At 67.2% G+C, this 90,284-nt stretch carries 84 protein-coding genes, 1 tRNA gene and 1 pseudogene (1 of these 86 only partly in view); 42 read left to right on the top strand and 44 right to left on the bottom strand.

Going from position 1 to position 90,284, the window contains the following annotated elements:
- Positions 1-963, bottom strand: a 963-nt coding sequence (locus ON43_RS26220) for an endonuclease/exonuclease/phosphatase family protein (RefSeq protein WP_063712626.1), incomplete at its 3' end; no start/stop codon positions are given.
- Between the two features lie 67 nt (positions 964-1,030).
- Positions 1,031-3,631 carry a helix-turn-helix transcriptional regulator gene (locus ON43_RS26215; RefSeq protein WP_086008017.1) on the bottom strand — a complete coding sequence of 867 codons (2,601 nt, stop codon included), beginning with the start codon at positions 3,629-3,631 and terminating at the stop codon, positions 1,031-1,033.
- 93 nt (positions 3,632-3,724) lie between these two features.
- Here ON43_RS26215 and ON43_RS26210 point away from each other — a divergent pair, with 93 nt between their 5' ends.
- A complete protein-coding gene (locus ON43_RS26210; RefSeq protein ID WP_040811626.1) occupies positions 3,725-3,955 on the top strand; it encodes an EamA family transporter in 231 nt (76 codons plus the stop codon).
- Positions 3,956-3,960: 5 nt separating this feature from the next.
- Here ON43_RS26210 and ON43_RS26205 read toward each other — a convergent pair whose 3' ends face one another.
- Entirely contained in the window at positions 3,961-4,362 is a 402-nt protein-coding gene (locus ON43_RS26205; RefSeq protein ID WP_040811624.1) for a hypothetical protein, read from the bottom strand.
- 275 nt (positions 4,363-4,637) lie between these two features.
- On the opposite strand from ON43_RS26205, the gene ON43_RS26200 reads away from it, so the two are divergent.
- The gene (locus ON43_RS26200; RefSeq protein ID WP_245568751.1) at positions 4,638-5,402 is read left to right on the top strand and encodes a PP2C family protein-serine/threonine phosphatase; all 765 of its coding nucleotides are present in this window, start codon (positions 4,638-4,640) and stop codon (positions 5,400-5,402) included.
- 79 nt (positions 5,403-5,481) lie between these two features.
- Positions 5,482-5,555, top strand: a tRNA-Met gene (locus tag ON43_RS26195).
- 71 nt (positions 5,556-5,626) lie between these two features.
- Here ON43_RS26195 and ON43_RS26190 read toward each other — a convergent pair.
- The 3 genes from ON43_RS26190 to ON43_RS26180 form a co-directional block, all read right to left on the bottom strand.
- Positions 5,627-7,057, bottom strand: a complete 1,431-nt coding sequence (locus ON43_RS26190; protein WP_040811622.1) for a short-chain fatty acid transporter — start codon at positions 7,055-7,057, stop codon at positions 5,627-5,629.
- Positions 7,058-7,129: 72 nt separating this feature from the next.
- Positions 7,130-8,155 (bottom strand): pyridoxal-phosphate dependent enzyme, encoded by a 1,026-nt coding sequence (locus ON43_RS26185; protein WP_083913730.1) that lies wholly within the window; start codon positions 8,153-8,155, stop codon positions 7,130-7,132.
- The gene (locus ON43_RS26180; RefSeq protein ID WP_157514199.1) at positions 8,136-8,783 is read right to left on the bottom strand and encodes a carboxymuconolactone decarboxylase family protein; all 648 of its coding nucleotides are present in this window, start codon (positions 8,781-8,783) and stop codon (positions 8,136-8,138) included. Before ON43_RS26180 ends, ON43_RS26185 begins: the two co-directional genes overlap by 20 nt.
- A gap of 72 nt (positions 8,784-8,855) precedes the next feature.
- Between ON43_RS26180 and ON43_RS26175 the strand changes: the two genes are divergently transcribed.
- The 3 genes from ON43_RS26175 to ON43_RS26165 all read left to right on the top strand — a co-directional run bounded on the left by ON43_RS26175 (position 8,856) and on the right by ON43_RS26165 (position 13,461).
- Positions 8,856-11,828 carry an AfsR/SARP family transcriptional regulator gene (locus ON43_RS26175; protein WP_051179232.1) on the top strand — a complete coding sequence of 991 codons (2,973 nt, stop codon included), beginning with the start codon at positions 8,856-8,858 and terminating at the stop codon, positions 11,826-11,828.
- Positions 11,829-11,970: 142 nt separating this feature from the next.
- Entirely contained in the window at positions 11,971-12,318 is a 348-nt protein-coding gene (locus tag ON43_RS26170) for a DoxX family protein (protein ID WP_040811618.1), read from the top strand.
- 39 nt (positions 12,319-12,357) lie between these two features.
- Positions 12,358-13,461, top strand: coding sequence for an FAD-dependent monooxygenase (locus ON43_RS26165; RefSeq protein ID WP_040811616.1), 1,104 nt, complete (start codon positions 12,358-12,360; stop codon positions 13,459-13,461).
- Between the two features lie 172 nt (positions 13,462-13,633).
- On the opposite strand, the gene ON43_RS26160 is transcribed toward ON43_RS26165, so the two are convergent.
- Positions 13,634-14,062: a DoxX family protein gene (locus tag ON43_RS26160; RefSeq protein WP_040811614.1), complete on the bottom strand. Its 429-nt coding sequence runs from the start codon at positions 14,060-14,062 to the stop codon at positions 13,634-13,636.
- A gap of 183 nt (positions 14,063-14,245) precedes the next feature.
- Between ON43_RS26160 and ON43_RS26155 the strand changes: the two genes are divergently transcribed.
- Positions 14,246-14,887, top strand: a complete 642-nt coding sequence (locus tag ON43_RS26155) for a hypothetical protein (protein WP_157514198.1) — start codon at positions 14,246-14,248, stop codon at positions 14,885-14,887.
- 27 nt (positions 14,888-14,914) lie between these two features.
- Here the strand turns inward: ON43_RS26155 and ON43_RS47210 are convergent.
- Positions 14,915-15,178 (bottom strand): annotated as a pseudogene (locus tag ON43_RS47210) (DUF6301 family protein); the annotation flags it as partial.
- On the opposite strand from ON43_RS47210, the gene ON43_RS26150 reads away from it, so the two are divergent.
- From ON43_RS26150 to ON43_RS26135, 4 genes are all read left to right on the top strand, one after another.
- Positions 15,111-15,449 carry an ArsR/SmtB family transcription factor gene (locus ON43_RS26150; RefSeq protein WP_040811609.1) on the top strand — a complete coding sequence of 113 codons (339 nt, stop codon included), beginning with the start codon at positions 15,111-15,113 and terminating at the stop codon, positions 15,447-15,449. The pseudogene ON43_RS47210 and the gene ON43_RS26150 overlap by 68 nt on opposite strands.
- 1 nt (position 15,450) lies before the next feature.
- Positions 15,451-16,155: a dihydrofolate reductase family protein gene (locus ON43_RS26145; protein WP_040811607.1), complete on the top strand. Its 705-nt coding sequence runs from the start codon at positions 15,451-15,453 to the stop codon at positions 16,153-16,155.
- A 9-nt stretch (positions 16,156-16,164) separates the two neighbouring features.
- Positions 16,165-16,701, top strand: a complete 537-nt coding sequence (locus tag ON43_RS26140) for an SRPBCC domain-containing protein (RefSeq protein ID WP_083913729.1) — start codon at positions 16,165-16,167, stop codon at positions 16,699-16,701.
- 65 nt (positions 16,702-16,766) lie between these two features.
- Positions 16,767-17,912, top strand: coding sequence for an epoxide hydrolase family protein (locus ON43_RS26135; RefSeq protein ID WP_040811691.1), 1,146 nt, complete (start codon positions 16,767-16,769; stop codon positions 17,910-17,912).
- Between the two features lie 86 nt (positions 17,913-17,998).
- Here ON43_RS26135 and ON43_RS26130 read toward each other — a convergent pair whose 3' ends face one another.
- A complete protein-coding gene (locus ON43_RS26130) occupies positions 17,999-19,225 on the bottom strand; it encodes an MFS transporter (RefSeq protein WP_083913728.1) in 1,227 nt (408 codons plus the stop codon).
- 133 nt (positions 19,226-19,358) lie between these two features.
- Between ON43_RS26130 and ON43_RS26125 the strand changes: the two genes are divergently transcribed.
- The 3 genes from ON43_RS26125 (at position 19,359) to ON43_RS26115 (ending at position 21,570) form a co-directional block, all read left to right on the top strand.
- On the top strand, positions 19,359-19,610 hold the full coding sequence (locus tag ON43_RS26125) for a hypothetical protein (RefSeq protein ID WP_040811606.1): 252 nt from the start codon (positions 19,359-19,361) through the stop codon (positions 19,608-19,610).
- Between the two features lie 101 nt (positions 19,611-19,711).
- Complete coding sequence (locus tag ON43_RS26120; protein ID WP_245568750.1) at positions 19,712-20,479, top strand: response regulator; 768 nt, start codon at positions 19,712-19,714, stop codon at positions 20,477-20,479.
- Positions 20,476-21,570: a sensor histidine kinase gene (locus ON43_RS26115; protein ID WP_040811604.1), complete on the top strand. Its 1,095-nt coding sequence runs from the start codon at positions 20,476-20,478 to the stop codon at positions 21,568-21,570. Before ON43_RS26120 ends, ON43_RS26115 begins: the two co-directional genes overlap by 4 nt.
- A 106-nt stretch (positions 21,571-21,676) precedes the next feature.
- Here the strand turns inward: ON43_RS26115 and ON43_RS26110 are convergent, their stop codons facing one another.
- The 4 genes from ON43_RS26110 to ON43_RS26095 all read right to left on the bottom strand — a co-directional run bounded on the left by ON43_RS26110 (position 21,677) and on the right by ON43_RS26095 (position 23,966).
- Positions 21,677-22,336, bottom strand: coding sequence for an MspA family porin (locus tag ON43_RS26110; protein ID WP_040811602.1), 660 nt, complete (start codon positions 22,334-22,336; stop codon positions 21,677-21,679).
- 64 nt (positions 22,337-22,400) lie between these two features.
- Positions 22,401-23,069: an MspA family porin gene (locus ON43_RS26105; RefSeq protein ID WP_040811600.1), complete on the bottom strand. Its 669-nt coding sequence runs from the start codon at positions 23,067-23,069 to the stop codon at positions 22,401-22,403.
- 168 nt (positions 23,070-23,237) lie between these two features.
- Positions 23,238-23,570 (bottom strand): hypothetical protein, encoded by a 333-nt coding sequence (locus ON43_RS26100; protein WP_040811597.1) that lies wholly within the window; start codon positions 23,568-23,570, stop codon positions 23,238-23,240.
- A 123-nt stretch (positions 23,571-23,693) separates the two neighbouring features.
- Positions 23,694-23,966, bottom strand: a complete 273-nt coding sequence (locus ON43_RS26095; RefSeq protein WP_157514197.1) for a hypothetical protein — start codon at positions 23,964-23,966, stop codon at positions 23,694-23,696.
- Between the two features lie 305 nt (positions 23,967-24,271).
- On the opposite strand from ON43_RS26095, the gene ON43_RS26085 reads away from it, so the two are divergent.
- From ON43_RS26085 to ON43_RS26055, 8 genes are all read left to right on the top strand, one after another.
- Complete coding sequence (locus tag ON43_RS26085; protein ID WP_040811591.1) at positions 24,272-25,153, top strand: helix-turn-helix domain-containing protein; 882 nt, start codon at positions 24,272-24,274, stop codon at positions 25,151-25,153.
- Positions 25,150-25,347 carry a DUF397 domain-containing protein gene (locus tag ON43_RS43925; protein WP_083913727.1) on the top strand — a complete coding sequence of 66 codons (198 nt, stop codon included), beginning with the start codon at positions 25,150-25,152 and terminating at the stop codon, positions 25,345-25,347. The genes ON43_RS26085 and ON43_RS43925 overlap by 4 nt, the downstream gene beginning before the upstream one ends.
- A gap of 81 nt (positions 25,348-25,428) precedes the next feature.
- Positions 25,429-26,727, top strand: a complete 1,299-nt coding sequence (locus ON43_RS26080; protein ID WP_040811589.1) for a sigma-54-dependent transcriptional regulator family protein — start codon at positions 25,429-25,431, stop codon at positions 26,725-26,727.
- A 90-nt stretch (positions 26,728-26,817) separates the two neighbouring features.
- Complete coding sequence (gene adh / locus ON43_RS26075) at positions 26,818-28,341, top strand: aldehyde dehydrogenase (protein ID WP_040811587.1); 1,524 nt, start codon at positions 26,818-26,820, stop codon at positions 28,339-28,341.
- On the top strand, positions 28,341-28,907 hold the full coding sequence (locus tag ON43_RS26070; protein ID WP_040811585.1) for a DUF779 domain-containing protein: 567 nt from the start codon (positions 28,341-28,343) through the stop codon (positions 28,905-28,907). Before adh ends, ON43_RS26070 begins: the two co-directional genes overlap by 1 nt.
- A 203-nt stretch (positions 28,908-29,110) precedes the next feature.
- Entirely contained in the window at positions 29,111-30,721 is a 1,611-nt protein-coding gene (locus ON43_RS26065) for a tannase/feruloyl esterase family alpha/beta hydrolase (RefSeq protein ID WP_040811583.1), read from the top strand.
- Between the two features lie 84 nt (positions 30,722-30,805).
- On the top strand, positions 30,806-31,513 hold the full coding sequence (locus ON43_RS26060) for a molybdopterin-dependent oxidoreductase (protein WP_051179231.1): 708 nt from the start codon (positions 30,806-30,808) through the stop codon (positions 31,511-31,513).
- Positions 31,500-32,171, top strand: a complete 672-nt coding sequence (locus ON43_RS26055; RefSeq protein WP_083913726.1) for a cytochrome b/b6 domain-containing protein — start codon at positions 31,500-31,502, stop codon at positions 32,169-32,171. Before ON43_RS26060 ends, ON43_RS26055 begins: the two co-directional genes overlap by 14 nt.
- A 10-nt stretch (positions 32,172-32,181) precedes the next feature.
- On the opposite strand, the gene ON43_RS26050 is transcribed toward ON43_RS26055, so the two are convergent.
- Entirely contained in the window at positions 32,182-32,613 is a 432-nt protein-coding gene (locus ON43_RS26050; protein ID WP_040811581.1) for a type II toxin-antitoxin system Rv0910 family toxin, read from the bottom strand.
- Between the two features lie 338 nt (positions 32,614-32,951).
- Here ON43_RS26050 and ON43_RS26045 point away from each other — a divergent pair, with 338 nt between their 5' ends.
- On the top strand, positions 32,952-33,455 hold the full coding sequence (locus tag ON43_RS26045; RefSeq protein WP_040811579.1) for a cupin domain-containing protein: 504 nt from the start codon (positions 32,952-32,954) through the stop codon (positions 33,453-33,455).
- A gap of 56 nt (positions 33,456-33,511) precedes the next feature.
- Complete coding sequence (locus ON43_RS26040; protein WP_040811577.1) at positions 33,512-34,288, top strand: SDR family NAD(P)-dependent oxidoreductase; 777 nt, start codon at positions 33,512-33,514, stop codon at positions 34,286-34,288.
- Here the strand turns inward: ON43_RS26040 and ON43_RS26035 are convergent.
- Positions 34,285-35,325, bottom strand: coding sequence for a helix-turn-helix domain-containing protein (locus ON43_RS26035; RefSeq protein ID WP_051179229.1), 1,041 nt, complete (start codon positions 35,323-35,325; stop codon positions 34,285-34,287). The two genes, ON43_RS26040 and ON43_RS26035, sit on opposite strands and share 4 nt — an antisense overlap.
- Positions 35,326-35,437: 112 nt before the next feature.
- On the opposite strand from ON43_RS26035, the gene ON43_RS26030 reads away from it, so the two are divergent.
- On the top strand, positions 35,438-37,900 hold the full coding sequence (locus ON43_RS26030) for an ATP-binding protein (RefSeq protein WP_040811575.1): 2,463 nt from the start codon (positions 35,438-35,440) through the stop codon (positions 37,898-37,900).
- Here the strand turns inward: ON43_RS26030 and ON43_RS26025 are convergent.
- From ON43_RS26025 to ON43_RS26010, 4 genes are all read right to left on the bottom strand, one after another.
- Complete coding sequence (locus ON43_RS26025; RefSeq protein WP_040811574.1) at positions 37,861-38,181, bottom strand: helix-turn-helix transcriptional regulator; 321 nt, start codon at positions 38,179-38,181, stop codon at positions 37,861-37,863. The genes ON43_RS26030 and ON43_RS26025 overlap by 40 nt on opposite strands.
- 18 nt (positions 38,182-38,199) lie before the next feature.
- Positions 38,200-38,931 (bottom strand): AraC family transcriptional regulator ligand-binding domain-containing protein, encoded by a 732-nt coding sequence (locus ON43_RS26020; RefSeq protein ID WP_083913724.1) that lies wholly within the window; start codon positions 38,929-38,931, stop codon positions 38,200-38,202.
- Between the two features lie 81 nt (positions 38,932-39,012).
- Positions 39,013-39,507 carry a carboxymuconolactone decarboxylase family protein gene (locus ON43_RS26015; RefSeq protein ID WP_040811570.1) on the bottom strand — a complete coding sequence of 165 codons (495 nt, stop codon included), beginning with the start codon at positions 39,505-39,507 and terminating at the stop codon, positions 39,013-39,015.
- Between the two features lie 32 nt (positions 39,508-39,539).
- Positions 39,540-39,794, bottom strand: coding sequence for a hypothetical protein (locus ON43_RS26010; RefSeq protein ID WP_040811568.1), 255 nt, complete (start codon positions 39,792-39,794; stop codon positions 39,540-39,542).
- Positions 39,795-40,010: 216 nt separating this feature from the next.
- Between ON43_RS26010 and ON43_RS26005 the strand changes: the two genes are divergently transcribed.
- Positions 40,011-41,171 carry an alpha/beta hydrolase gene (locus tag ON43_RS26005; RefSeq protein ID WP_040811566.1) on the top strand — a complete coding sequence of 387 codons (1,161 nt, stop codon included), beginning with the start codon at positions 40,011-40,013 and terminating at the stop codon, positions 41,169-41,171.
- 6 nt (positions 41,172-41,177) lie between these two features.
- On the opposite strand, the gene ON43_RS42805 is transcribed toward ON43_RS26005, so the two are convergent.
- Positions 41,178-41,624 (bottom strand): MarR family winged helix-turn-helix transcriptional regulator, encoded by a 447-nt coding sequence (locus tag ON43_RS42805; RefSeq protein WP_051179228.1) that lies wholly within the window; start codon positions 41,622-41,624, stop codon positions 41,178-41,180.
- A gap of 74 nt (positions 41,625-41,698) precedes the next feature.
- Here ON43_RS42805 and ON43_RS25995 point away from each other — a divergent pair, with 74 nt between their 5' ends.
- The 3 genes from ON43_RS25995 (at position 41,699) to hrpB (ending at position 45,755) form a co-directional block, all read left to right on the top strand.
- Entirely contained in the window at positions 41,699-42,073 is a 375-nt protein-coding gene (locus tag ON43_RS25995) for a cupin domain-containing protein (RefSeq protein WP_040811684.1), read from the top strand.
- Positions 42,074-42,165: 92 nt separating this feature from the next.
- Entirely contained in the window at positions 42,166-42,996 is an 831-nt protein-coding gene (locus tag ON43_RS25990) for an endonuclease/exonuclease/phosphatase family protein (protein WP_040811564.1), read from the top strand.
- A 317-nt stretch (positions 42,997-43,313) separates the two neighbouring features.
- Positions 43,314-45,755 (top strand): ATP-dependent helicase HrpB, encoded by a 2,442-nt coding sequence (gene hrpB, locus ON43_RS25985; protein ID WP_040811683.1) that lies wholly within the window; start codon positions 43,314-43,316, stop codon positions 45,753-45,755.
- Between the two features lie 55 nt (positions 45,756-45,810).
- On the opposite strand, the gene ON43_RS25980 is transcribed toward hrpB, so the two are convergent.
- The 4 genes from ON43_RS25980 to ON43_RS25965 all read right to left on the bottom strand — a co-directional run bounded on the left by ON43_RS25980 (position 45,811) and on the right by ON43_RS25965 (position 49,981).
- Positions 45,811-46,113, bottom strand: a complete 303-nt coding sequence (locus ON43_RS25980) for a FeoC-like transcriptional regulator (protein WP_040811561.1) — start codon at positions 46,111-46,113, stop codon at positions 45,811-45,813.
- Positions 46,110-48,212, bottom strand: a complete 2,103-nt coding sequence (gene feoB, locus ON43_RS25975; protein WP_063712625.1) for a ferrous iron transport protein B — start codon at positions 48,210-48,212, stop codon at positions 46,110-46,112. Before feoB ends, ON43_RS25980 begins: the two co-directional genes overlap by 4 nt.
- Positions 48,205-48,441 carry a FeoA domain-containing protein gene (locus ON43_RS25970; RefSeq protein WP_051179226.1) on the bottom strand — a complete coding sequence of 79 codons (237 nt, stop codon included), beginning with the start codon at positions 48,439-48,441 and terminating at the stop codon, positions 48,205-48,207. Before ON43_RS25970 ends, feoB begins: the two co-directional genes overlap by 8 nt.
- Positions 48,442-48,595: 154 nt before the next feature.
- Positions 48,596-49,981: a DUF2252 domain-containing protein gene (locus tag ON43_RS25965; protein WP_051179225.1), complete on the bottom strand. Its 1,386-nt coding sequence runs from the start codon at positions 49,979-49,981 to the stop codon at positions 48,596-48,598.
- Between the two features lie 183 nt (positions 49,982-50,164).
- Between ON43_RS25965 and ON43_RS25960 the strand changes: the two genes are divergently transcribed.
- Entirely contained in the window at positions 50,165-51,034 is an 870-nt protein-coding gene (locus tag ON43_RS25960) for an Ig-like domain-containing protein (protein ID WP_051179224.1), read from the top strand.
- Positions 51,035-51,062: 28 nt separating this feature from the next.
- Here the strand turns inward: ON43_RS25960 and ON43_RS25955 are convergent, their stop codons facing one another.
- The 3 genes from ON43_RS25955 to ON43_RS25945 are packed head-to-tail and all read right to left on the bottom strand — an operon-like array spanning position 51,063 to position 54,252.
- Positions 51,063-52,628 carry an FAD-dependent monooxygenase gene (locus ON43_RS25955; RefSeq protein WP_040811557.1) on the bottom strand — a complete coding sequence of 522 codons (1,566 nt, stop codon included), beginning with the start codon at positions 52,626-52,628 and terminating at the stop codon, positions 51,063-51,065.
- 46 nt (positions 52,629-52,674) lie between these two features.
- Entirely contained in the window at positions 52,675-53,307 is a 633-nt protein-coding gene (locus ON43_RS25950; protein ID WP_040811555.1) for a TetR/AcrR family transcriptional regulator, read from the bottom strand.
- Between the two features lie 60 nt (positions 53,308-53,367).
- Positions 53,368-54,252, bottom strand: a complete 885-nt coding sequence (locus ON43_RS25945) for an esterase/lipase family protein (RefSeq protein WP_083913722.1) — start codon at positions 54,250-54,252, stop codon at positions 53,368-53,370.
- 132 nt (positions 54,253-54,384) lie between these two features.
- Between ON43_RS25945 and ON43_RS25940 the strand changes: the two genes are divergently transcribed.
- Complete coding sequence (locus tag ON43_RS25940) at positions 54,385-55,260, top strand: DMT family transporter (protein WP_040811553.1); 876 nt, start codon at positions 54,385-54,387, stop codon at positions 55,258-55,260.
- Here the strand turns inward: ON43_RS25940 and ON43_RS25935 are convergent.
- A complete protein-coding gene (locus ON43_RS25935; RefSeq protein ID WP_245568749.1) occupies positions 55,257-56,423 on the bottom strand; it encodes an AI-2E family transporter in 1,167 nt (388 codons plus the stop codon). The genes ON43_RS25940 and ON43_RS25935 overlap by 4 nt on opposite strands.
- 156 nt (positions 56,424-56,579) lie before the next feature.
- On the opposite strand from ON43_RS25935, the gene ON43_RS25930 reads away from it, so the two are divergent.
- The 3 genes from ON43_RS25930 (at position 56,580) to ON43_RS25920 (ending at position 60,839) form a co-directional block, all read left to right on the top strand.
- Entirely contained in the window at positions 56,580-57,239 is a 660-nt protein-coding gene (locus tag ON43_RS25930) for a phosphate signaling complex PhoU family protein (RefSeq protein ID WP_040811675.1), read from the top strand.
- 167 nt (positions 57,240-57,406) lie between these two features.
- The gene (locus ON43_RS25925; protein ID WP_040811551.1) at positions 57,407-59,887 is read left to right on the top strand and encodes an MFS transporter; all 2,481 of its coding nucleotides are present in this window, start codon (positions 57,407-57,409) and stop codon (positions 59,885-59,887) included.
- Between the two features lie 73 nt (positions 59,888-59,960).
- The gene (locus ON43_RS25920) at positions 59,961-60,839 is read left to right on the top strand and encodes an SGNH/GDSL hydrolase family protein (RefSeq protein ID WP_040811549.1); all 879 of its coding nucleotides are present in this window, start codon (positions 59,961-59,963) and stop codon (positions 60,837-60,839) included.
- Here the strand turns inward: ON43_RS25920 and ON43_RS25915 are convergent.
- Positions 60,803-62,812: a molybdopterin-containing oxidoreductase family protein gene (locus ON43_RS25915; RefSeq protein WP_051179222.1), complete on the bottom strand. Its 2,010-nt coding sequence runs from the start codon at positions 62,810-62,812 to the stop codon at positions 60,803-60,805. The genes ON43_RS25920 and ON43_RS25915 overlap by 37 nt on opposite strands.
- Before the next feature lie 182 nt (positions 62,813-62,994).
- Here ON43_RS25915 and ON43_RS25910 point away from each other — a divergent pair, with 182 nt between their 5' ends.
- Both ON43_RS25910 and ON43_RS25905 read left to right on the top strand, forming a co-directional pair.
- Positions 62,995-63,405, top strand: a complete 411-nt coding sequence (locus tag ON43_RS25910; RefSeq protein ID WP_157514196.1) for a hypothetical protein — start codon at positions 62,995-62,997, stop codon at positions 63,403-63,405.
- Positions 63,406-63,589: 184 nt separating this feature from the next.
- Positions 63,590-64,393: a DUF6319 family protein gene (locus ON43_RS25905; protein WP_040811545.1), complete on the top strand. Its 804-nt coding sequence runs from the start codon at positions 63,590-63,592 to the stop codon at positions 64,391-64,393.
- Between the two features lies 1 nt (position 64,394).
- On the opposite strand, the gene ON43_RS25900 is transcribed toward ON43_RS25905, so the two are convergent.
- Complete coding sequence (locus ON43_RS25900; protein ID WP_245568747.1) at positions 64,395-65,951, bottom strand: GGDEF domain-containing protein; 1,557 nt, start codon at positions 65,949-65,951, stop codon at positions 64,395-64,397.
- Between the two features lie 272 nt (positions 65,952-66,223).
- On the opposite strand from ON43_RS25900, the gene galK reads away from it, so the two are divergent.
- Positions 66,224-67,357 carry a galactokinase gene (gene galK / locus ON43_RS25895; protein WP_051179221.1) on the top strand — a complete coding sequence of 378 codons (1,134 nt, stop codon included), beginning with the start codon at positions 66,224-66,226 and terminating at the stop codon, positions 67,355-67,357.
- 18 nt (positions 67,358-67,375) lie between these two features.
- Here the strand turns inward: galK and ON43_RS25890 are convergent, their stop codons facing one another.
- Positions 67,376-67,978, bottom strand: a complete 603-nt coding sequence (locus ON43_RS25890) for a TetR/AcrR family transcriptional regulator (RefSeq protein ID WP_040811543.1) — start codon at positions 67,976-67,978, stop codon at positions 67,376-67,378.
- Positions 67,979-68,086: 108 nt separating this feature from the next.
- Here ON43_RS25890 and ON43_RS25885 point away from each other — a divergent pair, with 108 nt between their 5' ends.
- The 3 genes from ON43_RS25885 (at position 68,087) to ON43_RS25875 (ending at position 69,780) form a co-directional block, all read left to right on the top strand.
- Complete coding sequence (locus tag ON43_RS25885) at positions 68,087-68,752, top strand: hemerythrin domain-containing protein (protein WP_063712624.1); 666 nt, start codon at positions 68,087-68,089, stop codon at positions 68,750-68,752.
- Complete coding sequence (locus tag ON43_RS25880) at positions 68,749-69,051, top strand: hypothetical protein (RefSeq protein ID WP_040811542.1); 303 nt, start codon at positions 68,749-68,751, stop codon at positions 69,049-69,051. The genes ON43_RS25885 and ON43_RS25880 overlap by 4 nt, the downstream gene beginning before the upstream one ends.
- 123 nt (positions 69,052-69,174) lie before the next feature.
- Positions 69,175-69,780 carry a RipA family octameric membrane protein gene (locus ON43_RS25875; protein ID WP_245568746.1) on the top strand — a complete coding sequence of 202 codons (606 nt, stop codon included), beginning with the start codon at positions 69,175-69,177 and terminating at the stop codon, positions 69,778-69,780.
- On the opposite strand, the gene ON43_RS45045 is transcribed toward ON43_RS25875, so the two are convergent.
- The 13 genes from ON43_RS45045 to ON43_RS25810 form a co-directional block, all read right to left on the bottom strand.
- Complete coding sequence (locus ON43_RS45045) at positions 69,773-72,907, bottom strand: hypothetical protein (protein WP_157514195.1); 3,135 nt, start codon at positions 72,905-72,907, stop codon at positions 69,773-69,775. The two genes, ON43_RS25875 and ON43_RS45045, sit on opposite strands and share 8 nt — an antisense overlap.
- Before the next feature lie 416 nt (positions 72,908-73,323).
- Positions 73,324-75,078: a toll/interleukin-1 receptor domain-containing protein gene (locus tag ON43_RS43920; protein WP_083913719.1), complete on the bottom strand. Its 1,755-nt coding sequence runs from the start codon at positions 75,076-75,078 to the stop codon at positions 73,324-73,326.
- A 26-nt stretch (positions 75,079-75,104) separates the two neighbouring features.
- Positions 75,105-75,335 carry a hypothetical protein gene (locus ON43_RS25860; protein ID WP_040811537.1) on the bottom strand — a complete coding sequence of 77 codons (231 nt, stop codon included), beginning with the start codon at positions 75,333-75,335 and terminating at the stop codon, positions 75,105-75,107.
- Positions 75,316-76,788 (bottom strand): hypothetical protein, encoded by a 1,473-nt coding sequence (locus tag ON43_RS25855; protein ID WP_157514194.1) that lies wholly within the window; start codon positions 76,786-76,788, stop codon positions 75,316-75,318. Before ON43_RS25855 ends, ON43_RS25860 begins: the two co-directional genes overlap by 20 nt.
- 76 nt (positions 76,789-76,864) lie before the next feature.
- Positions 76,865-78,364, bottom strand: coding sequence for a tetratricopeptide repeat protein (locus ON43_RS25850; protein ID WP_157514193.1), 1,500 nt, complete (start codon positions 78,362-78,364; stop codon positions 76,865-76,867).
- A complete protein-coding gene (locus ON43_RS42800; protein ID WP_051179219.1) occupies positions 78,345-80,318 on the bottom strand; it encodes an Hsp70 family protein in 1,974 nt (657 codons plus the stop codon). The genes ON43_RS25850 and ON43_RS42800 overlap by 20 nt, the downstream gene beginning before the upstream one ends.
- The gene (locus ON43_RS45040) at positions 80,311-80,754 is read right to left on the bottom strand and encodes a hypothetical protein (RefSeq protein WP_157514192.1); all 444 of its coding nucleotides are present in this window, start codon (positions 80,752-80,754) and stop codon (positions 80,311-80,313) included. The genes ON43_RS42800 and ON43_RS45040 overlap by 8 nt, the downstream gene beginning before the upstream one ends.
- A 328-nt stretch (positions 80,755-81,082) precedes the next feature.
- The gene (locus tag ON43_RS25835) at positions 81,083-81,805 is read right to left on the bottom strand and encodes a DUF8020 domain-containing protein (RefSeq protein WP_040811531.1); all 723 of its coding nucleotides are present in this window, start codon (positions 81,803-81,805) and stop codon (positions 81,083-81,085) included.
- 153 nt (positions 81,806-81,958) lie between these two features.
- A complete protein-coding gene (locus ON43_RS25830) occupies positions 81,959-83,434 on the bottom strand; it encodes a PepSY-associated TM helix domain-containing protein (RefSeq protein WP_306304981.1) in 1,476 nt (491 codons plus the stop codon).
- A 239-nt stretch (positions 83,435-83,673) separates the two neighbouring features.
- On the bottom strand, positions 83,674-84,249 hold the full coding sequence (locus ON43_RS25825; RefSeq protein WP_245568745.1) for a hypothetical protein: 576 nt from the start codon (positions 84,247-84,249) through the stop codon (positions 83,674-83,676).
- Positions 84,250-84,360: 111 nt separating this feature from the next.
- The gene (locus ON43_RS25820) at positions 84,361-86,022 is read right to left on the bottom strand and encodes an acyl-CoA synthetase (protein WP_040811530.1); all 1,662 of its coding nucleotides are present in this window, start codon (positions 86,020-86,022) and stop codon (positions 84,361-84,363) included.
- Between the two features lie 280 nt (positions 86,023-86,302).
- Positions 86,303-87,958: an acyl-CoA synthetase gene (locus tag ON43_RS25815; protein ID WP_040811658.1), complete on the bottom strand. Its 1,656-nt coding sequence runs from the start codon at positions 87,956-87,958 to the stop codon at positions 86,303-86,305.
- Between the two features lie 372 nt (positions 87,959-88,330).
- Positions 88,331-89,170, bottom strand: a complete 840-nt coding sequence (locus ON43_RS25810) for an SDR family NAD(P)-dependent oxidoreductase (RefSeq protein WP_040811529.1) — start codon at positions 89,168-89,170, stop codon at positions 88,331-88,333.
- Positions 89,171-89,225: 55 nt separating this feature from the next.
- Between ON43_RS25810 and ON43_RS25805 the strand changes: the two genes are divergently transcribed.
- Together ON43_RS25805 and ON43_RS25800 are read left to right on the top strand one after the other, a co-directional pair.
- Positions 89,226-90,017, top strand: a complete 792-nt coding sequence (locus ON43_RS25805; RefSeq protein WP_245568744.1) for a helix-turn-helix transcriptional regulator — start codon at positions 89,226-89,228, stop codon at positions 90,015-90,017.
- A gap of 25 nt (positions 90,018-90,042) precedes the next feature.
- Positions 90,043-90,284: the 5' end (the start) of an SDR family oxidoreductase gene (locus tag ON43_RS25800; RefSeq protein WP_040811527.1), read on the top strand. Its footprint extends 565 nt past the window's final position; 242 of the gene's 807 nt are visible here — the first part of the coding sequence; the start codon lies at positions 90,043-90,045; its stop codon lies beyond the right edge, outside the window.

The following is a 90,284-nucleotide window of genomic DNA, read 5'->3' as shown; positions in this document are numbered from 1 at the left end:
GTGGATCGAGTGCAGTTCGGTGGCGTGGCCGCCTGCGACGAGCACCCGGTCGATGCCGATTGCCGGGCCGACGGGGCGGTTGGTGGGCCAGGTCGGGAGTGCGCCGACGCCGAGGAGTTCGGCGGAGTCGGCGTAGCGGCCGCGCAACAGATTTCGGTAGGGGGCGTGGTCCCAGGTGGAGTTGAAGTCGCCGCCGACCACGACCTGACCGGTCTGCTCGTTCAGCAGTTCGCCGATGCGCGAGAGTTCGTGCGCCCAGACGCCGGTGTGCACCAGCGGCGGGATCGGGTGCAGGGCGAAGACCGTGATCGGGCCGCGTTGCGGGTGAATCATGGTGGCGCGCAGATTGTTCAGCCAGAAGCCCTCGAACTTCACGCCGTTCTCGATCGGATACTTGCTGAAGATGCCGGTGCCCTGGCCGCCGCCCGAAGGCGCGGTGAACCGGTACGGCAGCAGTTCCGCGAGGCCGGCCGCGTCGAGCCGGTCCAGCAGGCCGGGGGTGAGTTCCTCGATGGTCAGCACTTCGGCGGCATTCTCGCGGGCCGTGCGGACCAGGGCGTCGGCATCACCGTGGCCGAGTTCCAGATTCGACTGCATCACCACGAGATCCGTGCCCGGCGGCGCGCTGCCGTCCGGCCACAGCATGGGCGCCTGGGTCCAGATCGCGAGCGCCGACACCGCCACGGCCAGGCCCGCGCTCACCCACCGGCGGCCCAGACCGAACAGCACCACCGCGATGAGCGCGCCCACCATGAAGTACGACGCGAACGATGCCGCCAGCACCACCGGCTCCCGCACCCAGGTGTTGTAGTGCAGCCCCACGCCGACCGCGCCCGCGATCAGGAACAGCCATGCCACCACCGCGAGCAGCAGTCGCCCGACGCGGCCCTTGTTCCATCGTCTCGCCGGGCGCTCCGGGACCTGCTCGCCGACCGGTTGCTCGCGCGTGAACTCGTAGACCATGTCTGATTCCTCCCCGTTCCGCCGACCACCCTATGCGAGGCCGCGGCCAGGCTCGGCCACCCGGCGGTCAGCGGGGTGGTGCCAGGACGCGGGCGAGTTCGGCGCGGCCGGAGACGCCCAGCTTGTAATAGGCCGCGTGCAGGTGGTTCTCAACGGTCCTTATCGAGACGACCAGGGTGTCGGCGATGGCCCGGTTACTCGCGCCCTGTGCGGCGAGGCGGGCGATTTCCAGTTCGCGCGAGGTGAGATCGGGGGCGGTCAGGCGCGCGAGAGCCGGAGTTGTCGCGCCCTCGCAGGCCTCGGCCAGGACCTGGGCGCGGGCCGAGGCGGATCGGGCGGAGGCGGCGCGGCCCGCCGCGTCGAAGGCCTGGGCGGCCTGGGCCGCGGCATCGGCGGCGTGCAGCAGGAAACCGAGTTGTTCGAATCGATCGGCGACCGCCGCGAGCGCCGGACCGTCGGCCTTCGCGGCGGCGACGGCGTGTTCGGCCGCGGCGCTGACCAATTCGCCTTGGCAGGTGGCGGCGAGCTCGGCGAGCCGTCCGGCAATCGCTTCCGCGCTGCCCAATCGCACCGCATCGTGCAGGGCGATGGCTTCCTGGCTCGCGGCCCCGCCCATTCGCATTCGCTCGGCATTGGCCACGGCCGACTCGGCCGCGCGGGTCAGCTCGCCACGGGCGGCTGCGACCCAGGGCCGGACCAGATCGATGATGAATCCCATTGCGACGTCAGGCGGTTTGGACTCGGCGCGGGCGAGCGCACGTTCCGCGGTCTCCACGTCCCCGGCCAGGGCCGCGGCGTGCGCCAGTTCCGCGCAGCACTGCGTGTGGTACTCGATGAGCAGCGACTCGCCCGTCATCGCGGTGGACAGCAGCCGGGCGGCGGTCCGCACCCGGCCGCGCTGGCGCTCCAACATCCCTCGCGCGCAGTCGGTTTCGGAGTCGGTCACTGCCCAATTTCGGTCCGGTGTCTCGAGCTCCGACAGCATTTCCACCGCGGCCTCGGCGCGGCCGAGATCACCTGCATAGGAGGCGCTGAACTGTTTGATCCCGCGCAGCGCTTGCGGATACACCGGGACCGCGTCCTGCCACTGCGCGCGGGTGGCGAGGGCGTCGTCGACGGCGTCCAGCGCATCGAGGGGCCGCCCGAGGAAGGCAAGCGTCCAGGCCCGCTGCCCGAGTCCCTGTGCCCGCATAGGGGCACTGGTGGATTCGGCGAGGAGGGTGTCGGCCAGATTCAGGGCTTTGTCGAAATTCCCCACGCCGAAATGCAGTGCGGAACCCCAGAACATGAGCTCGTGCCGGTCCTCGGGCGCGGTCGGCAGCATCTCGGCCGATTCCAGGAGCTGGATGGCCTCGTCCGTACGGCCCTGCGAGACAAAGATATTCAGACGAGTGGTGATCATCAGGGTGCGCGTATGTTCGTCGCAGGGCTGGTCCCATACCTCCTCCAGTAGGGCTTCGGCCTCGGTGACCTTGCCGCCGTATCCGAGCACCGGGGCGAGGAGGACGGCGGCTTCGGGTCCCGCGCCCGCCTGGATCGCTGCCCGGCCGAAGCGTTCGGCGAGTGGATAGCTGTGCGACGCCCATGCCATGCGGAGGGCCGTCAGCAACGGTCCCGGCTCGGCGGACAATCCGCCTTCCAAACGCCACAGCGCCAGTCGCAGCACGTCCTGACGGTGTTGCGGCTCTTTGCTTTCCGCAATTCCGTTCGGTAGTTCGGGTAGCGTCTCGCATAACTGCCGGTATCGCCGCATCGCCCGCAGCCGGGGCATGGCGGCACGCACCACCTCCCCGTACAGCGGGTGCGCGAGTCGTATCAAGGTGCCGGACAGGCCGTCTCGCTCGGTCTCCACATCGATGCCGATGAGCCCACGCTGCTCGATGTCCTCGATTGCCTCGTGCCCAACAATATTCAGCAATCCGCTCAGCCTCACCGGTTCCCCGAGCGCCACCAGCTCCAGCACTTCGCCCTGCGCGGGCGGCAATTCGCCGATGCGCGTCGAGATGAGTTCACGCAGCTGCCCCGACATCGGCACCGCACCCCGCCACTGCCAGGTGCCGTCCTGCTCGGACAATGTCCCCCGCCGAAGCCCCTCGCCGACCAATTCCCTGAGATACAGCACATTCCCCTCGGCGAGCGCGAGCAGCCGTTCCGTGCTGTCATCGGCGATCGGCCCGCCCAGCACCCGCGTCAGCAGGCCCGCGGCATCGTCATCGGGCAACGGCGTCAGCTCGATTCGCGTAGCCGTCCCCTCCCTCCACAGTGACGTGATCTCCTCCGGGCACGCCTCGCCCGACCGCACCGTCACCACCAGCCGCAACCCACCCTCGGCCAGCTGCTGGGTCAGCGCCGCCGACGCCGAATCGAGCAGGTGAGCATCGTCGACGACGAGCATGTCGGCCGCCACCCGCACCGCCTCCCCGGCCCACCCCAGCAGATTCTCGGTCGGCGCTTCGCCGGGCAACAGCGGCCCGAATGCCCCCAACGGCAACGCTTTCGCCGCCTCATTGGCCCGAATCCGCACAGCGCCCGGCGCGGCCTCGGCCGCCAAGCGACTCTTGCCGACCCCCGCCCCGCCCGCCACCACGACACTGCCGCCGCCCGCGAGAATCTCACGAATCCGCGCCAGCTCCGTCCCCCGCCCGGCAAAGGGCCACACGCCTGACATGGGTGGATTCTAGGGACTCCGCCGATCAGCGGCAGCCGATCTGAGTGGGCTGCCACTCATGTGACCAGCAGTTCCCGCCCGCACGATTCGATAATGACCTCCCTGGTACTGGCCGCCGCCTGCGCGCTCGCCTACGGTGCCTCCGACTTCCTGGGCGGACTCCGCACCGGCGGCCTGCTCAGCATGGTCGCGGTGATCTCCTCGCTCTATCCGGCGAGCACCCTGCTACTGGCGAGATATGTTCTCGGAGAGCGAATGAGCGGGCGCCAGCTCACGGGAGTGGCGCTCGCTCTGGGGGCGATCGGTTTGATCGCGGCGACCTGACCTAGTCAGTCGACGACGCAGCCGTTGGCGGTGCTGGTGCCGTGGCCGACGGCGAAGGTTTTGCGGACGGGGTCGAAGAAGCCGTCGGTGGCGGCGAGGTGGTGGGTGCCCGGGGAGGTGGGGGTCCAGAGGGCGGTGGCGGTGCTGTTGGCGAGTTCGACTGTGGGCGGGTTGAATACGGCGCCGAGGTCGTCGGTGAGGGTGACCGTTGTGAGGGATGTGCCGGTGATGGTGACGGTGTAGGGGCAGTTGGTGCCGAAGCCGGTGCCGGAGGGTCCGGCGGCGACGGTGAAATCGTCGATCCAGGCGTGGGCGTCGGAGGCACCGAGGGCCAGAGCGAAGGCCGCGAGGGTGGCGATCCAGGCCGAAATCGCATTGCGGGCAACGGATCTGCGAATCGGGAACATGGTGGGGACTCCTGGGCTCGAGAGCGTCGTGGGCGCGTCGTGTGCAGCAAGGGATCTCAGTATCTGGACGTGGGGGAGCGGCGGGATGAGTGGTCGCCCACTCGAGTCGGGCCCGGTGATCTCGGACTCCGCTCGGGGGCCGTCGTAATACAACCGGTGCCGACTCCACAGCAAGCCCTCAGGCAATTCGGGAGTGCAACTCGGCTTCGGGCCGTTGAATCGGTAGTACTGATAGGCAGCACCCCCGTGAGGCCGAGTCCCAGGAGGTTGGGCCCATGCACACCGAGGCCATCGAGATCGGAACCGTCGAGCCTGACGCCATGGAGCGGGAGGTGCGGCTGGGGCGGGTCGCGGGGTCGGGCGTGAGCCGGCCGGGGGCGCGAGAGATCAATGCCGACGCGTTCGCCACCTTCACCGATCCCCGGCTGGGGCGCACCGCATTCGTCGTCGCCGACGGCGTCGGAGATCACCTGGCCGCCGCGCGGGCCGCCCGCCTGGTCGCGCGGGTCGCGGCCCGGGTCGCCGCCCGCCAGGGCGCACACGCGGGAATCGTTGCGGCGCAAGCGGAATTGCTGCGCCAACTACCGGAATCCAGCGCCGACAGCGTCCTTGCCGTAGCCGTCCTCCCCGCCGCCGGTCACCCCGACGCCCCCTGCGATATCGCCTGGGTCGGCGACTGCCGCGTCTACCGCTGGAACGGCCGCGTCCTGCACCGCATCACCACCGATCACACTGTCGCCGAATACTTCCGGTCCCGCGGCCACGACCCCCTCCCCGGCATGTCCCACCTGGTCACCACCTCCGCCCGCACCGCCCGCCCCGAGGACATCGGCCACGCGGCCACCGGCTCGAGCACCGGCCGCCTCCTCCTCTGCACCGACGGCGTCGGCAAGCGCCTCGCCATGCCCGTCATCAAATCGATTCTGGCCGAGGACACTTCGCCCGAGAATGCCGCCGAATCGCTGGTCGACACCGCCCTCGCCACCGGCGGCACCGACAACACCACCGCCCTGGTCATCGACGCCCGCCCGCTCCCCTGACCATCCCGCGTCGAAAAACCGTCCCCCACCAGCCGATTAGGTGCCACCCCCACAACTATGTAAGGTAGTAATCACCCAACGCGGGGTGGAGCAGCTCGGTAGCTCGCTGGGCTCATAACCCAGAGGTCGCAGGTTCAAATCCTGTCCCCGCTACTACAGAGGGCGGTCCTGAAATTCAGGACCGCCCTCTTTCTTTGTCGAGGTTTTCGGCTGTGGATTTCCGTTCAGGGCAGGATTGGCGGGGCGTAATCGAACGTCGCGCCCAGCAGCCGGACCAGGAGCAGGACCACCGGCAGGTGGATCATGAACTGTAGGAAGGTGAATCCGACGAGGTCTCGCGCTCGCAGTCGGAGGACAGCCAGTAGCGGCACCATGAAGAACGGGTTGATGAGGTTGGGGAGTGCTTCGGCCGCGTTGTAGATCTGTACTGTCCAGCCGAGATTCATTCCGACATCGGTGGACGACTGCATGACGAATGGGGCTTCGACGAGCCATTTCCCGCCGCCCGACGGGATGAAGATGCCCAGTACCACCGTGTAGAGGGCGATGACGACGGCGAAGTTTCCGCCGCCGCCGATGTGGGTGAAGACCGCGGCCAGATGTTCGGAAAGCGTATGGCCGCCACGGCCTTTCGCTTTGGAGAGGATGGCGGCTATCGCGGCGTAGAGCGGGTACTGGACGAGGATTCCGGCCGTGACGGGTACGGCGAGGGACGCGGCCTGCAGGAACTTTCGAGGCGTCCCGTGCAAGGCCAGGCCGAGGGTCAGGGATACGAGTAGATAGCAGTTGAGGCTGCTGACGACCGTGAGCACCGGTTTGCTGCTCAGTTGGGAGACCAGCCAGCCCGCTGTCATGAGGAGGACCAGGATCGGCAGAATGCGGCTGTATTCGAGCCATTCGCCCGGATGGGAGCGGGGCGCGATTTCGGCCGGTTCGTCGTTCAGGTCGATGCGCAATTCCTGTGCTGTCTCGATCGCCGCCCCCTTGGGCGCGGAGAAGTACGCGATCGTCACGGTGAGCGCCACGATGACGGCGCACATGAACAGCGACTGCCAGGTGAAGATCGTGCGCCCGAAGTCGAGCACGCCGGTGATCTTCAGCAGCGCGGGCGGCAACGAGGTGGCCGTGGCCTGCAACTGCGCGGCCGAGGACGAAATGCCCAGTGCCCAAACCGAACCGATTCCCATGAACGCCGCGGCCCCGAGCGCGCGGTAGTCGACGCGCAGGTCGGCCCGGCGCGCGATGGCCCGGGCCAGCAGGCCGCCGAAGACCAGGCTCAGTGCCCAGTTCAACAGGGAAACCGACATCGATAGCAGCGCAACGAAACTCACGGCTCCGGCCGGGGTGCGCGGTACGGCGGCCAGTCGGTCGATGAGCCGGGTGACCGGTGGCGAGGTGGCGACGACGTATCCGGTCAGCACCACCATGGCCATCTGCAGCGTGAACGCCGTCAGGTCCCAGAAGCCGTCACCGAACGCGTCGACGACGGCCTTCGGCGAGGAGCCATTGGCCAGGGCCGCGGCGGCCACGAGGATCAGTCCCGCGAGGGCGACGACATAGGCGTCCGGAAACCATTTCTCCGTCCACCGGGCGAGGGCCTGCGCCACGCGCGCAAGCCCTCTCTCGGAGTTGGTCTCTAGTGCTGGAGTCGCCATCCAGGTGTTCCTTTGTCTCAACACACTTCGGGCGATCACTATGACACCCCTGCCGCGCAGGGGCCTGCTGGGCTAGACGAGGTCGGCGGGGTCGGTGTTCGCCCCGCACAGCACGACTCCGATTCGTTCCCCGGGTTCAGGTCGGTAGGCACCGGCGAGCAGAGCGGCCAGCGCGGTGGCCGAACCGTGCTCGACCGCGAGGCGATGGCGCCGCCACAGCTGCAGGCGCGCGTCGATGATCGCGGCGTCGTCCACCACGACCGAGCAGGTGTCGGCGGCCTTGGCCCAGGCCAGCGCGGAGGGTGAGATCTTGGGTGCGCCGAGGGAATCGGAGGCGATGGAATCGATCTCGACCTCCCGGACGCTGTCCGCGGCGAGGGCGGCATGCAGCGCCTGGCTGCCCTGCGGCTCCGCCCCGACCACCCGGATGCTCAATTTCTCGGCGACGGCGGCGATTCCGGAGAACATGCCACCGGCGCCGACCGCACAGACCACGGTATCCAGGTCCGGTCGCGCGGCGGCGAGCTCCAGCAGGATGGTGCCGGCCCCGGCGGAAGTCAATACGTCGTCGTAGACGAAGGCGTCGATGGCGCCGGTGTCATCGCGGAATCGCCGTGCCGCGTGCTGGGCTTCGGCTTTCGTCGCGCCCGTCACGCGCACCTCGGCGCCCAGCTCACGCAACCGTTGCACCTTGGCGGGGGACACCGCACGGCTCAGGAACATGGTGGCGGGCACACCGAATCGCCGGGCGGCCCACGCGAATCCGATGGCGGCGTTGCCCTCGGTGGCCGAGACGATGCCCGCGCGGGGCATGCGGCCCGTCTCCAGCAGCGCGGCCACCAGGTTCACCGCGCCCCGGGCCTTGAAAGAGCCGCTGTGCTGCAGGAATTCGAGGGCGAGACTGATCCCGCCGGTCGGTGCGAGATCGGCGTCGGCATCGATCACGGTGAGGGGGCGGGTAATTCCCGCTATGCACCGGGCGGCCGCCGTGACATCGTCGAATGCCGGGGTCAACGAACCCACCACCCCGAACTCCTCCTCACGTTCCGCCGCGATATCGGCGGGTCGGGTGAGGATATCAGCGCTCGAATTCGGCATCTTCGCGCTCGGTCTCGGCATCTTCGCGCCGCTCGGTGCCGGTGTCCTCGCTCCGCTCAGCGTCGGTGTCCTCGCTCCGCTCGGTGTGCCGCACCAGCGGCCAGTCGATCGGCACCCGCCCGGCCAGTGACAGGTAGGAGTCGAACACCGCGAGCGCGATCTCGGCCACGACATCGACGAATTCGGCATCCGACAGCGCGGCGCGAGCCGCGGCCACCTCCTCGTCGGTGACCGCGCCACGACGGCGGACCAGTGCCGTCGCCCAGGCCAGAATCTGCGCCTGCTTCGGATCCGTCGCCGAGCCGGACCGTGCGTCGGCCATCGCCCGCTCGCTCAATCCGCCGACCCGCGCGGCGAGGAAGCTGTGCGCCGACAGCACGTAATCGCAGCCGTGTTCCTGCGCCAGTAGCAGACCCAGGCGGGTTCGGGTGTCGGAGTCCAGAGTGCTTTCCGTGCACAGGGAATCGGCGAGGGCGAGATGGCCGCGCATAGCCGCCGGACTGTTCGCCAGCACCTTGGCGATGTTCGGAGTGATGCCGAACAGGCGCTGAGCGGTGTCGAACAGGGTTCGTGTCACGCCGGTGGCGGCCTCCGGCTCGATCAGCGGCAGCGGGGGTAGCTCGGTCATGGGGGCCAGCATGATGGTGGGCGTTGATACTTTTGCGATGCGCCCGCGATGGGTGTTGTATGTGACACGACAATGGATCTACGTTTTTCGATTCTCGGGCCGGTCGAGATCAGCATCGGCGGTCAGGTCGCGACCCTCGCGCCGCGGCACCGCGGGGTACTCGCCTACCTGCTGCTCAATGCCGAGCGCGTCTGCACGATCGACCGACTCATCGAGGCGGTCTGGGGGCTCGACGAGCCCGATACCTCGCGGGCCCAGATCCACGCCTCGCTCACCGCGATCCGGCGGGTGCTGCGTGCGGCCGATGCCGCGCAGACGATCGAGACCCGCGCGGCCGGTTACGTCGCGCATCCGGCATCGGTTCGGTTCGATCTCACCGACTTCAACGCTCACGTCGCCGCCGCCGAACACGCGGCAGAGCCCCTCGACGCCGTCGCGGAACTGCGTGCGGGGCTGGCACTCTGGCGCGGTGACGCGCTGGGCGATCTGACCGCCGCTTACGTCGCGGCCGCCCGCGTCCGGCTGCACGAGCAGCGGCTCACCGCGATCGAGCGGCTGATGGACCTGGAACTGTCGCTGGGCCGGCACCGGCAGCTGCTGGATGAGCTCATCGCCCTGGTCGCCGAGAATCCGTTGCGGGAGCGGCTCACCGGCTACTTGGTGCTGGCGTTGTATCGCGCCGGACGGCAGAGCGACGCGCTGGCCAGTGCCCGCGCGCTGCGCACCGCGCTCGTCGAAGAGCACGGGCTGGATCCGGGCTCGGCGTTCGTCGAGCTGGAACAGGCTGTGTTGCGGGGCGATCCGGAGCTGCTGCTTCCCGCGGAGCAGTCACGGCCGCACCTGCCGTCGAACCCGGTTCAGGCGGAGCCAGCTCGACCGACGAGCGTGTCCCAGCCACCGGGCGAGGACCGGACACCGGGCGACCCACCTCCGCATGCACCATCGGCCAGCGCGAACTTCCTGCCCTACGACATTCCCGACTTCGCCGGCCGCACAGCCGAATTGGATCGACTCGACATTCCCGATCAGCGGGGATCGGGCGGCATTGTCGCCATCGACGGCATGGCCGGAGTGGGCAAGACCGCATTGGCCGTCCACGCCGCGCATCGCCTCGCCGAGCGCTACCCGGACGGACAGCTGTTCGTCGATCTGCAGGCCTACGCGGCCGACCGCGCTTCCGTCGCCCCGGCCGCGGCGCTGGAAATCCTATTGCGCCAGTTGGGAATCCCGGCCGATCGCATCCCGATCGGCGAGGGCGACCGCAGCGCGCTGTGGCGCAGCGAGCTGGCCGGACGCCGGATCGTCGCGGTCCTCGACAATGCCGCCGACGCCGACCATGTCCGCCCGCTGCTGCCCGCCGGCACCGACAGCCTGATCCTGATCACCAGCCGCCGGAGAATGATCGATCTCGATGGCGTGCAAGCGGTGTCGATCCCGATATTGCCGGCCCGCGACGCCATCGGGCTATTCGAACGGATCGTCGGCGACCGCGCCACCGCCGAGCCGGTGGCGGCGCTGGATGTGTTGCAGCTGTGCGGATTCCTGCCGCTGGCGGTGCGGATCGCGGCGGCGCGGTTGCTGCATCGCCCGCAGTGGACGGTGGGCTATCTGGCGGGTCGGCTGCGCGACGAGCGGCGGCGGCTGGCCGAGCTGGCCACCGCCGAACGCGGTGTGGCGGCGGCCTTTTCGCTGTCCTACGGGCAGCTCGCCCCGGCGCATCAGCGTTTGTTCCGGCTGCTCGGCCTGCATCCCGGCCGCGATATCGACCCCGCCGCCGCGGCCGCGCTCGCCGATCTTCCACACGCCGACGACGCCGAACTGCTGCTCGAGGAGCTGCTGGATGTGCACGTCGTCGGACAGCACGAACCGGGCCGCTACCTGCTGCACGATCTGCTGCGCGCGCACGCGACCGCGATCGTGGCGGTCGACGAATCCGAGACCGCACGGCAGGCCGCACTGTCGCGGCTGTTCGACCACTATCTGCACACGGCACGGTCCGCGGTGGATCTGCTGTTCCCGCACAGCGCGACCGACCGCCATTCCCTGCCCGCCGCGACGGGTCCGGTCAGCGGTGTCGAGGATCCGGTCGCCGCGGTGGAATGGTTGCATGCCGAGCGAGCCAATCTCATGGCGGTGATCGTCCATGCGGCCGACCACGATCGGCCCGAATTCGTGCGCGATGCGGCCGTGACGCTACGGCCGTACCTGGACGGGTATTTCCACCACACCGACGCGGCCCGGCTGCATGCGGTCGCGCTGGTGGCCGGGCGTCGGCTGGATGATCGTTCCGGTGAGGCGCGGGCGCTGGCCGACCTCGGCTGGACGGCCTGGCGGCGAGGCGAATACGCCGATGCGACAAAGTATTCGGAGCATGCGTTGTCGGTGGCCCGGGCGAACAGGGACCGGTTCGAGGAGGCACGCGCGCTCAACACCCTCGGCAATGTCCGTTGGCGGCAACGTGATCCCGACACTGCTCGCGAATACTTCCACGAAGCGCTGTGGATAACGCGGGAGATCGGCAACCGCGGTGGCGAGGCACACGTTCTGGGGAATCTCGCGTTGGTCCTCGGCGAGGACCGCCATACCGAGGCCCGCGAACATCTCGACCGTGCGCTGGATTTGCACCGCCAGGTCGGCAACGCGCGCGGCGAGGCGCTGGTGCTGAACAAGCTCGGCACCCTGGACCGCTGGTGTGGACGGCCGGAGCAGGCCCGTGAACACCACAGCCGAGCGCTCGAGCTGTATCGCTCACTCGGTACCCATGGTGACGAGGCAGCCGCTTGGAATGGCCTGGGGCACACCGCTTTTGCCGCTGGCGATGCAGCTCAGGCGATCGCCGAACATGCCACCGCACTCGAACTCGCCGTGCAGACAGGGAATCTGCCCGAGGAAGCCGACGCCCATGAGGGGCTGGCCCGCGCGCACCGCCTGTGCGGGCAGTCGGAGCAGGCGCGCGAGCACGCCGACCTGGCGTTGAAGCAGTTCGAGGCACTCGGCCTTCCGGTGGCCGAAGGTCTGCGGGAATTGCTGGCCGAACTGTCCTAGCCGGACAACTGCACGACGTATCGGCGATGCGCTCGCGTCCGCGAATCGATAGCGAACGCATCGGCGAAGTATCAACTTGCCGCGGGAAGCTCTGATGGCCCAAGCAAGAAGAGGCCATCATGTCGAACACCGAGGAGTCAAAGTGAATACCGCCTACATCATCGTCACCATCGTCGCCGCCGCCTGGGTCGGGTTCTCGGCGTTCTCGCTCTTGCGGCGAGCGAAGTTCGTGACCGATCCGCTGGTGGATTACGGTGTGCCGGAGAGCTGGTGGACCGTGCTCGGCACGCTCAAGGCCTTGGGCGCGCTCGGATTGATCGTCGGCCTGTTCATCCCGCTGATCGGTGTCGCCGCAGCTATCGGACTGATCCTGTACTTCGCGGGTGCCGTGATCACCATTCTGCGGGCGCGCTCGTTCAAGACGGTTGCCTTCCCCTTGCTGTATCTCATCCCGGTCGCCGTAGCGTTGGGCTTGGGCGCCGCGGCCTGAGCGCCCCGTGCCGGATGTCGTTGAAATGAAAGGAACGCCATGCCCAAGGCGGTCATAGTCGGAGGCGGTATCGGTGGTCTCGCGACGGCCATCGCGTTCACACGGCGGGGCTGGGAGGTCGAGGTGTTGGAGCGCTCGACCCGAATCGCGGAGGTCGGCGCCGGAATATCGCTGTGGCCCAACGCGCTTCGCGCCCTGGATGCGCTCGGTCTCGGCGAAACCGTGCGCGGCCTCGCTCGGGAGGAGGGCTCGGCCGGGATCCGGGACAGTAAGGGACGCTGGCTGTCCCGGACCGACACCGAGGCGGTCCGCGAGCGCTACGGCAGTCCGGTCATGCTGCATCGCGCCGACCTCCTCGACATCCTGCGCTCCGCTGTACCGGAAAACGCTGTGCGCACGGGCATTTCGGCGACGTCAGCGCAGACCGACGGCACCGTCGTGCACTCGGCGGGAACCTCCGCCGGGGATGTGGTCGTGGGCGCGGACGGCATCCGCAGCGTGGTTCGGGCCGCGGTCTGCGGCGCGATCGAACCCCGCTACAGCGGATACACCGCCTGGCGAGTGGTCGTAACTCCCCGCGAGCCGGTCACTGACATGGGCGAAAGCTGGGGTAGGGGAGAACGTTTCGGCTACACCCCTCTCCCGGACGGCCGGGTCTACTGCTTCGCCACGGCAGACATGGCCGCAGGAACCCAGGGCGGTGGCCTGACCGAACTGCGCACCCGCTTCGGCTCCTGGCACGACCCCATCCCCGCCCTGCTGGCCGCCGCCGACGAAACAGCGATCCTGAAGCACGACCTCTACGACCTCCTACCCTTGAAAACCTATGTAGCAGGCCGAATCGCGCTGATCGGTGATGCCGCTCACGCCATGACGCCCAACCTCGGCCAAGGCGCCTGCCAGGCATTGGAGGATGCGGTTGTCCTGGCGCACGTAGCCACCCGCGACGGCGACCTGACCCGCTACGACACCCAACGCAGACCTCGCACCCAAATGGTGGCCAAACGCTCCCGCCTCATCGGTGCCGTCGGCCAACTCTCTTCCCCCGCAGCCGTCCTGGCGCGCAACACGCTGGTCCGCTTGACCCCACCGTCAGCGCAACTCAAATCCCTCGCCCCGGTTCTCGACTGGGAATGCTGCTGACCCGCAAGGTCTTCCGTGGCTCGAGGCCCCGACCAGCACGGCTGGTCGGGGCCTCGCTCCTTCCCCACGACCGCGATGGGACAGCCCGACCAACCCGACCGGACCGTCCCCGTAACGCACAACGCGGCTACCGGCGGCTGGGTGCCGCCGGTAGCCGGGCGTTATGTGCGGGTCATCGCTTGATCAGCGCGCCCAGTGCGGTGAGCGAGGCCCGGCGCTCGTAGGCGATCCAGGCGAAGATCGCGGCGAGTGCCAGCGGGAACGGGGCCAGCTCCGGGGTGTGGGCCAGGAAGACGTTGTAGCCGGCGGCCAGGACGGTGACGATGGCCAGGCCGGTCGCGGCGGCCGAGGTGAGGCGGGGCACCATGAGGCCGATGCCGCCCGAGACCTCGGCGAGGCCGATGAAGACCAACAGCGCCAACGGGATCGTGGCCGCGGTGTGGTTGTTGTCGATCAGGGTCTGCGGCATGACGAGCTTCGGTCCGCCGGAGGCGATGATGAAGAACAGGCCGAGCACGATCTGCAGGGTCCACAGGACGCGGTTGCGGATCTTGCCGGGGTGGACAGCGGTGGTGGTCTGGGTGGCGGTGATGGCGGTCATTTCTGGTCCTTCTGGGTCGTAGCGCCGGGTTGGTAGCGCGTTCACCGGTAAGGACGGGGGCAGCTCGAAAAACTCATCGCCCCGATCGAAAAAATCTTCATCGCGAGGTACGGGCGCTGCGGCCCTAGGGTGGCTCCTGGGCCTGAGATGGTAGGTGCCATCGAGATCGATGAGGAGCCGATAGTGTCGGACACGTTCGTTGTTGCTGCTCGAATTCCCATGGAGCGGGCGGAATTCGAGCAGTGGTTGCAGACCCCGACACCGGGCCTCGAGGTCATCGAGAATCACGGTGCGATGTATGACGGTTGGTTCTGGGACGGGAAGACGCCCGACTGGCACCTTGCCGAGCAAGGGCTGACACCAAGGGAGTACTTCGCCGATTGTTTCGGCGAGGACACCGGTGGACTGACCTACGTGCTGCGCTACCGCGAGGCTGCGCTCGAGGCATACCTAATGCACTTCGGATTCTGCGAGTCCAACATCCACACCGCGCTGCTGATGCTCGCCGCAGCAGGTCGACACAGCTCGAAGCCTTCCCCCAGCACGGTGCTGTTCTGGGCCGAAACCAGCGGCTCGATGTTCGCACCCGATTCCAACGCCTGGCTCTCAACCCTCTCGGTCGGCATCCACGGCGCGCGCTTCGCCCCCACCCTCGACCTCACCACGACAGTCGCCGACCTCCGGCCCGCCGAGTCAACCTACTTCGACCTGCTCGCCCAGCTGGCCGAGGCCGAGGAATCGCCCGCCGCCGAGTCCAATTCGCCTTTCACCGCAATCGCCCGCAATCCCCGATACGTAGATCCCGCCATCCTCGCCGATCACTGAACGTGCCGAGGTGTCCTGTTCGTCTTTGATGAACGCCTGTCCATCGGGCCGATCATGAGCGAGGTCGGTCGTGAAGCTCGCACCGGACGGGCGTCGCGAGTCGATGGTCCATCCCGCTGCACCACAGAAGCGGTCGAGGTCCTCCGCCAACCACGACCAGTCGAAACCCGCTGCCAGATTGCACCTGTTGACGAATCCCGACACCGCCACAATACTTAGGTTTGTGCCTAAGTATCGAGCTGAACTCGATGCGGTGCTCCGCGCTCTCGCGGATCCGACGCGCCGAGCCATCGTCGAACGGTTGGCGAAGTCACCGGCCGTCGTATCCGAACTGGCGGCACCGTTCTCGATGGCGTTGCCGTCATTGATGCAGCATCTGCGCGTCCTCGAGAACGCCGGCCTGGTGACCTCGCACAAACTCGGACGCGTTCGCACCGTGAGCCTGCGCCCGGGCGCGCTCGATGTCCTGCACCTGTGGCTCGGTGAGTTACGAACCCCCGCGGAACATCAGGCCGACCGGCTCGGGATCCACCTGACCCGCACCGCTTCGAAGGAGACCTGAAATGACCCGCGTTCGCGCCACCTTGTTCGTCTCGCTGGACGGCTTCGCCTCGGCGACCGACAACTCCCCCGATAACCCGATGGGCGAGGAGTTCGGTCGCCTCGCAGCGGGCCACATCGCGACCCGCACGTTCCGCGAGCGCGTGTTCGGCGACACCGGCGGCACCGGCACAACCGGCGTCGACGACCGCTACACCGCCGCGTTCTTCGAGGGAGTCGGAGCCGAGATCATGGGCGCGGGCATGTTCGGGCTGCACGCGTTCCCCGGCGACCCGGACTGGAAGGGCTGGTGGGGTGCCAAGCCGCCGTTCGGCACACCGGTTTACGTCCTCACCAACACACTGCGACGCCACGATTCGTCAGTGCAGGCCCCGCCGGGCGGATACGGGTACCGCGAGGTCGCGCGGCCGTCGATCCCGATGGAGGGCGGCACGACGTTCCACTTCCGCAGCGGCGCAATCGAAGACGTACTCGCCGAGGCGACTGCTGCCGCGGGTGGCCGGGACGTGCGCATCGGCGGTGGCGTCAGCACCGCGCGTGCCTTCCTGCGCGCCGGCCTCGTCGACGACTTGCACCTCATGGTCGCGCCGATCGTCCTCGGCCGGGGAACCGCGCTGTGGGACGATCTGGGCGGTCTCGACCTCACCCACAAGGTGACGTCGGAAGTGGGCGAGAGCGGCACGACCCACGTCACGTTCACCCGTTAGGACTCGCACATGACGACCGAACGCAGACTCGCCCGCGCCGAGTTCAGCTTGACTCGCGGCTACCCGGTTCCCGTTGAGCGCGTCTGGGGCGCGTTCGCCGAGGAACAACAGAAGCTGGCCTGGTGGGGTGCCGGCGATGCCGCGGAGTCCGGTGAGTGGGCCTTCGACTTCCGCGTCGGCGGCCGCGATATCGCCGAGTGGAAGTTCCACGACGGCCCGGTGTCGCGGTACGTGGCCACCTACACCGACATCGTCGAGCACATCCGCATCGTCACGACGTACGACATGTGGATCGAAGGGGCTCACATGTCAACGTCGGTGGCCTCTTTGGAATTCGAGCCGAGCGCGGAGGGCACTCGGTTCACCCACACCGAGCACGGCGTCTTCTTCGACCAGTTCTGGGCCGACGGGCCCAACCGCGAGCAAGGCACCCGAGGTCTGCTCGACAATTTAGGCAACTACCTTCGGATTGGCGACGTTGTCCACCAGGCTGTGGCTTTCACCTACGAGGACGGGCTTGGAATTTCCGGGCGCGATCACTCGTAGGAGTGATCCCCGATTCGCTCCTGTCGGCGATGTGTGAGATGGCCGAACCCACCAGCATCGACGGCATGAAAAGTTCTCTGTCGGTACCGATCTCGCGCCCTTTCACCATCTCCGTCACCGACGCCGAGCTCGCTGACCTGCACGACCGGCTCGCTCGCACCCGCCTGCCGCAACCGGCTCCGGTCGACGACTGGGATGTGGGCACCCCGAACTCCTACCTGCGCGAGGCGCTCGAAGCCTGGCGCGCCTTCGACTGGCGTGCCGCCGAGGCGCGGATCAACGCCGTGCCGCACTTCACCACCGAGATCGACGGCCAGACTTTTCATTTCATCCACGTCCGCTCCGCCCACCCCGACGCCACCCCTCTGCTGCTCGCGCACACCTACCCCGGCTCGTCGGTCGACTACCTCGACCTGATCGAGCGTCTCGTCGACCCGGTCGCACACGGCGGGCGCGCGCAGGACGCGTTCGATGTCGTCATCCCGGACGCGCCGGGTTACGGCTTCTCACAACCGCTCGCCGAGGCAGGCTGGACGACTGCCCGAGTGGCTGCGGCGTACGACCGCCTGATGCGTGGCCTGGGCTACGACAGCTACGGAATCCACGGCTCGGACAACGGCGCGATGGTCGCCCGGGAGCTGGGGCTGCTGAACCCGGACGGATTCCTCGGACTGCACGTTCTGCAGCTGTTCTCGTTCCCGTCCGATGACCCGGCCGAATTCGAGCGCCTGGAGCCCGCGGACCACGCCGGTCTCGCGCACATGCAGTGGTTCCAGTCGGTCGGCGGCTACAACACGATGAACGCGTCACGCCCGCAGACCGTGGCAGCCGGTCTCAGCGACTCACCGATCGGGCTGCTCGCCTATAGCGAGCTGTTCAACAACTTCGGCAACGGCACCTCCCTCGTGCCGCTGGAGAAGATCCTGCTCGAGGTGACCGTGAACTGGTTTGCCAACGCGGCGTCCGGGATGAGCCGCAGCTATCTGGAAAACGCGCGTGCGCAGGCCCAACCGCGTACGAGCAACGCCCGCACCGGCGTCGCGGTGTTCAAGGACGACTTCCAGACGATCAGGGTCTTCGCCGAACGCGACAACACGAACATCGTGCACTGGAGCCGTTTCGAGGAGGGCGGCCACTTCGCGGCCCTGGAACGCCCGGATCTCCTGGCGGGCGACATCCGCGCCTTCTTCGCCGACCTCGAAGACCACTGACCCCTCGACACCGGATCTCCGCGCCGCCCCGAGACCAGCTCGGAGCGACCGCGGAGTCGGCGTGGTCCCCAAACACACGATTGATATCAGCGAACTGGAGGTTTCGGGTCCGACTGGACGGATCGGTCCCGGGTGGGCGTGCGTGGGAGGGTGAGGGCGACGGTTGTGGTGGCGAGGATGCCGCAGGTGCCGGCGAGGATGAAGGTGGTGGGGGCGTTGGTGGCGTCCAGGAGGGCGCCGCCTGCGAGATAGGAGAGGGCGGCGGCTATGCCTATGGCGCCGTAGAGGTTTGCGAATACTCGGCCTAGTAGGGCGTCGGGGACTAGACGCTGTAGGAGGGTGGTGGAGGCGACGTCCATGGCTGCGATGCCTAGGCCGCGGATCGCTTGGACGGTGAAGGCGGCGGCTACCGACCAGGCGAGGCCGGTCAGTAGGTTGCCGGCGCTGCTGATGAAGAAGCCGCCGAGTAGGAGGGCGGTCATGGACAGGCGGGTGCCGAAGCGGGTTAGCAGGCCGTAGCCGGCCAGCAGGCCGATGCCCACCGCGCCGAGGAGCAGGCCGACGGACGAATCATTGGAGTGCAGAGTCTGTTTGGCCAGGAGGACCAGGGCGACGTCGTCGACACCGTTGCAGGCGACGATCGCGCAGAATCCCAGGGAGATGAGGCGTACGGCGGGGGTGCGCCAGATATAGCCGAGGCCTGTTTTCGCCTGGGCCAGAATCGATTCGGACTTCTCGCTATCTGAGGTCGGCGGCATGGACCGCACGGCCAGCAGCACCAGCGCGGAGGCCAGGAACGAGGCGGCATCGATCAGGAGCACCCCGCGAATTCCGGCGAAAGGCAGCAGCGCCGCCGCCAGCAGGGGTCCGAACGCCTCCGCCGCATTCGACCCGAAACCTATGGCGGAGTTGGCTTTTTCGAGATCCGCGCCCTCGACCATGGCGGGTATCGCCGATCGCGAGGCGGGCATGAAGATGTGCGAGGTGATCGAGCGCGCCGCCACCAGGGCGAGCAACAGGGGCAGCGGCGGCAGCGACAGTGCGATGAGCAGGACCAGTGCGCCTTGAACCAATTCGCAGGTGATCATCACCCGTTTGCGATCGAACCGGTCGCTGACGGTCCCGGCGACCGGGCTGACCAGTGATGGCACGAAATCGACTGCCAGCAGCAATAATCCGACGGACAGCCCTTGTCCGGTGGTGTTGGCGACATGCAGCATGAGGGCGACGAGGCTCAGGGAATCGCCCGCGTACGACACGACGCGTGCGGTGAACAACGCGGCGAGCGGGCGATGAGTGCGCAACAGGTGCATGCGCCATCATGACGTAATCCGAAGGCCGCCAGCGGGATAATGCGACGCCAGTCGTGGTCCAGCGCAGCCGAGCCCCCGAAGCAGACCCGGAGGCCGCGAAGGCAGCTGGGAGTATCCGGGCCGCGAGGAAACGGTGGCCATCGCGCGGAACTACGACAACCGTCTGGTGGCCCGAACCGCTGACGGGTGCGGATGGACACTGGTCGCGCGCGGCGGCACCGCAAAACTCGACCCGCCCGTGCAGACCTGTGCCCAAGGGGATTCGGCGGTGACGCTACGGTTCTGGACTCTCGCGGCGGCGGGCGACCAGCAGCTGTCGACCATGGTCGGGACCAACCCGAAGGGTGATCCCATCATGGTCAGCGGCGAGCTCGATCGGCACTGAGCGGGCCACGAGCCCTGCGGTCGTGAAAGCAGCCGGTTGGCGGTGGGTTCCCCTCCGGTTGGCGGGTTTGCTCGCCGTCGGGGGGAACCTACCGTCGTGACGTGGAGGCGTCCGAGCGCGTTCCCGGTGACCCGGTACGGTCGTGTCCGGCCGAGCACACGGTGGGCAAATCGGGATACGACAGCGAAGCGGGTCTTTTCGTGATTCGAGTGGTGATCGTCGATGACGAGGCGTTGGTGCGCTCGGGATTCGAGCTCATCCTGGGGGCGGCGCCCGACGTCGAGGTGGTGGGTACGAGTTCCGGAGGCGGGGCCGTCGAGCTGATCGACGAGCAGCGTCCCGATGTGGTGTTGCTGGATATCCGCATGCCCGAGGTGGACGGTTTGACGGTGCTGCGTCAGCTCCGGGCGATGCCCGAACCGCCGGTGGTGGCGATGCTGACGACCTTCGACACCGACGAGTACATCGTCACCGCATTGCGTTCGGGCGCAGCGGGATTCCTGCTCAAGGACACCGAACCGGATCAGCTGGCGCAACTGGTGCGCACGCTGGCCGCCGGGGGAGTGGTGATGTCGCCGAAGGCGGCCGCGACGCTGCTGCACGCGGACAACGCGCTGGGCCGGGTGGCCGCCACCGATGCCGAGGTCGCGCGGGTCGGCGCGTTGACCGAGCGGGAGCGCGACGTGCTGGTGCTGCTGGCCGAGGGCCTGTCGAACGCGGAGATCGGCCAGCGCATCTTCCTCAGCGTCGGAACCGTCAAGGATCACGTCAGCGCGATCCTGACCAAACTGCGGGTGGCCAGCCGGGTGCAGGCCGCGTTGGTGGCGCAGCGTGCGGGATTGCTCGCCGAGCGGAAACGGAATCGATGATCTCGCGCGTGCGGCCGCCGGGCTGGGTGATCGATGTCGCGCTGGTGGTGCTCGCGGTCCTGGATGCCTGGCTCGCCAGTTCCCATCTCGAGCCCGAGGATGTGGTCATGGCCGTGATCGCCTGTGCCGCATTGCTTTTCCGGCGCAGATGGCCCCTGACGGTGTTCGTGCTGACCTTGCCGGCGGCCGCGCTCACCGATCTCGTGGTCGCGCCCGCGGTGGCCCTCTACACCGTGGCCAAGCAGTCCGAGAATCGCCGGGTGCCCGTGGCCTGCGCGATCGTGACGGCGGTGGCCGCCGCGGCGACATTCCCGTTCATGGAGCAGCTTTCGCACACCGATTCGGTGGTGGCGGCCGCGTATGTGGTGGGCTGGGCCGCGGCTCCGGTGCTGTTCGGCCAGCTGGTCCGTACCCGCGACGAACTCTCCGGGCGACTGGTCGAGATCGAGCAGGCGCGAGATCACGAGCGCCGGTTGCACGCGCAAGCGGTGCTGGCGCGCGAACGCGCGCAGATCGGGCGGGAGATGCACGATGTCGTCTCCCACCAGGTCAGTCTGATCGCGGTGCGCGCGGGGGCATTGATGTTCGCGGCGCCCGATGCCGACACCCGGGAGGCGGCGCGCACAATCCGCGGACTGAGCGTCACCACGCTGGAGGAACTGCGGCATCTGGTGACGCTGCTGCGCGCATCCGGCGGCAGCAGCACCGAACTCACCCCGCAGCCGACGCTGGCCGACCTGCGCGCGCTCATCGATACGAGCGGAATCCCGGTGGAATTGGAGGGAACCTTGCCCGCCGACATCACCGGCGCGGCTCAGCGGGCGATCTATCGGACGATCCAGGAAGCCTTGACCAATGTCCGCAAGCACGCGCCGGGCGCGACGGCCGCCATCCGTTTGTGGTCGGATGCGGAGGAGTTGGGCGTGACCATCACGAACACGCCATCCACCCGCGTTGCGCTTCCGCTCCCGGGCTCTGGCAACGGCCTGGTCGGGTTGGCCGAGCGAGCCGAACTCCTGCATGGGAAATTCGTCGGCGACCGCACGCCCGACGGCGGATTCCGCGCCGAACTGCGGTTGCCGCGCTCCTGAATTCCGGTGATCGCGGCGGGTACCCGTGCGAGGGAATGAGTTACGGATACCCGCCGCCTCCGGTGGCTGCGCTGGGCCACCGAGTCTTGTCACCGTCGGATCCGGCTCAGCCGAGGCTGAAGGGCTGACCCCACAGGGTCACAACGGAATTGACGGTGGTGGTCGAGACCTTCACTCGGACGAAGGCACGCGCCTGGGCGTAACCGGCGCAGCCCTTGACGCCGATCGTCGAGTCGGCCCAGGTGACACTGCCGCTGGTGCCATTGAACTTGTTGCGGGCCTTGTGTGATTCCTTGCCGAAGTCGTCGGCTTCTTCCTCGTCGAGCAGGTACATGGCCCTGGCTTGGCCGGGCCCGAGCGACAGGGTGCCGCCGGCCTTGCCCCCGATCTCCGGTTTCTTGCCTTCCCAGTCGGTCTTGGCGTCGACCCCGCCGTTCACGCCACCACCGTTGAGGGTGACCTGGCAGCCGACGACGTATCCCGGATAGATCTTGCCGCCGTTGGCATTCGGGCCCGACAACTCGACCTGCGCGGAGGCCGAGACCCACGCGTTGCGGTGCGCGGGAGTGGCGCCCATGGAAGGGCTGATGGTGGCGGACTCGCCGACCAGGCGGACGGTGACCACGGTGCCATCGGAGAGGGTCTGGGTGATGTCGCCGCCGGGCAGCGGGACGAGGGTGTCGGCGTGGGCGGTGGAGCACAGCCCGAAAATGGCGGTCGCCGCGAGACCGGTGGCCAGGCCTGCGACAGTGCTGCGTTTGATCATCGGTACATCCCTTATTGCGGTGAAAAAGACTGTGCGAGTGCGCGATTGGATTCCGACCGGCGTCTCAGCCGATGCTGAACGGCTGCCCGTAGAGGGTGGTCTTGGAGTACTCGTCGCCGATGATCTCGACCACGGCGTAGGAGCGGGCCTGGGCATATCCCGCGCAGCCCTGAATCTGCAGTTCGGTATCGCGGTACTGGATCGAATACGTGCCCGGTTTGGTGATGTCCTTGCCCTCGATACCCACGAAGCCGACCTGTCCCGGCCCAAGTTTGAGACCGAGCGTGCCGCCCGCGCCCACGCTGTTGAGACTGACCTTGCCCGAAATGCCGGCGGAGATCGCGTTCTCACCGACGCTGACCTGACACCCGACGATGTATCCGGCGCTGATCCGCGAAACACCGTGTGTGGAGGAGTTATTGGAGCCCGGAGTATTCTTGGGCCCGTTGTTCGGGCCGGGCGTGCCCGCCGGAGTGGCGGTGACCTCGGCGCTCACGGTTCCCGACAGCCAGGCCACCCGCCCGGCGCCATTGGCGGCCAGCGACGGTGAGATCACCGCGTGCTCATCGGTGCGGGTGATCGTCACCCCGGGCCCGACCCGCTGCCCGTCCGGCAGCGGCACGAAGGTGTCGGCCTGCGCCGCACCGCTGGAAGACAAACCCACTGCGACAGCCGCCGCGGCAGCGAGCCCGGCAGCCCGCACACCGCGGTTGCCCGCGCGAAAACTATTCATTTCTACCCTCATCAAATCCTGCGATGGTGCGGCAACAGCGCACCCGGGGACGAATCGACTCCCGTCAAAACTGTTGTCGGAGCGGTGATTCGCAGCGAGCGTAGGCACGCGTTCGAGGGCCTGGATATCCGCCGACTGGTCGAAACAATCCGTCTTTCGGCGGGATTTTCACCGGGTGATCGGTGCGGGGCGATGATCGGTCAACACCTGCTTGGCACCATTGGGCGCGACGCAGGTGACATTGACCGCGTGGGGACCCAGCCGCATCTGCGTCAGCACCAGCGTGGCCGTACCGTCCGCGGCAGTAGTACCCGACACCGACTTCCCGGTCGAGATGTCGAACAGCGTGCACGCCGAGCTGGCCTCCACACTGGACAGCCGAGCGGTGATCGTATTGTCCTTGGCCCCTTTGACAGTCACGGTCGGCGTGGCCGTCGCGGGCGCGGCGGCGACCATGGCGGCGGCCAGGCCCGCGGTGAGCGTCACGAGAATTCGTTTCATATTGACATCCCTGAAAAGCGTTGGCAGAGCGGATATTCGACCAACGTATGAATCCGGTATCGCGGCGACCATCCGCCGCCCGTCCGAAACCGGCCCGCCGAGTGGCTGGCCGCTTTCGTGTTCTCAACAGGGTTCGTGATCGTGCTGTGGGATCGGCCAGGTCCATCCGCTGTCCCGGTAGATCTGCAGCAGCTGGCGGCGGGCATTGCAGGAGGCGGGAGATGGTGCGGGGGAGTCGCCTTCGGCGCAGTTCCGATGCCGCCACAGCAGGGATTTCACGGTGATGGGGCTGAGCCGGACGGTGGCCGGGATGCGGTGGTGGGACAGGCGTGAGTACATGTCGTCACCGGGCTCGGTGGCGGCCGCGGGCTCGGTGGGTGTTGGCGGTGGGGACACGGTGAAACCGATGTCCGCCCGCGACCAACGGTGAATCGGCTGGCGCGGGCGGGATTTCGGAATAGTCGGCGGAGATCCCCCACACGATCGTGGCCAGGCAGAGCAGCACGGCGGCGAGGACGAGGACTAGCTGGAGCGCGGCGGACGTCATGGTGAAACGACATCACCGCAGGTGGGCGGCGGCCGGACCTTCGTGGAATTCCAAGGGAGAATTGCCATTTCCCCAGGTGCGTTTCCGTTCCTGGTGCCACACTGATTCCGTTCGAATCGGTCCAGCCATTCCGCGTACCCGGGGGTAACCGATCATGGCCGACGAAGACAGCACGCTGCCGCGACGACAGCTCGGGCGGTTCCTGCGCCAGTACCGTGAAGAAGTCGGCATGACGATGGCCCAGGCCGCCAAGATCGTCGAGATCGGGACGTCGACGTTGCACCGGCTGGAGAAGGGCACCGCGGACAAGGTGCGCATACGGATAATCACGCACCTGTGTGAGATCTACGAGCGTTCGGCCGACGACACCGCCGCGATGAAGCGCCTTGCCGAGCAAGCCGCCGCCAAGACCTGGTATCAGGAGTACGGAGACCCGATTCCCGGGCGATTCGACCATTACGTAGGGCTGGAAGCTGCAGCGAAACAGATGATTTCGTATCAGGAGCTGGTGCCCGGTCTGCTGCAGACCCGGGAATACGCGTGGACGATGATCCGAAACCACCTGCTGGACGCCTCCGAACGCGAGGTCGAGCGGTTCGTCGATTTGCGTCTACGGCGGCAGGCGATCGTGAACCGGAAGACAGCGCCGGTCGAATACGACGTCGTACTTCACGAATCGGCATTGCGCCGCGTAGTCGGCGGCGCAAGAATCATGGCAAAACAGTTGCGGCACTTGGCTGATGCAGGGACTCGCCCCAACCTCACGGTGCGCGTACTTCCGTTCGGTGCGGGAATACCCATGGGCCTGTTGCCCGGTCCGTTCGTCATCCTGGACTTCGGCCTGGACACCAAGGGTCGTCCTGTGGAACCGCCGGTGGTTTACCTCGAAAGTGTCCTCACCGCCGACATCTATCTCCAGAAAGACGGAGACCTACAGCGCTATCGTGCGGTATCGGCAGCACTGCACGACGCATCGTCGACTCCGGAGGACAGCCGGCTGCTGCTGAGAAAGATCGCGAAGGAGTACGAGGCGTGAACGTGAACCTAGCCGGTGCTGGATGGTTCAAGAGCAGCTACAGCCAAGGGGTGCAAGAGTGCGTGGAGGTCTGTCACGCGGCTGATCGGGTGGGGGTCCGAGACTCGAAGGATCGGGGCGGTGCGGAGCTGTGGTTTTCCGGAGAGGCGTGGGATGCCTTTTTGGTGAGTGGCGTCTGGGAACGGGCGCGGTGACCGTCGAATAGGGGCGCGACCGGTCGGTAGCGGTGTGACCGGGGATACAGTGGCTGTGGGGCAGACGGTTGAGGACGACCAATGAGCACAGCACCGCAACGCAATCCTTGGGTGGCACTGCGGCCGGGTGAGGACACCGCGCATGTGGGGCGGCGGGTGTCGGAGGCGCATCGCGCGTTCTTCGAGAGCGCCGGGCGGGCGGCGGTGAGCGGTGCGGGCGCGGTGCGGGCGGTGGTGCTGGACTCGTGGCGGCGCAGCCGACGGGAGGGCGTCGATCCGGATGGGGTGGGCGCTGCGGTGGAGTTCGCCGAATCCGAGTTGCGCGGGTACCGTGCCGCGCAGCCGATCGCGCGGATTCTGCCGGTGGTGCGCAAGCTGCTGGTCGAGGATGCCGAGGACGCCGGTCTGCTGGTGGCGATCAGCGATGCTCAGGGGCGGCTGCTGTGGGTCGAAGGCGATTCGAGCCTGCGTGATCGGGCGCACGGCATGGGGTTCGTGGAAGGGGCCGATTGGAGCGAGGAGCGGGTCGGCACCAATGCGCCCGGCACCGCGCTGGCCCTCGACCATCACATACAGATCTTCGGGGCCGAGCATTTCAGCCGCGCGGTGCACGACTGGAGTTGTTCGGCCGCACCGGTGCACGATCCGATCAGCGGACAGGTCATCGGGGCCATCGACATCACCGGTGGACCGAGAGTGGCGGCTCCGGAAGCGCTTTCGCTGATCCGCGCCACCGTGACGGCGGCCGAATCGGAGCTGCGACTGGGACTGCTCGACGCGCCGCGCATGCTGGGGGAGCGGGCCCGGCTGCTGGTGCTCGGCGCGGGGCGGCCCACGCTCATCCGTGGGGAGGAGCGAATTCGCCTGTCCCAGCGGCATGCCGAGATTCTGCTGTTGCTGGCCGGGCATCCGGAGGGCTTGAGCGCCGACCACCTCGCGCTGCTGCTCGACGAGACGGATCTGGATCCGGTGACCGTGCGGGCCGAGCTGTCGCGACTGCGGAAGATATTGGGCGGCAACGCACTCGGATCACAGCCCTACCGGCTGCTGTTCGAGCTCGACACCGACGCCGACGAGGTGCGGCAGGCGTTGGCCCGCAATGATCCGGCCGCCGCGCTGCGCGCCTACTCGGGCCCGGTGCTGCCGCGGTCTCTGGCTCCCGGCATCGGGGAGATCCGCGACGAATTGCGCGGCCGGTTGCGGGCCGCGCTCTTGCGTTCGGGGAATTGGCGGCTGCTCGCGCAGTGGACGGGCTCCGTCGACGGTCGCGAGGACCATGCGGCCTGGGCGGCGTACCTGGGTGCGCTGGATCCGCGCTCTTCACTGTTCGCGCAGGTGAACTCGCAGGTGCGGCTGTTGAATCGGAAGTTGGGCGTCTGACCGGTTTGTTGCAACTCCATCGCAACAGGTCCGCTTCTAGTGTCCTGGATCACATTCGACGTTGTCGTCAGCTGATCGAGGAGCTTCGCAATGACCGTCTACGCCCGCCCGGGAACACCCGATGCCGCCATGACCTTCCGGTCGCGGTACGACCACTGGATCGGCGGGCAGTGGGTCGCGCCCGTCCAGGGTCAGTATTTCGAGAATCCGACGCCGGTCACCGGCGCGAACTTCTGCGAAATCGCCCGGGGCACGGCCGAAGACATCGAACTCGCCCTCGACGCCGCGCACGCCGCCGCGCCCGCGTGGGGCAAGACCTCGGTGGCCGAGCGCTCGGTGATCCTCAACAAGATCGCCGACCGGATCGAGCAGAACCTCGAGGCCATCGCGCTCGCCGAGACCTGGGACAACGGCAAGCCCATCCGCGAAACCCTCAACGCCGACATCCCCCTGGCCATCGATCACTTCCGGTATTTCGCGGGAGCCATTCGGGCGCAGGAGGGTTCGCTCTCGGAGATCGATTCCGACACCGTCGCCTACCACTTCCACGAACCCCTCGGCGTGGTCGGGCAGATCATCCCGTGGAACTTCCCCATCCTCATGGCGACCTGGAAGCTGGCCCCGGCCCTGGCGGCGGGAAACGCGGTGGTGCTCAAGCCCGCCGAGCAGACACCCGCCTCGATCATGTTCCTGATCGAGCTCATCGGTGATCTGTTGCCGCCCGGAGTTCTCAACGTGGTCAACGGGTTCGGCGTCGAGGCGGGCAAGCCGCTCGCGTCCAGCCCGCGCATCCGCAAGATCGCCTTCACCGGTGAGACCACCACCGGCCGCCTGATCATGCAGTACGCCTCCCAGAATCTCATCCCGGTCACCTTGGAACTGGGCGGCAAGAGCCCCAATATCTTCTTCTCCGACGTGCTTTCGGGCGATGACGACTTCCAGGACAAGGCCCTCGAGGGCTTCACCATGTTCGCGCTCAACCAGGGCGAGGTCTGTACCTGCCCGTCGCGCGCGCTCATCCAGTCGGGCATCTACGACGAATTCCTGGCCCGCGCCGTGGCCCGCACCGAGCTGGTGCGTCAGGGCGATCCGCTCGACACCGACACCATGATCGGCGCGCAGGCCAGCAACGATCAGCTCGAGAAGATCCTGTCCTACATCGAGATCGGCAAGGGCGAGGGCGCGAAACTGCTCACCGGCGGCGAGCGCGCCGACCTCGGCGGTGACCTGTCCGGCGGCTACTACGTGCAGCCCACCATCTTCACCGGTGACAATGCCATGCGCATCTTCCAGGAGGAGATCTTCGGCCCCGTCGTCTCGGTCACCTCGTTCGAAACCTATGAGCAGGCAATCGATATCGCCAACGACACCCTCTACGGTCTGGGCGCGGGCGTCTGGTCCCGCGACGGCTCCACCGCCTACCGGGCCGGGCGCGACATCCAGGCGGGCCGCGTCTGGACCAACACCTACCACCAGTACCCCGCGCACGCGGCCTTCGGCGGCTACAAGCAGTCGGGCATCGGCCGCGAGACCCACCACATGATGCTCGAGCACTACCAGCAGACCAAGAACCTGCTGGTCAGTTACGCGGCCAAGGCCCAGGGCTTCTTCTGATGCCGACCCCCGCACCCCGCCGGGTGCGTGCCACCGCGGCGGCGATGGACCTGCTCCGTCGCCTCCGCGACCGGCACGGCCCGCTCATGCTGCACCAATCCGGCGGCTGCTGCGACGGCTCGGCTCCGATGTGTTACCCCGAGGGCGAATTCCTCGTCGGCGACCGCGACGTCCTGCTCGGAGTGCTCGACCTGACCCTGCGTGCCGACGAGATCAAGTCCTCGCCCCCGGACCCGGAACACGTTGTGCCGGTGTGGATCTCGGGTTCCCAGTTCGCCGCCTGGCAGCACACCCAGCTGGTGCTCGACGCCGTGCCGGGCCGGGGTGCGGGATTCAGCCTGGAGGCCCCGGAAGGATTTCGATTCCTCAGTCGGGCACGAGTTTTCGACCTCGACGAGCGGACAGCCCTGGCGGCAGCCGAAACCATAACCGGGGCGCTCTGGGAATCCGGCCGCCGCCCGTCCGTCGTGGCGGCCGAGCCCCAGGTTGTCGTCGAGGCATCGGACGCCTGCCCGGTCGCTTCTACCGCCTCACTCGGTGAAAATCAGACATCCGATACGAAATAGGGTCATGCCCTGTCGCGCAGAGCTACTCGTAGAAGCTGGCGGGCGTGATCAAGACGGCGCATCTGCGGTGTCCGCTGTAGAGATGATCCGCTGGTAGACAATGTTCGGGGTCCGCATTACGTCGTAGGGAGCGTCATGTGACTCATGTGGCGGTGGGGGTGCGCTCGCCACAGTGAGGAGGTAGATCCGACCTAGGAGAAACCTTGAAACGACGACTTCTGACGCTGGCGACCGTCGGCCTCACGGTGGCAGGAGCCGCCGCCGTCTACGCACTGGTGGATGGTTCGCGGGATTCCACTGCGGCGAGCCCGAACGCGTTCAACTGCAACAACTTTCAGATTCCGGCTCCGGAGGGGGCCGCCGTGGAGTCGCTGACGGCGACCGCGGTGCCCGCGGCAACGTTCCAGGTGCCCGGGACCCCACCGCTGGGCGGGTACCCGGTGCCAGAGGTACCCGCGCACTGCGAGGTGACGGTCACCCTGACCCACACCGGCGCGAATGACCATGCCAAGGTGCAGGTCTGGCTGCCGGAGTCGGGGTGGAACGGGCGATTCCAGGCTGTCGGTGGTGCCGCTTATGCCGCCGGGAACGTCGGCGGGGTGGCCACCGCCGTCAAGCAGGGCTATGCGGCCGCGACCACGGATGCCGGTGTGGATACCAGCGGTTTGGACACCAGTTGGGCGCTGAATTCGAGCGGTCAGATCAATTCCGCTCTGCTCGAGAACTTCGCTTCGCGGTCCGTGCATGAGTTGGCCGTCGTCGGAAAGCAGGTCGTCTCAGAGGTTTACGGTAAGGACGCGTCCTACGCGTACTGGAACGGCTGCTCGACCGGTGGACGGCAGGGCTACATGGAGGCCCAGAAATACCCGGCCGACTTCAACGGCATCAATGCCGACGCCCCGGCCATCAACTGGAATCAGTTCGAGGTCGCCTCGCTGTGGCCGCAGGTGGTGATGAACGAGGCGCACACCTACCCGAGCGCGTGTGAGTTCAACGCGTTCAACCAGGCCGCGGTCAAGGAATGCGACCCGCTCGACGGTGTCGCCGATGGCCTGATCAGTGATCCGGGCAAGTGCGGGTTCGACCCGCGCCGGCTGATCGGCACCAAGGTGCAGTGCGACGGCCAGGACGTCACGATCACGGAGGCCGATGCCGAAGTGGTGCGCAAGATCTGGGACGGTCCGCGCGACGCGAGCGGCAAGCAGCTGTGGTTCGGTCTGCCGACCGGCGCCGACTTCAGCGCGCTGACGGCCAGCACCACCGCGAACGGAGTCACCACGGGTGTGCCGTTCATCGTTCCCGCCCAGTGGGTTTCGACCTTCGTCGCGAAGCAGCCGAAGTTCGACACCGCGCACCTCACCTACGCGCAATTCGACCAGATCTTCCAGCAGGCCCGCGCCGAATACGACTCGATCATCGGCACCGCGAATCCGGACCTGTCGGCCTTCCGCGCCGCGGGCGGCAAGCTGATCACCTGGCAGGGCGACGCCGACCAGCTGATCCCGCCCGCCGGCACCGTCGATTACCGCCACCGCGTGGAAGCGCAGATGGGCGGCACCGACAAGGTCGACGAGTTCTACCGCGTCTTCCTGGCTCCGGGCGTCGCGCACTGCGCCCTCACCGGCAGCAGTGACATGACCGCGCTGACCGAATGGGTCGAGCACGGCAAGGCGCCGGAAGTCCTACAGGCCGGTCTGACCACTGCCACCGGCCAGACGGTCACGCGCGATATCTGCCGCCTGCCTTTGGTTTCCCGCTACAGCGGTGACGGCGACCCGGCGTCCCCCGCCAGCTTCCGCTGCGTCGCACCCTGACATCGGCTATCCCGGGCCTGCCCTCCTAGCGAGGGCGGGCCCGGAACCATTCGGTTGCACAGACATTCGAGAAAGGCATGGACAATGCCGGAAAACGAACGCGAGAACACGCCGAACGGCGCCCCGGTTGCTCGAAGAACACTGCTGGGCATGCTCGGTCTGGGAGCGGCCGGTCTGGTCACCGCGCCGTACCTACAATCAGGCTGGGAAGGCCTGCTGGCCAAGGCTTCTCAGAATGATCCGACCGGCCTCACCGGCCTGCTCCCGAACCCCGGCGGGTTCCGGTACTACAGCGTGGTCCGATCGGTCCCGCGCAAGGGCGAGACCGACTACGAGCTGACCATCGACGGCCTGGTGGACCGCCCGCGCACCTACACACTCGCCGACCTGCGCGCGCTACCCCAGTCCCGGATCATCCACGACGTGCGATGCACCGACGGCTGGCGCGTCGAGAAAGTCCCGTTCGAAGGCGTCCGCCTGTCCGACCTCCTGGACGCCGCCGGAGTCCACGCGACCGGAAAAGCCCTGAGCTTCACCTGTTTCGACGGCGCCTACACCGAAAGCCTCACCCTCGACCAGGCCCGCCGCCCCGACGTCCTGATCGCCCTCCGCATGCAGGACGCCCCGATCACCCACGAACACGGCGGCCCGGTCCGCCTCTACATAGCGCCCATGTACTTCTACAAATCCGCAAAATGGTTGTCCGGCATATCGATTACCGACCGCGTCATCCCCGGCTACTGGGAAGAACGCGGCTACGACGTGGACGGCTGGCTCGATGACGCCCACTGAACCGCAGCCGGGCGGTCACCGCATCCGCAGATTCACCCCCGCCGAGCGAATGATCCACCGCACCACCGGATTCCTGATGCTCCTCTGCACAACAACCGCAGCCTTCCTCTACTTCGCCCCGCTATCCCTCCTCATAGGCCACCGAAACATCCTGGTATTCCTCCACGAATGGTCCGGCATCCTCCTCCCCACCCCAACCCTCCTGGGCCTACTCTCCCCCTCCTTCCGAGCCGACCTCCGCCGCCTGAACCGCTTCGCCTCCTACGACCGCCACTGGCTACGCGCAGTCGCCCGCCGCCAAACCACCCCCACCGACCGCCCCGCCGGCAAATTCAACGCAGGCCAAAAGCTATACGCCGGCTGGATATCCGGCGCCATCCTCGTAATGCTCAGCACCGGCCTCCTCATGTGGTTCATCCACCTGCTCCCCGAAATCTCCCGCACCAGCGCAATTTTCGTCCACGACGTCCTAGCCTGGGCCATCGCCGCCGTCCTGATCGCCCACATCCTGAAGGCCCACCAAGACCCAGAAGCCCGCCACGGCATGCGAACCGGCTACGTCTCCCACCCCTGGGCCACCCGCGAGCATCCCCACTGGCTGCCCCAAACCAGAAGACCGAAGACCGCCGACACGGTCGATGAAGTGTTCGGCGAGTAGTGCGGGTGCGTCAGCCGTAGAGCTGGACGAATCGGTCCATTGAGCGTTCGACGTCGCCGCGGAGGGCGCGGGCTACGGCGGAGGCGATGGGGCCGAAGAGCGGGGCGCCGCCGAGGTTGAAGTTGGCGGTGACCTTCGAGCCGGTGGGGGTGGGGGAGACGCGGAGGTCGAGGGCGAATTTGGTGCCGCCGATGCCGGCGCCGTCGAGGATCAGGCGGTTGGGGGGTTCGGCGGTTTTGACGGTCCAGGTGACGCGGTTGCGGAAGCCCTTGACGGTGGCGACGCCGATCAGGCGGGTGCCGGGGGTGAGGGCGTCGGGGACGCGGCCGCGCCAGCCTTCGTGGAGGGTCAGCCACTTGTCCAGCTCCGGGAGGTCGGAGGCATGCGCCCACGCCTGGTCGGGCGGGATCGGGACGTCTACGGAAACCTGGAGCTTGGCCACGACAGCGATGGTATCTGTTACATGACGTAGCCCTATTTCGGCATCGGTTTCGGCGTGCCCTCCGAGTAGATCAACATGGCGATGGGCCCGACCACGAAAAGCTCCGCGATAGTGGGTCGTTGGGTCTGCGGGTGAAAACGATTGCTGGTCATGGAAATACGATCGCCAATCCGGGGTGTGCGGCGAATCTGTCAGATGACGCTGGGCATGACGTAGTCGGAACCGGAGTACGTCGGCCACAGCGTCATCTGACCGATGCCGCGGCTACCCGCGCGGATTCAGACTTCGGTCATGACAAAACTGACTGCCCTGCTGGGCTTCCTCGCCGGAGAACTCTCGTGACCACATTTCCCCGCCCGCCCGCCGTCTCGCCGGACCGCAGATTCGTACTCGGCACGCATCTGCGCATGACCGTCCTCACCACGGCGGAGGAGACCGACGGCCGTCACGATCTCGCCGATGTCACCCTGCCGCCGGGCTCGGATACCCCGTTGCACAAGCACACTCGGTACGAGGAGCGACTCTGGGTGGTCGACGGCGAGCTTTCGGTGTGGGCCGGGCAGGACAGCTACACCCTGCGCCCGGGCGATTTCTACACCATCACCATGAACACCCCGCATGCGATCGAGGCGGGACCCGAAGGAGCCCGCGTCCTCACCATGAGTTCGCCCGCGCATTTCGTCGACCTCATCCGCCGCGCCGGCACGCCCGAGGCCGAAGCGACGCCCGAAACCGAGTGGGACCTCGACCTTTTCAACGCGCTGACCACCGAACTCGGCGACGTCATCCTCGGCCCGCCGGGAATGAAGCCCGCCGATCTGCGCGACAGCGACCAAACCTAGGCGACCGGTCACACGCATCGGCTCAGCATCCGACAAACCCAACGAAGAAGGAACTCATGTCACGCCGACTACACGGTAAGAAAGCGCTGATCACCGGCTCTACCAGCAATATCGGTCGAGCGATCGCGTTCGCGTTCGCCGCGGAGGGAGCGCATGTCATCGTCTCCGGCCGCGACCGGGAGCGCGGCGAGAAGGTCGTCGCGCGGATTCGCGAAACCGGCGGTTCAGCGGATTACGTCTACGCCGATCTGGACGGCACCGCGGCCGCCAGCCGCGCTCTCGCCGCCGAGGCGACCGACCGCCTGGGCGGCCGACTGGACATCCTGGTCAACAATGCGGGCATCTACCCGCCCGGAGCCACCCTCGCCATCGACGACGACCAGTTCGATCGCGTCTACGCGGTCAATGTGAAAGCGCCCTTCTTCCTCACCCAAGCCGCGGTTCCCGCCATGCTCGAAGCCGGCACCGGGATCATCATCAATCTCGGGTCCTGGGTGGCCCGCCTGGGTGTGCCCACCGGCGCCCTCTACGCCTCGACCAAGGGCGCGATGGAAACTCTCACGCGTGCATGGTCATCCGAATTCGGTGACCGCGGTATCCGTGTCAACGCCATCTCCCCGGGCGTAATCATCACTCCCGACTGGGATCCCGCCGTCGAGCACCCGGGCGAATCGATGATGCGGGGTACTCCCGCCGGCCGCTCCGGCCACCCCGACGCCATCGCCTCCGCCGCCGTCTACCTCGCCTCCGATGAAGCCGCCTTCATCCACGGCACCGTCCTGGACGTCGACGGTGGCCGGACCGGTGTAGCGGTTCTGGCCGGGCGTGGCTAACCGGCTTGTCTGATGGCGGCCGGGTTCATGAGTTGGCGGCGGAGTTCGAGGGGGGTTTGGCCGGTCCAGCGGCGGAGGGCTCGGCGGAGGGTGCGGGCGTCGGTGTAGCCGAGGCGGGTGGCCACGGATTGGACGGGGAGGGGGGTGGTGCGGATGAGGTGGAGGGCGTGGGTTTGGCGGACGGATTCGACTTCTTGGCGCCAGGTGGTGCCCAGGGAGTGGAGGCGGCGTTGGAGGGTGCGGGGGCTCATGGTCAGGCGGCGGGCGGTGGCGTCGAGGCCGGGGTCGCCTTCGCGGAGGGCGGTGGTGATGGCGGTGTGGAGGGTTGCGCGCCAGTCGGGGGCGGGGCGGGAGGTGGTGAGGAGGAGTTCGGCGTGGTGGCGGAGCATGGTGCCGAGGTAGGGGTCGGTGCCGGTGGAGAGGGAGCCCGCGTCGAGGAAGGTGAGTTCGGCGGCGGGGGCGTCGAAGGTGATTTGTGCGGTGCCGAAGGCTTCGGCGGCCGCGCTGTGGCGCTGAAAGTGATTGTGGCTGAAGGTGACTCGGGTCGGGACGAGGTGGTGGCCGGTGGCCTCGCGCATGCGGCGGAGCAGCAGTGAGAGGGTGAATTCTTCGATCGGTGCGAGCACGTGGGCGGGTTCGGTTCCGGCAGTCGCGCGGACTGTCAGCTGGCGGCCGCTTTCGAGCACGGTCCAGCGACTGCCGGGATAGGTGACCGTGCCACGCAGATCGATGGCCGTGCGCACGCTTTCGGCGAGGGTCGGAGCGCTGATGAACAGGTAGTCCCACACGTAGAGATCGCCGTGTCCGGCAGCGGCGGTCATCAGCAGGCCCGCGCCGGGGCCCGCCAGATCGCCGACGAGTTGCCATACCCGCCAAGCCCATTCGACCGGGATGCGCAGCAGATCGTCGTCCAGCACGTCCGGATCCACGCTCGGGGTGATCGCGTTCAGCTCCGGCGCGGGCACACCGAGCCGGAGCGCCGTGGCGCGGAGCAGTCCGGCCGTGCGGGTGGGGATCGTGCCGTGGATGGCGTGCATCCGGTCCTTTCGACGCGTGGATTACCGCATCAAGGCTCGTCGAATAGGTAGTCGGGGCGCATCGGTAGGCTGCAGCGACGTATCGGTAGGACCTGAAGAGTTGGGCATAGGTATGCCGACGGGCAGTGCAGTATTCGTGGGCCGCGCGCGCGAGTTGGAGCGCATCGCGGAGTTGCTGGCGGGACCGGCGCGCCTGGTGACGCTGGTCGGTGCGGGCGGCATCGGCAAGACCTGCCTGGCCTTGCGCGCGACCGGACGATTGCGCGAGGCAGACGGCCCGCCGGTGCACTGGGTGCGACTGGCCCGGCTGCCCAAGGACACGAATTCCGATGCGGTGCTCGACGAGATCGCCGCAGCGGTCCTCGACGGCGACTTCTCCGGACGCACCGCACGCCGAGCCCTGATCGACGAGCTGGCCCGCACCCCGCGCTGCGTACTTGTCCTCGACAACTGCGAGCATGTGCTGGACGGTGTCGGGGAGGTGATCGCGGACCTGCTCGCGGCGGTCCCGGGCCTGGCGGTGCTGGCTACCAGCCGCACCCCGATCGGATGGGTCGACGAGCACATCGTGACGATCCCGCCGCTGTCGAATCAGCAAGCCCTGGAACTGTTCCGGCGTCGCGCGGAACTCGCCGGACATCCGATCGCCGACAGCGACACCGAACTGGTGGCCGAGATCTGCTGGCACCTGCACAATTTCCCGCTCTACATCCGCCTCGCCGCCGCCCGCCTGCGCTACCAGTCCCCGCCGATGATCCTGCACGATCTGGGCGGCGACGCCGACCGCAGACTGCGCTGGTCGCCGGGATTCCGCGTCGGCGCCGACGACCGCCACCGCGACATCAACGCGGTCATCGGCTGGTCCTACGAACTGTGCGAACCGAAGGAACGCCTGCTGTTCGCGCGCCTGTCGGTCTTCGCCGTCGGATACGACGTCAATCCCGAAGACGCCGAACCGGATCGGCTCGCCGTGCCGGACATCGGCGCGGACCTGACCGCCATCGAGGAGATCTGCGCCGATCCCGGACCCGACGGGCTGGCCCGCGAGGAGATCGCGCAGCTCCTCGAACAGCTCGTGGACCATTCCATGGTGTCGATACGCGTCGGCATCGAGACGGCCCGCTATGCGCTACTGGAGAGCTTCCAGCTCTTCGCGCGAGAACGACTGCGGGAGAACGGCTCCGGCGAACCGGCCCGAATGGCCACCGCCCACCGCCGCTACTACCGAGACCTGGTCGTCGAGGTCGCCACCGGCTGGGTCAGCCCACGCGAACAGGAGCTACTGACCCGCGCCCGCACCGAATGGGACAACATCGTCGCCGCGATCGAGTCCGGCCTGTCCGATCCGGACGCGGTGGTCGTGAGCCTGGAGATCGCCCTCGGCCTGCTCGCCTCCCGGGCACCGTTCCTGCGCGGATCTCTGCGCGAGTCAAGGGGATTGGTAGAGCGTGCGCTTGCCGCGGCCAAGGCACTCGGACGCTGCCCGCTCGACCTCGAGGTATCGGCGAAGGCCTTGATCGGCTGGCTCGTGCTCTGCCAGGGGCAGTCAGCCGAGGCCGACAGGCTCCTGGAAGAGTGCGTCGCGGCCTCTACGGGCGACCACACCGACTGGCGGGCCGACCCCACCACCGATCTCGGCCTGCCCGCCCCCGTCGAGTACCTGTGGGGCGGCATCCTGTGGCTGGTCCACGCGCACCCGCGCGCGACAACAGTGCTCGCCCGCGCCCGAACCAAATTCACCACGACCGGTGACCGCGGCGGCGCGACCATGAGCGAACTGTTCGAGGCGCTCTCGGCCGCGTTCCACGCCCCCGCCGACGAGGCCTCGACGGTGACACGCGGATTCCTCGACGCCATGCTCGAAGCCGGTCCGCAGTCGGCGACCTCGTGGGCGCGATACGCCCGCGCCATAGCGATTTCCGCCCACGCCGACCCGGCTGAGGGCTTGGCGTTCTGCGATAAGGGCCTGGCCTGGCAGATCCCGATGCGAGACAACTGGGGAGTGGTGTGGGGCCTCAACATCCGGGCCTGGATCCTGTCCCGGCTGATCACCGAACGCCTGGCGTCCGATGACACGGCCGCGGCCTGGGCGCAAGGCATCGCCCGATCGCTCGGCACCGCCGCCGCCATTCGGCGGCGGCTCGGCATAGAGCTGGAGAACCTGCGCCCCTTCGCGGAACACACCGCCGAGGCCGTGGCGGTTGCGTCGAAGGTGCTGGGACCCAAGGCATTCAATGCCGCTGTGGAGGAAGTCGAGTTCGCCCCCGGCGCAGACCGGCTCCCGTCAGCGTGTCCGGAGGCCGTGGAATGCCTTGCCGAGCAAACGAACCCGCCAGCACTCGCACGCCAATCACAGCCATGGAACGAATTGACCTCCGCCGAACTGCAAGTGGCGACCCTGGCCGCCACCGGCCTGACCAACACCGCCATAGCGGCCCACCGCGGCACCTCCACCCGCACGGTGGACGCTCAGATCGCCGCGGTCCTTTCCAAGCTGATGATCAACTCCCGCAAGGACATCGCCACCAAGCTCCCTCAATTGGACAGTGCCCGCCGGAATTCCGCCGGCGACTGACCGGTCCAGCGCCGAAACGCCCGCGCCAGCACCCGCCGATCCCGATACCCCAGCTGCGCCGCGATCGTCTCGACGGCCACACCCCGATCGCTGAGCAGCGCGACGGCCGTATCCCGCCGCACCCCCTCGAGTTCCGCCCTCCAGGTCGTCCCGTACTCGGCCAGCCGCCGCTGCAGGGTGCGCGGGCTGAGCCGCAGCTTCCCCGCCACCTCGTCCAAGCGCAACCCGTCATTGCTGTAATCCGACAGCGTCGCGCGCAGCAGCGTGTGGAAGGAGTCCATCCAGCTCGGCTCGGGTCCCTACGCGGCGAGCACCTGCCGGGCGTGCGAGAGCAGAATCTGCTGCAACACAGGATCATTGGAACTTCCGGACGAATTCGAGGTGAGGAACGTGATGGCGTCGCGGCCCTGATCGAAATGCAGGTTCCCGGTGCCGAGCGCACGAACCAGATACCGCCGATCCGCGGGCGCGGAATGCGAGAAGTCCACGCGCACCGGCACACCCGCCTCCCCGAACCCCTCCCGCGCGCGGCGCGCGGTCACCGTGAGCGCGAATTCCTTGCTCAACGCGTCGATCGGCTCCCGATGCGGGATATCGAGATACCGTGCCGTGAGCAGGGATCCGTCCTCGACCACCTCGAGCGCCACACCGGGATCGCACATCGTGCTGTTGAACCGCGCGGCGTCACGCAGCCCTTCGGCGAGCGTGCGCGCATTGCTGATCAGGTAATCCCACACATACAGCCGCCCGCGCACGGCCCGCTCGGCGGCCAGCACCCCGGCCTCGGGCCCGGCCAGCCGCCGCAACAACTCCCACAGCCGGGACACGGTCACCGTCGGCACCCGCTCATCGTCGGCGGACGGCCGCGCCGGATCCCGGCCCAGCAGTTGCGCGACCTGCCCGTCCCCGGCTCCGGCCGCCAGCGCGGCCTCGGCCAGCACACTCGCCAGATGGGAGGAGACGGTGGCGGCCCGGGGCAGGGATCGCTGCTCCGCCACGTCGTTCGACGGGCCTGGAAGCGTATCGGCCATCTCGCTCACCTTCTCACGGGATCCTTCTCGGAATCCCGTCAACCCGAGCCCCCGGCCGCCTATTCCCGCAGGTCGAGCCGATTACGGCGCGGGCCAGTCGTTCTCGGTCCCGGCCACCTTGTTGACGTAGTTGGTGAGCGTCTGCAGCGCCACCAGGGCGACGATCTCCAGCACCTGCTCCTGCGTCCACCCCGCCGCCAGCGCCTCGGCCGGATCGGCCTTGCCGCGGCTCTCGGTCAGCTCCCGCGCGAATGCGACCGCCGCGGCCTCCTTCGCGTCCCCGGAGGTGCCGTGCTTCGCCGCCTCGATCTCCGCGTCGCTGAGCTTGGCGACCCGCTTGCCCGTGAAGGTATGCGCCGCAACGCAATACGCGCACTCATTGGCCGCGCCGACCGCCAGGGCGATGCGCTCGGAGGTGGGCGCGGGCAGCGTGCCCTGCTTCAGCGCGCCGGCCAGCCCGAGGTAACCCTCCAGCACCGCGGACGAATTGGCCATCACCTTGGTCATATTCGGCACCCGGCCCGTGCGCCGGCGCACCTCGTCCAGCAGCCGATGGGTCTCGACCGGAGCGATCATCTCTCTCACCTTTCTCGTGTGAATCGTGTCGGCTACGAGGGCCGCGCCGCCGCGCGAGCGGCCGGGCCCGCCGCCGCGCGTGCGGCATTGAGCGTCAGCGCCGCCGCGTTCCAGACGGCATAGGCGCTGACCGAATACGGAACCCAGGTCGGATGCCGCAACGCGATCAGCACGACCGTCGCGACCGCCAGCGCGACACCGCGAATGACGACGCCGTTATGGAGCAGACTGCGAACGACGCTCGGCGCAAGGCTCCTCACCGCGCGTTCCTCCTCGACGGATGACATGTCTCCGACCCTAGGTCGGCCCGCACCCGCCGAAAGGGGACCGCACGCGCCAGAACCGGACGCTCCCCGCCACCGATTCCGAATGGTGAGCAAACGCGCGCATGGCGCGGACCGCCCCTCCGCTGGCGTGAAAAGCCCCCTCTCCCAGGTGTTTCGCGCTCCTAGCTTGGAGGAGGCGAAGCCGCGATCAGACGAACCAAGAGGAGTCCACCACCCATGCAGCGTTTCGACAAAGGCCGCCGCGAGTACGCGGCACTGATCGGCGCGGACGCCGACCACGCGCAGGCCGACCTGCGCCGCCGCGCTCCGCACCTGTTCGATGCGATGATCGAGGGTGCATTCGGCGGCACCCTCTCGCACCCCGAATTGAGCCGGGCCAGGCGCGAACTGGCCACCGTATCGATGCTGATCGCGCTCGGCGGATCCGAGCGGCAGCTGGGAACGCACGTGCGCGCCGCGCTGCGCCACGGCGTCGACGCCGCGGAACTGCTCGCCCTGGCCGAACACGCCTCGGTGTACGCCGGATTCCCGCGCGCCCTCAACGCCGTCGCCGTGATCGACGAAGTGCTCGCCGCAGAGGGTTTGGACCGGCCCGCCGAGCTGCGCCGGATCGAACTGGCCGATCACCAGACGGTGGTGGCCCGGCGCGGGGACGAGGGCCCGACGGTGCTGCTGGCGCACGCGCTGGGCCTGGACTGGCGGATGTGGGACGAGGTCATGCGCCGGTTGTCCACCGGCCGAAGGGTTTTCGCCTACGACATTCGCGGGCACGGGTGGGCCGCGGGTGCGCCCAGCCCGCACACGATGGCCCAGGCCGGACGGGATCTGATCGGCGTCATGGATGCTCTCGGGCTGGAGAGCGCGCACGTGGTCGGCCTCTCCTACGGCGGCGGGATCGCGCAGGCCGCGGCGGTCGACGCGCCGGAGCGGGTCGCGTCGCTGACGCTGGCGGCCACCACCGATTTCCCCTTCGACGCCTTCGAGGGCCGCGCACGTTCCGGCGAGGTGGACGGCATGCCCGCCCAGGTCGCACCGTCGCTCACCCGCTGGTTCACCCCCGGGTTCCTGGCGGAGAACTCCTGGCCGGTGCGCTACGCCCGCGAACAGGTGCTGCGCGGCAACTCTGTCGACTGGGCCGCGGCCTGGCGCGCCTTCATCGGGCTCGAGGTGCGGGATCGGCTGTCGGACTTCGCATCTCCGGTGCTGATTCTGGCCGGTGAACTCGACGCCTCGACCACGCCCGCGATCATGAAGGGCATCGCCGAGCGCATTCCCGTGGCCGAGTACCGGGAGCTGCCGGGGACCCCGCACATGCAGAGTCTCGAGCAGCCCGCGCTGATGGCCGAGGCGCTCGACGCCTTCCTGCCGCGCGCTTGAGCGCGGTCACAGCGGGCGGAAGGCTCGATTTCGGCCGGATTCGCTTGCCTCGTCGGTGATTTCGGTGAGTACCGCGCGGGTGGTCGCCACCCGTGCGGGTCCGACGCGCTCGGCGAGGCGGCGTTCGTAGGCGGCGTGGAAGTCGCGGACGGTGGCGAGCATGTCCTCGCCGCGGGGCGCGAGGTGCAGGAGTTTGGCGCGTTTGTCGGCGGGGTCGGGGCGGCGTTCCACGTAGCCGTGGCGGACCATTTCGTCGACGACCTTGGCCGCGCCCTGTGCGGTGATGCCGAGTTGTTCGCCCAAACGGCTGGCGGTGCAGGGCGATTCGGCCAGGGCGCGCAGCACGTAACCGTAGGACGCGCCGAGGACCTCGTGGCCGCGCTCGGCGAGATGGGCGTGCAGCTGCTGCACGAAGGACTGATAGGCCTGGCCGAGTAGCACGCCGAAATCCATGGGTTGACGCTCCTTTCCTCCGGACATATATTCAACCACAGTTGAACACCTTGGTTGAACATCTGGGAGAGATCATGCCACTCATCAAATTCGCGGACGCGCCCACCTTCGAGGCCCCCCTCATGACCGCGATCGGACTGGCCGCACCCAGCCGCGGATCCAAGGAGAACAGCGTGTGGCGGTTCACCCTGGAGCCCGGCAATCCCGGCCACGCGCACGCTGTTTCCCGCGAAGAGATCTTCGTCGCGCTCGCCGGTGCGGCTCGAATCGAGATCGACGGCGAGACAAGTGATTTCGTGGCCGGTGATGCCCTGGTGATTCCGCCCGAAACGGTATTCAAGCTGTCGGTGCCCGGCGATGAGCCGTTCGAAGCCGTGGCCATCCTGCCCGTCGGCGCCTACGCCCAGGCCCCCGGTGGTGAGCGGGTCAGCCCGCCCTGGGCGCAGTAACGGGCGCTGACCACCGCGGGTGGCGGGCGGCGACGCACGGTCGGACCCTGGAAGGGAGGCCCTGAAACAGGCTTGTCCGGAAGGGGATTCGCATGACGACCTTGCGCGTAATGACCTTGAACGTCTGGAACAACCGAGGTGAGGCGGCCGCCCGGACCTCGGTGATCAATAGCGGATTGCGGCAGCTGGAACCGGATCTGGTGGCGTTCCAGGAGGTATTGCCCGGTCAGCTGGCCGAGTTGATCGACGGGACCGGCCTGACGGGCGCGGACCAGTTCGAGGCGATGTCGGTGCCGCCGTACGCGGATCGATACGGCGGCACCGCGATCGCCACCCGCCATCCGCACCGCCTCGTCGAAATCCTGGACATGCGCGGAGCCGGCGCGCTGGACCTGCCGTGGTTCACGCTGGCCGCGCGGGTGCCGGTGGGCGAACTCGGCGAGGTCCTGTTCATCGCGCCCACCACTTCGTTCCGCCCCGAGGCCGAGGCGCAGCGGGAGCGGCAGGTACTCGCGGTCACCGACCTGGAGGCCCGGCACCGGACCGCGCTGCCGACCGTCATCGCCGGTGACTTCAACGCGGCGCCCGATTCGGCGAGCATCCGCTACCTGACCGGCAAGCAGTCCTTGAACGGGCACAGCACCCACTTCCACGACGCATGGGAGATCGCCGGATCGGGACCCGGCTACACCTGGGATTCCACGAATCCCAACGCGACCGAGGACATCGATCTACTGATTCGCCAGCCCGGATACCGCCGGCGCATCGACTACGTCTTCGTCGGCGCGCCCCTCGCACACCCCGACGCCTTCGCCGGGGTCCTGAGCGCGGCCTTGGCATTCGACAAACCGGTCGAGGGCGTGTGGGCGAGTGATCACTTCGGTCTGGTCGTCGACCTGGATGTCGGCCTGATCGACCGGTGATCCCGCCCCGAACAGCAACGTCGCCGGGCGAAGGGGGGGAGTTGGCCCGGCGACGTCACTATCGTCGTGGCCATCGAATGGCCACTGATACGGGCCCACCTAGTTCTGGGGGGGAGTGAACAGGTGGCCCGGGCAAGATCATACGGACATACCCCGCCTCGTTGGCAAGTCTCATGTGAGCAACGAAATCGACTGAACCCCAATCGGTTGCGTTTCGTGGCGTGATTCGGCCCCCGGCGCGCCTGTGTCGCCGCCCGATTCGGCGGGCCCCGCCCGGCTTGGTGGCCGTCCGCGGCGACCGGCAGACTGGGGCGGACATGAAGCTGCCTGACCTACCCGACCTGCCCGTTCGCGCGGCCCTCGACGAGATCGCGGGAACGCTGACCGACCGCGGCACCGCCGTGCTGGTCGCGCCGCCGGGCACCGGCAAGACGACCCTGGTGCCTTTGGCGCTGGCCGCCGGTACCGCGGGACGCGTGGTGGTGGCCGAACCGCGCCGGTTGGCCGCGCGGGCGGCGGCCGGGCGAATGGCCGCGCTGCTGGGGGAGCGGGTGGGCGAGACCGTCGGGTACTCGGTGCGCGGCGACCGGAAGATCGGTCCCCGGACCCGGATCGAGGTGGTGACCTCCGGGCTGCTGGTGCGACGGCTGCAGGGCGATCCGGAACTGGGCGGCGTGGACGTGGTGGTGCTCGACGAATGCCATGAACGCCACCTCGACGCCGACCTGCTGCTGGCCCTGCTGCTGGACGCACGCGCCGGGCTGCGACCGGACCTGCGGGTGCTGGCCACCTCGGCGACCGTTGCGGCGGAACGGCTTTCGGCCCTGCTCGGCGGAGAGGGCGCGGCCGCACCGGTATTGGAGGTGCGTGGGCGGGCCTATCCGGTGGCGATGGACTACGTGCCGCCGCTGGCCCGCGAGCGCATCGAGCAGCAGGTGGCCCGGGTCACGCGAATGGCGTTGGCCGACACCGAGGGTGACGTGCTGGTATTCCTGCCGGGCGCGGGTGAGATCCGGCGCACGGCCGAACGGCTCTCGGGACTGCACGACGTGGACGTGCTGCCGCTGCACGGCAGGCTCTCCGCCGCCGCACAGGACACCGCGCTGCGGGCGGGTGCGCGGCGGCGGGTCGTCCTGTCCACCGCGGTCGCCGAATCCAGCCTGACCGTGCCCGGCGTGCGGGCCGTGGTGGACTCGGGATTGGCGCGGGTGCCCCGCATCGATCATCGTCGCGGCCTTTCCGGCCTTGCGACCGTGCGGGTTTCGGCGGCTGTCGCCGAACAGCGAGCCGGACGCGCGGGCCGCGAGGGGCCCGGTCACGCGTGGCGGTGCTGGCCGGAATACGAGCACGCCACCCTGCCCGCCTACCCGGAGCCCGAGATCCGCACGGCCGACCTGACCAGGCTGGCATTGGAATTGGCCTGCTGGGGGACTGTCGACGGCCAGGGCCTCGCCTGGTGGGACGCGCCCCCGGCGGGCGGACTGGCGGCCGGGCGGGCCGTGCTGCGGGCGCTGGACGCGGTGGACGACCATGGGGGAGTGACGGATCGAGGCCGTCGCATGGCCTCGATCGGTCTGCATCCCCGGCTGGCACGGGCCCTGCTCGATGGCGCGGCCGAGGTCGGAGCGCGGGCGGCGGCCGAGGTGGTCGCCCTGCTCGACGACGACTCGCTCGCGCCTGGAGTCGATCTGCTCGCGGTGCTTCGGACTCTGCGCGCCGAACGCCCCGCCCGCTGGCAGCGCGAGGCCGAACGCCTCGCGAAACTGGTACACGGCGAGGGCGTCGACGATCCGGCTCTCGTTGCGGCACTGGCCTATCCGGAACGACTGGCCCGCCGCCGCGCCCCGGGCTCGACCAGCTATCTGATGGCGGGCGGCACCGCGCTGACCCTGCCGCCGGGCAGCGGGCTCGGCGACTCGGAATGGCTGGCCATCGCGGTCGCGGGCCGCGATCCCGGCCAGTCGGAAGGCCGAATCAGATTGGCGGCCAAGGCCGATGAACGACTGGCCCGCCGGGCCGCGGCGAACCTGCTCGACACCGTCGACGAGGTCGACTGGGTGGACGGCACCGTGGTGGCCCGGCGAGCGGAACGCCTCGGCGCGATCACGCTGTCGGAGAAGCCTTTACCCGCACCCGACCCGGCCCTGCTGTCGGCCGCCCTGCTGCGCGGCCTGCGTGCCGAGGGTCTGAACCTGCTGCGCTGGAACGAGGACGCCCTCTCCCTGCGTCAACGCCTGGGCTTCCTGCACCGCACCCTCGGCGCGCCCTGGCCCGCCGTCGACGACGACACCCTGCTCGCCGAGGCCGAAACCTGGCTCGCCCCGGAGCTTTCCACCGCCCGCCGCCGCACCGACCTGGAACGCATCGACGCCGGACAGGCCCTGCGCCGCCTGCTCCCGTGGCCCGAGGCCGCCCACTTCGACGACCTCGCCCCCGAACGCCTCGAGGTCCCCTCCGGCAGCCGGGTCCGCCTCGACTACACCGCCGACCCGCCCGTCCTCGCGGTCAAGGTGCAGGAGATCTTCGGCTGGACCGAACCCCCGCGCCTGGCGGGCGGCCGCGTCTCGATCCTGCTGCACCTGCTCTCACCCGCCCAGCGCCCGGTCGCCGTCACCGCCGATCTGCCGTCCTTCTGGCGCAATGGCTGGCCCCAGGTCCGCGCCGACCTGCGCGGCCGCTACCCCAAACACGCCTGGCCCGAGGACCCCACCACGGTCACCGCCCACCGCGGCACCGCCCGCAACGCGAATCGCCCCTGATCCGTGCGGCTTTCCGCCCGCGAGGAATAGCCGGGCGCCAAGCTGGTGATCGCCGTCAATCCCTGAGCGGACGCGGGGTGATGGCGAGCAGCACCGGGCCCTTGACACCGGTTGTGGGACAGGAGGATTCGGCGCAGCCGCCGCAGCCGCCGGACGGGCAACCCGAACCGATCTGCGCCACCGACAACCGGCCCTTGCGGACCCAGTAGTCGACCATCGCCTTGGCCTCGTCCAGGGACACTCCCACGCGCCGGGCGATCTGGTCGAGGCTGAAATCCCCTCGGGATTCGGTGATCTCGGCCAGCACCCGGCGCAGCGGGCTCGGCGCGGTCGCGGGAGAAGACGCGGCGGCGCTCACCAGAAGATCCTGCCGATCTGGAAGACCGCCACCGCCAGCAACCACGCCACCGCCAGCTGCATGACCACGCTCATCAGCGTCGCGCGCAGCCCGATGGTGGCGCGCAGCGCCGCGAGCGTCGCCACGCACGGCGTGTACGCGAGCAGGAACATCATGAACGCGAGCACCGCGGGCACGGTGTGACCGCCCGAGGAGTCCCGGAAGGTCTCGCGCAGCGAGTCCGCGAGCGGAGCGCTCGCCGCGCCGTGCCCGGGATCATCCATGCTGTAGGACTGCGCGATGGTCGCGACCACCGCCTCCTTGGCGACGAACCCGGTGGCCAGCGCCGCACCCGCATGCCAGTCGTCGAATCCGGCGGGCGCGAAGACCGGCGCGACCGCCGAGGACACCGTGCCCAGCGCGCTGTCGCCGGGATCCACCTGCCCGAAGGTGCCGCCGCCCACCGGAATCGAGGCCAGCAGCCAGATGGCGGTGACGGTGACGACGATGATGCCGCTGGCGGTGCTGAGGAATCCGCGCAGCTTCTGCCAGGTGACCGCGCTCAGCACCCGCAGGCTGGGCCGGCGGTAGGGCGGCAGGTCGAGTACCAGCGGCTCGTCGGCCATGTCGCGGAAGATGATGTTGCGCAACAGGTATCCGACGCCGACCACCAGCACGATGGAGGTCAGGTACATGGCGAAGACCACCGTGCCCGCCTGGCTGCCGAAGAAGACGCCCGCCAGCATGACGTAAACCACCAGGCGCGCACTGCAACTGGTGAACGGGATCAGCAGCGCGGTGAGCATCCGGTGCCGGGGATTGGACAGCACCTTGGTGCCGGCGATGGCGGGCACATTGCAGCCGAACCCGACGATCAGCGGCAGTACCGCGCGCCCGGGCAGGCCGATGGTGCGCATGAGCCGGTCGGCCACGAAGGCCGCGCGGGCCATATAGCCCGAATCCTCCAGCACCGCAAGCAAAACGAACATGATCAGCATGAGGGGCACGAAGCTCAGCACCACGCCCACACCGCCGATGAAGCCGTCCCGCACCAGCCCGATCAGCGGCTGCGGTGCGTGCAGCGTGGTCAGCAAGCCTGCCGCCGCATCGGCGACCGGCCCGGTGATGACGCCCTGCAACGCGTCCTGCATCGGCTTGGCCACGGTCGTGGTCAGCTCGAACACCAGCCACATGACCGCCAGGAAGATCGGGACGCCGATCCAGCGATGGGTGACGATGCGATCCACCCGATCACTCAGCGTGGTACGGGTTTCCGAGCCGGTGACCACGGCCGCGCGCACATCGTGCGCCCAGGCGTAGCGGCGTTCGGCGATCAGGATCTCGCCGTCCTCCTCGGAACCCATCGGCTCGTCGGCGCATTCGGCGAGGATGGTGCGGGCGGCGACGGCCAGGTCGGCGGGAACTCCGGGCGGGGCGTCGCCGGCGAGCAGGGCCAGCGCCAGCCAGCGCGGCGGATAGTGCTCGGGCAGCAGCGGTTTCAGCCGCTCGATGGCCGCCTCCACGTCCTCGCCCAGATGCGGCGCGACCGGCGTGCGCCGATTCTTCAGCGCCGCGTCGACGGCCCGGGCCAGTGCGGGCATGCCGGTGCCGCCGCGCGCGACCAGCGGCACCACCGGCACACCGGCCACCGCGGCCAGCCGGGCGGCGTCGACGGGTGTGCCGCGGCCGTCCGCCACATCGGTCATGGTCATGGCGATCACCGTCGGCAGCCCGGTCTCGAGCACCTGCGACAGCAGATAGAGGCTGCGCGCCAGGTTCGCGGCGTCGACCACGGCGATCACCACGTCGGGGCGGTCCGGTCCGGAGTCGGTGAGCAGGGCGTCGCGGGTGACGGCCTCATCGGGCGCGGCGGGCAGCAGGCTGTGGGTGCCGGGCAGGTCCAGCAGGCGAATCGTGCGGTCGGGACCCAGTTTCCACGGTCCCTCGGTCACCTCGACGGTGGTGCCGGGCCAGTTGCCGACCCGCTGCCGGGCCCCGGTGGCGGCATTGAACAGCGTCGACTTGCCGACATTCGGATTGCCGACCAGGACCACGGTGGCCGCGCCGGTCAGGGTCGCGGTCGAGGTGGAAGCCGAACCACCGCAGCAGGATTCACTCATGCGCGGACTCCCGCGCCACATCGATGGCGCGGGCGGTGGCGGCGTCCACCGCGATTCGCGCGTCGCCGAGGCACAGGATGCGGCCGCCGCGCACGCCGATGGTGGCCACGCTGACCGGTGCGCCGGGAATCAATCCCAGCTCGAGCAATCGCCGTCGCTGTCGCCCCAGGAGTCGAATCCGTCCGATCCGGAATTTCTCTCCCGGTTTGCTGTCGATCAGCGAGCTCATGCGGACCTCTTTCAGCCGGTCATGGGGAAGTCCCGAACGATCCCCGCGAACTGGACCGCCGATTGCGTTAGGGAAACCTAATGACCAATTTTAAGAGGGCGCTGAGAAATAGCTATACCGCTCTAATCACGTCCGGATTGGGACTTTCGTCCCTTTACTGGTTCCCGTTTTCCGTCGTTCCCTCGGCCGCCACGAGTCGCCCGGAATCGATGGCGGCCAACAGGGCTTCGTGATCGACGGCCGTCTGATCGGCATACGCGAGCGCGAATTCGCCCATGGCCTTGTCGAAGACATCACTCCCGCCCAGGTACGCCGCGATGGCCACCCGATCGCCCGAGCGCGCGTGCCCGCGGGCCAGGGTGTGCCCGCACAGTGTCGCGTACTGCCGCAGCTGCGGGGCCGACATTTCGTCGATGGCCAAGGAGCCCTTCATGTCTCGCAGCTGACGCCAGTAGTAGAACAGCCCGTCCGGCCCGGTCGCCCAGCCCAGGAAGACGTCGCTGGCCGACTGGGTGAGCCGCTGCCCGTGCACCACCCGATGTCCCTGGTGATGGAATTGGCTGGCGCTCAGATGCGGCGTGAGCACCGAGTTCTCGGCCTGCTTCACCTGTAGGAACAGCGGATCGCCGGTATTGCGTCCGGTCAGCAGCGCGATGAAGCAGCGTGTTCCCACGCTGCCAACGCCGACGACTTTCATTGCGATGTCCCGCAATTCGTACCGATCCAGCAGCACCCGCCGGTCCTCCGGCAGCGTCGCGCGGTAATCCGCCAGCACCGAATCCAGTTGCGCGTGCAGCTCTTTCGGTATCGGCAGCACGAGCGGCGGATCCGCCTTGATTCGCGGCATCCCATCCGGCCCCGGCTCGGTGAGCTTGTCCAGTGCCTGCAGGCTCGTCCGCGACCGCGCCTTGTTGATCACCTTGTCGGTCAGCTTGCGATCCTTGGGTTTCAAGAGCTCGGAGACCTGCTCGGCATCGACCATCTCGTACCAGACATCGGTCTCGCCGAGTCCGGCCAGCCGCGCCATCGTCTCCCGATAGGCCTGCGCCGCCGCCATCGCGGCCCCGCCCGCCTCCGCGTCCGCGAAGCCGTTCGCTCGCCCCGCCACCGCCACACTCGCGACCAGCCGCTTCACGTCCCATTCGAACGGTCCCGGCAGCGTCTCGTCGAAGTCGTTGACATCGAACACGAGTGACCGTTCCGGCGAGGCGAACAGCCCGAAATTCGACAGGTGCGCATCCCCGCACAGCTGTACATGCAGCCCGGTGTGCTCACCCCTCGCCAGGTCTCCGGCCATGATCGCGGGCGCGCCTCGAAAGAATGGGAACTGCCCGGCGGCCATTCGCGCGTACCGAATCTTCACCAGCTCGGGAACCCGGGTCTCCGCCTGCCGCTCGAGCACCGAGATCGGATCCACCCGATCCGCCGCCGGTTTCCACACCCCCAGCGACGACCGCGACGCCTTCTTTCGCGCCGCCCGCCCGGCCTCGGCCGCTGCCTCGGCGCTACTCGCCACTGACCCCGCCTCCGAAGTCGACATGCAGCGACTCTAATCCCGATCCCCGCCGATCCCATCGACCGATTCGGATGAGTCGGCATCTGAATCACTCGTATTTCGGAATACCGTCCGCCGGGTGCCCGCGCGTGATCTAATCGCGCCAACTCGGGTGCGTCAGCGCCTCGATAACGATGTCGAGGGACACCCGTGTGCGTGGGAGAGACGATGGTGGACAGAAGTATTCAGCGGGTGGCGGGCTCCATGGCGGCCCTCGCGGTCGCGGCGGGGTTCGTGGCTGCGGCCGTGCCCGGGACGGCCTCGGCCGCGCCCGGAACGGTCACCTGGTCCGACGGGAACAGCAAGTTCACCCGGACGGTGTCGAATACGAATCCGATCGTTGGGGAGGTCGTGACCGTCAAGACGACCTTCGAGCGGACCGGGATTCCGGTGGAGTACATCTACGCGGTGAAGGACTGGCACCCGGCCTGCCTGACGCCGGTGGCCGGCTCGGCGACGATGGGCGGCGACCAGGTTTCGCTGGACACCTCGAACCCGGATTGGGTGCGGGCGTCGTTCAGCATCACCAAGTACCCGGTGTACCCGAACATCAACCCGAAGTCGCAGACCTTCGAGGTGCAGTACACCGTCGGTGTGAACTGCGCCCGCGACACCCCGCTGCCCACCTCGATGGACTACAGCGGCTCGCTCGGCGACGGCAACTACGCCAACAAGGGCCCGAACATCACCGTGTCCAGCGATGCCGTGTCGACCACCGTGCTCACCGATGTGACCGGCGCGCAGACCGGGAAGGCCGTCACCCTCGAGGCGACCGTCTCCCCGGCCGCGGCGGGCGGCACCATCCAGTTCAAGGCGGGCGACCAGGTGCTCGGTGACATCCCGGTCAATGCGAACGGCAAGGCCACCATCGTGTGGACGCCGGGCGCGGCGGGCTCGTACACCATCGGCGCGAACTTCTCCGGCCGCACCGGCGTCGCCGCCTCCTCGACCACCAAGGTGGTCACCGTGACCGACGTCCCGGTCGATCCGACCCCGACCCCCACGCCCAAGCCCAACACCGGGTCCTTCGGGTTCTGATCGCGCGCACCCCGGTTCCCTCGAACCCTCAGTCGAGGGAACCGGGTACGCCGAACCAGCGTTCGAGGGCGGCACGCAGGTGGTCGTGATCGGATGGGGTGAAATCATCGGTGGCCCAGGCGATATAGCCGTCCGGGCGAATCAATAGCGCCGCGGCCGGAGGCTCCGAGCCGGTAGCCGCGATGAGGTCGACTCGATCGGCCCAACCCGCCGCGACGGTCGCCAGGTCGGTGCCACCGAAGGTGAGCAGGATCGGACGGGCCGAGCGCAGGAGTTCGGCGATTCGGGTTGGGCCGCTGCCGGTTTCGACGGTGAGGTCCGGGAAGAGACGGCCCGACAGCGGGTGCGCATCGCCGACGTCGTACCGGACATCGGAGCCCGCCAGCAGGTTGGCGATGTGCGTGGTCACCTGGGGCAGGTGCATCAGCTCGCCGAAAAGCTCTCGCAGAGCGGTTATTTCCGGCCCGGGGGAGACCAGCGCGGATTGCGACAGGGTGTACATGACGACCCGGTCCGCGACGGGGTGGCGTTCGGATTCGTAGGTGTCGAGCAGGCCCTCGGGCGCCCAACCCCGAACCTCCGCGGCCAGTTTCCAGCCCAGATTGACCGTGTCCTGGAGGCCCAGGTTGAGCCCCGGCCCGCCCATGGCCGAGTGGACATGGGCGGCGTCGCCGAGCAGGAAGACATTGCCGAGACGGTAATGCTCCGCGACCCGCGTGTTCTGACCGATGGTGCGCCGCAGATTGTGCGGGCCGGGCCAGGTCGGCGGGCTGATGGGCAGCGCGGTGCCCAGGACGCGTTCGACGCTGTCGCGCAGTTCGTCGAAGGTCATCGGCATGTCATCGGAATACCCTTCGCCGCCTTCGAATTCGATGGTCCCGACCAGCGGCCGGTCGGGTTGGAGTTCGGCGTAGACGAAGATGCCGCGTTCGAGGCGGTGGTGGCCGAGCCCGAAGGTGCCGACGCCGGGCACCTCGAGGCGGCCGTCGCCGGTGCGCAGCTCGGCGGGAATGGTGGTGTGCCCGGTCCGGGCGATGTGGCCGTCGGCGGTGATGCCGGGGAAGTCGATGCCGGTTCGCTTGCGTACCAGGCTCTTTCCGCCGTCCGCGCCGACCAGGAAGCGTGCGGTCAGCTCGTAGGCGCCGTCGGGAGCGGAGATCGAGAGACGGACCCGATCGTCACCGGGCTCGAGATCGGTCAGCTCGTGACCCCAGCGCAGATCCACGCCGAGGTCGATCGCGCGCTTGGTGAGGATCTCCACCATCTCCGGCTGCGGCTTGAGCAGCAGGTGCACCGGATTGGGTTGCACCGCAGTCAGATCCAGCGGCATACCGCCGAAGATGTAGCGCGGTACCGGGGTCGGTACACCCGGGTTGCCGCTGAACGCGCCGTAGAGGCCGCGCATATCGAGGATGCGAACCACTTGTCCGGCAAGGCCATTGGCCTTCGGCTCCAGGCTCGGGGCTGGTAGTCGGTCCAGCACGATGGGCCGGAGTCCGGCCAGCGCGAGTTCGCAGGCGAGCATCAGGCCGTTGGGCCCGGCTCCGGCGATGACGATGTCGGTGGTCGGCGTGGAAGAACTATTTTCGGGCATGACGAATAAACCTCTTGTCACTGAGGGTATTTCGGGACGACCGGCGCTAGCGGCGCTGCTGCACCGGTGGTTCGGGCAGGCCCGCCGCGAGCGCGGCCATGGCCTGCCGGATCAGAACGGGAATGGGTTGGGGCGGATCGGACCGCACGTAGATCTCGAAGGCGGCCTGCTGTGCCGCGGACGCCACCGCCGCCACCAGTCGCGGGTACAGGTCGTGCTCGGGATCGGTGCCGGTGCGCTCGGCGATGGCGGCGATCACCGCCTCCTGAATGCCCTTGGTCATCATGGCCGCGACCTCGGGTGCCTCGACCAGTTTCCGGACCTGGACGAGTTGTTCGCGGCTGGGCGTCAGATCACCGGTCTCGGTGAGTTCTTCCACCAGCGGTTCGACCATCGCCGTGGTGAGCGCATCCCACAGCGGCTCCTCCGCCGGCCGGGAGCGCAGAATCTCCACGCCGCGGCGGATTCGGTCGAGCTGCCGGTAGACGAGCGCGTCGTACTTACCGGCGAAGTAGTTGTTGAAGGTGCGCACGGAAACCCCCGCCCGCGCGGCGATGTCCTCGCGCACCACGTTCTCCAGCCCGCGCTCGAACATGAGCGCCAACGCCGCATCGCTGAGGGCGCGGCGGGTGTCGGCCTTCTTGCGCTCACGGAGTCCGAGCTGCTGTTCGTCGGGCATGAACCCAGTATGCGAGAAACGTGCCCGGCGGGCAATGTTTCTCGCCGGGCAATTTTTCGATCATTCGGAGAGCAGCTGTTCCACCACCCACCGCGCCGCACCCGGTTGCATCGGCAACGCGGCGTGGCTGGCGAAACCCGCACTCGGATAAAGATCTTCGAAGAAGTCGTTCACCACGCCGGGCTCCTCGATGAACGAGGCCGTCCCCGGCGGCGTCAGCACCTGATCGCCGCGCGTGGCCAGCACCGAGTAGGTGACCTCGGGAACGGTGACGCCGCCGTCGAGCAGCGCGGCCGTGACCCGTGACCCCGCCAGGCAGTCCAGCGCGCCCTGGACCCCCCGGAACACACTGTCGCGCAACGGATTGGTCGCATCGTTCAGCACGCTCGCCAACCCCTCCGGCGACCCGGGCAGATCCAGGCCGCCGATGAGTGTCGCCGCGGTCGTCCCCTTGGTCACCGGCGCGAGATACACCGCGCGGTCGACCGACGGCCCGCCGTGCAGGAACTTCAAGTAGTAATTGGCGATCAACGCCCCCGACGAGTGCGCGACGATATCGACCCGCTCGGCCCCCGTCGCCGCCCGCACCTCGGCGACGAAGTCCCGCAGCTGCCCCGCCGACTCCGCCACCGGCGCGGCCGCCTGCATCGGCCCGATGATCCCGTATCCGAAGATGAACGGGCACCCGCCGATCGCCCGGATCCCGCCCGTGATCCCCGCCATCTGCTTGTCGAGCGTCGCGCGGATGTCCCCGACCGCCCCGAAACCCCCGAGGATCACCACCGGATTCGGCTGCTCCGGCGCGGGCTTGCAGTCCAGCGCAGGCTCGAGCGTTCCGGAGGCGGGCAGCGGATCGCCCCCGATTCCCGGCGGCCCCGCCGTCGCGGGCGCCGCGCCCAGCGCCAGCAGCGTCGCCACCACCGCCATCCCCGCTCGAACTCGCATTCGTCGCAACTGTCGTCTCGCAGGCCTCGCATTCGTCACCGAAATAGTTCGGACACCGAGCGCGTTTGGACGACCGAATCAGCGTGTCGGCGGCGTGGCATACGCTCCGGTGGATCGGAAGGAGTGTGTGTTGTGAGCAAGCGCGGCTGGCTGTTGTTCCTGGGCATGGGCGTGATCTGGGGCGTCCCCTACGCCATGATTCGCGTCGCGGTGCGCGAATTCGACCCGGTGTTCGTGGCCTTCGGCCGGACCCTGCTCGGCGCGCTGGTGCTGCTGCCGATCGCGCTGTATCTGAAGGTGCTGATGCCGGTGCTGCGGCGCTGGCGCTGGGTGCTGGTGTACACGGTCGTGGAGATCACCGGCCCGTGGCTGCTCATCGGCCACGCCGAGACCAAGCTGACCAGTTCGACCGTCGGTCTGCTGATCGCCGCCGTGCCGCTCATCGCCATCGTGATCACCACCCGAATGGGCCACGAGCACTTGGACATGCGCCGCATCCTCGGCCTGGTGATCGGCTTCGCGGGCGTGACCGCCCTGGTCGGCCTGGACATCGACGTCTCGAATCTGGGCGCGCTGGCCGCCATCGGCGTGAGCGTGATCGGCTATGCGCTGGGCCCGATCATCATCGACCGCAAGCTGACCGAGCTGCCTCCGATCGGCGTGGTGACCGCCTCGCTGATGTTCGCCGCCGCCATCTATCTGCCGTTCGCCCTGTGGCGCCTGCCGTCGCACTACCCGTCCGGCGCCACCTGGTCGGTGGTCGGCCTCGGCCTGATCTGCACGGCGCTGGCGTTCGTGGTGTTCTTCGCGCTGATCGGTGAGGTCGGCCCGTCGCGCGCCACCGTCATCACCTATATCAATCCCGCGGTGGCCCTGCTGATCGGCGTCTCGCTGCTGGACGAGCCGCTGACCGCGGGCATGGCCATCGGCTTCCCGCTGGTGATCCTCGGCTCGATCATCGGCACCGCGCGGGCCCGGGCGCAGACCAAGGAGCCCGCGCCGGCCTAGCTCTTCGAGGCCCGAGTCCGGGTGCGCCCCTTGCGGGTTCGCCCGGTGCGCTCGATGCGTGGATCCTCGGGCACCTCGTAGCGGGGGACGTACTCGCCGAGGAACGCCTGCAGTGTCGCGGTGGCGGGAATGGCCAGCAGCGCCCCCACCGCGCCCAGCAGCGCACCGCCCACGATGACCGACAGCAGCGCGATCGCCGGATTCACGTCCACGGTCTTGGCGGTGATGCGCGGCTGCAGCACATAGTCCTGCAGCCATTGGTAGACCACCACGAAGATGACGATCCACACCGCGTCGATGGGATTGATGGTGAGCGCCACCAGGACCGGCAGCACGCCCGCCAGATACGTGCCGATGGTCGGCACGAACGAGGCCACCACACCGAACCAGATGCCCAGCGCGATCGAATTCGGAATGCCCAGCAGTGCCAGGAACGCTCCGTGCGCGATGGCCGAGATGACCGCGAGCAGCGCCCGCGAATACAGGTAGCCGCCGGTCTTCTCGATGGCCAGATCCCAGGCGTGCAGCACCGCACCCTGTTTCGCGGGCGGCAGCAGCGAGCACACCGCGCGCCGCAGCTTCGGACCGTCGGCGGTCATGTACACGCTGAACAGCGCGATGGTGACGAACTTGGCCAGCCCGCCCAGCACCGTGCTCGACAGGCCCCACACATTGTTCGCGGCCCGCGCGGCGTAGCCGTTGATCACGTCGGAGTCCTTGAACAGCCGGTCCCGCAGCTGGTCCAGGGTGAAGTTCTGATGGAACGTGCGGTTGACCCAGTCCACCAGTTCGTCGATGAGCCGCGGCAGTTCGCTCACCACATTGGCGACGGTCTCCACCATGAGGACGCCCAGGGTCGCGAGGAAGCCCGCGGTGCAGGCGAACACGATGAGGAACACCACGCCGGTGGCCAGTCCGCGATTGACGCCGCGTGCGGCCAGCCCGTCCACCGCGGGTTCCATGGCCAGGGAGACGAAGAACGCGACGGTCATCATGATCGCGATGCCGATCAGTTGATGCGCGGCCCAGTTGGCGAGTTCGAACAGGCCGAGCAGGGCCAGCGCGAGCACCATGGCCCGCGGCAGCCAGGCGGGCATCGAGGCCCGGCCGGGTGTTTCGGTGTCGGCGGTGTCGTCGGCGGCCACGGGGTCAGTCTCGTGCACGGGCCGATGTTTACCGGGGAGACGCACCGGGTTCCGATTGCCGGGAAATTCTGGTCGGTATGTTTTTACCTAGCGAAAAGAACCGAGAGTCATTCGGGGATAAAGGTTTTGCCGCGATAGTGTGCAGGCATGCATGTTGGCGGCCAAGATATGCGAGTGCGCACCAAATTCTCCAGCGAACTGATGGCGCTGACCGATGAGCTCGCGCATATGGCGAGACTGACGCATGAGGGTTCGGAGCGGGCCGCGGCCGCGCTCGCCGGCAGTGACCTGACCGCCGCCTACGAGGTCTTCGCGCTCGAGGAGAAGGTGGAGATCGAGCACGCCAAATGTGAGGACCGGTCGGTCATCCTGCTGGCCCTGGAGGCCCCCGTGGCCCGGGATCTGCGCCAGGTGGTGACCGCCATGCAGATCGCCGACGACCTGCTCGCGGTCAGCCGGGCGCTGAGCCGGGTGGCCGACGTGGTGGTCCGCCGCTACCCGAATCCGGTCGCCCCGCCGCAGGTCCTGGCGCTGCTCGCGGAAATGTCCAGCGCCATCACCCATCTCGTGGAGACGGCCATGGGAGCCATTGCCGCACAGAGCCCGCCGCGCGATCGCGCGCTGGTGCCGCGCGACGAGAACGTCGAGCGACTGCGTGTGCAATTGGTCGAGCTGGCCGCCGACGACACCTGGGCGCACGGCTCGGCCATGGCCATCGATATCGCGCTGCTGGCCCACCACTTCGAGCGCGGGGCCGACCACTGCGTGCGCATCGGGCGGCTCATTCGCTTCTTCCACACCGGTATTCCGCTCTACGCACAAACGGAGGCGTAACCACCACCTGCCGTCAGGGGTCCGATAAGCCAGGGGTAAGCTGCCCGAATTGCTTCATGGCGTGGTCTTTTCGAGTTGACCCGCATTGCTCTTCGCGTAGCACCGCAGCTCTTTTTTCGTAGCACCGCATGGCACGGACAGCCGAAAATCCGACAAGGGCCCCAAACATGACCAACAGCTCTACCCAGGCGAAGTTGGCAGCACCGGTTCGAGTCGCGCCCGCTCCCGCTACCGCGGAGAGATCGGCCGAGAACACTCTGTCATCGCAGAACACCCTGTCGCACCGCCAGATCATGACCATTTTGTCCGGCCTGCTGCTGGGCGTGTTCCTGGCGGCACTGGACCAGAACATCGTGAGCGTGGCGATCGTCCGCATCGCCAACAGCCTGCACGGCTTCGACAAACAGGCCTGGGCCACCACGGCCTACCTCATCACCGCCACCATCAGCACACCGCTCTACGGCAAGCTCGCCGATATCTACGGCCGGAAACCCTGCTACCTCATCGCCATCGGCGTATTCGTGCTCGGCTCGGTGGCCTGCACCTTCGCGACCACCATGTATCAGCTCGCGGCCTTCCGCGCGGTGCAGGGCGTGGGCGCGGGCGGGCTCATGTCGCTGGCCTTCACCATCATCGGCGATATCGTGCCGCCGCGCGAAAGAGTCAGATACCAGGGCTATTTCATGATGGTGTTCGGCATCGCCACCGTGCTCGGGCCGGTGCTGGGCGGCTTCTTCTCCAATGCCGATCACATCCTGGGACTCTCGGGCTGGCGCTGGGTGTTCCTGGTGAACGTGCCGATCGGCGTGCTCGCGCTGCTGGTCGTCGGCAAGGTGCTGGACGTGCCGTTCGAACGGCACCGGCAGCGCACCGACTGGCTGGGCGCGATAACCCTTGCGGTGGGGACGGTTCCACTGCTCATCGTCGCCCAGCAGGGGCGCGAGTGGGGCTGGCAGTCGCATCGCGCGCTGCTCTGCTACGCCGTCGCGGCCGTGGGGCTGGTGCTGTTCCTGCTGGTGGAATTCCTCATGAAGGACGCCGCGCTGATTCCCCTGCGGCTGTTCCGCAATCGCACCTTCAGCATCGCCATCGGGGGCGGCTTCATCGTCGGCGTGGCCATGTTCGGCGCGATCGTGCTGGTGCCCTTGTACTTCCAGGTGGTGCGGGGGTATTCGCCCACGCGCTCTGGGCTTTTCATGCTGCCGCTGGTGGTGGGCATCATGATCGGCGCGCAGATCTCCGGGCTCATCACCAAGTTCACCGGGCGGTACAAGGCGCTGCCGATCCTCGGGTCGCTGGTGATCGGGCTCGGGTCGGTGCTGTTCGCGCTGGTGCGCTTCGACTCGCCGCTGTGGCAGCCGCTGTTGTACTGCGGCGTCATCGGTTTCGGGCTGGGCGGGTGCATGCAGACGCTCATCATCGCGGCCCAGAACGCCGGGCCGCGCATGGATATGGGCGTGTCCACCGCATCGGCCACCTTCTTCCGGCAGATGGGCGGCACGCTGGGTGTCGCGGTCTTCCTGACCATCCTGTTCAACCTGTTGCCGCGCAAGATCATGGCGGCGTTCGGCGGGCATCTGCCACCGGGATTCGACCAGGCGCAGCTCGGGCAGATCCAGAGCAATACCAGCGGGATCGCGGCCCTGCCGGAAGAAGTTCGCGCGCCCATCCTGACCGGGTTCACCCATGCCATGGGCGGGGTGTTCTTCGTAGCGGCGGCGGTCGCGGTGGCCGCGGCGTTCGTGCTGGTCTTCATGAAAGAGATTCCGCTGCAGGATGTTCCGGTGGCGGTGGTCGAGGAAATCGCCGAGCCGGAACCCGAACCCGAGCCGGAGGAGCCGGAGTTCCGCTACGTCGAGCCGTCGGGACTGTCGGTGTCGGGCTGCGTGCACCGCGAGGACGGGCAGTCCGTGCCCGATGCGGTGCTGACCCTGATCGATCAACGCGGGCACCAAGTTTCGCGGGCGATCGGCGAGCCCGACGGGAGCTACCGCATCGGCGTCCCGCGCGCGGGCGGGTATGTGCTGATCGTGTCCGCCTTCGGCTACCAGCCCGCCGCGGTCTCGATCAGCGTCGGCGGTCGCCCGCATGTGCTCGATGTGCAGCTGCTCGGTTCCGGGGAGGTGTCGGGCACGGTGCGCACGGCGGGCCGCGGCGCGCCGCTGGGCGAGGCGACGGTCACCCTCACCGACGCGTTCGGCGATGTGGTCGGCTCGGCCATCACCACCGCGGAGGGCGACTTCATCTGCCGCGGCGTGCTGGCCGGGACCTACACGCTGGTCGCGGTGGCCGATCACATGCGGCCCACGGCCATGACCCTCACCGTGCCGGACAGCGGAATGCTGCGTCACGACATCGAATTGGCCCCGCGCGCGGTGCTCGCCGGATCGGCGTGCAACGAGCGCGGCGACGGGGTGCCGGACGCGCAGATCACCGTGCTCGACGAGGCGGGGGATCTGATCGCCATCACCCGCACCGACGACAGCGGCCGCTATGTCGTGCCGGATCTGGCCGAGGGCCGCTACACCGTCATGGCTCGCGGCTACCCGGCCGCCTTCAGCCGGGTCACGGTCGCCGACGGCGAGGTCGCCCATGACGTCCTGCTCGGCTACGAGCGGGTGGAGGCGGCGGACCGGGTATCCAACTGAGCGTGCAACTGCTAGGTTTCCGGCTGAAAACAGTCCAGCATTCGGTATTGGACTGATCCCGGGAAGAACAGTTATGAAGACCTCGCGCGCACTGCTGACCGCCGCCGCCCTCGCCGTCGTGCTACCCGCCGGAGCCGCTCAGGCCGAACCGGACGCCGCCGTCAATGAATATGTGGCCCTGGGTGATTCGTGGGCCGCCGACGCCACCATCACCCAGATCACGACCATCTTCACGCCCACGCCGTGCGTGCAGAGCGCCCACAATTACGCCAAGCAGGTCGCCGCGGCGCTCAATGTGCCGGTGTTCCGCGACGCCACCTGCGGTGGTGCGGTCACCGCGAACATGACCGCCCCGCAGCACACCGCGCTGGGCGACAACGCGCCGCAGTTCGACCGGCTGAGCGAGAGCACCGACCTGGTCACCCTCGAAATCGGCGGCAATGACGCGGATCTCGCGGCGGTCGTCGGCACCTGCGTCACCCTCGACCCCGCCGCGAATCCGTGCCTGGACCAGATGGTCGTGGACGGCGTGGACCGGATGTCGCAGAACATCGCCAGGACCGAACCGCGGGTGGCCGCCGCCATCGCGGGCATCCGTGAACGCGCGCCGCACGCGCGCATCCTGCTGCTCGACTACTTCGAGGGCATCGGCCTCGACGGCGGCTGCTGGCCGGAGATCCCGATCTCCGACGCGGACGCGATCTGGCTGGGGCACAAGCTGATCGAGATGCACGACATGCTCGCCCGGGTCGCCGACCGCAGCGGCGTCGAGTTCGTCGACACCTACGCCGGCAGCGCCGGGCACGACGCGTGTCAGCCCATCGGCACCCGCTGGGTGGAGGGCCTGCTCCCGTACTCGGGCAACCCGATCGGCCCGGCCGTGCCGTTCCACCCCAACCAGCTGGGCGCGGACTATCAGGCTCGCAGGGTGCTGGAAGCGCTCGGAGCCTGATCGGCGGCGGGGGTGCGCGGAGTGATCACGACCCGGTTGTCGTGGAACACCGCGCCGCCGCCGTAGTCCGAATCCCGTTCCGCGATGGTCGCGTTCACGGTCGCACCGCCGGTGTGCTTGGCCCAGCGGCCCTTCTGGGTCGCGGCCACGCCCGGCCGGACCACGTCGGAGACCTCGGCGATCGCGTCGAAGGAACCGCGGTCATTGCCGACGGTCACCGGATCGCCGTCGGAGATGCCGCGGGCCGCCGCGTCGTCGGGATGCAGGGCGACGCGGGGTTCGCCCGCCCGCCTGCGCAATTCGGGATTCGACCCGAACGTGGTGTTCAGGAAGTAGTGCGAGGCGGCCGAGATGAGCACCAGACCGTCACCCGGATCGGCGGGTGGGGTGTACCCGGCCAGCGGATCGTGTCCGGCCTGCGCGGCCCGCGGTGAGACGAACCGGAGCTTGTCGGTGGGCACCGGCCGCGGCTCGATCTTCAGGAAGCCCTCGGCGCGCAGCCGATCGATGTCGTACTGCTTCAGCAGCTGATTCGCCAGCTCTTCGTCGGATTCGTACAGCGCCGGTTCGGTCAGCCCCATCCGCCGAGCCAGCCGGCGGAAAGTCTCGGTAGTGGGCAGACATTCGCCGGGCGGGGCCACCGCGGGCTCGTTCCAGACCAGGTAGAGATTGCCGTAGGCGGCGATGACGTCGAGGTGTTCGGGCTGCATCGTGGCCGGGAGCACGATGTCGGCGTAATCGGCAGTATCGGTCTGAAAGTGTTCCAGCACAACGGTGAACAGATCCTCGCGCGCCAGACCCGCCCGCACCCGGCCCTGATCCGGATTGGAGCCGACCGGGTTGGCGGCGATCACGAACAGCGCTTTCACCGGCGGCCCAGCGGTTTCCAGCAGCGCCTCGCCCATGCGGGTCATGGACAGCGTGCGCACCGGGTTCGGCAGCAGGTCGAAGCGGGCCACCGCGGGTACGTCGAGGTCGAAGTGCCCGCTGGTCGAATAGTGCAGTCCGCCACCGGGAATCGCCCAGTCGCCGGTGACGCCGGGCAGGCAGGCCAGGGTGCGCAGCGCCATGCCGCCGCCCGCGTGCCGCTGAATGCCCTGTGAGACGCGGATGGCGGTCGGCCGGGTGGCGGCGATGCGCTCGCCCAGCGCCACAATGCGTTCCACCGGCAGCCCGGTGATCTCCGCCGTGCGCTGGGGCGTGTATTCCTCGACGCGCGCACGGAATTCGGGCCAGCCCTCGGTGTGTGCGGCCAAGAAGTCGCCGTCCTCGGCGCCCAGTGACACGATGACATGCATGAGTCCCAGCGCCAGCGCCGCATCGGTGCCCGGCAGCGGTGCCAGATGTTCGTCACAGCGTTCGGCCGTGCGGGTGCGCACCGGGTCGATGGCGACGGTGTACGCGCCGCTGTCCTGGATGAACTTCCAGACGTGATGACCGGAGCTGAGCGGATTGGTGCCCCACAACAGGATCAGCTTCGAGTGCGCGAGATCCTCCGGATCCATGCCGCCCGAGGTGCCGAGGGTGTACTTCAGCCCGGTGCTGCCCGCGATGGAGCAGATGGTCGGATCGTGCAGGGACGAACCGAGGACATTGAAGAAGCGCCGCCCGGAAAATCCTTCCAGCCCTTGCAGGTAGCCGAGGCTGCCGGTGCCGTGGAACGGCCAGATCGCCTCGCCGCCGTGCTCGTCGATGATGCCGGTGAGGCGGGTGGCGATCTCGTCGAGCGCCTCGTCCCAGGTGATGCGCTCGAAGCGGCCCTCGCCCTTGGGCCCGACCCGGCGCATCGGGTGGGTGATGCGCTCGGGGGAGTGGACCTGTTCGAGGTACCGGTTCACCTTGACGCACAGCGCGCCGCGGGTGACCGGATGGTCCTTGTTGCCGCGCAGGCCGACCGCCTTGCCGTCCTGTACGTCCACCACCCAGGAGCAGCCGTCGGGGCAGTCGAGTGGGCAGGCTCCCAAGATCTTCACCCGATCGATCGTAGGCAAGCGACCTGTCGGGCGCGAAAGGCGAGCGTACGGACGGTTTCCGCACGCGACACGCCTGCCGCGTCATGTGACGACACGCGGGGGCGCTGCGGTAATCTCGGCGCGCGGCTAATCAGCCGCAACAGGATTGCGGGGGCGGAAGTGCGCGGTGGAATGGGAGCTTCATGATCACCCCCGGCCGAGGCGTAGTCGGTGTCGTCACGGGTTGCGTGGCGCTGCTGACCGGCTGCGGGCACGCGGGCCACTCCGAGACCGCGCACGCCAGGCCCGTCGATACCCAGCTGGCGTCCGGGGATACGGGGGAGATGCAGCGCAGCGCCTTCGTCACCGGGTGCGCGGGGACCTCGGCGGGGTGGCAGGCGACCGCGGTGGTGAGCAATCGGGATGTGATCGAGCACCGGTATCTGGTGGTGATCAGTTTCATGACGCCCGAGTCCACGGATCTGGAACGCACCCGCACCGAGGTGCTGGTGGCGCCGGGTGCGACCCAGGATTTCACCACCGAGACGCGGCTGGATCCGGTGACCCGTCCACAGACCGTCCGGTGTGTGCTGCGTGGGGTGGAACAACTCTGAAAGTTGCGTGGGGACAGGGTCGGACGCTTAGGATCTCCAGCGCCGGCCGTGCTCGATGGTCGGAATTGCCAAACGTTCACTGACCTGCACGGCGGCGGCATCGCGGAATCTCCGGATGTGGATTTGTCGGTGCCATGGTGCATGCTCTTGGCACGCAGATGTCCGCCCGTCGCCCGGAGTGCCCATGTCCACCCGTACCAAGCCACAGCCCTTGTCGGATACCGAGATTCGGCAGATCGCCGCGGAAATCGACGCGGGCCGTCCGCCGATGGTGTGGTTCACCGCGTCGGCGGTCGGTGTGCCGGAAGGCCGTTCCGGCAAGGTGATGTCCCTCGGTGATCCGTCCGAGGGAGATTTCCTGCAGGTGAAGCCCACCGGCTCGAAGGATGTGCTGTCCTTCGGCCCCACCGAGGTGACGCTCACCAAACCGGCCCGCGCCAACCAGACCAAACCGGCGGGTGCGCCAGCTAAACCGGCCACCGCGTCCTCTCAAACGGCCAGTGCGTCATCGGCCGCGAAACCGACTGGAATTACACCGAAAACGGCAACCAGGAAGGAATCCACCGTGACGATGTCGTCGCCCGTGACGTCCCCCGCCCCGGCCGCGCCCGCGCCGGAGGCCCCGCAGCCCGCCGCCGAGTCGGCGCCGGAGGCCAAGGCCGCCAAGCCCGCCGCCTCCCGCCCGGCCCGCAATGCCGCCTCCGCCGCCGCGGCGAAGAAGCCGAAGGCCGCCGAGGTGACCGTCACCCTCAGCGGCACCGCCGACGGTGAGTGGACCCTCGATGTGGTGAACGGCAAGAAGCGCACCATCAAGGGCCTGCCGGTCGCCAGTTCCGCTGTGGCCCAGGCGGCCAAGATCCTGCACCCGGAATTCGCGGAGGTGGTGGATTCCATCCACGAGGCCGTGCGCCTCGCGCAGCAGGCCAAGGTGGAGCAGCTGCAGGCCGAACTCGAATCGGCCCGTCGGCTACTCGAGGATCTGGCCTGAGCTAGACCGCTGATTCGCGATGCCAGGTGCGCGGCCCGGATTCGGGTCGCGCCCTGCGCAGATCATCGTGGGCCCTGCGTAGATCGTCGTGGAAGACGTAGCCCAGCGAGTATTCCTTCGCGTGGTACATGGCCGAATCCGCTTCGCGCAGTAGCTCGTACACCGTGGTCTCGGTCTCCCGCGGCCGCGAGCACGCGATGCCGATGCTGGCCGCGATGCGCACCTCGGCCGCGCTCAGCTCGAACGCCTCGCCCAGCGTGGCCAGCAGCCGCTCGGCCAGCTGGCGGGCCTGCTGCTGGGCCAGCGGGGCCAGCACCACGAATTCGTCTCCGCCATAACGCGCGGCCGCGTCGTCACGCCGGATGACGCGGCGGATGCGGGCCGCCGCATTGGCGATCAGCTCGTCGCCGACCGCGTGCCCGTAGTTGTCGTTGACCCGCTTGAACCCGTCGAGGTCGATGAACAGCAGCGCCAAAGGCTGTCCGGCCCAACGCTCCCGATTACGATGCAGCGCCCGCAGCAGGGCGGCGCGGTTCAGGAGTCCGGTGAGCATGTCGTGGTCTGCCTGGTACTGCGCGCGCCGTTCGCTGCGGGCGCTGCGTTCGATGGCGCGTTCGCTGCGTAGCAGCACGCCGCCGAGTAGCAGCGCGAACAGCGTGGACACCACCACGCGGTCCAGGGTGTCGAGGCTGGAGCCGACCACCGGCACCAGCGCGGCCACGATCATGACGATGGCGATGATGCTGGCCCGCTGCCGGGAGCGGTGCGGATGGATATCGCGCGGCCCGTCCAACACCACCATGCTCGGATGTAGCGCGGCCGCGCCGATCAGGGTGAAGCCCAGTTGCAGTGGCAGCAGCTGGATCTGGCGGCCGAACACGGCCGAGCCGACCGTCTCCAGGTGGTAGCCCAGATCCCCGGCCAGGATCACCAGCATGGCCAGGTGCACCAGCCGCAGCGAGGTTTCCGAGCGGGCCGAGGTGATGACCGAATGCACGATCACGGTGAGCAGCAACGCATCCACGATCGGGTCCGCGATGCTGGTGACGGTGCTGAAATGGACGCCGTGCGCCACGCGCAGCACCGGCGAGATGAGGAAGGTCCACGACAGCAGCAGCGCGCCCAGGCCGATGAGTCCGGAGTCCAGCAGCACGTCGTGGTCGGTGCTGTTCTGGCGCGGGCGCAGCCACAGCACCGCGGCCGCTCCGACGCAGCAGTATCCGAACAGGGTGAACAGGTCGTCGAAGGGATGCCGCTGTGATTCCGAGACGTGGCGCAGCGCGGTGCCGATGGCGAATTGCACGGCCGCGGCGGACAACAGGTACCAGGGCAGCGGATGGCGCGGCCGGTACTTGCGGACACCGCTGCCGATCATGGTGAGGCTGATGGCCACCGAGGCGAACAGCGTGGCGAGCATGACCGCGCGGGAGCTGTTGATCAGGGGCAGACCGAGAACGAGCACGCCGCAGGCGAACAGGACGGTGCGCCAGCAGATTCTGACGTGCCACGGGGCCCGATCGGGACCGGACTGTTCGGCCGGTTGTGCGTCTGTTCCCACCAGCCCCCCTTATCCGAGCAGTACTCGAAAAGACACCGCCGATCATCAACCGAGTGTGTTGCGGTACGAGCATAGGTCCCCGCGCAGCGGTGGCAGAGTGCCCGGTCGACAAAGGCGCTGCCACTATTTGGGCAACCGAACCGATCATGACATGAAAGCGCCCGCTCCGGAGCGGAGTTCGGCGAACCCGCAGGACCGCTTTCCGCGAGACTCGCTATGCTCCCCGCGAATCGAACCGAACGGCCTGCACGACTCTGGGGACAGGAGCCGCAGTGGCAGTTAGCGCGGGACGCTCGGGGGCATCGAGAGCGGGACGCTGGTGGGCGCCCGGCCGGGTTAATCTCATCGGCGAGCACACCGATTACAACGACGGATATGTGCTGCCGCTGGCCCTGCCACTGGGCATCACCTGCACCGCCGTGCCGCGCCCGGATGGCGTGGTACGGCTGCGATCTCGCCAGGCCCCGCACGAGCCGGTCGCCACCACCGTCGATGCGCTCGGCAGCGGTGGCTGGTCCGAGCTGCCTGCCTGGAGCCACTATCCGCTGGGCGTGATCCGCGAGTTCGTACGCCGCGGCCACGAGATTCCGGGCATCGGTCTCGATCTCGACGCCACCATTCCCATCGGCGCGGGCCTGTCCTCGTCGGCGGCGCTGTCCTGCGCGGTCGCCATCGCCCTGCGGGACCTGTTCGCCCCCACTGTCTCCGCCGCCGACATCATCGATATCGCCCGCACCGCCGAGAACGTCTACGCGGGCGTCCCCACCGGCATACTCGACCAGTCCGCTTCCGTCCTGTGCACGGCCGGCCACCTCCTGTTCCTCGACACCCGCACCGGCGGCACCGAGCAGATTCCCTTCGACCTCGACGCCTTCGGCCTGTCCCTGCTGGTCCTCGACACCGGCAGCCCGCGCCGCCTGGTGGACGGCGAGTACGCCCGCCGCCGCGACGAATGCGCCACCGCCGCAGCCCAACTCGGCGTCCCGTCGCTGCGTGACGTGCCCGATGCCGCCGAGGCGAACCGGCTCGCCGATCGGGTGCTGCGGCGACGCGCCCGCCACGTGATCACCGAAAACGCCCGGGTTCTGCGAATTGCCGAACAATTGCGCAGCGGCGCGGACCCCCGACTGATCGGCTCCGTACTCACCGCCGGACACGCCTCCCTCCGTGACGATTTCGAGGTCTCGGCCCCTCGGCTGGACCTCGCCGTCGACACGGCACTGGCGGCCGGCGCCCACGGCGCCCGCCTGACCGGGGGCGGCTTCGGCGGCAGCGTCATCGCCCTCGTCGACCGCGATCACATCGATGCGGTGCGCATCGCCGTCCGGGAAGCCTTCGCGAACAAGGGATTCGACGCGCCCCGTGACTTCACCGCCACCCCGTCGGCCGGTGCCCACCGCCTCTGACCGGCGAAATCGCCTGTCCTACACCGCCGCATCGATCAGCGCGACGGCCGCTCGGGTGCACAATTCGCGCGCCCGCTCCGGTTCCAGCCCGCGCACGTCGGTGAGCACGATGAATGCCTCCCAGCCGACCACCAGCGCGACCTGCGACACCAGATCCTCGAAGGCACTGGGGGACAGTCGATCCCGCAGCGGCTCCAGCGCCCATTCGATCCAGCCGATGCGGCGGAAACCGCGCCGCGGCTGACCCGGTGCCGGCGGCGGGGCGTCCACCGTCAGCTTCACCAAACGCCGTCCCATGGGCAGGGATTCGCGGATGTCGTCCGTCAGCGCCGCCACCAGCACGGCGATTCGCTCGCGCGGATCCGCGCTCTCGGTCCGCTCGATCGCCTCGTCCGCGCCCGCGCTGACCAGGCCGACGGTAGCATCCAGCAGCAGTTGATCGAGGGTGGGGAAGTGCAGGTAGACCGTGCGCCGGGCGACATCGGCCGCCTCGGCGATCTCACTGATCGAGGGACTCTCCCCCCGGGCCAGCAGCGACATCGTGGCATCCACGATGGCCTTGCGGGTGCGGCGGCGTTGCGCGACCCGGCCCGGTCCGCCGGTCGGCGGGTTCTCGTTCACGCGCGGCGGTCCTTCCTCGATTCATGCCTTGACAGTGCCTGTACCGCGATTCACTATATCCACATGCACTGAATGCACAGCAGTGCATTTAACGAACCGGGGGCTTTCATGAGTTGCGATACCCACGCCATGGTCGTGGTCCATCGGGTCTTCACGCGCGAATTCCGGCTGCTGGGCGAAATCGCCGCGGTCACAACACCGTCCGATGCCGAGCAGATTCGCCGCGTGGTCCGCCACGGCCGCGAGATGCTCACCGCCCTGCACCACCATCACCACTCCGAGGACGAATTGGTCTGGCCCCGGCTGCGTTCGGCGAGCGTCGACCCGGCCTTGATCGACTCCATGGAGTCCCAGCACGGCGCCATCGGCTCGGCCATGGACGCCGTCGACGCCGCCCTCACCGGCTGGGAGTCCGACGGGACCGCGGGGGAGCAGGTCACCGTCGCATCAACGCGGCTGCATGCGGTCCTCGCCGAGCACCTTCACGAGGAAGAGCAGATCGTGCTGCCGCTGGTGGCCGAGACCCTCACCGAGTCGCAATGGGCCGAACTGGGCGAACGCGGCATGGCCTCGCTCCCCAAGCGCCGGGCCCTGGTCTTCCTCGGCCACATTCTCGAGGAAGCCGATCCCGCCGAGCGCGAGAACTTCTTTCGAGACATCCCCGGCCCGGTCCGCTTCCTCTACCGCTTCCTCGGCGCGCCCGCCCACGCCCGCGAAACCCGGGCCCTGCGGCGCGATCTCGACCCGACCTTCACGGAAAGAGCGGCATCATGACCTATCTCGTCGTGGACCAGCGCGTCGAGGACGTCGACCGTTGGCGCACAGCCTTTTCCAGCGCCAACGACCGGCGCCGCCGAGCAGGCGGCGAACTCACCATGGTCCTCACCGACCCCGCCGACCCCAACCGCATCCTCGTGATCGTCGAATTCGACTCGCCCGAGAACGCCGCCGCCTGGCGCACCCGCCCCAATTCGGAACGCGAATTCGCCTCCGGCGGAGTCATCCCCGACTCGGTGACGGTCCGAATCCTGGACCGCCTTCCAATGCCCACCAGAGCCATCCCGCCGAAATAACGGGGGTGGGATGGCTCCGCTCGGTCCGCTGTCTCCTCGACGACTACCGATGCCGTGGTGCGATCGCATCGACGTGCCGCGGGTCGGCGGCCTCAACCTAGTCCACGAAAGACACTGGAGTACATGGCTATTCGCCGGAAGTTCGGCGGCGAGCGTGGCGGATTGGGCATACTTCCTATGATGAGGAGGATGTGGCTACACCACTACTTCGGCACGGGTCTGCAGCCCTCCGTGGACGAGGTCCGGGCTGACCTCTGGACGAATCTTCCTGGGATGCAGGCTGATTCCGAGGCGTGGCGTGCTGTACTGCTTGAGCAGTATCGAACCTATGTCGAGATGGCTGACCGAATCAGTGCGCGACGGGGTATCGCCAACACGTTCTTCCTGACTATCAACACCGCAGTCGCGTCAGTCGCCGCGACAGTCTGGCAAACCCATTCGGCGGCAGCGGGATTCGCATCGTTCCTGCTGGCTGTCATGCTGGTTCAGTGTCTGGCATGGTATTGGATCCTTCGATCTTATCGACAGTTGAACGCGGCCAAGTATGCCGTCATAGGCGCAATGGAGGAGCGGCTTCCTGCCTCGCCATACTGGCGGGCAGAATGGCGGGCACTTGGATCAGGGAAAGACCCGGACCGGTACTGGCCGCTGGCACATGTCGAGCAATGGATTCCGGCGTTGTTCGCAGTGATCTATCTTGTCGGATTCCTGTGTCTGGTTTTCAATTGACTGGATTCGAGCCGCGCTCCGTGTCGACTTCTTTCATGTACCCCTCCACCGAGGTTCGATCGGTGGAGGACAACGTTGGGTCTGAAAGTAGAATCCGTGCTTCATAGAGGCACTCGGCCCGCGCTTCGGCGAGCCGTGCCACGAGCCGCGGCACTTCAGCCGGGAGCGCTACCGCGACTTGATTGCGAAGGAGTTTGACAAGACCCCGCAGGCAATAGACCAGTAGGTATCGTGCGCTGTTGTTTCCGGTATCCTCCTTGCACAGCAAGCGGAGCTCTACCGCGAGTACTTCAGGGTAGATGCCGCCAGTCATCGACTTGTGTTTGGCTTCAACAGCATCGGAGACGAGCCGACGTGCGATTCGGCGTGAGTCCGAATCGGTCCAGAGACCAAGATCTTGCCGGATCTGATGAGTTCCGGGCAGCACTGTCTGGCCTGATTCTATCCAGCGCTCGTATGCGAGTACCAGCAAGTCTCGCACCTTGAGATCATCGGTGGCGTCGTTGCGTAATCGAAGCGTCTGTGCAATCGCCTCCTGAAATTGTCCGCTGTCGATGATCAGGCGAATGAACGAAAGTTGCACTTCGCGCCTCCCGTGCTCCGAGAAGCAGACCTGTCGGGCATAGTCTAGGAGGCTTTCGGCCTCCGCCTCGCGGTTTAACGCGGACAGGAGTTCAGACAAAATGCGTACAGGGCCCGAAGCTCCAGGCAGTCTGGCAATCCAGCGCTCAAGTATCGGGATTGCGGCGGTCACGGTTCGAGAATCGTCCGCTTCCAGTGAGCGAGGAGATGTCCGTGCGGCGACCTGCGCTGAATAGATCGCCGAGTAGTAGAGATGGATTGGATTGTCGAGTTTCTCTATCCATTTATCCGGCACTTGATTACATCCCCACGACCGAGTGGCCAGCCAGAACCTATCGCGAAAGTCTTTGGTGTCACGTTCGGCGGCTTCGACGATACTCCAGTAGGCGAAGCGTCCAGCCTCGTCGGATAGAGAGTTGATATCGTTGAGGAAGTCGGCTGCATCGCGCTCGAATCCTAGGTCTCGGACAGCGCGACACATGTATTCATCGTGTGGATCCAGGGTCAACGCGTCGATCAGGGCGAGGTTTCCGATAACTTCGCCAGAGTACTCGGTAAGTGGCCAATCCGTTCCCGGCGCTGTTATCGCGTTTCGGACTCGGATCTTCCATTGAATCTTCTCTCTGCACCACTCCAAGTGTGTCTCGACCTCTGATTCGTCGACAGGTCGCCGGACTCGTGCCGGTGATGATCTGCGGGCGGCATCCTCGATCGTGGCATGGGCCTCCGAAGTGAACGCGGCACGCACGCGCGGCGGAAGATCTCGGCATCCGACCGTAACCAGCAGATTCCTTCTGTCGCGGGCGCTTATTACCTCCTCGTGTGTCGCCGAGCGCCGGACTCCGAGGACCAACGTTGGGCTGCGAAACATGAGCATGTGGTTCAACCACTCGAGCCGTAGATGTGCAATAGCCACGCCCACCCGTGCCGCACTGGCCAATATGTTTGGTACATTGCGGTCCGCGTCCGCCCCGCCGCGGCTGGGTGCGCAGATCACGAGACCAGCTGTTCCAAACGATGCCGCAAGCACCTGGTGGGTATCAGCCCGCTGCCTCGCATCCTTTCGAACATTGCCTGAAATCAGCGCGTTCAGATAGAGCGATTCGACATAGCGCATCCATGCATCTGTCGCTGGTCCGATGTCGGCGGCGGAACTGTGCGACACCGCTAGATTTCGGAGTATCGCTGAATTCAATGGTTCATCTGACAGCATTTCCGCCCACCGCCTGCGTGCCTCTGTCGAACGTCCGATCCTATGATCGGCCTCGGCGCGATGACCGTCGAGGTACATTCTCAACAGAACAATTGCCGGGTTCTTTCGGAGGTGTAGCGGGTAGGCATCGATAGTCTTTTGCGCCTCGGCAAAGTTGCGGTCGAGGGCATTTTCGACAGCTTGGACAGCGGCCGTTAACGATTGTCCGACATGGTTTTCCCACTGGATTCCGTCTCGCCCACCGCTCGGTTTCACTGACTGCTCTGCGGCGGATTCGGGTGTTTTCGGCCTGATCAGCGCATTTTTGATGGCCTGGACCCGGCCGGTAGGAGCCGGCGGTGCTTCTGGGAATTGATGCCGCTTTGCTCGCAACCTGCTTCCCGCTCGTTTGAGGATATTCCGAATGCTTCCGGGGGATTCCTGCAATTTTGCTTCACAGTTGTCAATTCGATCCCGAAATTCTTCGAAGGACATCGATTGGGTAATGGGTTCGGAGGCCTTGAGTTGCCGGAGTTCGTTCAGGCAGTCGACTCGTTCGTTCTCTATAAGCGTTACCAAGGAGCCGAGCGCCTCGCCGTCGCCGGCGATCTGACCGTAGGCTTCTCCATTTTCGATGGTTGTACCGACCAGCTCCTTTGCGAGACTTCTCGCGTTCCGAATCGCCAGTGTAATTCGTTCGGCTGCCTGCTCGAGCTGTTCGAGCTGTTCCGCTGGGCCACGACATGCCGAGGCTTGTCCGGGATCGAGAAGGGGTTCCTCCCGGGCAGATGTCGGTAGCTTTGAGGTCAGCTTCAGCAGCATCGCCCTCATCGCCTCTATTTGGGATGTGGGGTCGCCGCCGGTGAATTGGCGCGCACCGGCGTAGGCGCCGAGGTCGGGCAGTCGTAACGGATATTCGAATAGACGGTGCTGATGGATGATTGCGATGAGCAGGTCTGGAAGACTGTTGTTGTCAAGGCATTTGGCCAGGCGGCTGGGCAATTCGTTTGTATCCGATTCATACAGGTCGCAGACTGTGCGTAGAAGTCGTGGGCCTGGCCCGCTATCGTCGGGCAGTTCGTCAGCGAGTTCTCGTATGAGAGCGCTGGGATAGCCGCATACCATCCACTGGATCGCGAGGACGGTGAACGCTGCGATTCCGCCCTGCTGCACACCCGAGGTGGTGACGAAGTTCCTGAGTTCGGCTGCCAGTTCGTCTCTGGTGCGGGTGGTCGTCTTGCCGCGCAGCCGCGCCTCGACCTCCAGGTCGTGAACTCCTGGCCAGCGGCACTGCCCGGCGTTCCCGAACGGTGCGGTGCCCTGATGGGCGACATCGCGACCTTCACGAACCATGCTCGCAATCTGTTCGGCGCGCTGCCGGTGACCGCCGGAGTCGGCGCCGGTTCCCCGTAGACGCTCATGGAGGTGGCGCAGTACGAAACTGATGTGTGCCGCAATTCGGTGACTGGTCGGCGCCAAAGCTGCTGCAGTGCCGAACCATTGCAGCGATGACTCCAAATGCCCGTGTCGAAGGTAGATCAACCCGATGTGATAGGGATGCTTGGGGTTCGCTGGATCCAACTGGTGCGCGTGTGCCAGGTGTAGGAGCGACGTGTCAGGTGTTGTCGCGGGGTGAACCGCAAGGCGGAATCGGACCTCGATCAAGGCTTCCGTTTGCTCCGCGGTGAGGGGCAGTCCTCGCGCCTGGCGGTCCGACCAGCGCATGTGTAGCCGCTGAAGGTACGCCAATTGGTTGAGCGGTGGCCGCGTCATCGCCGGGTGCCGCCCGCAGCGATAAGTTCGCCGGTGGGCAGGACAACGATGTGTGAATCATCCGAGAGCGCCACCAACCGCCCATCCGATGAGATGCTCATCGGTCCGCTGGAGATGAATTCAACTCGGCCGTTGGCTATCAAGGCGTGTTCGCCACTGGGATACTCGAAGATCAGTAGCCGCCCACCGTTACCCTGCGTCACCGGGCGGGCTCGGGGGGCAGTACGAAAACCCACTCGAACGCTCAACTCGGAATCGAAACACACTCCTCGGCCTTCGGAGTCGACGACGGTGATCAGGCTGTGACTGGGCACGACACCGACCACGTTGTCAATAGGCAGGTGATCGCCACGGACGCGCTGGGTATCGCGCTCCAGTCGATAGACCTGGTTCTGCCCGATGACAAGCACATACCCTGGCCTGCATGCGATTCCGAGGAGGACGGACTCCAGTTGATACACCTGTTCGGCGGTATTGTGCTCGTCCGAATGAACTGTGAGCGTTCCGTCCGTGCCCGCGATATAGAGGCAACCGTTGTGGTGCGCGAGTAATTGCACTCCCACCGGGTGTTGCCGTACGACTTCAGCCTGAGTGCCGTCGGCAGGGATCGACCAAATTTCTCCGTTCCACATCCCGGCGAGCAGGCCCTCGCCGAGGAAGGTCAGCGCACCGGGGATATGAAATCGTTGATCGGTCGGCGATACGGCTAGGTCCGTCGAATGGACGCCGCCATCCCTGGAGGTGATTACGACCCGTCCGGACCAATCTGAAACCGCGAGATTTCTGGTGCTGCTGGCCCATACCTTGGGGCGAGTGCGAAGCTTCCCTGCGCCGGAAGCTATCTCACCGTTAGTCGAGTGGACAGTCAGCCGATCATTCTGGAGTACCGTGAGCACTCGGCCGTCGGGGAAAAATACAGGTGTCCCCGCCGCATCGACAATCGTGCGGCCTCTTGTGGGAAGGGCACCCAGTGTTGCCGGTCGGACATCGAAGGGTTGAGTCGTTGCCGATTCACACCCAGCTGCCTCGGCAACGAGTCGAACGCTGGGGGAAGCGTGTTGAAAGAACAGATCGGTGAAGACCGCAGTGCCGCTTTGTGCGACAACGGTCGTCCGCCCGAGTAGACCAGTAGTGGAAGGTACGGCAATGATCGAGACCTCCTCGTCTGGTCCGGGCGGCGCCGGCTGCCCGTCGGCGCCGCTGATGATCACGCGTATCTCGGGCAAGGTGTGGTTTGCGGGAATGTCTTCAATGCTTCCGTCCCACAGTAATTTTCGTGGCTGCTGATCCAATTTTGGCCGGAGGTCGAGGGCATTGCGTAACTCCTCGAACCAATTGGGCTTGGTTGTCGATATACGATGGCGATTCCTGGCCAGGTACGGGACGTCACTGTCTTCGATCCGCGTAATGACGAGGGGCAGCACCGGGCTGTTCGGGCGGCTCTGATCGAGGGCGACATGAAGTTCTCGTTGGCAGATGTCCTTCAGAAAGTAACTCGGTGAGAAGAGCGCCACAAAGTAGCGGCTGTTGATGATCGAGTTCTCGAGCGACATGCTCCAGTCCGATCCCAGGCGGGTAGCTCCGGGCTCTCTGTCCAGGAACACCTCGGGCTGCTTGCCCTGCCGAGTGACACAACTGCGCAACGCGGCATGCAGATCCTTTGCTGCTTCGTAATCCTCACGGGCATAGCTGATGAAGACATCCCAGGCCTGTTCGCGGCTGTGCTCGATGTCGCCAATGGGTCCGATCATGGTGAACTCCTTCGACCCGATTCGTTTCAGGTCAAGTCGGTGATGATCGAGCCCACCGCCCGCTGAATGACGTTCAGGCAGAGCCGATACTCGCTCTCCTGATCAACTCCGATCGTGAGCAGCAGTACGCGGGCAAGTTCGGTGTGATCGAACAGTTGTTCGTCATCGTGCGCTGGACGGTACTCGATCTCTGGAAGGCGCTCGACGAGCTTTTGTCCGTCGAGGCGTGGTTTGTATCTACGGATCGACTTCAGCAATGTTGCCCTCCGGCAGTAAGAGATTCGATATGTGAGTCATGATCCGACGTTCAGCGCTTCGCAATTCGTTTATCGCGATCGAGTGTGACTCGGTCGCCTCGTCGAGAACCTTGAGCAAGTTGTTCAGTTCGCGGATGGGCTCGCTCTCAGGATCTGCGTCCCGCCTGAACGGTTGGATGATCAACTCGATACGTCTGCGCAGAGCCGTCGCGCGTTGTGACGAATCCTCGTCCACCGAGGTTTGGGCCGGCGGCAGCTCGCAATCGACCGCGGCACCGCTTCGATACGGTTCGAATCGTGTTGACATGAGCCGGTATTCGGCTCGAAGGGCCTCGGTTTGCATCGGGTCGGTGAGGAATTCTCGGATCAGAATGCGATGGCGGGTGACCGCGTCCTCGTGACCGCCTTTCGCTCGCTCGTGCGCGATCAGATCCAGAACCTCCGGGAGCGTGATGGGCTTGGCGACATTCGTCCCGCGTTCCAGAACACTGATCGCTTGCTCGCGTTCGGCCGAGTCTGCGGCGAAATAGAATCGGATAACGCCCTCGACCAGGTAGGGATCCCCTAGTTCGGAGTCGGCCTGCCGTGCTGCGTCGGCCAGATATGACAACTCCCGCCAATCGGACTCGTTGGGAGGACCCGAACCGGCGCGACGTGCCGCCCAACGCCACAGGAGAGCCAAAAGTTCGAGTAGAGCGACGGGTCCGCGAAGTCGGCCGTATGCACTGCCGGGCTCGAAATCGACTAACCCGTCAGCAACGACCGACAGGCGCTCTCCCAGATCGGCAGCGTTGCCATGGGTCCAGTCGCAGGCCAAGATTCCTATATCGGCCTCAATCGTCGGCTGTGACCGTTCGATTGCGCCTTCTCGTGCCTCAGTAAACGCAACGCGTGCGTCGTCTTCGCGCTTGTCGACGAGTGCCTGGATAGCTTTGACAAGCTGCAGATTGTCCACGCCCGGCGGGATTCTGTCCTCAAGCTCGCCGAGTTCCCTCAATTTGTCGAAATAGTGTATGGCGCCTTCGATCTCGTGTCGCCGCCAGTGCGTTGCCGCGAGATGTAGGCACGAGCACGCGACGATACGTCGGCCAGTCGCATCGTTGGACAGCAGAGATTGATGCTGATCGTAGATATCGCATACTCGGTCGTGGTTCTCCAAGCGGGCATGAATCCAGAGAGCCAGGCGGGCGGTGGTGCGGTCGTTTCCGAAGGCTGCGGTCAATTCCTCGACTGCGGCGGCCGCGGCACCATAGCGCGCATTGTCAGTCCGCCCCAGCATGGCTCGAACGAAGGTCTGTGCCAGCCTCGCCTCGTACAGTGCTCGGCGCCGAGGCCCACGGCTCAGTGACTGGCTCAGCAGCAGGTCTGCCTTCTCGAGGTCCGGTGCGTAGTCGCTCTCGACTAGGCGCAACGCCTCGTCAAGCGGACCGCGCCAACGACGGGGGGTGATCATGAGGTATGCGCCGCATGCGATCCCCGCCCCGATTCCGATCAGCAACGTGATCAGTAGCCCCTGTACCACGGATCGGTCACCAGCCCGGGTCGTCCAGTCGGCGCATCAGATCACCAAGTCGTCGCGCATATTTTTGGAGCTGAGAAGATGACATCTGGCGGCTCACGTCCAATCGTTGCAGGCTCGGTTCGACCCCCAAGAGAACTTGCTTGGCTTCTGCTGCGCGACCTAGTAGCTGAAAGGTCTCCCCGTAATCGAGTAGGAGTTCGATGTTCGACCATTGCAGGCTGCCACGGTCGTACAGCCAAATGTATGCGAGATTATTGGCCTCGATGAGAATCGTTCGGGCAAGCTCATTGTCGCCCTGGGTGATCAGGCGTTTGGCTCGCTCGATTAGGTAAACCGTGACTGGATGTGCGGTGCTGCGGCGGGTCCCTTCCGGAAGGTGTGCGAAGGCGCGTCGGATGGCATCGTCGGAATGATCATCGATTCCCTGCTGCATGAGTTCGCTGATCAGCAATATCTGCATCTCATACGCGCTCGGTCCATCCGGTGCGAATCGAATGGCGCGGTCCAACAGAGAAAGTGCCTCGTGAGGGTCGTGGAGCTCGTCGGTCGCGACCTTCGCCGCGAGCAGGAGTGCGTCGTAGACCGATGTGCGCCGAGGTGCACCACGGCTGTCGATTGGAATTGCATGTGCCAACAACACCGCTTCGCTGTGCTGGCCCAGCTTTCGTAGAGTGGATACCGCATAGTACGGATCCATCGCCTCGCTTGCGATGTCGAGCTGGGCGGCCACATCCAACGGATCTGTTTCGTTCCGCGGCACGACGTCTGGCCCTGCCAGTTGGATCAGCCAATCGTAGGTATCGGTGATGGCCTTGGTGCGCTGCATCCAGAACGGCAGTCGGTTATCGGAATGTACTGGGGCGCAGGCAGCCCGGTGCATCATCGAGTCGAATGTCCCACCGACGGACCGACCGAAGCATTGAAGAGCCATGGCCACGAAGGCGAACAGATCGGTCGATTGTTGAGGATCCGTTGTGCCACAGACGAGTTCGGGCGCCAAGCTTGCGATGCGTAGCGGCTCTGCGGAGAGTTGATCGATCGAGGGCGGGCCGAATGGGGGCAGGCTGAGAAGCAGCGGTTGGCTGTCGACAAATACGATGTCGGCAGGCATGGGCATCACACCTGCGCCTGTAGCCTGCCACCATCGAGGCAGCTCCCGCAGCGCCGCACTTACCGCATCGATCCCATCGCGAGGGTCGGGTCGGGCGATCATATCGGCGAGACTTCGATCTGCCAGAGCCTCGTAGCTGACCACCTGAAACCATAGGTCGCCGAGCTGCTTCTGATCGCTCGCGACGAGCGGTGCGAGCGTCGCTCGCCGTGGCCGTGTACGCCATTCGTTGACGGCCGCACGCTGATGGAAGTCGAGCTCGTGGCTCGGGATCAGTCGATGCCAGCGAGGTCCGTTCAACCCGCGGTACACGGTTCCCCACATTCCGGCGCCGACGCGAACGCATCCTAGCTGCTCTTCGATCTGCTCGACGGGTTCATCTGCGAAGGTTGTCATAGACGTCCTCGAGTCGGTCTGCGTACTCCTCCAGTTCGCGCGTGGCAGCCTGTGACTCGATAGCTGAAATCAGTTGTTGTAGCGCACGATCGAGATCCGGCACCGGATCATTGGCAAGATATCGGCGGACGTTCTTGACGAGACGGCGATACTCAGGAGGAATATCGGAAGCTTCACTCGATGCCACCGCCTCGGGCAATGGTGAGGTCCTGGGTTCCGTGGGCCCTGAAAGTGCTTCGGGAGCTGGAATCATCTCCACCGGTCGTGGCAGATCGAAGGAGTGGGCAGGGCCAGTATGGTCGCTGACTACATTCGTGCGTTCGTCCTTCGTGAAGACGCCCAGGAGCGCCCGTCGGCTTTCATTCAGCTTGTCTGGCTCGCCAATTCGCGTGCTTTGCTCGAAGAATGCCTGGTAATCCTTGCCGGTGTTGCGGTGCTTCACTCTCAGATCGAGTAAGCCGTTGATGTCCAATGAGATTCGGATATCAAAATGATGGAAGCCCTCGGGGCGAGGTTCAACGGCATCCAGGTGAATCGTGCCTACGAAGGTATTGTCGGCCTGCTGATCGCTCTCGCCTTGGTAGATCGCAATTTCGAGGTGCTCTGCCAGTGAGGGGTTGGTCAGGGTCTTGGTCTGGCTCGCTGGAATTTTCGTTCCACGCGGGATGAGTGGTACAACGCCGCCGTCGTTGTTCGCGACTCCAAGAGTGTGTTCCGTAATGAGTGTGATCGACAGCGGTTCGTCGTAGTTCTGCTCTTCTCGCTCGGCAGTGGGCCTGGCTTCCATGTCGAACTCGGCGCTGGGCTCGAATCGGTAAGCTAGAATCGCTGCCCCGCGTGCGACCAGCGTATCGGGGTTGGCATCACCACGGACGAAGGCCTCTTCCTGCTCGAAGTGGTCGAGGAGCATCTGTCGAACGCACGGTATGCGAGTCGAGCCACCAACCAGAAGGATCGCGTCGATCTCGTTCCGGCCCAATCCTTTTGCTTGCTCGGCAAGGACGAGGGACTCGTCTACCTGGCGCAGTGTTCGGTCGAGAAAGGGCCGGATGGCTGATTCGAAATCGGCGCGAGTCAGCACGATTTTGCCGCCATCGGCACCCAGGTCGATCGTCGTCGAACTTCTGAGCGACAGATCCCTTTTCGCCTGTTCCGCAAGCGCTTTCACTCGGAGTCTCTTGGGCTCCACTAGTCGGCGCAGGTCGACTTGTCGGCCAATCCATTCGACTATCGCATTGTCAAAATCTCCGCCACCCAAACGCTGGTCGCCGGCCGTAGCGATTACTTCTATCTGATTCTCGCGGGTCTCAATGATCGAGACGTCGAACGTTCCACCTCCCAAGTCGAAGACAAGGTAGATCCTTCGTTCGGATTCCGCCCGGTCCACGCCGTAGGCAATCGCGGCCGCGGTGGGTTCGGGGATAAGTTGACGAGGATGTAGACCGGCGAGCAGCGCTGCTTCTTCTGTTGCCTTCTTTTGCTTTTCAGTGAAATACGCGGGAACGGTGACCACCGCGTCGTGGATCTCGCATCCGATCCTTCTTTCGGCGACCTTCTTGATGTGCATGAGAATGAGCCCGCTGATCTCCTGCGGCCGGAACCACCGCGCTCCGAGTCGAACGTGGACCGGGTCGTCGGTCTCGAAGATTCCCGCTGCTCCATTCGCTTCCAGCGATGCTTTGTCGAAAACACAGCCCATCTCACGCTTGACCTCGATGATCGTATCGCCGAGCAAGCTCTCGTCTGCGATCGCGTTCTTGGCCGGATGCCCGACAATTAGGCTCCCAGTGGCCGACTCGAGTCTCACGACCGATGGTGTCGCAATGGAAGCCGGACCCTCGAGGTCAGGATCGGTCAGGATCTCAGGGGAATAATCGTCGGGCCTGTAAGCGGCGACCGCGGAGTACGTCGTACCGAGGTCGATTCCGATGACTCGATGCAGCGGCTCAGTCATCGGTGTCCACCTCAGCACAGTTGTCGTCGATGAGTCCGCAATACGTGTAGTCGTTCGTAAAGTCCGTGCGGTCGACATCGGTTGGGCGGCGAACTACTTCGCCCGCACGAAGCAGGAAGTTCTCTATCTCCCTTCGCAAGACGGCCAACTCGGCGCCTCGATCCTCGAAGATCGAATTCCAGGTGGGCTCGAGTCGCATCAGTAGAAGCGGCGGGAGCGCGGTGTCGTGCTCGGTTCGTCCCGCCTGGCTCTCCAGGCTGATGCGGTGCGCCTCGGCCAGGTCTGCCTCCGATCTGGCTTCGGCCCGCAAACGTGCGTCCAGACGGGCGGCGGCGGCTCGAATTTCCTCGGCGGTGGACTCAGGGAGTATTGCGAGCCTGGAGTAGTGCGTCGATCGAGGTAGAACGATCGGTAGCGAAAAGAGAGTCATCACCATCCCCCGGCTGTAAGGCTGCTTGGGAGATCCACACTGATGCCTCGGTGAGCTCGATCCCCCTGAAAGCCACTGTGGCCCTGTTGGAAAGCCGCTCGCAGGATGCCAAGTATTTTGTTACTGAATCGATGCCTGGCGCGACAGTGTAGTGCTCCCAAGGTATTTCGTGGATACAGTCGAAGGTGCTGGTTCGATTGTCGCTAGTCAGCATGACACGTGCGGAGGCCGTGCGCAGCGGCAGACGGATCCTATCGACGGATCGGTCAGCCGCGATCGCGGTACCGTCGACCGATCGTGGATGGTCGATCGGTCGACGGCGCCGCGCTTTGGGCTACTTCGCCACGTTGATCGAGGGCTGGTTGATCGTCGTGAAGTACTGGACGGCGGCGGCAATCGCGACCGGGGCGGTGACGAACAGTTGGCCGGCGATGGTGCCGAGGAAGCCGACGGCGGCAGCGCCGATCAGGCAGCCGGTGCCGGCGGCGCCGAGCAGGGGGACGAACATGGCGGCGAGGACGCCGGCGGAGCCGAGGGTGACGAGGCCTGCGGCGCCGACTGCGCCGAGCAGGCAGCCGAGGGCCGCGCCGCCGAGGCCACCGGCGAGGGTGCCGATGGTGGCGCCCATGGAGAGGGTGCTGGTCATGCGGCTCCAGGCGGCTTGCTCACGCTCGTAGTCCGTCTTCCAGGGCGCGCTGTTCTCGAAGGGGAGGGCGACCGGCTTGTAGACCGCGTGCGCGGCGTCGAACTGGGGCGTGAGGGTGGCGACGCGGTCGTGGATGTCGGCGGCGATCGGGAAGACGTAATCGTCTACGCGGAAGGACAATTCGGTGCCCGCGACGGTGGTGCCGTCGGCTGCCTTGATCTTCAGCACACCGTTGTCCACCACCAGCGACCCGGCGTCGGTGCGGATGACCAGGCCCCGCTCGCCGGCATCGGCGGTGTAGTTGACGACACCCGCGTCGGTGGTGGCGGGTGCGGCGTTCACGGTTCCGGCGGTCACCCCGAGCGCGGTCGTGACGAGGGCGGCGGACACGGCGAACTTGTTGAGCTTCATCAGGATTCTTTTCGTCGGTGCGGGTCAGGGTCCGCACGAATGGACACGGCTCTTGTATGTGCGTGAGCCGTGTGAAGATGTGACCGTCCGGCGGCACGGCCCGGAGGCCGTGTCGCTCAGCGGTTTCTAAATCAGAGGTGGATCAGAACTGGATCAGGCGGTCTTGCGCAGGCGGGCTCCCACACCCACCAGCACGTCGATCACCAGGAACGCCAGCAGCGGAATGCCGATCATCGGCGCGAACCAGCCGATCACGATCCCGGCCGCGGCCAGCGGCACGAGCAGGATCAGCGGAGTCTGCGCGATGGCCCGGCGCGGCGCCTTGCCGACCGAGAGCCTGGACTCCTTGGTCGGGCGGCGCCGCCACCACATGAGGTAGCCGCGCACGATCACGGTGCCGAGCCCGACCATGACGGCCAGCAGCAACAGCTGATTGGCCAGGCCGAACATCAGACCCATGTGGAACTGGATGCCCCAGTTGGTGAGCTTGGCCATCAGCGGCCAGTCGGCGTAGGGCAGCTTGTCGGTGACATTGCCGGTCGCGCCGTCCACCGCGATGGCATCGCGGGTGTACTGGCCGGGGCGGCGCAGCTCCTGTGCCACGAAAGCCATGCCGTCCTTGGCCGGGATGCTGATCTCGATCGGACCGGTCAGTCCATTGGCCCGCGCGACGCCGTAGACGGTGTCGACGAGCCGGGCCTTGTCGGCCGCGGGCATCGGCGCGGCCGCACCGCCACCGTGGTGATCGTGTTCACCGCCCGCGGACATGGCCGGACCACCCGTCCCCGGCAGCTTCGCGCTCACCGCGGGCGTGGTCCAGCTCATGGTCTTGCGCAGCTGCGTGACGTTCTCGCCCGCGTACTTCGACCAGGTCATGCCGGTCACCGACAGCAGCAGGATCACCGGCAGGATCCAGACGCCCACCACCGCATGCCAATTCAGCGTGCGCGCCCGCGGCCGCGACCGATCCGGGCGCACCAGCCAAGCGGCCGAACGCTTCTCGCGTCGCGCCCGCACCCGGCGGTACCAGAGCACCAGCCCGGCCAGCGCCACCAGCCACATCCAGGAGGCCGCGATCTCGCTGTAGTAGCGGCCGACATCGCCCAGGTGCAGATCCTTGTGCAGCTTGTCGATCCAGGTGCGCATGGGCAGCGCGCCCGAGCTGCCGTAGACGACACTGTCGCCCACCGGCTGCGCGGTCACCGGGTCGACGAACACCGCGCGCCGCTCGGATGCGCCCAGCGACGGTTCGCTGAAGATCACCCGGGTGGTGTCGCCGGTGTTCTGTCCGGGGGCCACCGCCACCAGCGCCAGCTTCGGCTCGACCGTCTGTGCCGCGGCGATCTGTTCGTTCAGCGGCTTGGCCGGACCGGTCGAATCGGTGTGCAGCAGACCGCTGGAGGTGATGTTCTCCAGCGTCGGCGAGATCGCGTACAGCGCACCGGTCACGGCCGCGATCAGGATGAACGGTGCGACGAAGACGCCGGCGTAGAAGTGCAGTCGCAGCATCAGCGCCTGGAAGGCGTTGCCGATGCTTCGTTTCGGAGTTTTCCCGGGCGACGGCGGTTCCGTCGTCTGGGTAGGGGAGGACGGCGGTGCCTGATCGACACCGCTCTCAGTGATTGTCACCAGAGGGTCTTTCGGGTTCGAGGGAACACCCGGGGACGGCAGGTACAGGGGAACGATGTGTCGACGCGGTGCGTGGTCCGGGCGTGCCATGACCCCCTCATGGCACGCATCCGACTGCCACCGGTGCGCACTGCGGTCATGGAATGCCGGGACGCGCATGACACCGCCGCGACGGTCGCGGGCGTACAGCGCAGTTCACACGGACGCGAAAGTCCGTGTGCCCGGGTGAAATAGGGGAATCAGCCTCGAACGAGCGCGGGTGGTCCCCGCGTGCGGAAGACGTCGGCCGCGAAGATGCGCAGCACGACCAGATCCCGGTGCGCGATGGGCAGCCGCGGCGGCCCGGACAGCACCGGCAGTGAAATCGGCAGCGGCAGCGCCCAGGCCAGCACGGTGGTGCCGATCCGATAGGCCGCCTCCGCGCCCAGAATGACGACGGCCGCCACGCAGGCGCCCACGATGTGCGCGCCCAGCATGGCCGGGCTCCACATCGAGGCGTGATGGTGCATGTGCGAGCTGTGTCCCGGCGAGCCCCACATCATGCTGAAGTGACCCAGCATCTGCCCGCCGATGAGCGCGACCACCAGGCCGAGCGCGGTGCTGCGCAGCGCGTTCACGCTGGCGACCGTCGCGCCGACCGCGGCCGAGGCGGCGACCAGCAGCGTCAACGGTCCCGTTTCCAGGGGCGCGGCCCCCGAGACGAAGCCGTGCGCGGCCACCGCGAGCGCCCCGGAAACCGAACCGGCCGCCCCACCACGCAAAACCGCAGCATCACTGCGGGAATGCGCTCTGGAGCGGCCGGATCGGGTCTTCACGCGGTGAATAATAGCCATGGGGTGACAATCCCCGTCATCCCGGCGTGCTTTTGGCCGGGATCTCCACTACCGCCGTGGATTCCGGCCAAAAGCACGCCGGAATGACGTTGGCTAGTTCTCCGTGACTTCCATCTCGATCAGCGGCTTGCGCAGCAACTTCCCGGTCGCGTTGCGCGGCAGCTCGTCGAGGAAGATGACCTCGCGCGGCACCTTGTAGCGCGCCAGGTTCTCCTTCACATAGTCCTTGATCTCCTGCACGTCCCGCTTGGAGTCCGGCCCCGGAACCACGATGGCGCGCAGCCGCTTTCCGAAGTCGCGGTCGTCCACGCCGACCACGGCCGCCTCGAGGATGTCGGGACGGTTGGACAGCAGGTTCTCGACCTCCTGCGGGAAGACGTTCTCGCCGCCGGAGACGATCATGTCGTCGTCGCGGCCGTCGATGAACAGCAGCCCGTCGGTGTCGAAGTGACCGACGTCTCCGGAGGACATGAGCCCGTCCACGTACTCCTTGGTGCGCCCGTCGGTGTACTGCTTGAACGAGTGCCCGTTCTCGATGAAGATCGTGCCGGTCACGTTCGGGGCGGTGATGCGGTTGCGGTTCTCGTCGTAGAGCGCGATGCGGATGCCGACCGGCGGCTTGCCCGCGGTGGTCGGGGCCTTGCGCAGCTCGGCGGGCTGGGCCACGGTCATGACCGCGCACTCGGTGGAGCCGTACACGTTGTAGAGCGAGTCACCGAAGTAGTCGAGGGTGCGGGTGACGACGTCCGGCGGGATCGCCGAACCGGCGGCGAAGATGACCTTGAGGGTCTCCGACGGCTGGTACTTGGCGAGGGTCTCCTCCGGCAGATCCAGGATGCGCTGCAGCATGGTCGGCACGACGGTCAGACCCTGCGCGCGGAACTTCTGGATATTGGCCAGCGTGCCCTCGGGATCGAAGCGGCGCTGCTGGAACACGACCCGGTTGCCCAGCGCCAGCGACAGCGTGAACTGCGACAGGCCGGTGGCGTGGAAGATCGGCGCGGCCATCACCACGGTGCTGTTGCGCGGCAACGGGATTCGATCCAGGAACTGGGCGGTAATGAACGGCGAGACCTTGTCGCGCGGCGCGCCCTTCGGGGTGCCGGTGGTGCCGGAGGTCAGGATGACCATGCCGCCCGGCTTCTCCGGCGGAGTGAGGGCGTCGGTGGACTGCCCGGCCGAGATCGACTCGATGGTCGGGATCGACGGGTCCGCGTCGTCCTTGGCGTCGACCCAGGTCAGGATGCGGGGGATGTCGGCCGGGATGGCGGACATGAGGTCGAAGAACTCGCTGTCGTGCAGCACCGCGCGAACCTGTTCGCGCGCGGCCACATCGGTGAACTGCGGCTTGGCGAAGCCGGTGTTCATGAGCACCGCGCGCACGCCCAGCTTGCCGGCGGCGGCCAGGCTCAGCACCATGCCGCGGTGGTCGCGGCAGAGCACGCCGACCACATCGCCGGGGCCCAGGCCCTGCGCCGCGAGCCCGCGCGCGAAGGCGTTCGACAGCTGATCGAGCTGCTCGAAGGTCAGCTCACCGCCCTCATCGACGATGGCCGCGCTTTTCGGATTGGTATTGGCGCCGTGCACCACCGCACCCGCGAAGGGACCGAACTTCAGCATGCTGATCGCGGACCGAGCCGCGATGTCCGGGCGCAGCGGATTGAACAAACCCCCGCGAACCATGGCATTGACACTGAGGGCGGCATCACCCGCCTTGCGTAGAACCGTGCCAGCCGACGAAAGGGCAAGTGACATGGGTACAACCTTCCGCGATCCCCCTGCCGGACGAGTCGGCCGGTCGGACCGCAACCTCGAGATCCAGTGCGGTGCTAACCCTAGCAAGCACCGACAGCCCAGGTGTGGCCGAGGTCTCCGTTACTAGCGGTAACGAATAAAGCGCGCAGGTCGTGGCGGGGGCGACACGATTGCCCTCGAGTCGCGGGAAGCATTCCCCCGTCATCCCGGCATGTTTTTGGCCGGGATCCATGAGTGGATTCCGGCCAAAAACATGCCGGAATGACGGGGTGGTTCGGCGCTATGCGGATGGAGGCTCGTACTCGACGAGCACGCGGCGCAGCAGTTTGCCGGTCGCGTTGCGGGGGAGGTCGTCGAGGAAGAAGACGTCGCGCGGCACCTTGTAGCGCGCCAGGTTGGCCTTCACGTAGGCCTTGATCTCGTCCGCGGTGAGCTCCGCGCCCGGCTCGGGCACGACGAACGCGCGCAGCCGTTTGCCGAATTCGACATCGTCCACGCCGACCACCGCGGCGTCGAAGACGTCCTTGCGTTCCAGCAGCAGGTTCTCGACCTCCTGCGGGAAGACGTTCTCGCCGCCGGAGACGATCATGTCGTCATCGCGGCCGTCGATGAACAGCAATCCGCGATCGTCGAAGTGGCCGACATCGCCGCTGGACATGTAGCCGTCGATGATCTCCTTCTTGCGGCCGTCGGTGTAGCCCTTGAACGGCGAACCGGAACGGATGAAGACGCGGCCGGTCACGTTCTTGGCGAGGATGCGCCGGCCGTCGTCGTCGAAGAGCGCCACCTCGCAGGTAAGTGGGGCACGTCCGGCCGTGCCCGGCGCGACGGTCAGGTCCTCGGGGCGGGCGACCGAGGCGATCGCGCATTCGGTGGAGCCGTACAGGTTGTAGAGGACGGGGCCGAACACCTCGGCCGTGCGCACCGACAGCTCCGGGGACAGCGCCGAACCGGCGAGCACGATGCCTTTCAGCGAGGAAGTGTCGTAGCGCTGCCGAATCTCCTTGTCCAGCTCCACTATTCGATGCAGCATGGTCGGCACCGCCACCAGCATGTCGGCCCGGTGCTCCGCGATCAGGCGCAGCGTGCGCTCGGCGTCGAAGCGGCGCGCCATCACCACCTTGTTGCCGAACGCGCAGCCCGCCAGCCAGGTCGCGAAGCCGGTGGAATGGAAGATGGGGGAGACGATGACCATCGTGCCCCGCTGCGGAAAGTCGATGCGGTCCACCATCTGCACGGTCGACAGCGGTCCGGTGCGCTCGCGCGGCGCGCCCTTGGGCAGGCCGGTGGTGCCGGAGGTGAGGATGATGAAGCCGCCCGGCTTCTTGGGCGCGGGCAGCGGTGTGGGTGCGTTGGATTCGATGAGCTCGTCGAGAGTCTTTGCGCCCGAGGGGATCTCGGTGCCCTCGTCGACCCAGGTCAGCACCCGGGGCAGGTCCTCGGGCAGGGCGTCGAGCAGGCCGAGGAATTCGCTGTCGTGCAGCACGACTCGCACGTTCTCGCGCTCGCAGACCTGTGCGAACTGAGGTTTGGCGAAGCCGGTGTTCATCAGCGCCAGGCGTGCGCCGAGTTTGCCCAGGGCCGCCATGGTGAGGATCAGGCCGCGGTGATCGCGCGCCAGCACGCCCACGACGGTTCCGGGCTTGACGCCCTGGCGCTGGAGTCCGCGTGCCAGTGCGTTGGATTGGTCGTCGAGCTGGCGGTAGGTCAGCTCGCCCCGCTCATCGGCGAGGGCGGGCAGGTCCCCGAACTTGCGGGCCCCGCGTCGCACGGCCGTCGCGGGCGGACCGAAAACCCTTGCGTCCCTGAGCAATCGCACGGTCTCCACCGGCTCGGTCGGATCGCTCAGCCCCAGCTCTCGCAGTCGCTTGAGCCCTTTGAGTGCCTCGCCCGTGTGCGCCACACGCTGCCGAGTCGAATGCAGAACCGAGGTCATGCCGACCACCTCCGAGTCACCGAGCCGCCCGCCGCCCGGACCCGACAGCGGGGTAGCGCCACCGTAACAGCGGTATGTGACCCGAGTTACACATTTTCGGACATATACGGCAACGGTACTGATTCGAAAGGAATGCTCGCCTTGTTAACCTCACCGTCGCCCGGGCGTCATCGTGGTCGCCCAGGCTGCGTGTTTCCAACCCCCGAAATGATGAGGAACCCTCCCCATGGAACTGCTCGCTGTGCTTGCCAACCTCGTGACCGCCATGAGCGCCGGAAGCTCGGCGCTCACCGCGCTGTAGGCAACCGCTGACGATCGGCCCGCCGAGGGGGTTCGGCGGGCCGATTGCGTTTTCGGGGGTGTTTCGGGTGTTCAGGCCTGGTCGAAGCCGGTGTTCAGGCCCAGGTGCGCGGTGGCGTCGAGCTCGGCGGCGACGGTGGCGAGCTTGCCGCGGATGGCGCCCACGGCATCCGGTCCCAGGGCCAAGCGCAGCGGCGGATTCGGCTGGCCCACAACGGCCAGCACCGCGGCCGCGGCCTTGTCCGGATCGCCGGTCTGCTGCTGGTCGGAGGCGGGCAGACCGTCGCGGATGGCTCCCACAGTGTCCGCATAATCCGGGATGGCCGATCCGATGGTCAGCGCGGCCGGATTCGCGAAACCCGTTCGGAACTCACCGGGTTCAACGATCAGCACCTGGATCCCCAGCGGATTAACCTCCGCCGCAAGCGCTTCGCTCGCCAGCTCCAACGCCCCCTTGGCGGCGCTGTACACACCCACGCCCGCGAAGGACATGAACCCGCCCATACTCGTCAGCTGCACAATCGCGCCACTGCGACGTTCCCGCATCTGCGGCAGCACCAACTGCGTCAGCCGCAGCGGCCCGAAGAACATCACCTCCATGGCGTCCCGCAGATCCGCCTCCGCGGTCTCCTCGATCGCCCCCACAATCCCGTACCCCGCATTGTTGACCAGCACGTCGACGCGCCCGGCCTCCTTGATCGCCCGCTCGGCCGCGGCCGCGTCGCGCACGTCCAGGCTGACGACCTGCACCCGATCCGTATGCGCCGCAACAACTTCCGCCATGCTCTCGGGCCGCCGCACGGCCGCGATCACCTCGTCACCCGCGGCCAGCACGGCCTTGGTGAAGGCGGCTCCGAAGCCGCTGTTCGCTCCGGTGATCAGCCAGCGGCGGGTGTTCTCTGTGTTCGTCATGTCCTAAAGCCTGCCCGCTCGCGGCGTGGTCCGGCATGGCCCAGAGGTGGAATATATGGGGGTGACTGGAGGCCTCACCGATCCCAACCGCCGCCCGCGGCCGCTGCCCGAGGGTGATCCGCTCAGCGCCGAGGATCATCGGCGCGTCATCGGCGTGCTGGAGTCCGTGGATCGCGCCGCGGACCTGACCGAGTTTCGGGAGCGGCTGCTGCTGGCGCTGCGGAGCTGGTTCGGATTCACCGGAATCGCGGTGCTGCACGGCGATACGCTCGCCGAGGCCATTCGCCAGGGGTGCGGCATCGAGGGCGGCTACACCCCCGAGTTCCTCGAGGCCTATAACGCTCACTGGATCGATGCGGACCCGCTGCGCGGTGAACCCGTAGCCGAGCTGCTGCGCAGCCGCGGTGTCATCCGGCTGAGCGAGGCGCCCGGCGGGGCCCGCTTCCTCACGGAATTCCTGCGGCCCAACGGGATTGCCGACAAGGCGGTCATGATGGTGGACGGCGGGCCCGCCGGAGTCCTGTTCGTCGGCATGGCCGTCGCCGATTCGCTGCGGGTGCCCGAACGCGATCTGGCCGTCCTGCACACCCTGCGCCGCCATCTCGCGCCGCTGGTCACCGAGCAGCTCGCCCGTGACCGGGAGCGTCGGGCCGCCACCGCGCAGTGGCAGCTGACCCCGCGCGAATGGGAGGTCGCCGATCTGGCCGCGCACGGGCTCACCAACCGCCAGATCGCCGAGCGCCTGTTCATCGGCGTCGATACCGTGAAGAAGCACCTCAGCCGGGTGCTGGCCGAGACCTCCTGCACCAGCCGCACCCAACTGGCCGTCCGTTTCGCCGCCGCCTGAGGCTCGGGGGCCGCAAAATCAGTAGATGAGCGATCTCTTCGATTTCTCCGGCCGGACCGTTTTCGTCGCCGGAGGCACCAGCGGCATCAATCTCGTTGTGGCGCAGGCCTTCGCGCGGGCCGGAGCCTGTGTCGCGGTCTTCTCCCGCACGCCGGACAAGGTCCGCGACGCGGTCGACTCCCTCGGCGAGCACGGCGTCATGGCCCGCGGCTTCGTCGCCGACGTCCGCGACTACGACTCCGTCGCGGCGGGCATCAGCGCCGTCTG

This window comes from Nocardia concava NBRC 100430 (assembly GCF_000308815.1).
GTDB classification, from domain to species: Bacteria; Actinomycetota; Actinomycetes; order Mycobacteriales; family Mycobacteriaceae; genus Nocardia; species Nocardia concava.
This window is presented reverse-complemented; position numbering and strand designations above follow the sequence as displayed.

What these genes read in the sequence shown, in the direction of transcription:
- ON43_RS26215 (WP_086008017.1), bottom strand. Translation starts at nt 3,631, where the DNA reads ATGTCAGGCGTGTGGCCCTTTGCCGGGCGGGGGACGGAGCTGGCGCGG.
- ON43_RS26210 (WP_040811626.1), top strand. Translation starts at nt 3,725, where the DNA reads ATGACCTCCCTGGTACTGGCCGCCGCCTGCGCGCTCGCCTACGGTGCC.
- ON43_RS26205 (WP_040811624.1), bottom strand. Translation starts at nt 4,362, where the DNA reads ATGTTCCCGATTCGCAGATCCGTTGCCCGCAATGCGATTTCGGCCTGG.
- ON43_RS26200 (WP_245568751.1), top strand. Translation starts at nt 4,638, where the DNA reads ATGCACACCGAGGCCATCGAGATCGGAACCGTCGAGCCTGACGCCATG.
- ON43_RS26190 (WP_040811622.1), bottom strand. Translation starts at nt 7,057, where the DNA reads ATGGCGACTCCAGCACTAGAGACCAACTCCGAGAGAGGGCTTGCGCGC.
- ON43_RS26185 (WP_083913730.1), bottom strand. Translation starts at nt 8,155, where the DNA reads ATGCCGAATTCGAGCGCTGATATCCTCACCCGACCCGCCGATATCGCG.
- ON43_RS26180 (WP_157514199.1), bottom strand. Translation starts at nt 8,783, where the DNA reads ATGACCGAGCTACCCCCGCTGCCGCTGATCGAGCCGGAGGCCGCCACC.
- ON43_RS26175 (WP_051179232.1), top strand. Translation starts at nt 8,856, where the DNA reads ATGGATCTACGTTTTTCGATTCTCGGGCCGGTCGAGATCAGCATCGGC.
- ON43_RS26165 (WP_040811616.1), top strand. Translation starts at nt 12,358, where the DNA reads ATGCCCAAGGCGGTCATAGTCGGAGGCGGTATCGGTGGTCTCGCGACG.
- ON43_RS26160 (WP_040811614.1), bottom strand. Translation starts at nt 14,062, where the DNA reads ATGACCGCCATCACCGCCACCCAGACCACCACCGCTGTCCACCCCGGC.
- ON43_RS26145 (WP_040811607.1), top strand. Translation starts at nt 15,451, where the DNA reads ATGACCCGCGTTCGCGCCACCTTGTTCGTCTCGCTGGACGGCTTCGCC.
- ON43_RS26140 (WP_083913729.1), top strand. Translation starts at nt 16,165, where the DNA reads ATGACGACCGAACGCAGACTCGCCCGCGCCGAGTTCAGCTTGACTCGC.
- ON43_RS26135 (WP_040811691.1), top strand. Translation starts at nt 16,767, where the DNA reads ATGAAAAGTTCTCTGTCGGTACCGATCTCGCGCCCTTTCACCATCTCC.
- ON43_RS26130 (WP_083913728.1), bottom strand. Translation starts at nt 19,225, where the DNA reads ATGCACCTGTTGCGCACTCATCGCCCGCTCGCCGCGTTGTTCACCGCA.
- ON43_RS26115 (WP_040811604.1), top strand. Translation starts at nt 20,476, where the DNA reads ATGATCTCGCGCGTGCGGCCGCCGGGCTGGGTGATCGATGTCGCGCTG.
- ON43_RS26110 (WP_040811602.1), bottom strand. Translation starts at nt 22,336, where the DNA reads ATGATCAAACGCAGCACTGTCGCAGGCCTGGCCACCGGTCTCGCGGCG.
- ON43_RS26105 (WP_040811600.1), bottom strand. Translation starts at nt 23,069, where the DNA reads ATGAATAGTTTTCGCGCGGGCAACCGCGGTGTGCGGGCTGCCGGGCTC.
- ON43_RS26100 (WP_040811597.1), bottom strand. Translation starts at nt 23,570, where the DNA reads ATGAAACGAATTCTCGTGACGCTCACCGCGGGCCTGGCCGCCGCCATG.
- ON43_RS26085 (WP_040811591.1), top strand. Translation starts at nt 24,272, where the DNA reads ATGGCCGACGAAGACAGCACGCTGCCGCGACGACAGCTCGGGCGGTTC.
- ON43_RS26080 (WP_040811589.1), top strand. Translation starts at nt 25,429, where the DNA reads ATGAGCACAGCACCGCAACGCAATCCTTGGGTGGCACTGCGGCCGGGT.
- adh (WP_040811587.1), top strand. Translation starts at nt 26,818, where the DNA reads ATGACCGTCTACGCCCGCCCGGGAACACCCGATGCCGCCATGACCTTC.
- ON43_RS26070 (WP_040811585.1), top strand. Translation starts at nt 28,341, where the DNA reads ATGCCGACCCCCGCACCCCGCCGGGTGCGTGCCACCGCGGCGGCGATG.
- ON43_RS26060 (WP_051179231.1), top strand. Translation starts at nt 30,806, where the DNA reads ATGCCGGAAAACGAACGCGAGAACACGCCGAACGGCGCCCCGGTTGCT.
- ON43_RS26055 (WP_083913726.1), top strand. Translation starts at nt 31,500, where the DNA reads ATGACGCCCACTGAACCGCAGCCGGGCGGTCACCGCATCCGCAGATTC.
- ON43_RS26040 (WP_040811577.1), top strand. Translation starts at nt 33,512, where the DNA reads ATGTCACGCCGACTACACGGTAAGAAAGCGCTGATCACCGGCTCTACC.
- ON43_RS26035 (WP_051179229.1), bottom strand. Translation starts at nt 35,325, where the DNA reads ATGCACGCCATCCACGGCACGATCCCCACCCGCACGGCCGGACTGCTC.
- ON43_RS26030 (WP_040811575.1), top strand. Translation starts at nt 35,438, where the DNA reads ATGCCGACGGGCAGTGCAGTATTCGTGGGCCGCGCGCGCGAGTTGGAG.
- ON43_RS26025 (WP_040811574.1), bottom strand. Translation starts at nt 38,181, where the DNA reads ATGGACTCCTTCCACACGCTGCTGCGCGCGACGCTGTCGGATTACAGC.
- ON43_RS26020 (WP_083913724.1), bottom strand. Translation starts at nt 38,931, where the DNA reads ATGGCCGATACGCTTCCAGGCCCGTCGAACGACGTGGCGGAGCAGCGA.
- ON43_RS26015 (WP_040811570.1), bottom strand. Translation starts at nt 39,507, where the DNA reads ATGATCGCTCCGGTCGAGACCCATCGGCTGCTGGACGAGGTGCGCCGG.
- ON43_RS26010 (WP_040811568.1), bottom strand. Translation starts at nt 39,794, where the DNA reads ATGTCATCCGTCGAGGAGGAACGCGCGGTGAGGAGCCTTGCGCCGAGC.
- ON43_RS26005 (WP_040811566.1), top strand. Translation starts at nt 40,011, where the DNA reads ATGCAGCGTTTCGACAAAGGCCGCCGCGAGTACGCGGCACTGATCGGC.
- ON43_RS42805 (WP_051179228.1), bottom strand. Translation starts at nt 41,624, where the DNA reads ATGGATTTCGGCGTGCTACTCGGCCAGGCCTATCAGTCCTTCGTGCAG.
- ON43_RS25995 (WP_040811684.1), top strand. Translation starts at nt 41,699, where the DNA reads ATGCCACTCATCAAATTCGCGGACGCGCCCACCTTCGAGGCCCCCCTC.
- ON43_RS25990 (WP_040811564.1), top strand. Translation starts at nt 42,166, where the DNA reads ATGACGACCTTGCGCGTAATGACCTTGAACGTCTGGAACAACCGAGGT.
- hrpB (WP_040811683.1), top strand. Translation starts at nt 43,314, where the DNA reads ATGAAGCTGCCTGACCTACCCGACCTGCCCGTTCGCGCGGCCCTCGAC.
- feoB (WP_063712625.1), bottom strand. Translation starts at nt 48,212, where the DNA reads ATGAGTGAATCCTGCTGCGGTGGTTCGGCTTCCACCTCGACCGCGACC.
- ON43_RS25970 (WP_051179226.1), bottom strand. Translation starts at nt 48,441, where the DNA reads ATGAGCTCGCTGATCGACAGCAAACCGGGAGAGAAATTCCGGATCGGA.
- ON43_RS25965 (WP_051179225.1), bottom strand. Translation starts at nt 49,981, where the DNA reads ATGTCGACTTCGGAGGCGGGGTCAGTGGCGAGTAGCGCCGAGGCAGCG.
- ON43_RS25960 (WP_051179224.1), top strand. Translation starts at nt 50,165, where the DNA reads ATGGTGGACAGAAGTATTCAGCGGGTGGCGGGCTCCATGGCGGCCCTC.
- ON43_RS25955 (WP_040811557.1), bottom strand. Translation starts at nt 52,628, where the DNA reads ATGCCCGAAAATAGTTCTTCCACGCCGACCACCGACATCGTCATCGCC.
- ON43_RS25950 (WP_040811555.1), bottom strand. Translation starts at nt 53,307, where the DNA reads ATGCCCGACGAACAGCAGCTCGGACTCCGTGAGCGCAAGAAGGCCGAC.
- ON43_RS25945 (WP_083913722.1), bottom strand. Translation starts at nt 54,252, where the DNA reads ATGCGAGTTCGAGCGGGGATGGCGGTGGTGGCGACGCTGCTGGCGCTG.
- ON43_RS25925 (WP_040811551.1), top strand. Translation starts at nt 57,407, where the DNA reads ATGACCAACAGCTCTACCCAGGCGAAGTTGGCAGCACCGGTTCGAGTC.
- ON43_RS25920 (WP_040811549.1), top strand. Translation starts at nt 59,961, where the DNA reads ATGAAGACCTCGCGCGCACTGCTGACCGCCGCCGCCCTCGCCGTCGTG.
- ON43_RS25910 (WP_157514196.1), top strand. Translation starts at nt 62,995, where the DNA reads ATGATCACCCCCGGCCGAGGCGTAGTCGGTGTCGTCACGGGTTGCGTG.
- ON43_RS25905 (WP_040811545.1), top strand. Translation starts at nt 63,590, where the DNA reads ATGTCCACCCGTACCAAGCCACAGCCCTTGTCGGATACCGAGATTCGG.
- ON43_RS25885 (WP_063712624.1), top strand. Translation starts at nt 68,087, where the DNA reads ATGAGTTGCGATACCCACGCCATGGTCGTGGTCCATCGGGTCTTCACG.
- ON43_RS25880 (WP_040811542.1), top strand. Translation starts at nt 68,749, where the DNA reads ATGACCTATCTCGTCGTGGACCAGCGCGTCGAGGACGTCGACCGTTGG.
- ON43_RS25875 (WP_245568746.1), top strand. Translation starts at nt 69,175, where the DNA reads ATGGCTATTCGCCGGAAGTTCGGCGGCGAGCGTGGCGGATTGGGCATA.
- ON43_RS45045 (WP_157514195.1), bottom strand. Translation starts at nt 72,907, where the DNA reads ATGGTTCGTGAAGGTCGCGATGTCGCCCATCAGGGCACCGCACCGTTC.
- ON43_RS43920 (WP_083913719.1), bottom strand. Translation starts at nt 75,078, where the DNA reads ATGATCGGACCCATTGGCGACATCGAGCACAGCCGCGAACAGGCCTGG.
- ON43_RS25855 (WP_157514194.1), bottom strand. Translation starts at nt 76,788, where the DNA reads ATGATCACCCCCCGTCGTTGGCGCGGTCCGCTTGACGAGGCGTTGCGC.
- ON43_RS25850 (WP_157514193.1), bottom strand. Translation starts at nt 78,364, where the DNA reads ATGACAACCTTCGCAGATGAACCCGTCGAGCAGATCGAAGAGCAGCTA.
- ON43_RS42800 (WP_051179219.1), bottom strand. Translation starts at nt 80,318, where the DNA reads ATGACTGAGCCGCTGCATCGAGTCATCGGAATCGACCTCGGTACGACG.
- ON43_RS45040 (WP_157514192.1), bottom strand. Translation starts at nt 80,754, where the DNA reads ATGGTGATGACTCTCTTTTCGCTACCGATCGTTCTACCTCGATCGACG.
- ON43_RS25835 (WP_040811531.1), bottom strand. Translation starts at nt 81,805, where the DNA reads ATGAAGCTCAACAAGTTCGCCGTGTCCGCCGCCCTCGTCACGACCGCG.
- ON43_RS25820 (WP_040811530.1), bottom strand. Translation starts at nt 86,022, where the DNA reads ATGTCACTTGCCCTTTCGTCGGCTGGCACGGTTCTACGCAAGGCGGGT.
- ON43_RS25815 (WP_040811658.1), bottom strand. Translation starts at nt 87,958, where the DNA reads ATGACCTCGGTTCTGCATTCGACTCGGCAGCGTGTGGCGCACACGGGC.
- ON43_RS25810 (WP_040811529.1), bottom strand. Translation starts at nt 89,170, where the DNA reads ATGACGAACACAGAGAACACCCGCCGCTGGCTGATCACCGGAGCGAAC.
- ON43_RS25805 (WP_245568744.1), top strand. Translation starts at nt 89,226, where the DNA reads ATGGGGGTGACTGGAGGCCTCACCGATCCCAACCGCCGCCCGCGGCCG.